Source organism: Filomicrobium insigne (assembly GCF_900104305.1).
GTDB classification, from domain to species: domain Bacteria; phylum Pseudomonadota; class Alphaproteobacteria; order Rhizobiales; family Hyphomicrobiaceae; genus Filomicrobium; species Filomicrobium insigne.
Map to the genome: position 1 here is coordinate 221244 of NZ_FNJC01000004.1, position 113106 is coordinate 334349.

Genomic DNA, 113106 nt, shown 5'->3' on the forward strand with positions numbered 1-113106 from the left:
GATAGCTCAAAGGCAATGACAGAGGCGGATCCGCAGGCTGCGGTGATTGCTAAGATTACGGGTTTCGATGTCGATAAGATCCAGCTTGCGATGACCTTGTTCATTGCTCTGCTGCTTGAGATCGGTTCCGGTTTCGGTATGTACATTGCCTTTAGTCAGTGGCGTCTCTACGAACGCCAAAGCCCGGCCGCGCCAATCTTGGCATCGGCCAGCACCGCCGCGGCAGCGGTGGCGGTCCCGAACCCAGCTGTGGTTCCGGTGCCCGTTGCGATTGAAAAGCCGCGTTCCGGCGCAAACGACAACATCAACAAGTCGATTGTGCCTCAGAGACTCGTTGCTCCAGAAAACGATGTGGAGCGCTTTTATAAGGAACGGATAGAAACACAGGATGGATCGAGCCTTACTGCAACTGCACTTTATGAAGACTACTGTGCTTGGTGTGAAGAACAGCAAAAGGAGCCTCTAGCACTTCCAACTTTCGGCCGAGATTTTGGAGAGTTGGGTATTCAGAAAGCGAAGATTGCAGGACGAGTCCGGTATATTGGTATCGCGTTACGCTCCGGAGCAGCGCTCGAGGAGGTTAAGAATACGCCGGCCTTCAAGGTACAGGCAGCCTGAGATCCAGGCATTCGGAGGGGCCCCGCAAGGGGCCTTTTCTTTTTTTACGAACGATCTTCAAGTTGCGAAAAAAGGGCAGTCCTGGGACTGCCCTTTTTTGTGGTTTGGATGGCTGCCGCTTTCGCGCATGAGCGCCTGAAATTTAGCTGACGGCGGTTTCGGTTTTGCCGGCGATCAACAATGCGAACGCATAATCGTGGGCTGATTCTTTGAGTGCCGTGAAACGACCTGATGCTCCACTATGGCCAGCCTCCATGTTGATACGTAATAGGACCAGCTTGTCGGATGTATTGTGTTCCCGCAGCCTTGCGATCCATTTGGCAGGCTCCCAGTACGTGACGCGAGGATCTGTCAGTCCGGTATAGGCGAGGATGTGTGGATAGGGCTGGTCCTTCACGTTGTCGTAGGGGCTGTAGGAGCGGATGATTTCGAACTGCTCAGGGCTTTTCAGCGGATTGCCCCATTCCAGCCATTCAGGCGGGGTGAGCGGAAGTGTTGCGTCGAGCATCGTGTTTAGAACGTCGACAAAGGGCACGTCGGCGATAATGCCGAGAAACAGGTCTGGTGCCATGTTTGCGACGGCTCCCATGAGCATGCCTCCGGCGGACCCGCCGTTGGCAACTATGCGTCCGCGTTTGGTGAAGCCCTCACTGACCAAATGCTCTCCGGCCGCGATGAAATCCTTGAAGGTATTTGTCTTCTTTTCGAGCTTTCCGTCCGTGTACCAGCGATAGCCTTTTTCCTTGCCCCCACGAATATGGGCGATGGCATAGACAAAGCCTCGATCAACAAGTGACAAGCGCGTCGTGGAGAACGACGCCGGGATCGAAATCCCGTAAGAGCCATAGCCGTACAGAAGTGCGGGCGCGGAGCCGTCAAGCGGGGTGTCCTTGTGATACAGGAGGGAGACTGGAACTGTTTCCCCATTGGCAGTTGGCGCTTGCAGGCGTCGTGTCACGTAGTTGGCAGGGTTGTGGCCGCTGGGCACTTCCTGGCGTTTGCGCAATGTGCGTGCGCGGCTTTCCATATCGTAGTCATAGACCTCGGCGGGGGTGGTCATGGAGGAATACGTAAAGCGGATTGCCGTTGTGTCGTATTCGTAGCCGTGTGACAGGCCGAGCGCGTAGGCTTCTTCATCGAACGATATTTCATGCTCTGAGCTATCGTCGAATTTGGAGATGACGATACGCGGCAGGCCGTCTTCCCGTTCAAGCCGGACCAGATGATTTTTGTAGGCAACGGCCTCGATGATAAGGCGCCCAGGGCGATGCGGGATGATTTCGCGCCAGTTCTCTTGCCCAGGATTGTTGACGGGAGCCTCAACGATCCGGAAGTCTACCGCGTCGCCCGAATTGGTCAGGATTACAAGCGCATCATTGTGGTGCTCGATGCTATATTCATGGCCGGCTTGACGGGGAGCAACCAAGCGCGGTTCTGTGCTGGGATTGTCGGCGTCGATTAGGTAGACTTCGCTCGTTTGGTGATCGTGTGCGTCGATCAGAATGAAACGGGAAGACTGGGTCTTGCCGATTCCGACATAAAAGGCGCTGTCTGGCTCATGGTAGACTCGTACGTCGTCCGTGTGGGGTGTCCCTATAACGTGGCGGTAGACGGACAACGGACGGTGATTTTCATCAAGGCGCACATAGACGATCGTGTTGGAGTCGTTTATCCAAACGAAATCGCCTCGCGTGTCGGGAATCACGTCTTCAAGATCTTGGCCCGTATCGAGGTCGCGAATACGGATCGTGTAAAGTTCCGAGCCCTTCTCGTCGACAGCATAGGCAAGGCGTTTGTGATCGGGGCTATGCTGGCTTCCGCCTAAACTCCAGTACGGCTTATCTTTCGCGAGCTCGTTTCCATCCAGCAGGATAGTGACGTCGCCGCCCTCACGGGGCTGGCGGCAAAGTTGCGGATATTGTCCCCCTGTGACGAAACGGTATGAGTAAGCCCATGATCCGTCGGGTGTGGGAACAGTGCTGTCATCCTCCTTGATCCGAGCCTTCATTTCGTCAAACAGCTCGGATTGTAACGTAGCGGTACTCGCAAGCGCGGCGTTGGTGTATTCGTTTTCGGCTTCGAGATGAGCTCGAATGGCGGAATCGAGCCTATCTGGTGCCCGCATCACTTCCTGCCAGTTTTCTGCCCGCAACCACGAATACTCGTCCTCGATCGTGATCCCGTGATGGGTAGCGGCAGTTGATTTGCGTGTGGCGCGCGGCGGCTTAATGCCGGTGGGCCGGAGGGAGTGAGCGGTCATGTTGGATGGCTCCGGTACGTGCTTTGTCGGATGCGGGTTAGCCGGTTGTTGTAACGGGGCGTAGCGGTTTGGGCCAGGGTGGGCGACGGAATTGAGCGAGTTGATATCCGACCACGAGGGTTTCGAAAGAGGGAAATTAAGTTTTCGACGATTGTGGCTAAGTATTTGATGTTAACTTGGTGGCGCAATGTCGCGCCTGGCTGAGGGCAACGTCAGTCATGAAAAACGGGGCAGTGTTGATGAATTCGTGAGGGGAGATTCACTGGTTTTGTAGTTCTCAGGTCATCGACGACTTGGTTTTTAGTTGACAATGGGGTTCCGCTATGACCAAGAAGGTGGCTCTTGGGATCTGTCGCGGAGACGCTCCAATTCTAGAACTCTTATAGAGTCTGTTTAGGCATTGCTAGCGTCTTAACGACAAAGACTGGCGAGATTTGTGGTATTGACTTGAAGTAAATTGCCGGGACGGCGCGCGAACTGTTCGCCTAACCCGCAATAGAGAGGACTGTTATGGAGAACTCTTCGCAGCCGGAACTCGTCGAACTGACCGCAAGAATCGTTTCGGCGTTCGTGAGCAACAATACCGTGGTCGCCACCGATGTCCCGCATTTGATCAGCGAGACGCACTTGGCTTTGAGCCGTGCTTCGGGTGGCGTGACCCCTCCGGAGCGGGAAGAGCTGCGACCCAAGGTGCCGGTCAAGAAGTCTGTTATGCCGGATCACATCATTTGTTTGGAAGACGGCAAGAAATTCAAATCCCTCAAGCGGCATTTGCGAACCCACTACAATCTGTCGCCGGAGGAATATCGCGAGAAGTGGGGTTTGCCGCACGATTATCCGATGGTCGCGCCGAACTACGCAAAGGCGCGCTCGGATCTGGCCAAGAAGATGGGTCTGGGCACGCGTCGCGAGAAGTAAACTGCAATATTGCGCGGGCCTTTAGAGTCCGCGATGCAAGTTAACGATCAGGAAGCGGTCTCGTGTTGAAGCGGGGCCGTTTTTCTTTGGTCTGAGGTCGTTGCCTGAGGTTGGCCGCATTATGCGCGGCGGCGAGGGTGCGATAGGCCGCGAGTAGTTCGGCATGCCGCGCTAAGTCATAAGCCCAGTGGCCGGCTATCCCGCGCTGCCGTTCAGCCCGAAGTGCTTTGCGAAGCTGGCGAAGCAATCGATCCATTGCCGCTGGGTCGTCGCCACTTGCGACGTCATAAGGCCAGACGGCGATGAGGCGCCGTAAACTCTCAAGAGTGCCCTGGACGATAGACGGGTTAGCTCGAGGGTGGACGGCGTGGATCGGGGGCGCTGTGTTGGGTGGCATTTTCAACTTTTCGGCTTTTGGAGCAGAGCTGAAATTGTCACCGATCCGTTGATGAGTGTGGACTAATATAACGGAATTACATGCGCTCCTGTGCATAGATTATGTTTTCTTATGTGAATACATGTGATTTTTCGACTTATCCCCATCACCTAGATATCCTCTAGGCTGTATATATCACATCAATTGGCCCGATTACTTCAAGGTTTCCGAGTCATTACCATGGTGATGAACAGTATGATGGATGTTGGGTTTCATTACTTGCCGTCACTTGTTGAGAGCGGAGCTCCCCCGCCGGGGCCAGCGCCTTACTGCGAGGCTGTCATGAAGACCCGGCGATGCGTCATCGAAGTCGCGGTGAGCCAAGTGTTCGGCGTTGCGCTTTCCGATCTGCGAGGTGTTACGCGTGGCCGCGCGAAAGTGGCGCTGGCGCGTCAGGTGGCGATGTATCTGGCTCACGTGGTTTGCGGCATGAGCCTCACGCAGGTGGGGCGAACTTTTGAGCGCGACCGCACGACCGTTGCCCATGCGTGCGGGCTGGTTGAGGATCGCCGTGACGATCCGAGCTTCGATCGCATCCTGGAGCTTCTGGAGCGTGTCACCGTTGCCGTGACGTCGCCGCGATTTGATCCTGTCGTGAATCTTTGACCTCCTTTCGTCAGTAAAAAGAGGTGCTGATGGCTGAGAATGCCAGAGAGCTTCCGCGTGATGCCTCGACGCGCCGAGCGCTGAAAAAGCTTTCATTGCGGACTGCGCTCGCAGAGGAAACGGATGATGGGGGCGTCACCATCCTCGCGGAGCGGGACGGTCAGGATGGTCTGACGGCTTGCGGCGAGATCCAACCGGATCTGTGGGCGGACTTCGTTCGTCGCGGCTGGGTTGTCCGCGAGACGGAGGGACGATGGCGCCTTGCCAATGCCGGCCGCATTCATCTCAAGAGGCTTATGAGCCGGGGAGAGGGGCTCTCTAATCTGACAGCTGCTTCGCATCTACCGAAGACTTCGGGGGGAGGGCGCGACCAGCCGAAGATGAACTTGGCGGAAAGTCCGCTGGCGTGGCTGCGCCGGCGCACCGACCGGCACGGGCAACCGTTGATTTCTCAGGCGCAGTTTGAAGCGGGTGAGCGTCTGCGGGCAGATTTTGAACGTGGGAGTATGGGCGCTCGGGTTACGGCCAACTGGAGCAGTACCGGTGGTGTGACGCCGGGTTCGGTTGGGCCTGACCGAGAGATCGCGTTGCGCGGGCATGCGCTTGCCGCGCGCGAGCGTGTTCGGGCGGCGTTAGCGGCAGCAGGGCCGGAGCTTTCTGGAATTCTGGTTGACGTTTGTTGTCACCTGAAGGGGCTGGCCGATGTCGAGCGTGGTGCGGGGTGGCCGCAACGTACGGCGAAAGTGGTGCTGCTGCTCGCACTGACGACGCTTGCGCGGCATTACGGAATGATCGGCCAAGCGGATACGCACGCGGGCGGCGACCGCATCCGGCACTGGGGTGCGGCTGACTTCCGACCCGAGGGGTGACGTTGCGGGGTAGGAGGGTCTTACCGTGTTATGTGCTGGCGGCGGCGAGTTGGGCGTCGGCGCGGATGCGCTCCACCATGGATGAGAAGCCGTTGGAGCGCTGCGGGGTGAGGTGTTCCTTCAACCCTAAGTCGGCGAAGACCGCGCGGGCATCAGTTTTCAGAATGTGGTCCGGGGTCTGGTTCTGATAGATAGCGAACAGGATCGCGATGAGGCCGCGCACGATATGCGCATCGCTGTCGCCGACGATCTGCAGGCGGCCATCTTCCGTCTTGGTTGCGAGCCAGACCTGGCTGGCGCAGCCGCGGACCTTGTTTGTGTCCGTCTTCAACTCCGGGTTCATTTCCGGCAACGCCTTGCCCAGCTCGATGACGTAGCGGTAGCGGTCTTCCCAATCGTCGAGGAGGGCAAAGTCGTCACTGATTTCGGCAAGGGTCATGGGTCTTATCAAAATTTCCGGGTGATTTCAGGTCTACGGCGCGGCGATGTCCGCGACAGACGCGCCGTGCGGTGTTCATGCTTTAGATAATGTGTTTGGGCGGGCGGGGCAATGAAACGCCCGTTTTACCGTCCCTTCAGCATTCCAGCAGGATTTTCAGGGCCCGTTTTCCGGGCTGAAGTCCCACTCTCGACCTTTTTTCAAAAAAAATTTCGCCGGGATGTCGATCTGGCCGTTTCTCGTTCGTCGTATGAGCAGGACGGCCAGTGGGGCCTCCTTGGATCACAGGAGACGAGACAATGCGTGTGATGGTTTTTGTGAAGGCGACGACGGACAGCGAAGAAGGCGTCATGCCTCCGGCGGAATTGCTCGTCGAGATGGGTAAGTACAACGAAGAGTTGGTCAATGCCGGCATCATGCTGGCGGGGGATGGTCTCAAGCCGTCCTCGCAGGGCAAGCGCGTCGCGTTTGACGGGCCGGGGCGCACCGTGATTGACGGGCCGTTCGCGGAGACCCGCGAGTTGGTTGCCGGGTACTGGATGTGGGAAGTCAAGGACATGGCCGAGGCCGTGGAGTGGGTGAAGCGCTGCCCCAACCCGATGATGGGTCCGAGCGAGATCGAGATCCGCCCGGTTTACGAGATGGCCGACTTCAACGAGATCATGACGCCCGAAGCGGAGGCGGTGCACGACCGGGTTCGCGACAAGCTGGAGGGCAAGTGAGGCGGATGTGATCTGCGCGCGCGGCCGGAGAGGCCGCGCTCGCTTTCAGACAACAGACAATCTAGTTCTTTGTTTTGTCGTGCTTCTTTTCGGAAAAACCGGTTCCCACTTTTCTAGGCAAGCACTCTAAAGGGATGCCCGAAATGCCCAAGATGATCTTCCTCAATCTGCCGGTGAAAGACCTCGCCGCCGCGACCCGCTTTTATGAAGCGATCGGATGCACGAAGAACGACCAGTTCAGCGATGAGAACGCGTCGTCCATGATGTGGTCGGACGCAATTGTGTTTCATCTGCTGACGCACGACTATTTCTCGACGTTCGCGCATAAGCCGATTGCCGATGCGCACAGGAGTGTCGGCATGCTGATCGCCTTGTCGTGTGGCCGGCGCTCGGATGTGGACGAGATGGTGGACGCTGCCGCGGCGGCGGGTGGCACGGCCGATCCGCGTGAGCGTCAGGACATGGGCTTCATGTACGTGCGCAGCTTTGTCGATCCCGATGGGCACGTGTTCGAGCCGGCCTGGATGGATATGTCGGCGATGGGTGGGGCGTGAGGAGGGGAGCGCGGAGCGGGCGCGCGGTTGCGATGGCCGCGCCTCGTGCTGCCTGTGCACTTGAGCCGAGCAAAATTCCTCAACAGAAATAATTCATCCGAGCACGCCCTAGTTTGACCGCGCCGTGCGAATCGGTGCGCTTTCAATTGCTCCAATATGTTTTGGCCCGGCGCTGGAAAAGCGCCGAGGGGAGGGATTTATGAAGCGCATTATTTCAATCGTTATTGTCGGGACAGTAGTTGCAGCATGTGCGGGGCCGAAACTCGTACCCGTTCGCATGGATGGTCAGAGAATTACAGAAAGCCCAGTGTTGGCACATGGCTACGAAGCAGATCACACCATCTGTCGAGGTGAGACGCAGAAGGCCAACCTATCCAAGACCAAGCATTACTATGGTGGTGTTGCCGGAATTGCCGAAAGCCTCGATCAAGCGCAAGCGGCGGGCGATGTCTATGCCGGCTGCATGGCGCAAAGAGGCTATGCCATGGTCAAGGAAGAGGAGGCGGAAGCCAAGCGAGCCCAGTACAGCGCGGTCGCTAGCTCTGTGGCTGGGGCCTCTCCGTTGGCGACGGGTTCAGTCACTAAGCAAGCTGGGCGTTGAATTTAAGAGCGGTCTCCCAGCATTTGTGCGTCATTAGACGTTTCGGGTTCGTGCGGACGCTCAGCATCTCGACACCCTTATTTCCGATCCGAATGCCGTCTATGATGTGGAGGTAAACCTAGACGATAGAAGTCGCGGATTTAAATGGTTTTTTTCGTTTTTTGTGACATTCGCGGCTGACACAAAGGGCGGCCCAGCAGAAGATGCTATCCTGCTCTTAGATGAGCCTGGTCTATATCTTCACGCGGCCTCTCAAGGTGATTTATTAAAGTACCTCACCGGAGATATTCCAAACCAAGTAATCTATACGACTCACTCTCCATTTATGGTGCCAACAGACAATTTGGATGCAGTCAGAACCGTCAAAATCGCTGCTGACACAGGCACGACTGTTACAAACGATCCAACCGGTGATGCTCGTACTCTGTTCCCCTTGCAGACGGCCCTTGGCTATACCTTGGCTCAAAGTCTCTTTGTAGGTCCGGCGAATCTCGTCGTTGAGGGAGTTACCGATTTTTGGATTGTTTCGGCAGTGTCGGAGTATTTGCGTGACAAGAATCGACCGGCGCTCCCTCCGGAAGTTGCGCTAACCCCAGCGGGAGGAGCTCAGAAGATTTCGTATATGGTCGCTCTTCTGGCATCTCAGCAGCTAAACGTGCTTGTGCTGCTTGATGATGAGAAACAGGCTCGCAACACGAGCGAGGAATTGGTTAAGGGCAAATTGATCCGGCAGGACAGCGTCATCTTCACAACGGAGCTGTATTCATCAGATGCGCCGGCAGAAGCAGATATTGAAGACCTGCTAAACCCGAGTGTCTATGAGGCTTTGGTGCGCGAGGCTTACAAGTCAGAATTGAAGGGAACTACACTTGCCTTGAACTCAAACATTCCGCGAATCGTGAAGCGCTTTGAGACGGCATTTTCGACCGTGGGCAAGGAGTTTAACAAGACGCGTGCTGCACGGCTTTTCTTGAGCAAAATGGCGGTGGATCCAGAGGAGGTCATGCCAAGTGAATCTGCCGACAGATTTCAACGGCTTTTTGAGCTGGTTGCAGAACGTTTTCAGCGGCAGAAGTCCCGTGAGAACAAATTCGGCTGATTGACAACGCAGTAGCCGAATTTAATCAGTCAGCCCTGCTCCGGCTTTGTCACCATCCAAATACCAAACAATCCGTATACACCTCTACCTTTAGCCACATCTCCAGGAGACCACGATGAGTACGCGCGCGATGCTTTGGGTGGGGTGGGGGCTGTCCGGTCTTTTCGCCCTGTTTATGCTGGGGGCGTCCGTCACGCCGAAGCTGGCGCAGATGCCGATTGCGGAAGAGACGATGGCGCAGCTCGGCAGGCCTCCGGGCTACGCGTTCATGATCGGGACCATCGAGCTTGTTTGCGTCGTGCTCTACCTCATCCCGCGGACCGGTTTTTTCCGTGCTTCTTATCGGAAAACCGGTTCCCACTTTTCCGGAAGCCTCTCGTGTGCTCGGCACGGTGCTGATGATGGGGCTGCTCGGCGGCGCGATGGCGACGCAGATCCGCGCGGAGAGCCCGCTCTTCAGCCACTTTTTTAGTGTTTAACTGGCTGTTCAGCCTGTCTATCTGGGGCTGGTCATGTGGGGCGGACTGTGGCTGCGCGATGCGCGGGTGCGGGCGGTGTTTCCGTTTATGAGGTAGGCGTGCCTTCTCGTGTCGTCCCGGCACTTGCTGGCGGGACCCAAGGTGCTACTGGGGCTTCCGTTCGCCGGTTGTGCTCCACTGCTGCCGCCGCGCACGCTGAACCTTGGATCCCGTGGACATTTTCTTTTGCCGCGCCTCCGGCACGAGCCACGGGATGACACATTCCCTACCGTCATCCCGGCATTTATTGCCGGGATCCAACTCTCGGCTGGGGAGGCCGCTGTGCTGTTGTGCTTCACCCTTGCGTCGGCGACGGCTGAGCCTTGGATCCCGCGAACACTTGTTTGCCGCGCCTCCGGCACGAGTCCCGGGATGACATGTTGTCGGGGTTCCGAGTGCAACATCCGCCAGACCCTCTACCGTCGTCCCGGCACAGGTCACGGGATGACACATTCCCTACCGTCATCCCGGCATTTATTGCCGGGATCCAACTCTCGGCTGGGGAGGCCGCTGTGCTGTTGTGCTTCACCCTTGCGTCGGCGACGGCTGAGCCTTGGATCCCGCGAACACTTGTTTGCCGCGCCTCCGGCACGAGTCCCGGGATGACATGTTGTCGAAGTTCCGAGCGCAACTGCCGTACATCCCCTACCGTCGTCCCGGCACTTGTTGCCGGTGGCGTGGCTGGAACGAAGTTACCGGGACCCAACTCTCGGCTGGGGTGTCCGTTCGCTGGTTGTGCTCCACCGCTACCACGGAGCCTGCTGGACCTTGGATACCGGGGACGAGCCCCGGTATGACATATGGTTCGGTTAGGGCGTATCGGAATGGCCGAGGCTGCGGTCGGGAGCGATCAGATCGCGGACGCGCTGCTTGAGTTCCTTCGTCTCCGGAAAGCGGCCTTCCGCCTTTCGTGACCAGATGACGTCGCCGTCAAGACGCACCTCGAAGACACCGCCGGTCGTGTCCGGCGTGAGGGTCACGGAGCCCAGGTCTTCGGCGAACGTGGTCAGAAGCTCCTGCGCCATCCAGGAGGCGCGCAGGCCCCAGCCGCATAACCGGCAGTAGGTGATTTCAACGTGTGGGCTTGCGGGCATGGTGACACCTCATTCGGACCCGGCTGTTCCCGGGCTTGGCTTTTTCTCCACCGCGATGTCGAAGTGCAGGACGTCCTCGCGGATGCCGAGTTTTGTGTAAAGCGCGATGGCCGGGGCGTCGATATGGTCGGCCTGGACGTAGATGACCCAAGCGGCGCGTTCGGCGGCGTGGGTGCGCAGGTGTTCAATGAGAGCGGTGGCGATGCCCCGGCGGCGATGGGCTTCGTGGACGGCGAGATCGTAAATGTAGAGCTCGCGGCGCGCCTGCTCGAACTTTTCGAGTTCGTAGCCGACGAGGGCGCCAACGACGTCTTCGCCGGCAAGTGCGACGAGGGCCACGACATGCTCCTTGGCGAGCAGGGTCGTGACGTAGGTATCGTCTGGTGGTGCGGCGCCATAGGTGTCGGGCTCCGCGAAGGCCTCGCCGAACAAGGCGTTCATCTTGCGGAAGAGGGGGAGATCGGCGGGGCCGAGGCGGCGGATGGCGGCGGGCTCAGATGACATGCGCCTAGCTGTAACACGGCGGCGCGGGAGGGCAACGCGGATCAGAAGACCGGCTTGATCTTGTCCAGGGCGGCGATGCCGGTGTCGGCATCCGCCTTCGTCACCCAGTGATGGGTGATGACGTGGTAGCCGTCCTGTTGGATCGAGAGATACTGGGTCGCGCCCGGACGGAAGATCTCTGTCATTGAAGGCCCGTCCGGATTAAAGACCGCGTTGGGATTGCTGATTACCAGTTGACGCTGGCCGGAGTCGACGGTGAAGCGTGTGTGCCCGCAGTATTCGATTTTGCCGACTTCCTTGCCGTCGACCCTGATCGTCGGCGTGTAGGTCATGATCTTGCCGCCGGTGAGGTAGTTGATCGGCGCGCATTGGAAGTAGGCGACGACCGTCGTCCGCCCGCCTTGGAGTTTTGCGAGTTCATCTGCCGTGAGCTTGGGCTGCTGTGCGCAGCCGGCAACGGTGAATGCGATGAGAACGACTGCGGCGAAACTCTTTCGGAAAAGCATAACCTGGAAATCCTCCGGACGCTGACGAACATATCTTCCTTGGGCGGAGGACTTGCTTCCGGCAATAGGATCTGTGCCAGGTTGCCGTTTCTGACTGTGGGCAAGTGGCTGGGGCGCAACGTGATGCGTTGAGCTTTTACCGCTTGCCGTAGGATGCCATGAACGTGCGCACGGCGATGCCGATCACGTGGGCGATGCGTTCGTCGCTTGGTGCGGGGGCGGCGGCGAACAGGACCGGCTTGAACATCGTCGACTGGCAGGAATCCAGGAACTGCGCGGCGGCAACCTCGCAGTCGTCAATGGCGACGACACCGGCTTTCACCTGAGCCTCAAGGTATTGCGAGAGGCGCTGGATCCCATATTGGGGGCCGAACTCGTAGAACTTGCGGCCGATTTCCGGCATGCGCTCGGCGATGCCGATGACAGTGCGCAGTGCTGACATGGCGGAGGGCTGGCAGAGGAAGCGGACGTAGGCGTCGCCGAGGCGCGTGAGAACGGCTTCGACGTTGTGATCGCTGGCATCCAGGGCGAAGACCTGCTGCGCCTGGCCAGCGCGCTCGTCCTCGACGATGGCTTCGAACAAGCTCTCCTTATTTTCGAAGTAGACATAGAGCGTGCCCTTCGACACGCCCGCGACGCGCGCGATTTCGCCCATGCTGGCCGCATCGAAGCCGTGGGTCAGGAAGAGCTGTCGCGCGCCTTCCATGATCTGCCGTCGCTTGGCGCTTTCTTCGACGGCCGGTGCGTCGGTGACCTTGCTCGACATTTTGTGATCGCTCCGGAGGTGAGTGTGATGACCGAACCGTTCAGTCAGTATTGACGTAGGCGTATAAGATGGCTAAGTCAAGCCATGACTGAACGGTTCGGTCAATCATGATTTAAGCAGACGAATATATGCTAAAGGTTCGTGATAACAATGAGCTAAAGTCTTTCGAGGACGGCGATGTGCCGGTCTCGGAGCCGGATTTCACGCCTTCGTCCCTGACTGTCGAAGCGAAGGGGCCGCGTGTTGTGCCCCCGCCTGCAGACCCTGAGAGCCGCGAGGCGGAGAAGGCGCCTCAAGATGCGCCGGGGGCGAAGCCCGACGCGGAGGCTTCTCCGCCTGCGCCAGCCAAGCGGCATCGGCTGCGGCGGCTTGTGATTGTTGCGGTTGCGTTGATCGCGCTGGGCGCTGGCGGCTGGTATGGACATTACTGGTGGACGACGGGCCGTTTCCTCGTTTCGACCGATGACGCTTATGTGGGCGCGCACACGGCGACGCTGGCGGCCAAGGTTTCAGGCTACATTTCTTCCATTGATGTTCGCGATAACCAGGAGGTGCATCCGGGTGAGGTGATCGCGCGTATCGATGACGGTGACTACAAGCTGGCGGTTCAGTCCGCCCGCGATAACGTGGCGATCCAGCAAGCTGCGATCGCGCGGATCGGCAAGCAAGTGGACGCCCAGGACGCAGCAGTTTCACAGGCCAAGGCTCAGCTTATTTCCGCCAACGCCGCAGCCAAACAAGCCGAACTTGAATTGGTGCGTCAGCAGCAACTCGCAAATCGTGATTATGCCAGCCGGCAGGCGCTGGAGCAGGCGCAGGCGAACCGTGATCAGACGGCGGCGGCTGTGGAAGGGGCGAAGGCCGGTGTGACGGCGGCGGAGACCAATGTGGCTGTGCTCAAGGCGCAGCAGCAGGAAGCCGAGCGGACACTCAAGCAACAGCAGACCGCACTGGCCAAGGCTGAGCGGGATCTGTCCTTCACTGTAATTCGCGCGCCGATTGATGGCGTGATCGGAAACCGCGCCATGCAGGTGGGCGACTACGTGCAGCCGGGGCAGCGTCTCGCGGCGCTGGTGCCACTGGATGACGTCTATATCGATGCGAATTTCAAGGAGACGCAGCTTGCCGATCTGCGTCCGGGGCAGCCGGTCACCGTGTCAGTGGACGCGCTTCCTGATCATGACCTCAAGGGCAGCGTTGTGAGTGTGGCGCCGGCTTCAGGCTCGGTCTTCTCCCTACTGCCGCCGGATAATGCGACAGGCAACTTCACCAAAATCGTACAGCGCATCCCGGTGCGGATCCGTGTGCCGGTCTCGGACAAGAAGCATGAGCTTTTGCGGCCCGGTATGTCGGTCGTCGTAACGGTGGATGCGAAGCCAGGCGCGACCGAGGGGGCCTCTGTCGCTGCAGTTCAAAGCGTCAAGTAAGTGTGAGAGATAAGCGAGCCATGCCATGGCCGATACGAACGGAATATCTTCAGAGATTGCTGACGATCGCATAGATCCGCGCCGGCTCATCGCGTTCCTGACAATGGTATTCGGGATGTTCATGGCGATCCTGGACATCCAGATCGTTTCGGCGTCGCTGACGGAGATCCAGGCTGGTCTCGCAGCGAGCAGTAATGAGATCACCTGGGTTCAGACAGCGTACCTCATCGCCGAAGTGGTGATGATCCCGTTGTCGGGGTTCCTGTCTCGCGCGCTGGGGACGCGCATCCTGTTCGCCGTTTCTGCGGGAGGCTTTGCGGCTGCCAGCCTCATGTGCGGGCTTTCGACCTCTATCAACGAGATGATCATATGGCGCGCCATTCAGGGGTTCATCGGCGGCGGTATGATCCCGACGGTTTTCGCCTCAGCCTACCTGATTTTTCCGCGGTCGCGCATGAATGTGATTGTACCGTTGATCGGGTTGGTTGCGACATTGGCACCGACGATCGGTCCGACGGTGGGAGGTTACCTCACCAATATCCTGTCATGGCACTGGTTGTTCTTCATCAACGTTATTCCGGGTATCTGTGTGGCGATCGCCGCATTGGCTCTCATTGATTTCGATGAGCCCGATTTCAGTCTCTTCAATACTTTCGACTGGTTTGGCTTGTTGTTTATGGCTGGGTTCCTAGGCGGCCTCCAATATGTTCTGGAAGAGGGGCCGCGCAATGACTGGTTCGGTGACGATGCCGTTCTCGTTATGGCGTGGGTTTCCGGGCTTTCGGCGATTGCGTTCTTTGTGCGGGTTTTGACAGCGCGCACGCCCATCGTCGATCTGTCGTCCTTCCAAAACCGCAACTTCGCAGTGGGCTCGCTCTTCTCGTTTGTGCTTGGCATCGGTCTTTATGGGTTGACGTATCTCTATCCCATCTACCTCGGCCAGATCCGTGGGTATGACGCACTCATGATTGGCGAGACGATGTTTGTGTCCGGTTTGGCCATGTTCCTCACTGCTCCGGTGGCCGGGCGGTTGATGCCGGTAGTCGACAAGCGCTTGATGCTGATGGTGGGCTTTCTGTTTTTCGCGGTTGGCACGTGGTGGATGACGTATCTGACCAGCGATTGGGATTTCTATGAGCTTTTATGGCCGCAGATCTTCCGTGGCGTTGGGCTGATGCTGTCAATCATTCCGATCAACGACATCGCGCTTGGCACTCTGCCGCCTGAGCGGGTGAAGAATGCTTCGGGCCTGTTCAACTTGATGCGCAACCTTGGTGGTGCCGTAGGTCTTGCGGGACTGACGACGGTCTTGAATGATCGCACGGATCTCCACTTGGCGCGTTTGCACGAGTCGATCACCTGGTCGCGGCCAGTCGTAGAAGAGACGCTCAACATGCTGACGGAGCGTTTTCACTCTTTCGGTAGCGATGCGCATGCCATGGCGCTCAAGCAGCTGATGCAGATCACGCATCAGCAAGGTGTCGTCATGGCCTTTTCCGATGTGTTTTTGCTGCTGACGCTGCTCTTTGCCGGCCTCGCGTTGCTTTCGCTTCTGGTCAGCAAGCCGAAGGCGGCTGCCGGTGGCGCGGCACATTAAGCACGGTGGGTGGGCACTCCACCGTCGGAAAAAAAATCGCTCGAGGAAAAAACATCCATCGTGTCGATCCGGGTGTTGCTCGTTCGACGTTACGGCAGAGCCGGCCTAATTCTCCCGCGTTAAAACCGCAAATGTCGGCTCATAACCGGATGCAGAAGGATGAGTGACGATGAAATTCCTATCGATGGTCAAGTCTGCGGAGCACCAAGGGCCGCCGCCCATGGTGCTGATGGAAGCGGTCGGTGGTCTCGTAGAGGAGGCGACGAAGGCGGGTATCGTCATCAATGTGGGTGGGCTAATGCCGAGCCAGATGGGCGCTCGTGTCCGTCTCTCCAATGGCAAATTGAGTGTGACCGATGGCCCATTTGCAGAGGCCAGAGAGGTTATTGGGGGATATGCCATGTTTGAGTTGAAGAGCAAGGAAGAGGCGATTGATTGGGCCAAACGCCTTCTGGCTCTGCATCTGGAGCATTGGCCGGAACGGGAAGGTGAGTGTGAAATTCGCCAAATTGCCTCGGAATAGGGAAACCTCTTCAGTCCATTAGGCGAAAAGTTGCCTGGATGCGGTGAGTTGCGATAGTCGGTAGCCATGACTGCTACCGACGTTCAAGCGAGCATTGACGCCATCTGGCGTATCGAGCAGGCCCGGCTTATTGCCGGGCTCGTGCGGATTGTGCGCGATGTGGATCGTGCAGAAGAGCTGGCTCAGGAAGCGCTTGTGGCCGCGCTGGTGGAATGGCCGAAAACCGGTGTGCCCGTAAAGCCCGGAGCGTGGTTGATGGCTGCAGCGAAACGCCGAGCCATCGACGGATTTCGCCGCGACAAGATGCTGGAGCGCAAACATGCGGAGATTGGACGAGATCAGGAGAACGTTCGCGACACGAGCATAGAAAAGATCGAGACCGCCATGGACGATGATCTTGGCGATGAACTCTTAGGGCTGATCTTCACCGCATGCCACCCGATTTTATCGGCTCAGGCGCGCGCGGCTCTCACGCTGCGGCTGATCGGCGGGCTTTCGACGGATGAGATTGCCCGTGCCTTCCTTTCGAGTGAAGCGACTGTGGCGCAGCGGATCGTCCGGGCGAAGAAGACGATCGGGAAGGCGGGTCTAACTTTTGAGGTGCCGCGCGGGGCGGCCCTTCAGGAACGGCTGGCTTCGGTCTTGGAGGTTATCTACCTCATTTTCAATGAGGGTTATGCGGCGACCGCCGGGGAGGATTTGATCCGTCCGGCCTTGTGTACGGAGGCTCAGCGTCTTGGCCGTATCCTTGCCGCCGCTCTTTCAAATGAGGCGGAAGTCTTCGGTCTGCTTGCTCTTATGGAAATTCAGGCATCGCGTCTGGGAGCCCGCACAGCGACGGATGGTTCGCTTCTGACATTGAATGAACAGAACCGCGCGCGCTGGGATCAACTTTTGATCCGGCGAGGGCTCGCTGCATTGGAGCGCGCTCAGGCGCTTGGAGGTGCACATTCGCCCTATACGCTGCAGGCAGCGCTTGCCGCTTGTCATGCGCGGGCTCGTAGGGTTGAGGAGACCGACTGGGAGCGGATTTGCTCACTTTACGACACGCTGCGTGAGGTCATGCCATCACCCGTGGTCGATCTGAATAGGGCGGTTGCGCATAGCATGGCGTTTGGCCCTGAGGCCGGATTGGTGCTGCTGGATGCGATTGAACAGGCGGAGGCGTTGGGTGGCTATGCCCCTTTGCCGGCGGCCCGGGGTGACTTTCTCTTCCGTGCGGGGCGGTTAGGAGAGGCCAAGACCGAATTTGAGCGCGCTGCGGTTCTGACCCGCAATTCCCGCGAGAAGGCGTTCCTTCTCGCGCGTGCGCGCTCTTGCGAGCGATGACCTCTCTCGGCGTCTAGTTTGTGAGCTCGTGGCCCCGCCAGGCCGGAAGGCGGTCGCTGGGGGTCAGCGTGCCTCGCTCAAGAGAAGATATAGCGTAGTGATCAAGCTGGCCATCTTCCGGCATACGGCCCAGGTTGCTGGCGGCAAGATTGCGGCGAACCGCGCCTTCCATCATGGCCAAGGCCTGCCCGCCTTTAACGTACACGTTATCCCACGTGGACATGGCCTGATCGCACAGATGCGGGTCGCGCACGCAAGTCTGTGACGTCCAATCGTAAGCCTCACCGACGCGCTCCAATAGCCGTTCGCGATCAATGCCGTCGCGCGGCACGAAGATCACGATCAGAGCCAGGATCAGCAGTAGTCTCATGGGGAACTCCCCCTCCAGTCTACAAATTTACTCGTCTCGAACGCCGCGAAATCCGGTCAGGGTCTCAAGGCTCCCCTGGTGAGGGCGGCAGTGAGATGCGGGCGTCGTTCGTCAGCTTGTACAATAGCGGAGGAAAGCTGCAGAACCGCTCGCGAGGGCGATGCAATTTGTGTTGAATTGCAAAGCTTTGATTATGCTTCTGTTAACGGATATGCGTTCGCGATCTAGCTCAGCAGCTCGCTGGTTAACGTCGCCTTCACAGGCTCCCCAATAGTCTGCCGTGAAAGAGATTTGAGCGTAGAATTGATCGCTGGAGGGGGTAGTGCCGGCAAATATGGTCAAGATTGGGTTACTCGTGTTTGTCGTGTTGGCCGCGACGGTGACCGCCAACGTGATGGCGTTGCAACCTATTGGCCGGCGAGCAATCGGTCCGGCTACCAAAGCAGCTGCCCCTGTTGAGACGGCTACGGTGCCGGAGAAGGCTGATGTGTCCAAGGCGGAACCGGCGGTATTGAACGGCGAGAAAGCACCGGATCTTGAAGGTGCGGTACGCCGCGAATTGGGACTGCGTGGGTATGCGCCTGGTGAGGGGGATTTTTCCGGCCTTGAAGCACGTGCAGCTATCTTGGCCTTTGAGAGCGATGCGGGGTTGCCTCTGACCGGACGTGTACGTTCGGAGCTTCTGCAGCAGCTCTTGTTCGGTGTCGCGAGAAACGCTCCTATGGTAGATGCGATGCCTGCCTCTGCCGAGGTCTCGCGAGATGCGCGCGAGGTTATCGCGGCGGCGCAGCGGTCGCTTGCGTTACTCGGTTATAAACTCGAAGCAAACGGTCTTCCCAGCCTTGAGACCCAAAAAGCTATCCGTGAATTTGAGGCCTACTATAAGCTCCCTGTAACGGGCCGAGTTTCGGGACGGCTTATGGCGCAACTTGCTCAGGTTAGTAAGCTCGATCACGGATCGGTGGCTGTAGACAAGCTGCGGGCTCGTGTCGCCTCGCAGCACTAGCGCGGGGGGCCTAGTTTGGCGGCGCGATGCGATTAAAATCTGAAATCTGGGTGAAGGCCTATATCCGGCGCTGCGGAGCTTCCGGGGGGGCGGCATTTGTCGTCCGGCGGGGTGATGACGCTGCAGGGAGTATTTTTATTCGCATCAATCGTCTCGACGGGACATCGACGTTATTTGGTCCGGCTGCTGCAGGGTTAGAGACAGCAGAGATTGAACGCCGATGGTCCCTCCGGCTGGGTCAGGATCCCAAACCAGACGAGGATATCGACGCGTACGTAGCACGTGAAATCAGCTTCGATCCGGACATTTGGGTTATTGAGGTTGAGGATCGTGAGGGGCGACATTTTCTCGAAGATTGGCTTGCTGAAGATTGATTGTCGTCGGTGTGTGTTACGCTTAAGCTTCGGTTAAGGGAATCATTGCCCTAATCTTCGAAAGTGGGAGCATCCTGGTGGTGCGACAAGCCCGGAAGCACCCTGTGCGACGTAGCGATGGCGTGTTCTATCGCTCGTGTGGCGACTAATTCCGGGGGGTGCTATGGGCACCGTGATCGAGTTTCCAAAGGCGAGGACTGTACGAACCGACAGCATAGATCTGGATGATTTATGCACGACCGGTGAAGTAGTGCTCTTCACAGGCGTTAGATACGCAGAGTTGGAAGCACAGAATAAAGCTGTCCATGAGGACGGTTCCAACGCTTGTAGTAATGAGAAAGACGCGACGGCCTAAACCGGGGCCGTTTGCTTGGCTGATTTTAGAACGGCTCCCAGCTGCAGCGGGCGCGACGTAGGTCGGCTTCGATAAGGTGGTTGTAAGCCTCACCTTTATCCGGTGCTCTGATGATGGCTATTCCGCGCGAGCTTTCCACGGTTTGCGTGCGCGCTGTAGGGCGAGGTCTGCCAAGGGCCTCGGGAGACATTCCAAAAAAGCGGTCTTCAGTGGGCACGATACGAAGGCGCAGCGTGGTGCTGCGGTCATCTCGGCCCGTGGCAGAATAGACGTTGTCACCGTCGGGTGTGTGCAAAGCGAGGGACCACCCGCGCCCAGGTAGCACGGCTGTAACCGTGACCGGACCCGCCGTGGCATCGTAGCGGCACATGGCGTAACGAACGTCGGGCGTCAGGAACGGCAGCGGCTGCGCTTCAGGTGTTACAGGTGGAAGTATCTTTATCTTGTTGACTGGTAGAACGGGCTCCAGCCGGGCGTAGGCTGTCGAGACGTTGAAGAGAGGTGCCGTCAAGGTTGCGATGATGTGCAGAATGCCTATGGCGCACAGAGCGGCCAAAATCACGCGCAGATTGGGGCGCCCGAGCTTTGCCAATCTTTTCAGAATGCGCATGATCATCGGCAGGCCATGCGCTTAATTGAGGGAAGGGTAAGGTCGGCGGCTTCTCCGTCTACAATGGACGTGGCGCCTTCCACGACAGCCAGAATAAGTGTCAGGCGGCCACCGCCACCGGTTGGAAGCCAGTTTCCTGGCCGTGCATCACGGGCCAATGTTACGGTGAAGGTATTGTCAGGCCCCACGGCTACGGTATCGCTTGTGAAGGAATAACGCGCTGCGGGGTTCGGGATCAGGCGGCCGTTATCGTCGAAGACAGTGATACTCCACCAGCGGGCGTCTATCTCTTGTCCCTTGATGCTGTATTCGCATGAAGAATGCAGGCGCATCCCGTCACTGTCATGGCTGGCGACGTAGGTGCCTGCGAGTTCGGTCGACAAGTTTAGCGTGCCGGATCGTGCGAAGTGGGCTCGTGTGTACGGATCTGCATCAGCGCGGCCTTCAGCCGTCCACGTGACCCAGGGCCCTACGCTTCGCGTGGTCAGGTTCGAGCCGGCGCTCACCATGTACCAGCTCGACGTCAGCCCACCGATCAGGACTATGCCGATGAACATCGCCCAGTCCGACAGTTTGTTGATGACTGTCAGCGTGGTCTTCTTGATCTTGTGAAGGGCGAACGGCATGTGGGCTCGGAGGTGGGGCTAAGCGTTGTGTGCGTGGCTCGAAGTGTGACGCGGGTTGCTCGTGAAGTGTTTTATCAGGCCTCTCTGGCTCGTTCGATTTTATATTTCATGGCCGGGACCTCAACGGAGCCCCCGCCTCGGCGCGTCGCCCGAGGTCAGATTTTGGCTGGGCTTCTTTTTCGCCGGGAGGACCCTCCGCAGGCTCCTGGCCACTGGCTTTGCGCATTGCTGTGCTTACCTGCTTCAGTACGTCCCGTGTTTTGCCCGGCATGAGGCTCGCCGTGTTGGACGGCTTCTGGGCATCACTGTTTGCAAAGCTGCCCTCAGCGCTGGCGAGTTCAGCCAAACGTTGGCGTTCAGCCACTTGAACTGGGTGGGGCCGCAGACCAGGAATTGTCGGGATATTCATGTCTGTATGGGCCACCGACATGTAGGCGTGCCACGTTTCTGCAGGAAGGCTGCCGCCGGTGACGCGGTTTGTCGGGCGGAAATCGTCGTTACCCAGCCATACACCGGTGACGTATTTTCCGGTGAAGCCCATGAACCAAGCATCGCGATAGCTTGAGCTCGTGCCCGTCTTACCGACCGCGTTTGTGAAATCGAGGCGTGCGCGTCCACCGGTTCCGGCTTCGACGACCTCTTGCAACATTCGATTCAAGTCTTCCGCAACTGACTGTTCAATGACGCGCGGCGGTTCGGGTTCGTCGCGTTCGCGCGAGTAAACGAGTTCGCCGCGTGAGTTGACGATTTCTAAAATACCGTAGGGCCGGACTAAGCGTCCGCCATTGGCAAAAGTGGCGTAGCCGCCCGTGTGTTCTAGTACCGTTACGCCGCCATCGCCGAGCGCCATCGAGCAACTTTTGGTAACGCCCGTAACACCGAGGCGGTTTACAACTTCAAGAAGATTGTCGCGGCCGAACTTCAGCGACAGATCGACGGCGGTGGTGTTGTAAGATTTTGCCAGGGCGTAGGACAGGGGAACGCGCCGACCGCTACCATATCCGCCGCTGTAGTTTTTCGGTGTCCAGTTTCCGCAGCTGCGGGAGCTGTCGCGAACCATTGTGTTGGGTTTGTAGCCGTTTTCCAGTGCTAGCAAATAGACATAAGGCTTGAAGGATGAGCCGGGTTGGCGACGTGCGGCTGTTGCACGATTGAACTGGCTTGCGCCGTAATCTACGCCACCAACAATGGCGCGGACTGCTCCATCCGTTTCCATCGAGACTAGGGCGCCGGACTTGACCCGATTGTGCCTGCCTTCGCGGCGGATCGTGGAGGTCAGAGCCTCTTCCGCAGCGCGTTGCAAATTGAGATCCACTGTCGTGCGGGCCGTCAGGACAAATTCACCTTTGCCCTTGGCTATGCGCTGAACTTCTTCGAAGGCCCAGTCGAGGAACCAGTCCGGGCTCGAAGGATCGTTGTGTTCAACGATCTTCGCGGGATGAAGCCGAGCATCGTAAACTTGGCCCGCCGTGTAGAAGCCGGCTTCCACCAAATTTGAAAGGACCTCGTTGGTGCGCGCGCGCGATGCAGCCAGGTTGATGTGTGGCGCGTAGCTGGTCGGAGCTTTGAACAGACCACCGAGGAGAGCAGCCTCGGCCAAGTTTACGTCACGGACGGATTTGCCGAAGTAAAATTGCGAGGCGGCTTCCACGCCGAAAGCACCACCGCCCATGTAAGCTCGATCGAGATAGAGCTTGAGAATTTCGCGTTTGGTGAAGCGGGATTCCAATAGGAACGCGAGGAACACTTCCTTCAGTTTGCGCTGGATTGAGCGTTCCGGCGAAAGAAAGAGGTTTTTGGCGAGCTGCTGCGTAAGCGTCGAACCGCCCTGTACGACGGCGTCCGCACGCAGGTTTTCGATCAGCGCGCGGAGAGTGCCCTGGAAGTCGACACCGAAATGCTCGAAGAAGCGCCGGTCTTCCGTCGCCAAGGTTGCCTTGATGACCGGGTCTGGGATTTCTTCGAGTGGAACTGCGTCATTGTGCAGGATGCCGCGCTTGCCGATTTCGTTGCCATCTCGGTCGAGGAACTTTACGGAGTATTGGCCGGTGAGGAAGCTTTCCTCACTAAATTCCATGAAGGCCGGGAGAGCCAGAGCGTAAAGTAGAATAAAACCGCCGGTTGCCAGGGTCAGGCACTCGCAGGCCAATTCGTTGAAGAGGCGTTTCCATCCCGTAAGCCGGAAGCGCGCAAAGAAGCTCGACGCCGAATTCCAGGAATCGCAAATGCGGACCCAGGTTTCGGACATCATCGAATCGATCTTCGAATCGATGCTGAGCCAATCTATGATGCGGTCGCGTCCGCCCTGCTTGAAAAACCAGTCGCTCACGGCATGTTGCCCTGTCGATTTGACGGTGCGTAGTTTGGTACTGATCGCACTGAATTAACTCAGCTCGACGCAAGGTGCCAGAGCCAGCTATCAAGTTTGCGCAATAAGAGGTCGCAAATATGGTTCGGCACCCGGTATGCCAGGCGAGCATAGCGGATGCTGAGGCAATAAGGAGACAAGATGTCAGAGCCGTTCTGGCGCACGAAATCGCTTGAAGAATTGTCTCAGGACGAATGGGAGGCTTTGTGCGATGGCTGTGGACGCTGCTGCCTTCTTAAGCTTGAGGACGAGGATACCGGCGAGGTACACCTCACGCGATTGTCATGCCGCCTGCTTGATGTCGGCAACTGCAGGTGTGCGGATTATGAGCGTCGACATGACGCCGTGCACGATTGCATTTCGATTTCACCGGAAATGATCCGCAAGCTGGATTGGCTTCCGGGAAGTTGCGCCTATCGGCGGGTTGCGGAGGGACGCGACTTGGCTTGGTGGCATCCCTTGGTTTCGGGGACGATTGAGACGGTGCATCAGGCTGGAATTTCGGTGCGCGGTTGGGCGCGCCCAGAAGGTACGGTCAACGCCTACAGCATGCACAGGTATATTATCGCGGATTTTGAAGAAGAATGAATTTCGATACTTATCCCCACCGTCGCGCTGCTCGAATAGTATTTGGGTATGGCTGGTAAAGGGTCTCGAGATCCTTACGGCGATCATAGAAAGATCGTTCCGGCCGAAATATAATATCACTGACCATTGAAGAGGCTCGATGCCCATCGCAGACGCGAATTGGGCCGAGATCAGGCGTGCCTACGAGGCTGGACTGGAAACAGTGGCGGCGCTCGCGACACGGTGTGCGGTTTCGGCAGATAGGATCTACAGACGCGCCCGGAAGGAAGGCTGGACGCGCCGGTCATCGCGGCGTGTGAAACAGGCCAAGGGCAAACGCGCTGCGGGCAAAGTTTGTGGAGCTAAGCCGCGCGGCCGTGACGATCGCAAAATCAGTCACGTGGCAATGATCCAGCGGCTTTATCGGGCCATTGACGAAAACCTTAAACGATTGGAGGCCCGGATGGGCTCTGGACGAGAAGTCTCCGCGGCGGAAAGCGCGCGAGAGACGCGGGAACTTGGGGTGATGATTCGAAGCTTCGAAAAGGTGACGGCGTTTGCAACCGACATCGAACGTAGCCGTAAACCCGCCGCACCGGAGCGTATCAGTTCCGCCGATGCGGAGCGCATGCGCGAAGAGATTGCGAAGCGCCTTGAACGCCTCAATGGAGCGGGGAACCCTGGAGCGGGATCTCGGCCTCCTAAGCGATGATCAGGTCGCGGTACTCCACCGCGATTGGCAAGTCTGGGCGCGTGATGATCAACTTCCACCTGTAGTTGGGGAAGATGGAGTGCCTTGGCGCGTCTGGCTTATTCTTGGTGGGCGCGGGGCGGGCAAGACGCGGGCAGGTGCTGAGTGGGTGAGGGCAAAAGCGCTGGGGCTTGGTCCGGTGGGATCGAAGCCTGCGCAACGCATTGCTTTGGTCGGTGAGACAATCGGCGAAGTTCGCAATGTCATGGTCGAAGGCGTTTCGGGAATACTTTCGGTTCATGGGGCCGGGGAGCGGCCAAGTTTTGAAACGTCGAGGCTACAACTTACTTGGTCGAACGGTGCTGTGGCGCAGATGTTTTCGGCCGAAAATCCTGAGGGGCTACGTGGGCCGCAGTTCGATGCGGCGTGGTGTGACGAAATCGCGAAGTGGCGGACTGCGGACGAAACCTGGGACATGCTGCAATTCGGCCTACGTCTTGGTGAGCGACCACAGGTGGTGGCGACCACGACGCCGCGGCGTGTGCCAATTTTGGAACGGCTGATGGAGGATGCGTCGACAGTTGTCAGCCGCTCGACCACTGCGGACAACGCGGGCAATCTCGCGCCCTCGTTTGTTGCAGAGATGATGCGTCGCTACGGCGGAAGCGTTCTCGGGCGGCAGGAGCTGTTTGGAGAGATCATCGCGGACGACGGCGGAGGACTATGGCGCCGCGATTGGATTGAGGAACAGAGAGTTGCCAGTCCGCCACCGTTGAAAAGGATCGTCGTCGCGGTTGATCCGCCGGTTACGGCGACCGTTCAGTCGGATGCCTGCGGAATCGTGGTTGCGGGAGAAGGATTGGATCGGCGCTATTACGTGCTTGCCGATCGCAGTATTCAAGGACGCGAGCCTGCGGTCTGGGCACGGGCAGCAATTGCCGCGAAGAAGGACTTCGACGCAGATCGCGTGGTGGCGGAGGTCAATCAGGGCGGGGATTTGGTGGCGAGCGTACTCCGTCACGTTGATCCGCAATGCCCTGTCCGCAAGGTGCGTGCGACGCGCGGCAAATGGCTTCGCGCTGAGCCCGTGGCTGCTCTTTATGCCGAAGGCCGCGTTGCCCACGTTGGGGCGTTGACTGCGTTGGAAGACGAAATGTGTCTGTTTGGGACGAATGCCTGGGGGCGTGGTCGCAGTCCTGATCGGCTTGATGCCCTGGTGTGGGCGTTGAGCGACCTGATGGAACCTGAGACAGCAGGGCCAGCGGTTCGACTGCTTTGACGTTCTAATTTTCGAAACACAAACCGATGGATGGTTCGCATGGCGCGCATGATGCAGGCGCTGGCGCGATGGCTGTTGCCCAGTCTGCGGTCAGATCCTGGCGCGGCGAAGGCTAGTGCGACTGGTGCGCTGATCGCGGTTGGCGGCCCGGGGCGTGCCGTGTGGAGTCCGCGGGATTATGCAACCTTTGCTCGCGAGGGCTATGGACAGAACGCGATCGTCTATCGATCGGTCCGCATGATCGCCGAAGCTGCTGCCTCCGTTCCGTTGCTGCTTTACGACGGCGACATCGAGCTTAGCGAACATCCGCTGCTGGATTTGATTGCGAGACCGGGGCTTGAGCAGACCGGTGTCGATTTGTTCGAGTCCTGGTACGGACACTTGTTGGTGGCCGGCAACGTGTATGCCGAAGCGGTCGCGGTCGGGCGTGAGATCCGCGAGCTGTTTGTGTTGCGGCCTGATCGCATGAAGGTCGTGCCCGGTAGTGATGGGTGGCCGGAAGCCTATGAATACACTGCGGACGGGCGAACGGTTCGATTTCAGCAGGATTTGGAGGGCGGCATACGTCCCATTCTGCATGTCAGGTTGTTCCATCCGACGAACGATCATTATGGGATGAGCCCAATTGAGGCGGCTGCCTCCGCGATCGATATTCATAACGAGGCGGCAAAGTGGAACAAGGCGCTCTTGGACAATGCCGCACGACCTTCCGGTGCGCTCATCTACGCGGCGCGCGACGGTCATCTGACGGGCGAACAATATGATCGTCTCAAGGCTGAGTTCGAGGGTGGGTTTCAAGGCGCCAGCCATGCCGGGCGGCCTCTGCTACTCGAGGGCGGGCTTGACTGGAAACCGCTCAGCCTTAGCCCGAAGGAGATGGATTTCATCGAGGCGAAGAACGCGGCTGCGCGTGAAATCGCCCTTGCGCTGGGTGTGCCGCCGATGCTGCTCGGTATTCCTGGCGACAATACCTACTCAAACTATCAGGAAGCCAACCGGTCGTTCTGGCGGCAGACGGTGTTGCCCATGGTGCACCGGACCGCGAAGGCCATGTCAGCGTGGTTAGGTCCTTCCTTCGGAGGCGGGCTCGAGTTGCGCCCTGATCTCGATCAGATCGAAGCATTGTCGACTGAGCGTGAAGCTCTGTGGTCACGCGTGGAGGGAGCAAGTTTTCTCACGCGTGACGAAAAGCGCGCAGCGGTTGGCTACGGGACGGCCCCTGATGGTGACGGCGCGTATGAGTGAAGCTGGACAAGTTCGGGAGGCTGGCTTGGAAGCGAAATTCTTGTCGCTCGATTTCAAGGGCGTCGATGCCCAAGGGTGTTTTTCCGGATATGCGAGCCTGTTCGAGCGGGAGGATCTCGGTCGCGATGTGATTGCCGTCGGCGCCTTTGCTGAGAGCTTGCGTCAGAAGGGGGCGGGGGGCGTCAAGCTGCTGTTTCAGCACGATGCTAATCAACCCATCGGGATCTGGACAGAGCTGCGCGAGGATGCCCGTGGGCTTTTTGCCAAAGGGCAGCTCACGGACGAGGTCGCGCGGGCGCGCGAGGTCGCGTCGTTGATGCGTGCGGGTGCACTGGACGGCTTGTCTATTGGGTTTCGTGCACTCAAGGCACGTCGTGATCCACGCAATGGGATACGCCGTATCGAGAAGGTCGACCTTTGGGAGATATCGGTGGTCACGTTTCCGATGCTTCCGGAGGCGCGGGTTTCACGCGTTAAAGCCGGATCGCTACCGGTGGGTGATCCTACGGAACGAGATTTCGAACGTTGGCTCACGCGGGATGCTGGGCTCACGCGTTCAGAAGCGCGCGCGCTCATGCGTAGCGGCTTCACAGGTTTCCGATCCTTGCGGGATGCGGGCGGAGGCTGTCGCGAAGGCCAGCGGCTCACTGAACGGATCAGTGCTGCCGCGCGTCTTTTGAGGACCAACTGACCGGATCGAGCAGGAAGAAAGTAACCATGTTTACGACACATGATATTGAACGGAAGGGAACGGATGACATCTCCATTGCTTTCGATGACTTTATGCAGGCGTTTGAAGCTTTCAAGGCTGCCAACGATGAGCGTCTGGAGAGCATCGAGAAACGCGTTTCGGCGGATGTCGTCACCACTGACAAGCTTGAACGCATCAACCGTGCGCTCGATGATTTGACGCTGAAGTCGCGACGTCCTCTGCTCGGTGCATCGGGTGGCGTTGCCCGTTCGTCGCTCTCCATCGAGCACAGGAACGCTTTCGATACCTACGTACGGAAGGGGGAAAGCGGCACACTTCGAGAGCTTGAAGGCAAGGCGCTTTCCGTGGGGTCTGATCCGGATGGTGGGTATCTTGTGCCGGAGGAAACGGAAGCGGCGGTCAACCGCGCGCTGAAAGATATCTCTCCTATCCGGGCGATCTCCGGTGTGAGGCAGGTTTCCGGCTCCATTTACAAGCGACCGTTTGCTGTATCGGGTCCGGATACGGGCTGGATCGGGGAGACCGCAGCGCGCGTTGAGACGGCGACGCCAACGCTTGCAGAGCTGTCGTTTCCCACGATGGAACTTTACGCAATGCCTGCGGCGACTTCGAGCTTGCTCGATGACAGTGCCGTCGACATCGATGCCTGGCTGGCGGAAGAAGTGCGTATCGCCTTTGCGGAACAGGAAGGCCAAGCCTTTGTCGCCGGCGATGGTGTGAATAAGCCGAAAGGATTTCTCAGCTATACGACCGTCGACAACGCTGCGTGGGAATGGGGCAAGGTCGGTGTTTTGACGACGGGTGTTGCCGGAGACTTTGCTGCGTCTAATCCTGGCGACATTCTGATTGATCTCATTTACGCGGTGCGTTCGGGTTATCGGGCGAATGCTCACTTCGTCATGAACCGGTCAACGCAGGCGGAGATCCGAAAGCTCAAAGACAACGATGGTCATTACCTGTGGCAGCCGGGCGCGCGACCTGGTGAAGCTCCTTCCTTGTTGGGCTTCCCCGTGGCAGAGGCGGAGGACATGCCGGATATCGCGGCGGATGCGCTTGCCGTGGCCTTCGGCGATTTCAGGCGCGGCTATCTGATCGTGGACCGACTGGGTATTCGCGTGCTGCGAGACCCTTATTCCGCGAAGCCCTACGTGTTGTTTTATACGACGAAGCGTGTGGGCGGTGGCATCCAAGATTTCGATGCGATCAAGCTTTTGCAGTTCAGCGCCTAGTCGCTGAATTCCGCGACACGACGATTCATTGGGATGGGCGCTGGCCGTTGGGGTCGCGCCCTTTTTTGTTTCCGCCAGCGGGTCTCCTCTGCCGCTGCCGGAGAGTGCAGGGCCGCCTGACACGCCACATACGGCGGTCCTGCCGCTTTCTTTTTAAAGACGGCTGTCAGGCTGTTCGTTGAACTGGAATGGCAAAACGCGGTTGTCGAGAATAGGTGACCTATTGGCTCTCGTCCTGCAAAGCGGCCCGGCTTCCGAACCCGTTTCGGTTGAGGAGGCGAAGGGATATCTGCGCATTGACGGAAATAGCGAGGATGCCCTCGTCTCCAGTCTAATCCTGACGTCGCGCCTGCATGTCGAGGCGGCTCTTGGGGTGGCGTTGATAACGCAGGATTGGCGGTTGGTTCTGGATCACTGGCCGCGTTCGGGAGCGGTGCGGTTGCCGCTTCGCCCTCTACAGTCAGTGAACGCAGTGCGTGTGTTCGATGCCGATGGAGGGCACGCCACGGTCGATCCCGCCCGCTACGTGGTCGACACTGCGGGAACGCCAGCGCGTTTGATCGCGACAGTTGCTGGCTGGCCTAAGCCGACCCGCGTCGGCAACGGGATAGAGATCGATCTGACAGCCGGCTATGGAGGTGCGCTTGAGGATGTGCCTGAACCCATCCGCCAAGCGCTGCTGTTACTCGTCGCCCATTGGTATGAGCACCGCGACCCGATCGAAATCGGATCGGATGGGGTGGCTATTCCGGCTAGTGTTTCCCGGTTGTTGAAGCCCTATCGAATGGTGCGCGTATGACCCGAGGTGGGGATGTTCGCATTGGCGACCTGCGGCAACGTGTTGGTATTGAACGTGTTGTGCGCGTCACGGATGGTGGCGGCGGTGCGGAAGAAGAATGGGACATGGTGGCTGAAGTCTGGGCGGCCGTGATGCCGTTGACAGGCACCGAACGCGTCGAAGCCGATGCCGTTAATGGGAACGTCTCCCACGAGATCTGGATGCGTTATCGCCCGGATGTCGCTCCTGATATGCGGCTGCGCCTTGGGCCTCGGCTGTTCGACGTACGGGCCGTCATGGATGTCGAAGAACGTCGCCGGTTTCTGCGGTGCTTATGCGAGGAGCGGGATCTGTGAAGGTGGGCGTGACGCTGCGTGGATTAAGCAGCAAAGCACGCTCGTCACGCAGACGTCTGGTGGAAGAGCGGATTGCCAGGCTCATTGCAAAGCGTGGACGGCGTGTTCGTCGGTTCTCCCTCAACCTTCGTGAGATGCGGGTGAGGACCTAATGGCGAGTGCTGGATGGGCATTGCAAAAGGCTGTTTACGCCGCCCTGTCGGGTGACGCGGCTCTTACGGCGCGGCTCGGGTCGAACCAAGTTTTCGATGACGTGCCGCGCGAAGCCGAGTTTCCTTACGTCGCGTTCGGCCCAACGGTTGAGCGGGACTGGAGCACCGGGTCTGAGGTGGGGCGTGAACATGTATTCGTTTTGCATGTGTGGTCGCGGCATAGCGGACGACGAGAGACGGTTGAAGTGATGGATGTCGTGCGAGCCGCACTGCATGAGCGGCCTCTTACTCTCGACGGACACCGACTCATAAACCTCCGGCATGAGATGTCGGAGGTACGACGCGATGAGGATGGCGAGACCTATCAAGGGATCGTGCGGTTCCGGGCTGTCACGGAGCCTGAGGTTTAAACAGCATTGGCCCGCACGCATTCCTGCGTCATGACGCGGTGATGACGCCGGTTGGGATGAAGGTGCGTTGCGGGCCAGTTGGTTGTGCCGAGTGCGACTTTAAAAAAGGACGATCCGAATGGCGGCTCAAAAGGGCAAAGACCTGTTGCTGAAGGTCGATAGCGATGGGTTGGGCAGCTTTGTTACGGTTGCGGGATTGCGAACGCGGAGTCTCGTTTTCAACGCGGAGACGGTGGACGTCACGCATCAGGAGTCGGCTGGGCATTGGCGTGAGTTGCTTGCAGGTGCGGGTGTTAAAAGTGCCCGGCTGACGGGCGCTGGGATTTTTAAAGACGAAGCCTCAGACGAGACGGTGCGGGCGTATTTTTTTAACGGCTCGATTCGCTCCTGGCAGGTGGTGATTCCGGATTTTGGCACGATGACCGGACTGTTCCAGATCACCTCATTTGAGTTCAACGGTCGCCACGATGGGGAAGTCAATTTTGAGCTGTCGCTGGAAAGCGCCGGCGAAATCGATTTTGCGGCGGCTTGAGACAACAGGAGCAGTTGGAATGGCGAACCGGCATCGCGGTGAGATCGAGGCGCAACTGGATGGCAAGGCTTTCACGCTGTGTCTGACGTTGGGCGCGCTTGCGGAATTGGAAGCGGTTTTCGGGCATGATGACATGGTGGGGCTGGCATCGCGTTTTGAACGCGGGCGGATTTCGGCAAGAGACGCCCAGCGTGTGATCGGGGCCGGGCTCCGAGGGGTGGGTTACGATATTTCCGATGCGGTGGTTGCCTCGATGCAAGCGGAGGGCGGTGCGGCGGGGTTCGTAGACATCGTCGCTCGGCTGCTTTCAGTGACGTTCGGAGGTTCTGAAGGGACTTCTTCCAGTGGAGAGCCGGAGCCTCAGCGGGAGGCGGAGGGGATTGCGGGTGTCCCTTTCCCTGGGACGAGGTGATGGCCGTGGGCTTAGGCCTGCTTGGGTTGGCGCCTGCTGAGCTCTGGGCAATGACGCCGCGTGAGTTCGAAGCTGCGCTGCGTGGCCGTCTGGGCCGTGGCTCAAGATTATCGGCGCTCTCGCGAGAAGATCTGGGCCACCTGATGCGCGCATATCCAGATCGAAAGGACTGATCCATGGGTGACTTCGATGAAGGGCTCGAGACGTGGACGGTTGTGGTGGATGCGGACACGCGGGCGCTGCGTCAGGAGTTGGACGTTGCGTCAACGCTCGGGCGGCGGTTTTCGAATTCTCTGGTCAAGGCTTTTGAGGGGATTGCGGTCAAGGGGCGTAGCCTGGGGGAGGTGTTGCGGGGGCTGACGGCTGATCTCTCAGGCATCGTTCTCAAAGCTGCTTTCAAACCGCTCGAACAGGGATTTGGATCACTTGTTTCGGGATTGTTTGCGGGCGGACTTGGTGTTGCCCGGGGTGCACCAACCCCTTTGCCGGTTCCCTTTGCCAAGGGCGGCGTCGTGCAAAGCCCTTTCACATTTCCGGTGAAAGGTGGCGTTGGCTTGGCTGGCGAAGCCGGCGCCGAAGCCATTATGCCGTTGGCCAGGGGGCGGGACGGTCGACTCGGTGTTGTGGCACAGGGTGACCGCGCGGGAATCAATGTTGTGGTCAATGTCACGACACCGAACGCGGAAAGTTTTCAGCGCGCGCAGACACAGGTGGCGGCTGCAATGGCGCGCGCGATCTCTATGGGGCAGCGCAATCTCTAGGTGGGCGGGCTAACTGGCTATGTCGTTTCATGAGGTGCGCTTTCCCAGCGGGATTTCCCGGGGAGCGCAAGGTGGACCGGAACGCCGGACGGATGTCGTGGTGCTGGGTTCCGGCTTCGAAGAGCGCAACAGCCGGTGGGCGGATTCGCGGCGCAGTTTTAATGCGGGATACGGCGTACGTTCCTTGGATGATCTGCACGCGGTGATCACCTTCTTCGAAGAGCGGCGTGGGCGGCTTTACGGGTTTCGTTGGCGAGATCATAGCGACTGGAAGTCGTGTACGCCCGGACAGGTGCCGAGCGCTGAGGACCAGGTGATTGGTGTGGGGGACGGTGCCCGCGCCGTATTTCCGCTGACCAAGACTTATGGTGGCGCGGATGCGCCGTGGGTTCGGGAGATCAAGAAGCCGGTGGCTGAGAGCGTGCTCGTTGCGATCGATGGAACGCCGGTGGCTGAGGGTGAGGTGTTCTCGGCTGATACGACGCGTGGGCTCGTGACGTTTTTGCCTGGTTATGAACCGGAGGCAGGTGCGGTTGTGTCGGCTGGGTTCGCGTTTGATGTCCCGGTCCGTTTCGATACCGACAAGCTTGAAGTCAACGTACAGGGATTTACGCACGGAGCCCTCCCTAACATTCCCGTTGTTGAGATCCGCCTATGAAGCAACTGCCCGAGGGATTGGCTGCAAAGCTTACCAGCGGTGTGACGACGCTGTGTTGGTGTTGGCGATTGAAACGGCATGATGGTGTGACGCAAGGCTTCACAGATCATGATCGAAACGTTCTTTTCGACGAGACCGTATTTGAGGCGGCTACGGGCTTCACGGCTAGTGAAATACGGGACTCCGTCGGGCTGAGCGTCGATAACTTAGAGGTGACGGGTGCGCTAACGTCAGAACGGCTGACGGAGACTGATCTGGCGGCTGGCCTCTACGATGATGCGCAGGTCGAGATTTTCCGGGTCGATTGGGAGGCTCCGGAAAATCGTGTGCTGATGCGCTCGGGAAGCCTCGGAGAGGTGCGCCGCGCGGGCATAGGTTTTGCGGCCGAAGTTCGTGGGCTTGCGCATTACCTGCAGCAGACCAAAGGCAGGGTTTTCCAATACACGTGTGGGGCCGATCTTGGAGATCATCGCTGCAAGGTTGCTCTGGACACAGCGGAATACACTTCTGCGGGTGAGGTCGTCACGGTCATCAGCCCTCGCCGCTTCAGCGTTAGCGGGCTCGAACTTTTCGCAAACGGTTGGTTTACTCGCGGGCTTCTGACTTTCTCGAGTGGAGCTGCGAGCGGTCAGTCGATAGAAGTAAAATCGCACTCCAAGCCGGGAAGCGGCATTCAGATCGAGTTGTGGACTGCGGCACGGGCACCGCTCGAACCGGGGCACACGTTTCTCATCCGCGCGGGCTGCGACAAGACACTCGTTACGTGCCGGGAGAAGTTTTTCAACGCCGCGAATTTTCGTGGCTTCCCGCATATGCCCGGCAACGACTTCGTGGCGGCGTACGCGCCGAGCCGGACTAACAAAAGCTGACCGGATTGAACTCAATGGCAACCGTGGACGTCTCGCCAACTGAAGCGTGCGGCGCGTGGATGGCTTCCTCTGATGACGTGGTGCGTCTGGCGCGTGCGTGGATTGGGACACCTTACCATCACCAAGCCAGCCGTTGCGGGGTGGGGACCGATTGCCTGGGGCTCATACGCGGAGTTTGGAGGGAGCTCTACGGATCTGAGGTGCAGCAGCCCATAGCCTATACGCGTGACTGGTCTTCGCGAGCGGGAGAGGAACTGCTTCTAAGAGCGGCTCGCACGTATCTCGTGGAGCTGCCACCAGATGTGATCGCGGCGGGGCAGGTCCTGGTGTTTCGCTACCGCTGCGGCTTTGCGGCAAAGCACTGCGGACTTGCGACGAGCCCGGTGGCGTTTGTGCACGCCATGGAGGGCGTTGCGGTTAGCGAGGTTGCGTTGACCTCTTGGTGGCGTCGACGCATTGCTGGCGTGTTTTCGTTTCCTGGGATCAATTGAGAATGGCAACACTGGCCTTGGCCGCTGCAGGCGCCGCTGTCGGCAGCGCGGTTCTGCCTGCCGGCATGAGTGTGCTCGGGGTAACGATCTCGGGCGCGACCATCGGGTCGCAGATTGGAGCGCTTGCCGGAGCCTACGTCGATCAAGCGTTGTTTGGAGCTTCTGGGGAAACGCGGACGGTGGAAGGTCCACGGCTTCAACATCTGCATGTCACATCGTCCACTGAAGGCGCGGCGATCCCACGGATCTATGGCCGTGTGCGGCTCGGGGGCCAAGTGATTTGGGCAACGGATTTTGAAGAAGAGGTCCGCACGACAACCGAGACGTCCGGTGGCGGGAAGGGTGTTTCCAGCGGTGGAGGCGGCATCGAACGTGTTGAGTATCGGTATTATGCCAACTTCGCGGTGGCGATCTGCGAAGGCGAGATTAGCGGTTTAAGACGCGTATGGGCCGACGGTGCCGAGATTGATCTGTCACGCTATGTGACGCGGTTTTATCGTGGTTCTGAGACGCAGCCCGTTGATTCACTCATCTCCGCGCGGGAGGGGAGAGATCAGGCTCCGGCCTATCGGGGAACGGCGTATGTTGTGTTTGAGCGTCTGCCTTTGGCGCGGTTCGGCAATCGGCTGCCACAGCTGTCGTTTGAGGTTTATCGCTCGGTCGAACCGTTTGCCGAGGAGATCCGCGGGGTTGTGCTGATACCGGGATCGGGCGAATTTGTCTATGCGCCCGAGCCGGTGGTGCGGACGTTCGGATACGGTGGAACCAGAGCTGAAAACGTCCACACCCTGCAAGGTGCCAGCGACTGGCAGGTGGCGCTCGATCAGCTTGAAGATGAGCTGCCGAACGCGAAGAATGTTTCGCTCATTGTGAGTTGGTTCGGAACGGATCTGCGTGCTGGTCACTGCGCGATACGCCCGGGTGTTGATATTGCGGAGAAGACGACCGAACCCTTTACGTGGCGCGCCGGTGGCGCGATGCGGGCTCAGGCACATCTTATCAGTACGCATGATAGCGCGGCGGCCTATGGAGGGACGCCAGCCGATAGAACGGTGGTCGATGCCATCCGCGATCTCAAGCAGCGCGGCATCGGCGTTACGCTAACGCCATTCCTTTTAATGGACGTGCCCGATGGGAACGCGTTGGCCAATCCCTACGGTGGGGCTTCGCAACCTGCTTACCCGTGGCGTGGCCGTATTACATGCCATCCCGCTCCAGGTCAGCCGGGGAGCCCTGATAAGACGGCGACGGCAGCCACGCAGATTGCAGCCTTTGTCGGAACGGCGGAGGCGGCTGACTTCGATATTTCTGGTCGGACCGTTTCCTATTCGGGGCCCTCGGAGTGGTCCTATCGACGGATGGTGCTGCATCTGGCGCATCTCGCGAAGGCCGGGGGTGGGGTTGATACCTTCGTAATTGGAACCGAGCTGCGCGGGTTAACCTGGGTGCGAGACGGGGAGGGGAGCTATCCCTTCGTGGCTGCGCTTTGTGCGTTGGCGGATGACGTCAAAGCCGTGCTTGGTGCAGGCTGCAAGATTACGTATGCAGCGGATTGGTCTGAGTACTTCGGACATCAACCGCAGGATGGCTCCGGAGACGTGTGCTTTCATCTCGATCCCTTATGGGCGTCAGAGTCGATCGATGCCATTGGGATTGACTGTTATTGGCCGCTGGCGGATTGGCGCGATGGGCGAGAACACCTCGACTACGTCGGGGGGCATCGTTCGATTTACGACCTCGCATATCTGCGCAGCAATCTCGTCGGGGGCGAAGGGTTCGACTGGTATTATGCGAGCCCGACGGATCGTGATGTGCAGGCGCGTACGCCGATCACCGACGGAGCGGGAAAGCCCTGGGTGTTCCGTTACAAGGATGTCCGAAGCTGGTGGATCAACGCTCATTTCAATCGGCCCGGCGGTGTTGAGGACGTGGCCGCAACGGAATGGGTGCCTCAGTCCAAGCCTATCTGGTTCATGGAGATTGGTTGTCCGGCAGCGGACAAAGGCGCGAACCAACCTAACGTTTTTGTCGATCCGAAAAGTTCGGAGACGGCGTTGCCGTACTACTCGAACGGTGCGCGCGATGACCTTATGCAACGTTGCTACATCCGTGCCTTCGTCAGCGGTTTTGACCCAGATGCGGATGGATACGTCGCTGGGCTCAATCCCGTCTCCGAGGTTTATGGCGGGCGGATGGTCGATTGCGAGAGGATCTACGCCTACTGCTGGGATGCTCGTCCGTATCCGGCTTTTCCTCAGAACCTCGAAGCCTGGGGAGATGGAGCGAACTGGCGTCTTGGGCATTGGTTGAGCGGACGGCTTGCGAGTGTACCGTTGTCGGAGCTTGTTGAGGCGATCTTGCGGGACTTCGATTTCGATCGCTTCGAAGCGGAAAGCTTGCAGGGAATGGTGCCGGGTTACATCGTCGATCGCGCGATGAGTGCGCGAGATGCGCTGCAGCCGTTGGGGCTCGCGTATTTCTTCGATGCTGTCGAGAGTCAAGGCGCGATTGCTTTCCGGCATCGCGGTGCCAGTGGTCTTGCTGCTGATTTCGTTGAGGCCGATCTTGTTGAGGGCGACCCAGACACGCCGCTGGCAACGGTTGTGCGTGGGCAAGAGACTGACCTGCCTGCGTCGGCAAAACTCAACTATATCTCTAGTCTGTCGGACTATCAGCAAGCGGTGGTGGATGCACGGCGGCTTGTCGGAGCAAGTGGCCGTTTAGGCCGGGCGGATTTGCCTATCGTACTTGAGGCGGACCAAGCGACGCGTATTGCGGAGAGCTGGCTGTTTGAGACGTGGGCGTCGCGGGAGCGTGCGAGTTTCATTCTGCCGCCGAGCCAGATCGGGCTCGAGCCCGGGGACGTCGTGCGTCTGACCCGCCTTGGGAACGAACAACTTTTTCGTATCACGGAGATAGGAGACCACGGCGCCCGCGAAATCGAGGCGCGGAGCATCGATCCGGATATCTACGTGGGCGGTTCAGCTCCCCATAGAGAAGCAAGTGGGGTCGGACCGATCGATGTCGGACGCCCAAAAGTGGAACTTCTTGATCTTCCGTTGCTCACCTCAGATGAGGACACTCATGCCGCCTGCGGAGCCTATTTTGCGGCTTTGAAGTCACCTTGGCCGGGAGCAATCGCTCTTTATGGATCGCCTGAAGAGGCGGGCTATCGGCTTCGGTCTACGGCTGCTGCGCCAGCGATTTTGGGCGAGACGATCGAATCGCTACCGCCGGGACCGATTGCCCGGATTGATCATGCGAACCGGCTTCAGGTGTCTGTTTCTGGTGGTGAGCTGTATTCGGTTTCTCGACTTCAATTGTTGGCTGGGGCCAATGCCGCGGCCGTGCGTACCGGCGCCGGTGATTGGGAGATCCTGCAATTTGAAATGGCCGAATTGATCGGATCGGGGACCTATCTTCTGTCGGACTTATTGCGCGGGCAAGCAGGCAGCGAAGGCGCGATGCAAGCAGGTGAGCCCATCGCAGCGGGTGCGCCATTCGTGATGCTCAATGGCGCGATTGCACGCGTTGATCTCAGTCCAGAAGAGCTGGGGCTGCCCTATTTCTGGCGCTATGGCCCGGCGAACCGGGATCTCGCCGACGCTTCCTACGATCAACAGCAATATGCGTTTCGCGGCATTGGTCTCAGGCCCTATGCGCCGGTTCATTTGCGGGGGAGGCGTGCGGGCGGTGAGCTTGAGGTGACGTGGGTACGTCGCACGCGGGTTGGGGGCGACAGTTGGGGGACGTCAGTCGTGCCGTTGGCCGAAGAATTCGAACGCTATGAGATCGATATTCTTCGGCCGGATGGTTCGGTGGCGCGGACGCTGACGTCTGACACTTCGTCGGTAACGTATACGATCAGTGCCCAGATGGAAGATTTCGGCGGCGCACAGGAGCAGGTTCGTGTGCGCATTGCTCAGCTAAGCGCGGTTTTCGGCCGTGGGGCTTCAGCGACCGCGGTCCTCTGACTGGATAAACCACGACAAGGATATGTGTGATGGCAGCAAGCGAGCAGCCTGGCTGGCTTACGCAGGCATGGGAGGAGTTTGGCCAACGCGAAGTTAGTGGAGCTCGTCACAACGATCGTATTCTTGAGTTCTTTCGGGAGCTTGGACACGAGAGTGTTCGCCGGGATGAGGTGGCGTGGTGCGCTGTATTCCTGGGGGCAAGTTTGGAACGTTCGGGTGTTGCAAGTACGCGGTCGCTCATGGCGCGGTCTTACGTGGAGTGGGGAGTTCCCTTAGCGGCAGAGCGTTTTGGTGCTGTTGTTGTTCTCAGTCGAGGTCGTGATACGGCGCTGGGCCATGTCGGGTTTCTAGTCGGATGGACGGAGACGCGCCTGTGGCTGTTGGGCGGTAACCAAGCAAATGAAGTCAACGTTACGGCTTTTAATCGCGCGCGGCTTGTGGCGCTGCGATGGCCCAAACGCGAAACTGGCGTTTTAAGTCCTCGCTCAGACGACTTTTTTGAGTTGTCGCTTGCGCATGTCCTAGAGATGGAGGGCGGATATACCGACGATCCGCATGATCCTGGTGGTCCGACGAACAAGGGGATCACGTTGGCGACGTTCGCGGCTTGGCGTGGGCTCAAAGTTACATCTGAGCGCAGAGATGATCTGATCACCGGCTTGCGGCGTATTTCCGAATCCGAAGTCACCGAAATTTACCGGCAACGTTATTGGCGTCCCGCGGGCTGCTCGAGTTTGGCCCCGGCGCTCGCGTTTATGCATTTCGATGCCGCGGTCAACCACGGTGTGGGTACTGCAATTCGTATTTTGCAGGAAGCGAGTGGGGCTGCCGTCGACGGGAAGATCGGAGCAGAAACGCGCGGGAGGATTGCTGCCATGCCGATTATAGAACTTATTCGGACGTACGCTGAGATCCGCCGGCGTCGATATCGGTCGTTGCCGCATTTCTGGCGGTTCGGACGCGGCTGGCTGTCGCGGGTTGAAAAGACATTGGAGGGGGCGAAAACATTGCCGCCTCTTGGCCAAGTTTCGGCAAGCAAACCAAACCTGTCTATCGAGCAGCGAAATGGAGATGCAAGTATGAGTTCTCAGCAACCATCCTCAGACGTCACGCCAAAGTGGTGGGGTGAGTCCATGACCGTGTGGGGCGCTTTGATCGCTGCGGCGGCCAGCGTTTTGCCAGCCATCGCGCCGATTGTGGGGCTGGATATTACGGCTGATCTGGTGCGGCAGGTGGGGGAAGAGGTCCTACAAGTCGGACAGGCTCTTACGGCTCTCGTGGGAACCTTGATGGCAATTTATGGGCGTACTCAAGCAAAACGGCCGCTTATGCGGAAAGCTATGAGCTTGAAGCTATAGGCGTTTGAGGCGTTTCACACGCTGGTGCCAAATGGGGATGCGCAAAGCCCATTCAACGGCTAGGATTTCTCTTACGCTTCCTTAATAAGGGGTGTCGGGAAACAAATCGGGGCACATTCCATTGCGCGTTCTTGTCGTTGAAGATGATCAGGATCTCAATCGTCAACTTGTCGACGCCTTAAGTGGTGCTGGATACGCTGTTGACTCCGCCAGTGATGGGGAGGAGGGCTACTTTCTTGGTGATACCGAGCCCTATGATCTTGTGATCCTCGATATTGGCCTGCCCAAGATGGACGGCATCTCGATCCTTGAGCAATGGCGGCGCTCTGACCGGAAGATGCCGGTGATCATTCTTACTGCGCGCGACCGCTGGAGCGACAAGGTGCAGGGCATCGATGCGGGTGCCGACGACTATCTGGCGAAGCCGTTCCACATGGAAGAGTTGCTCGCGCGTGCTCGTGCACAGATGCGGCGCGCATCAGGACATGCTTCTAGCGAGATTGAATGTGGGAGTGTCCGGCTCGATACCAAATCGGCCCGGGTTACGTGTGACGGGACGCAGATTAAGCTGACGTCTCACGAATATCGTCTACTTGCGTATTTGATGCACCATAACGGACGCGTTGTTTCGCGGACGGAACTCGTTGAGCATCTGTATGATCAGGACTTTGATCGAGATTCAAACACGATCGAAGTGTTTATTGGGCGGCTTCGCAAGAAAATTCCGACGGATGTGATTGAGACCGTGAGGGGGCTGGGCTACCGCATGAGTTGCGGCGGCGGCGATGAAGCTTAACTCTCTCGCTTTTCGTATGTTTGCTACGTCAGCAGTGTGGACACTGCTGGCGCTACCTCTCGCTGGCTTGCTCATTTACTCGCTCTATCGCGAGGATGTTCAGACCAGTTTTGATGGCCAACTACAGAAGCTCGTGATCGCGATCGATGTGGATAGTATGGCCGCGACCGGTAATGAGCCTGTGGCACCTACGAACCGGTATGAACCTCTATTTGAGGTCAGCAAGTCGGGCTGGTACTGGCAGATTTCGCCGGTCGGGGATGCGGCGGGGCCTGTTCTTGCATCTGTTTCCCTGGGTAACGCGCGCCTCACGTCCCCATATGCGCTTGGGTATCCAGTGGACCCGGAGACGAATACCCGTTGGCGCAATGATGTGGGTCCCAGTGGCGAGCGTGTTCGGATCGTCGAAATTCTCGATACATTGCGAAATGACCCGGACGGTCAGCAGTATTCGATCATCGTTGCTGGGCCGCTTGAATGGTTTGAAACGTCGATCGTGAATTTCCGTAACCGGCTGACGATAGCCTTGGCCTTGGTAGGGCTTGGCTTGATGCTGGTTACGTTGTTCCAGATCCGATTCGGCCTAGCGCCGCTGAAGCGGGTGCAACGCGCCCTGGCGGAGATACGATCGGGCCGGGCGACACGCCTTGAAGGCCAGGTCCCAACAGAGATTGAACCGCTACAGGAAGAGCTTAACGCGCTGATCCAGTCAAATCTCGATATCGTGGAACGGGCGCGTACGCAGGTTGGCAATCTCGCACACGCCTTGAAGACACCGCTGGCGGTAGTGACCAACGAAGCGCGCGAGCACAAGGGACCGCTCGGCGAAAAGGTGGCCGAACAGGCTAAAATCATGGGTGATCAAATCACTCATTACCTTGATCGTGCGCGGATGGCGGCCCGGGTGAGCGTTATCGGCCGTTCAACGCCCGTTTTACCTGTCGTCGAACCGTTGGCCCGCGCTCTTGAGCGGATATACCGCGATAAGGGTGTCAGCATTACCGTGACGTGTCCCGAGGATGCGAAGTTCCAAGGAGAGAAGCAGGATTTAGAGGAGATGCTTGGCAACCTGCTCGACAATGCGGCTAAGTGGTCGCGTGGGAGCGTCTACCTCAGCGTGGCGGTACCACGTCGGACTGCGCGGCCTCAGCAGCGTCGGCTTAAGATTGTTGTGGAGGATGATGGGCCGGGGCTGACGAGTGAGCAACGAGCTCGTATTGGTCAGCGCGGACTAAGGTTGGATGAAACCAAGCCTGGGTCGGGTTTGGGGTTGTCGATTGTGATCGAGTTGGCTCAGTCCTACCGAGGCAGCCTCGGGCTCGATGAATCGGCGAAGGGTGGATTACTCATCCGTTTGGATCTTCCGGCCGTGTAGTTCGGTGTTACGGGCTTGTGATGGGGCTTCGGTGGCTGTTCGGCCACAGCGGCGTCGAACTTTTGCCCGAATCCAAAGTGTTATCGGCAATACAATGCTGCCATTGTTATGAAGCTCCCTAACGCAATGCGCGGCTCAGTATTTGTCCAGGCGCGGTTATCCGCACCTGAACCAGCAGGAAACGTACGATGGGCAAATTGCCGTTCTCCGTAACGGGTGTTGCAACCGGTTCGGTTTTAAAGTGCCTTGTTGTTGCAGGAGCTGCGCTTGTGCTGGCTGGTTGCGGTCCTGAAGGGCCGACGAAGGCTGATACCGGTACGGTGGTCGGCGCTGTTGCCGGCGGCATCATTGGCAACCAAGTTGGCAACGGCACGGGACGTGTTCTTGCGACGGTAGCGGGTGCGTTCGTCGGCGGTATCGTCGGTCATTCCATCGGTCAGTCGCTTGATGAGCAGGATCGGATGTTGGCGCAGGAAGCCGAATATGCGGCTCTAGAGACTGGCCAGTCAGGTGTCGCCCGGCCTTGGCGGAACCCCGATAATGGACACTATGGCGAGGTCGTACCGACCCGTACTTATCGGCGTGGTGAATACGATTGTCGTGACTTTAAGCATACCGTTTATATTGACGGGCGGCCGCAGACGATGAGCGGAACGGCCTGCCGTAATCCGGATGGAACTTGGCGCAACGTGGGTTGATCCGTGGCGTGATTGGGTTGCGACCTATAGAGCCGGTTCAGCCTACGGGCCTTGTGTTATTGGGTTCATCACCTTAATCCAAATCCGAGGCTCGGATTTGGATGGCAAATGGTTCTCTGGATAGGGTTTGCGGCATTAACTGCAGCCGTAATTGCGGTTATTACTCGGCCCCTGCTGAGTGCGCGTGTGCAGGCGGCTGCATCGCGTCAAGCGGATTTGGCCGTTTATCGAGACCAAATGGCTGAAATTGAAGCCGAGCGTGCGCGTGGTCTTATCGAAGCAGCGGAAGCAGAAAGCGCCCGCGCGGAGCTCGGCCGCCGTGTGTTGGCAGTTGCTGGTTCCGGTCAGGGCGATGATACCGGAACGACTGGGATCGGAGAGCGGTATCGCTCATGGGTGTCTGTGGCCTCTGCAGTGCTCATCGCCTTAGCTGGTGCGGGTGTTTATCTAAGTCTCGGTGCTCCCGATCTGCCCAGCAAGCCCCATGCAGCGCGTCTCACCACTCCTAACCAAAATGCAACTGTCGCCGATCTTATCGGCAGGGTCGAGGCTGAGCTGCGCGCACATCCCGAAGACGGCCGGGGTTGGGATGTTCTTGCTCCGGTTTATCTCCGACTGCAGCGCTTTGCTGAAGCGGCCAATGCCTACGCGCAGGCCATTCGCTTGCAGGGCGAAAGCCCAAAGCGACTTGCAGGCTTCGCTGAAGCGACCATTCTCGACAACGACGGGATTGTGACGGAACCTGCACGCAAAGCTTATCAGCGTCTGTTGGAGAGCCAGCCCGATTTTGCTGAAGCACGTTTCTGGCTAGCTGTAGCGCTGGAACAGGATGGCAAAGGCGATGCTGCAGCGGACGCGTATCGCGCGTTGCTGGCATCCGCACCTGAAGATGCCCGATGGAAAGAAGTCGTTGCTCAGCGCTTAGCCACCGTCACAAGGCAACCGGTAGAGGCAGGCAACGAGAATAAGGCAGAAGACAAGACAGCTGCGGTTCAGCCGAATGGTTTGCCGGAAAGCTCAGAGACTCCGCGAGGTCCATCTGCGGCCGATATCGCTGCAGCGCAATCGATGACAGCGGAGCAGCGGAGTCAGTTCATCAGTCAAATGGTCACTCAGCTTGCGGCCCGACTTGAGCAAAAGCCTGATGATCTTGCGGGGTGGATACGGTTGGTACGTGCCTATACGGTGTTGGGCCGGAAGGACGACGCGTTGGCGGCACTTGATCGCGCGAGAAAGACATTTCCTGACGGCAGCGAGAATAGGGCGGCGCTCGACGGCTTGGCTGTCGAACTCGGTCTTGGAACGTGACGGATCTTAAGGAACATCATGACGCGTAAGCAGAAAAGAGGGGTTCTTATCGGCGGCGGGGTTGCTCTGCTGGCCGTTGCAGCCATCCTGGTTATGTTTGCGCTGCGTGATACGATCGTTTTTTTTCAGACGCCGAGCGATGTCGCGGCTCACAAGGTTGAAGCTGGCAAACGCTTTCGGCTTGGTGGGTTGGTGGCGGAAGGATCGGTGAAGCGGGGCGCTGGAACCAAGGTCCAGTTTGCCGTAACCGATACACTTGAGACTGTGAATGTCACTTATGAAGGGATACTTCCGGATCTTTTCCGGGAAGGCCAAGGCGTGGTGACGGAGGGCAAGCTGACGGATGCCGGTCTCTTTGTGGCCGATACCGTGCTTGCGAAGCACGACGAAAATTATATGCCGCCGGAAGTGGCGGATGCGCTGGAGAAGAAGGGCGTGAAGCTCGGGCAGGGTGCGACTCATCCGGGCAATCAGTAATCGGCAGGAAAGGGTCTCAAGGCGATGATCATTGAATTGGGCCACTTCGCGCTTGTGCTCGCGGTCGTGGTTGCACTCTTTCAGATGATCGTTCCGATGTGGGGGGCGCGTACGGGTGATGTTCGCATGATGGCGACCGGCGAACCCGCGGCGCTCGCGCAGTTCATCCTTTTGCTTCTCTCATTTTGTGCGCTCACCTACGCGTACGTCACATCGGATTTCTCCGTCGCGAACGTGACCGCTAACTCGCACTCAGCGAAGCCGCTGATCTATCGAATTTCTGGTGTATGGGGAAACCACGAAGGCTCCATGCTTTTGTGGGTGCTTATTCTGGCGCTGTTTGGCGCTCTGGTTGCTGTCTTCGGGGGTAATCTACCCTCGCGACTACGAGCCAACGTCCTGTCAGTGCAGTCGTCGATCGCCTTGGCGTTCGGTCTGTTTATTCTGTTTACGTCGAACCCGTTCTTACGACTTGACCCTGCCCCCTTCGAGGGACGTGGTCTCAACCCAATCCTGCAGGATCCAGCCCTCGCGTTTCACCCGCCTTTTCTTTACGCGGGCTATGTCGGGTTTTCGATGGCGTTCTCTTTCGCCATCGCAGCGTTGATTGAAGGCCGGACAGATGCGGCCTGGGCGCGCTGGGTTCGACCATGGACCTTGGCGGCGTGGATGTTTTTGACGCTCGGCATCGCGATGGGGTCTTGGTGGGCTTACTACGAGCTCGGTTGGGGTGGTTGGTGGTTTTGGGATCCCGTCGAGAATGCTTCGTTTATGCCTTGGCTTGCCGGTACGGCGCTGTTGCATTCAGCACTTGTCATGGAGAAGCGCGAGGCTCTGAAAGTCTGGACCGTTCTGCTGGCGATCCTGACGTTTTCACTCTCTCTGATGGGCACGTTCCTTGTACGCTCCGGTGTTCTGACATCCGTGCACGCGTTTGCTGTTGATCCCGAACGCGGTGTTGCGATTTTGGGGATCATGGTGCTGTTCATTGGCGGCGGGCTAACGCTCTATGCGTTCCGTGCGGGCCAGTTGCGGCAGGGCGGCCTGTTTGCGCCGATCAGCCGTGAAGGCAGTCTCGTGCTCAACAACGTGCTGTTGACGACGGCCACGGTTACTGTCCTGGTCGGTACGCTCTATCCACTCGCGCTAGAGGGGGTTACCGGAGAAAAAATTTCCGTAGGGCCACCCTACTTTAACATGACGTTTGTGCCCTTGATGGTGCCGTTGCTCTTGGCGATGCCTTTCGGTCCGTTATTGGCGTGGAAGCGTGGCGATATCCGCGGAGCGGCGGAACGGCTTGCGGCTGCGGCGCTTGTGGCCGTCGTGGTCATGGTTGCCGTCTTCGCGATGTTCGGACGTGGTCCGTGGTTAGCGCCTGTCATGTTCGCTATAGGCGTTTACATCATGGGTGGAGCGATTTCGGAATTGGCGTATCGCGCGAAGCTCGGATTGGTTCCCTTTGCAGAGACGCGGCGGCGTTTCTGGAATTTTCCACGTTCTGTTTTTGGCACTGCGTTGGCCCATTTTGGTGTCGGTTTGATGGTCGTCGGAATAACGGCGACAACCGCCTATCAAAGCGAGCAGGTTATCTTGATGAAACCAGGAGAGAGCCGGGAAATTTCAGGATATGATCTGACATTTCGGGGTGTGGCGCCCCAACGCGGACCTAACTACCGCGAGCAGGTTGGAAAGTTCGAGGTTCATCAGAACGGTGCTTTCGTTACAACGCTGTCGCCATCCAAGCGGGTATACGACGCGCCACCGCAAGCGACCTCAGAGGCCGGCATCCATGCTTCCTGGCGTGGAGACCTGTACACAGTGCTGGGTGATGCGCAGGAGGATGGCGGTTATTCGATCCGGCTCTATTTTAATCCTCTCGTACGCTTTATCTGGCTCGGAGCTCTGATCATGTTTGTGGGCGGAGCGGTGTCGTTGTCGGATCGTCGTCTGCGTGTGGGGGCACCACGTCGCTCGCGCGGGTTTGCAGTGGCTCCTGCCGAATGACCGGAGGCATATGCTTCTAATGGCAACCTTCATACGGAAAGTGCGCGTTGGTATTTGTTCGCTGGCATTGGCGACCACGATGTTTGCCGGTGTTGGCGCGGCCGTGGAGCCCGATGAGATACTTAAGGATCCGGCTCTAGAAACGCGCGCCCGAGAATTATCTCTCGAGCTACGGTGTTTGGTTTGTCAGAATCAGTCGATTGATGATTCCAATGCGCCGTTGGCACGGGATCTGCGGCTTCTCGTTCGGGACCGTTTGAAGGCCGGAGATACGAACCGCGAGGTTTTGGACTTTGTGGTTGCGCGGTACGGCCAATTTGTGCTGCTTAAGCCGCCATTCAACACGCATACGCTGCTGCTTTGGCTTGCGCCGGCCCTGGCTTTGATTTCAGGGATCTGGCTAGCCTATCGTGTGTTTTTATCCAGTCGTGGACGCGATGCGGCAGCACAAACGATTTCGGCCGCTCAGTCACTCACTCCTGACGAAGAAGCTGAGTTGCGCAAAATTCTCGATGAGAAGTGAGGTTTTCAGGCTTGTGGTGTTTTGACGAAGAGAACACCCGCTGAATATTACGAATGTTTAATTCTCTCGAAAGGCTGCTGTAAGCGCGCACGCACTATCTCTTGTTGGTGAACATGCTTGTCGTTTCGCTAGATGGAGACGTGCCCCAATGCCTATCGAGACCAATGAGGTTTCAAAAACCCGTGCCGGAGGTATTTTCCGGTCAAAGAATCTTCGCAATGGTTGTGCTGCCGCGGCGCTTATTGCTGCTGCCGGTGTTTCGGCAGTGTTTTTCAGCCCACCCCAGCAAGCGGTTGCTCAGCTCAAGCCGGAAGCTCAGACAGCTGAAGCGCCGTTCCCCCGCGCGCCTCTGACCTTTGCGGACATCGTTGATAAGGTGAAGCCCGCCGTCGTCAGTATCTCTGTGACAAATGGCGGTAAAGCCATGGCGTCCAATGAGGAGAAACAACAGGGCCAGCCAATCCCGGGCCTGCCAGACCTCCCGGACGATCACCCCCTGCATGATTTCTTCAAGAATCTGCCTAAGGAGTTCCGCGGACCAGGTGGTGGTCAGCCACGCCGTCCTAGCTTGGCGCAAGGCTCAGGCTTCGTCATTTCCGAGGACGGTTATGTTGTCACGAACAACCATGTCATCGATGATGCCAGCGAGATTCAGGTTCAGTTCGACCAGGATCGCAAATTCGAGGCTGAGCTTGTCGGAACGGATCCTCGCACGGATCTAGCGCTTCTAAAAATTAAGAATCCCGACAACATCAAGTTCCATTTCGTGAAGTTTGCCAATAAGCCTTCGCGCGTTGGTGACTGGGTCTTGGCCGTTGGTAATCCGTTCGGTTTGGGCGGTACTGTGACGGCCGGCATCCTCTCGGCGCAGGGTCGCGATATTGGCTCTGGTCCATATGACTATCTGCAGATCGATGCAGCGGTGAACCGTGGCAACTCTGGTGGTCCGACGTTCAACCTCAACGGTGACGTGGTCGGTGTGAACACCGCGATCTACAGCCCCTCGGGCGGCAACGTAGGTATCGCCTTTGCTGTTCCCGCAGCGACGGCGACTGACGTCATCGCGCAGCTGAAGAACAACGGTACGGTTAGCCGTGGATGGTTGGGTGTTAAGATCCAGAACATCGACGAGGATACAGCTGCCAGCCTTGGTTTGAAGGAACCGAAGGGCGCTCTGGTTTCGGAGGTTACGCCGAACGGTCCTGCTCAGGATGCAGGTCTTGAAACCCAGGACGCTATTCTGACGGTTGATGGGTCTGAGATTTCGGATAGCCGGGATCTTGCTCGTAAGATCGCAGCGTATTCGCCGAAGACCAAGGTTGATGTTGGTGTCTGGCGTGATGGTAAGGAGAAGACCATCAAGGTTGATCTCGGACGCTTTCCGACCTCGAAGGACGAACTGGCGGCTCTGAATCAGGGGCAGCCGGCCGAGCCAAAGACGGCTGAGCTCGATCAGCTGGGTTTCTCGCTTGCTGCAGCTAATGACGATAATGAGGAAGGCGTTCGGATTACGAATGTCGATCCTTCATCCGACGCAGCTCGCAAGGGGCTCAAAGCCGGGGATCGGGTGCTTGAAGTTCAGGGCGTGAAGGTGTCGAGCGTTGATGACGTCGTTAAGGGGCTCAAACAAGCGCGCGAAAAGAACCGTCCCGCCGTGTTGCTGCATGTGATGTCCGGCAACGATAAACGGTTCGTCGCTGTTCAACTTAAGAAGAGCTGAGCGCATTGTGCTCACGCAGCCAAGTGAGTGCCACATAGACTATATGTCGGGAGTGGTTCGGGTCATTAGGACCACTGAACCACTCCCGTCTTCTTTTTTAAGAGCGTTCGCATTTTGGTAGGGCTTATGAGAACCCTGGCGGTATCATAATCGTATAAAATTCAGGCCGATAAGGTTTTAATCGGATATCTGCCGGAAGGGTGGATTAGAGACGATGCGCGTGCTCATTATTGAAGACGACAGCGAAGCAGCCAGCTTTCTCGTAAAGGCGTTGAAGGAAAGCGGGCACTCCGCCGACTGGGCAGAGGATGGCGAGACCGGGCTCGAAATGGCCCGTGAAGGCGGCTATGATGTTCTGATTGTTGATCGGATGCTGCCGAAACTTGATGGTCTAACAATCATCAAAACCTTGCGTGAAGAAGGAAAGCAAACTCCAGTCCTCGTGCTTTCCGCGTTGGGCGCTGTCGATGACCGCATCAAGGGCTTGAAAGCCGGCGGAGACGATTATCTCACGAAGCCTTATGCCTACGCTGAACTGCTAGCGCGAGTTGAAGCGCTCTCTCGGCGAACCGTGCCTGAAGAGCAAGTCACGCGTTATGCGGTCGCGGATCTGGTGCTTGATCGTTTATCGCATCGCGTAACCCGTGGAGGTGAAGCCATACAACTTCAACCTCGCGAATACCGTTTACTTGAGTATCTCATGAAGCACGCTGGGCAAGTCGTAACGCGGACTATGCTTCTTGAAAATGTCTGGGACTATCATTTCGATCCGCAGACGAACGTGATCGATGTGCACGTGTCCCGGCTTCGGGCCAAGATTGATAAAAGCTTCGATCGGCCGCTGCTGCATACGGTGCGCGGCGCTGGGTATGTGATCCGTGACGGTAGCGAATAAGCGGACAACAACAGCTTTCTATACGACCGTCTTCGGTGTCACGGCGGCGGCTGTGGTCGCGTTTCTTGTCGTCGCGGCACTCGTTGTTGCCGGTCTTGTGTGGCAGACGAACAAAGTGCTGAGCGAACAGGTTTTGCGGACACTTTCGTCTGAGGCGCAGGTCTTAAGTGCGACGGAGGCGACGGGGGGGCTGGATGCGATCACGCGGGCGATCAATGTTCGCTCTGAGTTAAATCAATCCAATCTCTACTATCTGACGGACGCTACGGGTTCCAAACTCGCGGGCAATCTTTCTCGTTTGCCGTCCGAATTGGCCGATGGGATGACGGGTGGGGTTTTCGACTACACCTCGAATGGCAAAAAGGGAGGATCGGAGCGCATTGCCGCTGGTCTTCCCGTAAGGTTGAGCGGCGGCGGTCTTTTGATTGTCGCGCGTGACATTGAGGATCAGCGGGCGTTGGCGGGCCGCATCCGTATCTTGGCGCTCATTGGCTTTGGCTGCCTTGGCGTTGGTGGTTTGGTTCTGGGTCTGGTGATTGGGAAGAGCGTTCTGTCGCGTGTTGAAGGGATGCGCCAGGCGAGCCGTGCCATTATGGCCGGAGACCTTGCCCAGCGATTGCCCCGCTCGCATACGGGAGATGAACTTGATCGTCTCGCCGAGAGCTTTAACACGATGCTGTCTCGAATTGAGCAGCTAATGACGGGCTTCCGCGAGGTCTCAGATAACATTGCTCATGACCTGAAGACGCCTTTGAACCGACTTCGCAACCGCGCAGAAGCGACGTTGCGAGATGCCACGACGAGTCAGGAATTGCAGGATGGTCTGGGACAGACTATCGAAGCGGCCGACGAGATTATCAAAACCTTCGACGCATTGCTTCTGATTGCGCGGTTGGAGGCCGGCGCCGTATCTTCCACTTTGGAGCCTGTTGATATTGGCGCACTGATACGGGATGCGGTGGAGCTCTATGAGCCTGTGGCGGATGATGCCGGGCTGGCACTGACGTCCAAGGTTGAGCATGACGTGAAGCTCAATGCCAACCGCCGGTTAGTCGCTCAGGCAATAGCTAATCTCATCGACAATGCCATCAAGTATTCCTCCCGACGCAGCCGTGTTGATGGCGACAACCGGCTGGCTGGTCACGTGGAGGTTAACGTACGCCGTTGTGGCGGCAATCGCGTCGAAATTAGCGTGAGTGATGACGGACCAGGGATTGAAGCTGTTGATCGGCAGCGCGTTGTCGAACGCTTCGTGAGGCTGGAGGAGAGCCGCACAGCACCGGGAACGGGGCTTGGGCTGAGCCTCGTATCTGCAGTTGCGCGGCTACATGGCGGTGCTATCCGTCTCGAAGACAACAAACCTGGCCTGCGTGCCGTTGTGGATTTACCTGCCGGTCCCTGATACCTCGATAACGAAGTCCATAACGCTCGGGCATCGAAAACGGGCGAGGATGCGGAGCGATGAGATGGGACTAACAGATCACGAAGCGAGCGGCGCTCTCTATACGCGCATAGCGGAAACTCCTTATGCATCATCTCCAGAGCGCTGGAGGGGTGAAGTCGTAGATTTGCGGGCTTCTGCGGAAGCAGCGGGCTTCGAAAGCGCGACCATCAGCCAAATTCTGTCGGCCCCAAAAACTGAACAACTTCTGATCGGCACGTTTTGCGGCTCCCCCTATTTGTTTGGGCTAGCGCGTCGTGATCCTGCCCGCCTCTTTCGGGTTCTGGCGACGAACCCGGAAGATTTGTTCGAAACACTTAAAGTGCGTTTGGAGAAGTCGACTCAGGCTGCGACAGAGGCCGGCGATCAAGCGGCCATCATGCGTGCGGTTCGCGAATTTAAAAGCGAGGTAGCGTTGCTGACTGCGCTGGCCGACCTGGGTGGCGTGTGGTCGGTCATGACAGTGACGCGGACTTTGAGTGAAACGGCGGATGCTGCTCTGCGTGCGAGCGTCCGCTATCTCTTTGCCCGTGCGATTGCGAAGGGAGACTGGCTTGCATCGGAGGAGGGGGCAGAAGGCGTAGACGGATCCGGTTACATCGTGCTGGGAATGGGAAAGTACGGTGCCGACGAGCTGAACTATTCCAGCGATATTGATCTTATCGTCTTTTTCGACCGGGATCGCGCACGGCTCCGCGAAGGTGTCGAAGCGCAGACGTTTTTTGTACGGCTGACACGCGAGCTGGTGAAGCTGATCCAGGAGCATACGGCGGACGGCTACGTCTTCCGGACAGATCTCCGATTACGGCCCGATGCTGGGGCGACGCAGTTGGCCATGTCGACCGATGCGGCAATGGCCTACTACGAAAGCTTCGGGCAAAATTGGGAGCGGGCAGCATTAATTAAGGCGCGTGCCGTGGCGGGTGATTTGCGTGCCGGCGAGGCGCTCTTGCGGGAGCTGCAACCCTTTATCTGGCGCAAGTACCTTGACTTCGCAGCTATCGCGGATGTGCATGCGATGAAGCGGCAGATCCACGCCTTCAAGGGCTTCGGCAAGATCGGTGTGGCTGGGCACAACATCAAGGTTGGTCGCGGCGGCATTCGCGAGATTGAGTTTTTCGCTCAGACGCAACAACTCATCGCCGGTGGGCGTCAGCGAGACCTTCGTTCAAGACGAACCCTCGATACCCTAGCTACGTTGGCTGAGCGTGGCTGGATTCGAGAAGACGTTCGGGATGATTTGGTGCAGGCCTATTGTTTTCTGCGGCGTATCGAGCATCGACTTCAGATGGTGGCAGATGAGCAAACGCAGCTGCTGCCAGATGATCCTGAGAGGCTTGAGAGCTTGGCCCTGTTTAGTGGGTATGAAAACGTTGAGCAGTTTTCCCTGGCACTGAAAGCCGTGTTCGAGAAGGTCCAGGCACACTACGCGGCGCTGTTTGAAGATATGCCGGAGCTTACGAAACGTGGCTCCAACATGGTTTTTGCGGGGGGTGAGGACGACCCGGAAACAGTAGCGACATTAAAAGCCATGGGGTTCTCTCAGCCTTCTACCGTGATTGCCATGGTGAGGGGCTGGCATCATGGCCGTTATCCTGCAGTACGGTCTCCGCGATCACAGGAACGGTTGACGGAGGTTCAGCCGCTGCTGATCGAAGCGCTTGCTGCGACTGTGGATCCGGATGCGGCGATCGCGACGTTTGATCGGTTCCTCTCACAACTTCCGACAGGCGTGCAGCTATTTTCATTGCTACGCGCACATCCCGGGTTGATGCAACTTGTTGCGCACATTATGGGCTCGGCGCCTCGGTTGGCAGGCGTGTTATCGCGGCGGCGGCGTTTGCTCGATGCGGTGCTCGATCCGCGTACCTATGATACGCGCCCCTCTGCGGCGGAGCTCGACGAAATCATTGCGACGGAGATTGCGGCTGCTCCAGATTTTCAAGGCGTGCTCGATGCTTCGCGCATTGTCGGGAATGAACAGGGCTTTCTGATTGGCGTACGTGTTCTGTCCGGGACGATCGATGCCAGTCAGGCTGGCGGCGCTTATGCGCTTGTTGCCGAACGTCTCATTGCGGCGCTTTTAACAGCCGCGCGTGATGAGCTTGCCCGTGTGAACGGTCAAATTGCCGGAGGCGAGGTGGCTGTCATTGCCATGGGTAAGCTTGGCAGTCGTGAGATGACTGCTGCTTCTGACCTCGATCTGATTGTCGTGTATGATTTTGTTCCGGGTGTTGAGGAATCGAATGGTGAGCGACCTCTCTCGCCGTCGCAGTACTATGCGCGTCTGACGCAGCGATTGATCAGTGCGCTTTCGGCTCCGACGGCGGAAGGCAAACTCTATGACGTGGACATGCGCTTGCGGCCGTCAGGTCAGCAAGGACCGGTCGCGACGAAGATTTCGAGTTTCGTCAACTATCAGACCGAAGAGGCGTGGACGTGGGAGCATATGGCTCTCACGCGCGCACGGGTCGTGGCGGCGACCGGTGACCTCGGCGAACGGGTCACCACGTCAATCCGTGATGTGTTGGTTCGCCCGCGTGATCGGAGCAAGATTGCCAGTGATGTCCGTGAGATGCGTGAGCGTATTTTTGCGGAGAAGGGGGCGACTAATATCTGGAATCTTAAGCACGTGCGTGGCGGGCTTGTGGACCTCGAATTCATCGCTCAGTTTCTGCAACTTGTCTCGGCGGGCCAGAATCCGGAAGTGCTTGATCAAACTACCTACACGTCTCTGGAACGGCTGCGCGATGCCGGTTCCCTCACGGCTGGACAGGCTGATGTCCTTTTGCCGGCAACACGACTCATTCACGATCTCACTCAAATTTTACGTATTTGTACGGATGGCAATTTTGATCGTGATACCGCCCCGCTCGGCTTGAAGGAACTCCTGGCGCGGGCAGGGGATGCTCCCAGTTTTATTATGCTGGAAGAACACCTTACGGTGACCTTGGCCGCCGTGGCCGATATGTTCGAGGAGATTGTTCGTTAAATTTTTTCTGCGCTGCGACGGAATACACTCACTCCTTGCGTTCTTGCTGTCATGAGGGTCACGCCTGGGCCTTTAAATCTGCGTGATGCGCAAGGAGGTTGAAGACTTATGCGAAAAACTTTGATGCTGACAGCTGGTGTTCTGACGATCATGGGCGCTGTTACAGCAGGAGCAATGGCTCGAGGTGACTTTGAGCATCACGGTAAACATCATGGGTTTCATGGCAAGCATGGATATCACCATGATGGCGATTGGGGGCGCGGAGGTCACGGCAAGGGTCATCACCGACTTCATCGCAAACTCGCCAAGCTTAAGAAGCTCGATGCCGATGGTGATGGCGTCGTAACTCTGGAAGAGTTCCTGAAACCAAGCGAAGAGCGCTTTGCTGAGCTCGATACAGATGGCAAGGGCAGCCTGACCGGTGAACAGCTGGTGGCGCGTCAACAGGCGCAGTTGGACTACCGCATCAAGCGTATGCTGAAGCGCTATGATACTGACGGCGATGGAAAGATCTCGAAAGAAGAATTCCGAAAGCCTGCGCAGGACCGTTTTGCCGAGCGCGACTTTAACGGCGATGGGAAGATCACCGATGATGAACTTCCCCCCCGATTTGGACGGAGCGATCGGCACCGTACTGACGATGTTGAGGACGCCGACGATCGCCAGGCTGAGGCTTCCGACGATGGTGACCGCGAAGAAGGGCGCGAGCATAAGGGCAAACGTCACCATGAAGGACGTTGGCATCGTGGGGATCACCATGGCGGTAAAGGGTGGCGCGGACGCCAGGCGCGAGATCTAGACCGTGTTCTCGAACGGGTAGACAGACGGTTTGCGCGCATGGACAAGAACGATGACGGTGTGATCGATCAGGATGAGATCGGTGACCGTGGAGCGGAGCGGATAGCCTATAAGCAAAAGCTTCGCATGCACGTTCTTGACGCCAACAAAGATGGAAGTGTGAGCAAGGACGAATACCTTGCCAAGACTAAGTCACGTTTTTCGATGATGGATCTCAACGGCGACGGTAAGGTGACCGTTGATGATCTCCCGCCGCGTGCTGCGCGGTACTGGGAGGCCAAGGCGGATGCCAAAGACCAGAAGTAATGGCTGGCATTCGGAGGTCATGACGTGTTGGCACGTCAAAGACATTTGAGGTTCAGCGTGGCGGCAAAGTCCGTCCTGCCCGGATCTGGAAGCGGTTCCGGGCAGGAGTTCGAAACGCAAAGGCCGTTGGGGGTCGATACTGACGCGTCATTGGGGGCGGTGCCTCTCGACGACGACCGTGTTCTTATGGCGCGGCTGATTGAAGGTGATGACGGCGCTTTTCGTGGCCTCATTGATCGTCACTTAAGAGCTGTCGTTGGTTTGGCTCGACGGTTGTTGGGTGACACTGCCGAAGCTGAAGATGTTGCCCAAGAAGCGATGTTGCGTCTGTGGCGTACGGCAGACCGAATTGAAGTCGGCGCCAATGGCGTTCGTGGATGGCTATTTCGTGTGGCGCGCAATTTGTGCATCGACCGTCAGCGTACCAATCACAGACTGAGAGTCGTGGAGGAGGTGCCCGAGGAAATCGAACCGCCGCGACAGTTGGATGGATTAGAGGCGGCTGACGTGAGTGCATGCGTCGAACAAGCGATGCAAGAATTGCCAGAACGGCAAAGGACCGCGCTTTTACTGTTTCACCACGAGGGACTCAGTCTCATCGAGATTGGGAACGAAATGGGGACTTCATCGGAAGCTGTCGAATCTCTGCTGGCGCGGGGACGGCGGGGACTGAAAGGCAAACTTGCCGGTGTTTGGCGGCAACTGCTGGATATAGAGCCTGAAGGGCTCGAAGAATGAGCGTCGGAAGGAAGACATGACGAGCGAACAGAACAGACAGCGCGACATGGAGCGACTGCGGTATTTGCTCGAAGTTTATGGAGGCGACCGCGATCGCTGGCCCGCGCGCGAACGATTGAGCGTGGCAGCGTTTTTGGCTGAGGACGCAGCGGCTCAACGATTGCTGAGGGAGGCTTGCGTCCTCGATGATGTAATCATGAACTGTCAATTGCCATCGGGACGATCCGATTCAATGCGCCTGAATGATCTGGGTGACCGGATCATGGCGCGCGCGCTTGCTGAAAAGAGGCAGGCGGCTTCGTTCAGGCAGACACTACCGAACGTCAGGTCCTATCAGTCGGTCCGCGCCCGGTTGTGGCAGGCCGCGACCCTTATGGCGGCTTGCCTCGTCACGGGCATTATGGTCGGGCAAAGCGGCTTGGTTGCGTCACCCGTTGAGCAAACGTCGGAAGTTAGCAGTCTTGATGAGGAGACATTTACGACTTCGTTGGCCGACGATGGCTTCGTTATTTTCGCCGAGGAAGATAAAATATGAGCGATCAAGGCAGCTCTGGCTCAGGATCAGCGCAGCAAGCTGGCAGGAGAGGCTGGCTGTGGTGGGCGTTTGTGGTGTCTTTGTCGCTGAATCTCCTCGTAGCGGGCTTTTTTATCGGCGCAAAGATTTCACACCATGGGTGGCGACCGTGGAAGGATCACGGGGTCAGTGGCTTTGCGCATCGGCTGGAGGGCGAACGTCAACAGCTCTTTCGCGAACTTGCTCAATCCTACAAGGAGCACTGGCGATCGTTTCGTAGGGATATTCGCAACAGGCAAGTCGAAGCTGTTCAGCTTCTGAAGGCCGATCCATTCGATAGAGAGAAGTTTGTCGCCGCCTTGAACGAGATTCTCGCGGAAAGGGTGACGGCCCGGCGCTCGTTGTCGGAGCAGTTTCTAACCATGATCGACAAGATGACGCCGGAAGAGCGTCGTGCTTATGCTGAATGGTATGAGGAGTGGCGCGGGTCTCGGAAGCGTTGAGCTCAGGAATTCTGTGCGACTGATGGGCTATTAAGATAATCAAAGAAGTCCGACTGTGCGGCGCGGTCAAGCTGCGTAATGGCCCGCCAACATCCCTTGCTACTTTGGGTATCAAGACGCACGCCGTTAATGTCGAAGAGTGCGCGCGCGAGATGGATCGACAGAGTGTCGCTTAAGCGTTCATGCGAACTATACGCGCGTACATCAAGATACGTGATACTACGCTCCGGTGTCGCGGTGACCTCGACCCGGCTATCTTTGGCTGCGTGGCTGACGGCTTCTTCGAACAGGTTGATGATGGCTTGGCGCAGTGCGCGGGGATCTCCCAATATTTCCAGATCAGCTGGTGCCTTCAGATGAAGCTGAACATTGCGTGCACGCGCGGTCGGCTCAATGAAATGCCATGCATCTTCTAGAAGTGGTTTGATCGCCAGACGGTTGCTCACTGCGCCATTTCCCAAGCGGATGCATGACAGTGCGGCCGTTATAGCGAGCGTGTCTTCCGTGGATTTGAGCAATGCCTGACCGCTGTCGCGGATATGGCTGACGTATTCGCGATAAAGGGGGCGGCCGAGGGGGCCGTGCAATTCCGCCTTCATAAGCTCAGAAAAGCCTAGCACCGCATTAAGTGGTGTCCGTAGTTCATGACTCAAGCGCGCGCACAGGCCAGCCCAGGCATCGGCGTCGTTCGCCGGAGCTATCTTATCGATAAGGCTTTCATTTGGATAACAGCTTGCGGCTGGGCTTGATAAAGGAGTTCCAGTCGTAAAGTTGAGCGTCAGCGGATCAAAAGGCGCTTCTTGAACGGGAAATGGGGCCGCCTGGATCGACGCGGCAGGATCAGCCGCTTGGTTTTCGTCAGTCTGATTGTTCGCAACGAAGGAGCAATCGCGCACCCACTCCGACGTCACCAACGAAACTACCGCGCCGATGATAGCCAAGGTCGCGAGAATTGGAGCTGTGGTGACGTGCGCAAATGCTGCCGTGATCAAGACTATGCGCAACGCAAGGCCTGAAAAACGCAAAACACATCGTGCGAGCTGATGGGACACCGTGGGGCGGTCGACGTCAGAGTGAGTCACTCGCCTCATCGCGAAAGACACAAGTCTCCCGTGAGGGCGGACAGACACCGTCCACGCCATTCGCATGCCCCGCCATATTTGTAAATTGCCGCCCCCGCCCCCGCTGACAAACTCGGTACTGCCTGCCACGCGAATCGCTATTTCAGTTCACCTCATTAGGGTGTCACTGTCGAGGAGATTAATTCAATTCGCGTCCTGTTATGACGATGACGTTATTCATCGAGGATTCGAAGCACAATCTCATGTACATCACGAGAGGGGTCGGGATGTTTCGTAATTTTTGTCAATGCGTTACGGGCGAGTTTTCGACGTTTTGGTTCAAGTGCGCGCCAGCTCCGCATGGCATTGAGAAGACGCGCGGCGATTTGCGGATTGAAGCGATCGATAGCGAGGATTTGCTCGACTAAGAATTCGTAGCCTTTGCCGTCTGGTCGGTTGAACTGAACGGGGTTCATCAGGGCGAAATTGCCGATCAGGGCGCGCACTTTGTTGGGAGCGGTAATGTCGAAGCGCTCATGCCGCGTGAGTGCACGAACAACGTCAAGGGCGTTGTTGCGCGGCGATTGGGCCTGCGCCACGAACCAAGTGTCAATGACGACATGGTCTTCGTGCCAGCGTTGATAGAAATGGTCGAGCGCGGTGCGCCGCTGGGGTGAGTTGCTAGCGGCGAGCAAGTTGAGTGCGTGCGCGGCCTCGGTCATATTTGAGGCGTTAAAATATTGGTCGGCGGTTCGGTTTATTGCCGTTTTTGAGCCCAGAGACGCGAGCAGCTGCAGGGCGGCATTGCGGGCGGCGCGTTTGCCGGCGTTTGCGGCATCCGGTGAGAACGGTCCGCTCTCCTTCAACGTGTCATGGATGGCCGCAAGCTGGTCTTCCAGCCGACGTGCAATCAACCGTGTGAGTTGACGATGAGCGCGATAAATGAACGTGTGATCGACGTTCTGTCCTATCTCGGTTGCGACATCGCTTTGTGATGGTAGCCGCATCAACTCGGCTCGGAAGGCCCAATCGAGGTTATCGTCGACAAGGGCAGCGCTAAGCGCTTTGGCAAAGCCAGTGCCACGCGAGGATCTTTTGCCGCGTGAGAGAGCCTCAACCATCGCCACCATCGTGCGCATTGCGTATGTATTGGCGGCCTGCCAGCGGTTGAAGGCGTCACTGTCGTTGGCGAGCAGAAAAGCTAGGTCTTTTTCGCTGAGTTCAACTTCCAGGTGGACAGGCGCTGAAAATTCTCGAAGGACCGAAGGGATCGGGCGCGCCGGGACGTCAGTGAAGGTGATCGTTTGGCTGGGTTGGCGGAGATGTATGATGTCGTCCTGCAGGGCGTCTCCTGCATCCGTCGTCAGCGGCAGATCGTGGCCATCCGGACCCAGCAGGCCAATGCGAAGCGGGATGTGCATCGGGTTCTTTTGTTGCTGGCCCGGTGTTTGCGGGGTCGTTTGCTTCAGGGTTAGGGAGTAGGTCCGCGCACGTTTATCGTAGGATGTGCGGCATTCCACATGCGGCGTGCCAGATTGCGAATACCAAAGAGCGAACTGCGAAAGATCGCGCCCCGAGACCTCCGCGAAGCATTCCAAAAACTGTTCGATGGTTGCGGCTTCTCCATCGTGCCGCTCAAAGTAGAGGTCCATCCCGGAACGGAAAGCCTCGGCGCCGAGGATCGTCGCGATCATGCGTACGATTTCGGCACCTTTTTCGTAAACCGTTGCCGTGTAGAAGTTGTTGATTTCGATATAGCTTTCCGGTCGGACAGGGTGTGCCAGAGGACCGGAATCTTCAGGAAATTGATGGGCCTTTAGCTGGCGAACGTCCGATATTCGTTGGACGACACGTGAACGCTCGTCGGCGGAGAATTCCTGATCACGGTAGACGGTGAGACCTTCCTTTAAACAGAGCTGGAACCAATCGCGGCAGGTAATGCGGTTGCCGGTCCAGTTGTGGAAGTATTCGTGCGCAACGACGCTTTCGATAGCTTCGAATGTCGTGTCCGTCGCGGTTTCTGGTGATGCGAGTACAAGTCGGTCATTGAAAATATTTAGCCCCTTGTTCTCCATCGCGCCCATATTGAAGTCGGATACGGCGACGATATTGAAGACCTCGAGATCGTACTCACGGCCGAAACGTTTTTCGTCCCAACGCATTGAGCGTTTCAGTGAGTCCATGGCCCATGCAGCGCGCTCCTCCTTGCCGTGTTCGACGTAGATCGTCAGCCCGACATCGCTACCGCTTGCGGTCTTGAAATCTGCCGCGATTGACGACAAGTCGCCAGCGACCAGCGCAAATAGGTAGCAGGGCTTGGGATGCGGATCATGCCACACGGCGTAATGACGTTCGCCGCGATCAGAGGTGCCGCGTTCCAGGCGGTTTCCATTGGATAGCAGGACCGGTGCTTCTTTCGGATCGGCCTCCAGTCTAACTGTGTAGGTCGAGAGCACATCAGGGCGGTCCAGGAAGTACGTTATGCGCCGGAAGCCTTGGGCTTCGCATTGTGTGCAGAAAACGCCACGCGAGCGATAGAGGCCCTGAAGGGATTTGTTCTGGCTCGGATCGATCGTCGTATGGATCTCAAGCGTAAAGGGTTTGATCGGCGTTTCGGGAATAGTCAGCGACGTCTTGGTTAGCCGGTACTGCGAACGGGTGAGCGTGTTCCCGTCCAGGATCACGGCATCGAGTTTAAGGTTTTCACCGTCGAGGATTAGGGGCGCATTGTGAACCTGAGATTTTGGGTTGTGTCGTACCTTGAGACGCGAACGAACCTTCGTCGCTGCTGCATCGAGTTTAAAGTCGAGATTGACGCTCTTGATCAGGAAATTTGGAGGACGGTAATCGCGCAGGTAGATGGGGCGCGGTGTGTCTGTTTTCATTTTATGTTCCGGCAGCGCTGGATCGGGGGCGTGGAGCTGCGGCATACGCCCAGAATGTCTACGATTTCGTTTTCTTTCGAGGGTTCTGGTGAGAGGATTGCCCATGCGGGCTCGTAGAGCAAGGGTGGCGTGAGCGCTCGCAGGCCCAGTACACAGACTGTCTGCTTAAAGGCTTGATCTGAATGTCGGATGACACGGTCGTTCGAGGGTTAGGTCCCGTACGCTGGAGGAGGGCAAAGGACACGCAAGCTTGATGGCCGGATGGTGTATCGAAGTGGAGCTTTAAAACTCTCGACTTCGCCATCGTTCGTCAGGCGCACAGAGCGCCGAGGCATGCGGATTGTAAATTCAGTTGCGGATATTTTTTCAACCTCAGGATCGCTTTTCCATAGTCCGAGCATTGCACGTACCACAGCGACGGATAAGGCTGCTCCGTTTTTATGCCGTGCTGCGTATAAGGTCAGGTAGCCTCGGTCCATTGCTGTTTTTGTGAGCATCAGGCTTGGAACTTCGTCGTATTCATTGCTGGTTACCACAACCGATAACGCACGCATGCGATGCCGTTCACCGTCCTTATCGACGGCGATAGAGATCATGCGTGTGCTAGCTAGCATCTGTCGCAGGATGCGAATGTATCCTTGCAAGCGTTCAAGGGCCGCTTTGCCGCGCAGATGTTGACGTTGTTCGGCGAACCCCGTTGGAAGCCCAAACATCGAATTGCAGAGGAAGATTTGGCCGTTGACGGCGGCGACGTCTATGGGAACGGAGTGCCCTTCTGCGAGCGTTTTCAGTGCAGCGTCGATCTCGAGCGGGAGGTTCAGATCCCGTGCAAATCTGTTCATGGTGCCGAGGGGGAGCACTCCGAGCGCCTTATTGGTCCCGATCAAGTGTTCGGCGGCTGAACGGACAGAGCCGTCACCGCCGCCTATAATAAGTGCGTCGATATCTCCTTGCGCGGCCGCCGAGATCGCGCCGACAAGCTTTTCCGGTTCGACGCACTCCACGCGTGTTTCATGCCCGCCATCGCGAAACGCTTGTGCAACTTTTTTTTCGATATCACGGGGCGATAGGTCGAGTGCGGTTCCGGCTCGGCAATTTACGATTGTATGGGTACGCATGGCTTATGAACGTCTACCTTCGTTCGGACGTTCCAGTGCCGTGTTACTGATGAGTGACGGCGTGTGTGGAACCATGATGCTCAAGCCTATAGATAGGCCATTGGTTCGACATCAAGCGTGCGAATGGCAGGAGGTGGAGTAGAGAATGGCCGACGATCAAGGAGCAGCGCCCAGGAGCACTGTTGAGCGCCGTAATCTTCTCCGGCGTTTGGCGTCCGTTCGGCAAATCGAGAAGCTGCCGATGTTCTTTCTTGCGTCGCTGGCTGTGCTGACCTTTGTGTTCGTGCAGATTGCAGCCCTCGTCTTTAGTGGAAATTCGCGCAACTTTGACGAATGGTTGCTTCGCGCCATGCGCGCCCCTGGCGACAATGGTGGGCCAATTGGACCCGCTTGGCTTGAGGGGACCGTGCGTGACTTCACAGCGTTGGGAAGTACCGGCGTTGTCGTCCTCATCGTTGTTATCTCGGCGTTGTTTCTGCTCATAACGCGAAAGGGGCACTCCGCGCTTTATGTGGTTTTGGCAGTCGTGGGCGGGACGCTGTTGAATAACCTCTTGAAGATCGGTTTTGGGCGACCGCGTCCTGATATCATCACGCGTGGCACAGAGGTTCATACGCTTAGTTTTCCTTCCGGGCATTCGATGATGTCGGCGGTCGTTTATCTAACGTTGGGCATGTTGCTGGCGCGCTCCCAGCCCGACCCGAGGGTGAAGATTTTCATCTTTTCTGTCTGTGTCCTTCTGACATTGATGATTGGACTGAGCCGGATTTATCTTGGCGTTCACTGGCCAACGGATGTGTTGGCCGGCTGGACCCTCGGGGCGGGATGGGCGCTGTTGTGTTGGATGCTGATGCTGTGGCTGCAGGGCCAGGGTCAGGTCGAGAGTGACCGTTGAGTGGAATGTGCCGCCCTTGCCAAGTGACGCGATAAGCGTCGGGCCGTAAAGGCCGCACCAATTGAAAACCTCATCACAGGCCCAAAGGTGTTGGCTGAGATTGGGCCAATGAAATAGAGGCCTGGAATGGACGATTCGAAGTTGGCCGAAAGCCTGGGCGTTGGGCCTATCCGGTCTAGATTGTCGATGATGTCGGGCGCAATGAAGGGAAGTCTGGATACGTCTTGCCGATAACCTGTGGCTGCAATGACGTGGTCGACAGTGATGGCTTTTTCCCGACCACTTATGTCTGAAAGCTGGAGCCGTATCTTCCCGAGCGCTTCATGAGCGTGGCGCAGGTCGTGACCGAGTAGGCGGGGGACCTGCGCCATCCGTTCTTTCATGAACCAGCCGCCTGCCGGCCCGAGAAACTCCTTGACGGTGCGTAGCCGGACTTGGTCGGGAAGGTACCGAAAGGCCCACGGCATATCGGTGCATGCGCGGTTTTGCCAGCCGGGGCCTATTCCCGACATGGGGCGATATAATCTTTCAAGCAGAGGGCGATGGAGCGGCTCGTCCAAGCCAAACTCGATAGTAGATTTACGTGCGATGAGCAGGGGCTTGGCGCCCGCTTCTTGCAGCAGCACCGCGGAATCTATGGCTGATGATCCAGCGCCGATTACAGCGACGTGTTTATCCTTGAAGATGGAAAGATCGTGGTGTTCCGCACAATGCGTGACCAGTTCCTGTGGTAGTCCGCTCAGTTCGCCCGGTGTGTTGCGGAAATAATCGAGGCCGATGCCAATGACCACGTTGCGGGACGTGAATGATTGTCCGTTTGCTAGCTCAAGGATGAAGCCCTGATGGTGGCGCTTTACGCGGATGACGGTCGTTTCTTCGACGTTGGGGACGAGGGCTTTTTGGAATGCCAAGCCGTAAGCCGTGAATGTTTCTAGCTTAACGGGGAGTCCAACGTCTTCGAAGGCTATGCCGTGGTCCTCGCAGTAACGACGTATCGTGAAGCTCTGATCGGGATCATAGAGCGTTGAGGAAAAACCCGTTGACTTGAGCTGCATGCCTTTCGGCATATTGTCGCGCCAGGATTTCATTGGTGTGCCGATGATGCGGAAATCCGTTCCCAGTCCGTGTAAGTGAGCAGCAACAGACAGACCGAAGGGGCCGGCTCCGATGATCGTCACCGGCACCGGCTTCGGCGCGGGGCCATGTTTGCTCAAGGCTTTCCGCGTGACCGCGTTGCGGGTGGGGGGGGCGGGTGTTGTCGTCTCTATGTTTTGAGTGCTCATCGCAATATGCCTTCAATATAAAATGTTTTGTGCCCTAATAATTTCGTCAGGCAGATGAAATCGCTCGTGCTTATTTGGCGGATTTTATTTGTTTGATCATCGCTATATGAGGAATCCGATCCTCGATGTAGGGCGCGCCGACGGCAACGAATCCAAATGAGGCGTAGAAATCTTTCAAATAGGCCTGTGAGGATATTTTTATTGGGATGTCACTGTTTTCGTTCTCAAAACGATCAAAATACTTTTCAACGAGCAGTCGTCCCAGGCCGCGCCCGCGCATCTTGTGGGTGACGACCACGCGACCAAAGCTTGCGTAGCCTGGCGCAAAGAGATCGGGTGGTAGAGCCCGAAGATAAGCAACCACCTTTTTATTCAGGAGCCCGAGCAGATGCAGGGACTGCGCGTCCCTGTCGTCAATATCCGCGTATGGAACGCCCTGTTCTACGATGAATATTTCTTGCCTGAGGCGCAGTACGGCATAGAGCTGCTGTGCTTGTAGGTCCTCAAATTGGGACCAGCTCCACGTGATCGCGTGGGGGCATATGTGCCACTTCTCGCGTGCATCGGCTTTCGGGTCAGAAGAACTCGTGCATGGCGATATGGCTTCGGCACCCTTGCACGTTGGTTCGGATGCGGGTGAGATCGGCATGCCGCTTTCTGGCGGTTTCGCCGGGAGGGCTGAGTATAACATTGATCTCTCGTTTAGCGTTTCGGGAAGGTGCACGGTGCGAGATCGTCTAAGCAGCCGGCGTATTGCCGTTGCCGTAAAGTAGATCGGCAGTGTTGGCGTATTCAGTTTCGCGCGTCGTCTGGAAGGCCATGTTTATGACGCTGCGTCGCGCACCCTCTGCTGTGATTGGGACAACCCGATGCAGATTTAGGTCGGCGCGAAGCAGATAGGCGTCGCCGGCTTTATGATGGAGCCTTTCGACGAGGCTATTCTCCTCAGCCCATGCGATGAGATCCGTGATGTTTTGGTCCGCCTGACGCTTTTTGCGGCGGCACAAATCTGACCAGTTTGGGATTATTTCCACTTCGCCGCCTTGGCCGGGATCGGGAGTTTCCGCGAAGATGACGAGCGCATATGGAGGATCATCCAAATGCCAGCCGTGTGTGTCGCCACTGCTTTGGAGGAAATTGGCGACCATGAATTCTTCGGGGTGGATACAGGAGAATATCGGACGGCCCGAAATTGCCTCGACGCACGCCCGCAGCGCGGTGTGGTGATACAGCCGGTAGAGAAAACGGGAATGTTCTTTGATCGCGCGGCCGCCAAGGACGGAGAGATTTCTCGGGGAGAGGTATCCCGGCATTTCAAAAGTTCGGCGGCTGGCTGTCGCTTCGAGACGCCGCAACTCGGCTTGCAGGAAGTGCAACGCTGCTGGGGTGAGGAAGTCCGGCAGTTTTACGTAGCCGCCTCGTAAAAACTGCTCGTGCATGTCTGCTAATGTGCTTGGCTCGAAATCCTTCGACATCGTCAGGTCAAATAGGGCTTCGGTCCAATCCAGAGTTCCTGATTGGTTTTGTTCCATCCCATGGCCTTCGAGAGCTAGGTGCATCGCTTGTCTCCCTTTAATTGTTCTTGGGTGCCGCTTTGTCCTTTGGACGTGATTGGTCGTCCTGCAAGTCGCGTTGCCATGCAGGTGGACTTTACGTTCTTTCAAGTGGCTTGGTGAGTTCTGTGCAGATGAGTTCTCTAAAGTATAAAAACCATTTGTTTATTCTCTGAATAACGTAGAAAACTGTTTTAAAAAAAACAACTTCGAAATGCGATCGAACTATAGACATGTGCTTTGAATTGAGTCAATGATCGGCAAATCTAAAAAACAATATTTTGCTTTTTTAAATTTTCGCAGCTGGTGTTGGTTTGTTGTTTTCTATTGAGGGGTTTCATTTTTATGCGAGAGCACATTATTCCAGTCGTCGATGTGGGTTTGTTGCGCGATCGAGATCCGTTGGGGTCCCGTGAAGCCGCGCGTCAGATCGGGCAGGCCTGTAAAGACATCGGTTTTTTCTACGTGCGGAATCACGGCATCGCCGACGGTGTGATATCCGATACCTTCCGTCAGGCTGAGGCCTTCTTCTCGTTGCCGCTTGCTGAGAAGATGAAGTTCTCCATGGAGCGCCATAGCCGTTGCTTTCGAGGATATGCGCCCGTCCTCTCGGAATTGGCGGATGGCAAACGCAATTCCTACGAGCTCATGGAATTCAGTGTCGAATTTGATGACGAACACCCCGACGTGGTCGCCGGAAAGCCGATGCATGGCCCCAATCTTTGGCCATCCTTACCCGGCTATCGCGCGGCTATTATGCGATATGTGGCAAGTATGAATGAGTTGGGCTTTGACCTGATGCGCGGCATTGCCATGAGCTTATCGCTACCGGAAGACTTCTTTTACGACGCATTCAACGAGCGCTCGTTCTGGCAGTTTCGGACGACGCATTATCCTGAACCTAAGTCCGTGCGGCAGATGGCCGAGTATGCGCCGCAGAGCGGACCTGTCTCGGAAATCGAGATTGGGGATTACAGCTGTGGTGCTCACACTGATTATGGGTGCTTGACGATCTTGCTTGCGAACAATCCTGGCCTTCAGGTGCGTAACCGTGATGGGGAGTGGTTCGACGCGCCGGCAATTCCTGGGGCCTATATCTGCAATATCGGGGATATGCTGCAATACTGGACAGGCAATTTGTTTGTGGCGACGTTGCATCGTGTTTTGACGAACCAATCGCGCATATCGTTGCCCTTCTTTTTTCAGCCCGACTACGAAACGGTCGTGCAACCCTTCGGTGGCGTAACGGATATCCGACTTGAGGATTTTCCGCCGCTCAAATACGGACCTTATGCCTTCGAAAAATACAAAGGCATTTATCCCAACTGTTGCGTTGCTTAACGGTCGTCGGTGATCAAATGGACAAAGCGGCATTGAAGGGCGCGCTGCTGCCTCACGACCGGCGCGCGATGCGTTTCATCTCCAAATATCGCACGAAGATCTATGCTGGCCTCGGCGGGTTGGCGTTATCGCTGCTCGTTGTGGGGGCTTTAAATCTGCCCTTCATGGTGGCGCTTCTGCTTGTGTTCGCGCCGGTTGGGTTGGCGTTCGTGCTGCCGAGGTATGTGAGGCTGATCTGTGCGGTTGAGGATGACTTCAATCAGAGAACAGCGCTGGTCACGCCAGCGCGGCTGGTGCGATTCCTGTTCCATGTCCCGATCGTCTTTAGCGTGCTCGCGATTGCTCATGCAGCTCGCGGTGACGCATGGGCAGGATGGAGTGTTGCATTCGCGTTGACGGCTGGAGCTGCCGGGTTGCACGCGGTTGCTGTCACGTTTGCTTATCGTGGTTATGGCGATCGGATCAGCAACAGCATCCTGGCAATCTCAGCAATCATTTGGCTTGTCGTCACGGCCGAAGGGCATTGGAGCTTATGGGTTCTGACGGTGTTTCTTGGAGTGCTCTTTGGCCTGGATACGGCAAGAGGGCTTCTTTCTGACCTGAGGTCCCGCCTTTTTCCGAGACGAGGGATCGGGGTGTTTTTCGGTTCCTTCAACCCGGTCCACAAGATGCATTTGGCGCTTTTGAGCAACCTTCTGGCGGACCGTCAGCTGAACAAGATTTACGTGCATGCCACGACGATTCCGAAGCTGCATCGTGTGGCTCTGGCGCGTGGAGAAATTGCAGTTTGTGAACGTGCTGGCGTTAGGGAATACCGTGCTTCGCATTTTGCGGATACGGGCAAGAACTACTTCCCGACCGGCAACTGGTTTTATGACTATGAATTGCGGTTGGAGCTTTTGAAGGCTGCAATAAGCGACGCGGGTCTGAATGGACGTGTCGAAGTTCTCAACCTGCCGGATCTTTATGAAAAATCGGGTTTTGCAGGTGTGCTTCGCCGTATCAAGTCGCTGCACAAGGGCCAGCCTGTACATGGTTTGCATGGCAGTGATCCCGGCGGCATGTGGGTTCGCAATATCTTTGATAGCAGCGGCTGGATCTACCCTTGTCCGATTGTCCGTACGGGCGTCGTGTCGGCTACGGCAATTCGAGCCGGAGCAATCGGCTTGACGTCAGTCACGGTCGAGAGATTTCTGGCGGCCAAGCGGCGCGGGGAAGACTTTGTTTTCCCGTCCGGCTACGTCTTCCGAAACCGGTGAGGGGGCAGCGATGACCCGAGGCGCGACCGGTGCTTTTCACCCTTTGTCTATTACGCGAGAGAAGGGCAATCCGATGCGCGCTTGCGAGTGGGGGCTGCTCGTTGGGCTATCCATGCTGTGGGGAAGCGCGTTCTTCTTTACGGCCATTGCCATTCATGAATTGCCGACATTCCTCATCGTTTTTTTGCGCGTTACCCTGGCGGCGGCGTTGCTGTGGCTGGCGCTGAGCATGATGGGATTGCGCCTGCCGCGAGAGGCTGAGGCATGGAGAAGTTTTTTCGTATTGGGGCTGCTCACGAACGTTCTACCGTTTTGCCTGGTCGCGTGGGGGCAGCTTCGGGTTGCGTCCTCTGTTGCCTCGATCCTGAATGCGGCCGCGCCTTTCGCCACGCTCTTACTGGGTCACTTCTGGACCGGAGAGGAGCGGTTGTCGGCTCACAAGGTGTTGGGACTTGTGGTGGGGACGACGGGAATTGTCGTCCTGCTGAGCGGAGGGTGGCATGTCGGCGTTTCACTCGCAGATGCGTTGGCGTATCTGGCGTGCCTGGGTGCGGCCATCTGTTATGCGCTGGCTGCCGTTGTAGGTCGGTTCAGGCGGTTTGGAGAGCCTCCGATCGTTCGCGCCGCGGGCCAGCTTGTTGCGGCATCCGTTCTCCTGCTTCCGGCTGTTGTCATCTCTGACAACCCTTTCGGGTTGAGGCTGCCGAGTTGGTCAGTGGTAGGCTCGGTTCTCGCGTTGGCGGTGTTATCGACCGCGTTGGCTTATATTGTCTATTTTAAACTTCTGAGAACCGCTGGCGCGACTAATCTTCTTCTTGTGACATTTCTTGTTCCGATAAGCGCTATGTTTTTTGGGATTGTACTTCTGGGAGATTCTATTGGTGCTCGTGAAACTTGTGGATTGATTTTGGTAGGTGTTGGACTTTTGGCTATTGATGGTCGTGTGTTTTGTTTTCTTGTCGGCAAGTGATCTGGTTTCGCTTTTTTTGTTAATTTTCTTTTTTTATGGGGATTTTTATGGCTGTGTTTGTCGGAATTTCAGCGCACTATCACGACTCCGCGTGTTGTTTGATCAAGGACGGTCATCTCGTGGCGGCGGCGGAGGAGGAGCGCTTCACCCGCATCAAGCATGATAATGGCATTCCATCCAATGCTTTCCGCTATTGTCTGCGGGAGGCTGGCGTCACGATCGCGGACGTGACAAGCCTTGCGTACTATGAAAATCCCGCCAAGAAGGTTGCGCGTCAGCTATGGGCCGGGCTGCCCGGTATTCTCAACAACCCCAAACAGCGTTTTCGGATAGATCCAGGACGTGCTCAAGACGAAATACGAGATTGCTTGGGGTACGACAGGGAGATCGAATTTGTCGATCATCACCTGTCTCATGCTGCTAGCGCTTTTTATTTTTCTGGGTTTGATGAGGCTGACATTTTTACGGTGGATGGCGTCGGTGAATGGGCGACGACCACCTATGGCCGCGGGGTTGATCGGAAAATAGATCTCTTTGAGGAAGTTTCGTTTCCTCACTCCCTTGGGCTATTTTATAGCACGATCACGGCCTATCTCGGTTTTGAAGTCAATGATGCCGAATACAAGGTGATGGGGCTTGCTCCTTATGGCTCGCCTCGATACCTGGATAAGGTTCTGCAACTTATTGATTGTTGGGACGGCGGACAGTACCGCCTGAACATGGAGTACTTCGATTTTCTCGGCGGGGATCGGATGTATTCGGATCGCTTGTGTGAGCATTTTGGTGAGCCGCCGCGTGTGCCGGAGTCAGAGCTCGCGCAATTCCATAAGGACATGGCCGCCAGCGTGCAGCGTGCCCTTGAGGTTATCCTGCTGGATAAGGTGGCGTATCTCCACGCGCGTCATCCCACTGAAAACCTCTGTATGGCTGGCGGTGTCGCTCTGAACTGTGTGGCAAACGGCAAGGTCCTGCGCGAGGGGCCCTTCAAGCGCCTCTTTGTGCAACCTGCGGCAAGCGATGCCGGAGGCGCGCTCGGTGCGGCGGCAGTGGCATGTGTTCGTCACGGCGAGGATCGTTTATCCCGCGAGAGACAAAAGCACGTTTACCTGGGGCCGAAATTCAGCGCCCGGGATGTCGCCCGTGTCGTCAATCCTAGTCCGCTCAAGCAGTGTGCGTTGGACTATTCGGAAGATCCTGAGGGGCTGATCCAAGCGACTGCTGAGCGTTTGGCGGACGGCAAGGTGATCGGGTGGTTCCAAGGGCGGATGGAGTTTGGGCCCCGCGCGTTGGGCGCGCGCTCCATCATCGCCGACCCGCGCAGGCCGGAGATGCGCGACCGGATTAACGCGCTTGTCAAGATGCGCGAAGCGTTCCGGCCCTTTGCGCCCGCCGTTCTCGAGTCAAAGATGGCGGAGCATTTCGAGATCGACCATTCTTCGCCTTTCATGCTCGAGACGTGCCGGGTGGTTTCGAGCCTGGCGTTGCCGGCGATCACGCATGTGGATCAATCGGCGCGCGTTCAAACGGTCAACGAGCACACCAATAAGCGGTTTCACGATCTGCTGATTGCGTTCGATAAGCTGACGGGCTGTCCGATCCTGCTCAATACGTCCTTCAATCTGCGTGGGGATGCCATCGTGCTCGAACCTATCCACGCGATCTGGACCTTTGCGATTTCGAACATCGACGCGCTTGTGATGGAGGACTTCATTATTGATCGCACCGAGCGTCCGGAAGCCTGGTCTGAGATCATCGAGATGATGGGCGCGCGTCTCAAAAAGAAGCGGCGCGCTGCCGATGCTGGTCGCGCCAACGTCTATTCATTTCTTTAAATCAATTTTCAATTCAGGGAGCTGGTGCCGTGGGTGAGCAAATCACGCGCAAGGAGTTGGCAACACGTCTGGCTGAGGCGATCAAGGACCGTGCGACGTTGCCTCTGCTGCAATTGTTGTGCGATGCGCAGGTGGAAGGCGTCGGTGAGGTGGCGGATATATGGACCGGTCCCTTCTCTTCGCTTCGGGACGATATTCTGGGGTTTGCTGGCGGCGAGGGAGAGGCTGGCGCCCGGGCGGTTGGTATCTGGGAAGAGGAGCCAACGACGGGGGAGTTTGTCCGGTCGCGGCGTCATATCGATCTTTGGCGGTTTTGCGCGAACGTCGACCGGATCCGGAAAAAAGGAAACCGCAAACGCGTTGCGTTTTTGGGTGAATCGGTTGCGCGCGGCTTTTTCTTCAGCCCGCAATATGGCCCCGCGCAGGTTCTTGAAAAGCAGCTCGCCGCCGTCGGGCCGAGTGTCGAGGTCGTCGATCTCGCCCAGAGTAATTGCGGGCCATGGTGGCTCGTAGAGATGACGCGAGCTGCCGCTGCGTTGCAACCCGACGCTATCGTTGTTTTTGCTGGGAATAACTGGCGTGCCGGTTCGTTATCTAGAGCATCCACGGACGCCTTTGTGCAGGATGGCGGATTGCTGGCTGAAGATGGGGGGCTTTCTGCCCTGATGGCGCGGCAACAGCGTCGCGCCGCAGAAATTGCTGAGCACACAGTCAGAGAGTTGGCGAAGGCTGCGCATGACATGGGTGTACCGCTGATCCTCGTTCTGCCAGAGATCAACGTTGCGGATTGGCTGAGTTGCCCGATCGGAACCCTTGATGTTCCGCTAATGTCTGAGCTGGATACGGTGGCCTGGGTGGACGTGTTCTCTGAGGCCCGAGAGGCGGCCGATGCTGGTGATTTCCGTGAGGCGGAAGATCGCGTGCAAGAGGCCATCAATCTTGATGGCGGGACTTGCTCCGCCAGTCTCGAGCTGCTTGCTCACGTTCAATTAAAGCAGGGGAAGACGCGTGAAGCCTCGGCAGCTCTGCGGCGTAGTCGTGACATTGTCGATGAGACGCGGGTGTTGCCGGGCATTTTCTCTGTCGTCGCGGAAGTGATCCGGAAGGTTGGGCGGGAGGTCGGTGCTCTCGTGGTCGATCTGCCTCATGTCTACCATCAGCACTTTGGGAACAGTGTTCCCGGGCGCGGGCAGTTCCTCGACTATTGTCATCTGAATGCTGAGGGTATTCGCGTTGCGATGGCGGGAACGGCGCAAGCGGTGGTTCAGGCTCTCTTCCATAGCACCGCGGATTTGCAGCGACTTGTTGAGGCCGGACCTTCTCCGTCACCGGAGCAGGAAGGTTGGGCGCATCTCTTGGCGGGCATTCACAATGCGCACTGGGGACAGGGTACCGAAATCTGTAGCTTTCATTTCAAGCGTGCGGCGTCGTGTTATCCGCCGATCGGAGAGATCAGCATTCCGCTCGTCTATGATGCGTTCCGACATGGCGTGCCACCGTTGCTGCTTTCGTCCTTCGGTGAGCTCGTCAAAAATCAAATCGCTTCGACCTACCTCATGGGATACGGCCTGATCGGCCGAGGGCTGATCCGGGAGCATGACCTCTTGAAATCGATTGTCGCTGCGTTCCCCTCGCTCGGTAACATCTCGTCGGACCCGGACTTTGTGCTCGGAGAGATTGACGAGCTTGACCTTCTCGATGCGCATTGGTTGCCGTTAATGGATGGTAACCGTTGGTATCGGCGTGCCTTCAAGGCGGCTTACGAGTTGGAGAGCGCCTTTCCGTTCGTTAGTGCTCGGTCGCAGAAGCTGGAGCTCTCAATTGTCTCTCGTGTCCCAGGCGCGCGTCAGTCGGGCGATATCATTGTCAAACTGAATGGTGCTCAGGTCGGCCGGGTTTCGGTTCAGGATCAGTGGTGTGATCAGCGCATCGTGTTGGACAGTTCACGGGTCAAGCAGGGGCTCAATTCGCTGAGGTTAATCTGGCCGAATGTGCCGCGTGCTGATCTGCGTTCAAGCCTTAAGGTTCGCTTTGAAACGGGGCAGCAACTCGACACGCGCACCCATTTCGGGCATCTCCATGAGTTGAGGATTTCTGCTGCCACCTGATTTTGTTGCCGCACGGACCGGGCGTGACAGTCTGTGCGGCAGCGCAAGATTTACGTTCATTTTTTATTGTCCATTATTCGGACAACTTTTCTCTAGGTCCTAATTGAAGTGATTTTGGATCGTTGGTAGATTTTTTGGTGCTACCTATCAGTATCTGGATATTGGCGCATCTTCGCTCCTTGGGATATGTCCGATAAATGATCGCGATGAATTCAATGCGGTGCTCCGTGGCCGGACGTTTCAGTCAGGAACTTGTCGTCGCTGGGCTAGCGGTTGCGTTGGCGTTGGTGTTCGCGGCTGCAATTCCTGGGTTCGCGACGTGGGGGAACGCAATGGCGCTCCTGCGCAGCATCGCGATTATCGGGGTGTTGGCGCTTGGTATGTCTGTCGTCATTATCGGCGGGGGGATCGACCTGTCGCAGATTGCTGTCGCGCTCGTTTCCGCAGGCGTTGCCGCCATCATGATCAACGGCGGATTTCCTGTTTCGATTGCGCTCCTGGTGGGGCTTTTCGCAGCAATCGGCATGGGGCTCGCTAACGGATGGTTCGTTGCCTATCTCGGCATCCCATCATTGTTCGCAACGCTTGCGAGCGCGTTGCTCTTCATGGGCGCGGCCCGGTCGACGCTCATGCCGTCGACCATCATAAATTTGCCGCCCGGCGACGGCGCGTTTCTCGTGCTTGGGACAAATTGGGCCGGTGTTCCTGTTCCTGCGCTCATATTTGCTGTCTCAGCTGTCGTGATGCATCTGTTTCTGGCGCACTTAGTCGTTGGGCGTTTCGTCTACGCGGTGGGGGACAATCCAGCTACCGCACGTCTCTCTGGGTTGCCGGTTCGTCGGCTGCGCATGATGACATTCGTGATGGCTGCTGTGATTGGCTATCTGGGTGGTCTCGTCATGGTCGCATCCACGGCGATGGTCGATCTGGGAACGGCCAAGTCGACATTCATTTTCGACGTCGTCCTAGTTGCTGTTGCCGGGGGTGTGAGCTTGTCGGGTGCACGCGGTGGCGTCGCCAGTGTGCTTGCGGGGACGGCTTTTGTCGGCGTGCTGCTCAACGGCATGTCCATCCTCGACGTCAATTCTCAGGTCCAAACAGTCATCAAAGGAAGCTTGCTGTTGGCCGCCATCGTGCTGGACAGCCAGTTGAGGCCGCATGACGAGGAGGCGGAGCGTCACAGCATCTGAGCCGCGTCGTGTCGCGGTGCGTACAACAAAATTTCAAAGGGAGGTTGGGTGATAATGGTCGATTTTATATCCGGGAAGCGCTGGGCGATTGGGCTGGTTTCCGCGTTGGTGGTGACGTGGGGCTTCATGGACGGAGCGTCTCACGCCCAGACCGATCCACGGTCTCAGCTTCGAATTGATTTTGATAAGGCGGTGAAGGGTAAGACAGTCGCCTGGGTGCCGATCACGATGGGGACACCTATCGATCAGATCTGGACGGCCGTCATGCAGTCGCACTTCGACAAGTACGGCATCAAATTCATCGTCCGCGATCCGAACTTTGACAGCAATTCGCAGCTGCAAGCTGTGACGTCGCTCATCAATGAAAAGCCCGACGTTCTGATCGTCCAGAATATCAACGTTTCATTGCTGGCGAGAGAGTTGAAGCGGGCAATGGAGAACGGCATCTACGTCATCCAGGTCAACATGATGTCGAACCAACCCTCCGATGCCTATGTGGGGGTCGACAATGTTGACTCGGGGCGGCTGATCGCGAAGGACATCGTAGCTCAATGCGGGGGTGGCAAGAGTTCCGGCAAGGTCGCGATCGTGCAAGGCGAAGCGACGTCAGCGGGGAGCCTTGATCAGCTCAAGGGAGCGATGGAGGTTTTTGCTGCGGATAAGTCGATCAAAGTTGTTTCGACGCAGGCGGCCAATTGGGATGCCAACAAGGCGAACGAGATAACGGCGACGGTGCTGAGACAGCACCCCGATCTCTGCGCGACTTACGGACATTGGGGGATCATGCAGCAAGGTGCGGCCCAGGCTGTGAAGGCGGCGGGTCTGCAGGGCAAAGTGAAGGTTTATGCGTCGAGCGATGGTCCACGTTCGGACTGTGAGATGGTCGAGCAGGGCCTCTTTTATAAGGTGCTGTCCTATCGGGCCGATATCCAGGGGATGCAGATTGCCGATGCGGTGCTGACGCTGTTGCAAAGCGGTGAAAAGCCGGGAGCAAAGCGTTTGACGCTTCTCTCCAACAACTTTTGGGTCACGGGCCCGGCTGAGCGTCATTACTGCTACGACCTTTCGTTGACGCAATGACGCAGGCTGAAGATCGCAGTGCCTCTTTCCTCCGAGGTGCTCTCGCTCGGTCGCCATCCCTCAGGGTGGCTGGCCGAGCTTTTTCGGAGAGGGAGAGAGGTTTGCTTTCGCGCTATCCCGTATTCAGGCGCCGCTTTGGCGACAGCCTCGATGCGGCCGTGCCCCTGCTTGTGATGTGTGGTCTGTTTGCGGCTTTCGCGCTGCTTGTGCCGAACTACCTGAGCGGTTCCAACTTGCAGCAATTGATGCGCGATTATGCAGAGCCTTGCCTGGTCGCGTTGGCTCTGGGGATCGTTGTCTTTGCCGGCGGGATCGATTTGTCGGTGGGCGCCATATTTGCCCTGGCTAAATTTACGGCTCTCTACCTTTTCCGGATTGAGATGTGGCCTTTGCCAGTTGCGGTTTTGGGTGTGCTGTCTGTCGGTGCCGTTATAGGCGCGATCAACGGTGTCCTGATTGCTTATCTTAAGACCAGAGCTTTCCTGACGACACTCGCGATGTTGTTGATTTTGCGCGCAGGGCTGGATTTCGTCACCAACGCCTACACGATCGAGCTCGCGAATGCCTGGCGTGACACAGAGGGTTGGTACTGGCTTGGGGCCGGATATTTTTTGGGTGTTCCAAGCAACATGGTGATCCTGCTCGTTGTGGCTCTGGCACTCCATCTGTTCCTTACGCGCCTTCGTCCGGGGTTGCACATTATGGCCACGGGAGCTGATCGCAAGGCTGCGCGTCATGCTGGAATAAATACGCGGCGCGTTACGCTTCTGGCTTATGTGCTTAGTGGATTGATCGCTGCTCTGGCTGGGTTGTTCTATGCGGCCCGGCAAAGTAGCGCGGGTTCAGACACAGGTCTTGGCTGGGGAGTGACCGCCTTAACCGCGGTGGTGCTGGGTGGCGTAAGCTTGTCCGGTGGTGGCGGTTCGGTTGGACGCGTCATGATCGGTTCTGCGATCTTGTTTCTGCTGATGAGTGGTCTGTTGCGTATGAACATGCCCGGCGGGGCTTCTTCAGCGTTGATCGGTGCGACGCTGTTGGGGGCTGTCGGCATCCACATTCAGTGGTCGCGGCGTCGTGCGCGTTCGCGATCTGTCAGGTCGCCTGTATCAGACCAACGGGGCGCTCCATGACCGATGCCGCAACGTGTTTGAGTGTTCGCAAGGGGACCAAAAGTTTTGCTGGCTCAGTTGCCCTGGACAGTGTTGATTTTGAGGTGAAGGGTGGCGAGATCCATGCGCTCATCGGTGAGAATGGCGCGGGCAAATCGACCCTCGCAAAAGTGATGGCAGGCGCCGTTCCTTTAACGTCGGGTTCTCTGCTTATCGATCAACAGGTATGTGCGTTTCACTCACCCGCCGACGGTCTCCGTGCTGGCGTGGCGATGGTCTATCAGGAGACCAGCCTTATTCCATCCCTGACTGTTGCTCAGAATATCCTGCTGGGCCACGAACCCTGGTTGAATTCATTTGGGACGGCTGAGCGCGCTGCACGACAAGCTCTCAAGTCGCTTGACTTCGATGTGGAGCCAACCGCCCTGGTTCAGGATATCGGCCCTGCGGAAAGGCAAATGGTCGAGATTGCGCGGGCTGTGCATCTTAATGCGCGTGTCCTTATTTTCGATGAGCCAACAGCGTCACTCTCACCAGCAGAACGGGATAAGTTTTTCAATTTGCTGGAAGCTCTGCGCCGACGCGGCAAGGCTGTCGTTTTTATCACGCATGCATTGGAAGAGGCTTTGACGATTTCTGATCGCATTACCGTGCTGCGGGATGGAAGGCGGGTCGTTTGTGGACCAGCTCAAAGTTTTGATCGCCAACTGTTGGTTCAGCTGATGGTTGGGCGTGATCTTGATGAACGCTCGACGGAACTGGGACACTGTGGCGTGGGAGGCCTGGAGCTTCTCGCCGTGGACTCTGTCGGCAGCGGTGTTGATGGTCCTCGTATTTCTCTTTCTTTGAAATCTGGCGAGGTGGTTGGGCTCGCCGGGCTGGTCGGTGCTGGACGGTCTGACTTGGCGAAGTTCATCGCGGGCCTTTCCCGTCCTCAGAATGATTGCAACTGGTCTATTCGGCTCCGTGGAGAGGCTGTGACCTTTAACACGCCCCGAGATGCCATTGCGGCAGGGATCGTTTACGTCACCGAAGATCGCAAGTTGGACGGTCTGTTCGAAACGATGACAACAGATGACAATATCTACCTTGCGGCTCAGGCCCGACGCAGGGGGTGGCTGCGGATCTACTCGCGGGCTATCCGGAAGCGTCTGGCTGATTATTGGCGCGCGCGATTAGCGATCCGAACGCTTCATGGCGATGCGGTGGTCTCAGTCTATTCGGGTGGCAATCAGCAGAAGGTCGTGATTGCGAAGGCCCTCGCGCAAGACCCTGAAGTGATTATTTTTGATGAGCCAACACGCGGTGTTGATGTCGGTGCGATTCCGCAAATTCACGATGTCATCCGAGAGGTCGCCGAAGATGGTAAGGCGGTACTCGTGATATCGTCCTATCTGCCGGAGATTCTTCGCCTATCAGACAGGGTGCTCGTCATGCGCGATGGACGAATTACTGCTTCGTTTGATCGTGCGGATGCAAGTGAGGACCTCATCATGCATGCCGCCGTGCATTGATGGAGGGCTTAGCGTTTCGGTGAAGGCAGCTCTGCTAGAAACATTCGGTGTTCGATGTCCGTTGCTGCGGTCATTAAGGCTTTAGCGCATTGCTTGAGTTGGGCGTCGTCGAGCCACCCGGTAATGAATGTTGTGCCGATACCTGCGACGGGGTGGCCCGACGGATCGCAAATGGCGGCGCCCATGCCGCTTGTCGATCGGTCGAGGACAATATTGCCGTAGATCCCGTAGCCCGCGTCCATCGAGTCGGCGAGCGATTTGCGGAAACCCTTTTCATCGAAGCCATCGATGCGGCGGTACCGCGGCATGCTGAGCTTGATGATGTCGCGGACCTCGTCAGGGTTCATTCGGGCAAACATGCCCATACAGGCGGGTGTCATGCCGAATGGGCCGCGCATGCCCGCCCAACCTCGTCCAACCTGTATCTGTGATGGGCCTTCGTAGCGGCCAACGCAGACGAAGTCCAAGCCGGAGCGGACGCTAAGATAGACGACCTGCGAGAGCTTTTCCGCTAAGGCGCTGAGGGTGGTCGCTGCGGTGCGTTCCAGTGGATGGCGGCTAATTGCCGAAAAGCCAAGCGCAGCGAGATCGGCGCCGAGGTTGAAGCGGCGGGTTTCGGGATCACGGGATACCCAGCCTACGGTCATCAGCATTTCCAATACGCGATAAACGGTGGGGCGGGGTAGAGACGTCCGAGCAACGAGATCACTCAGCTCGCATCCCTCTTGCGGACCCTGTGCGATCGCCTCAAGCAATGTGACGGCTCTGTTCAGGCTGCCGGCGGGTAGATCGGAAGCATGGACGGTTCGTGACGAGCTGTGACCGTTGGACATCGGTCTTTCCTGAATGTTCGCGCTGTGTTCAATTATTGAACACCTGCAGTGGCGTTCAATAATTGGCTCTATTTCGATTGATGATGCTACTAAATATGTGTGTTCATTGATATCTTATGGAAAGCATGTTCGATATTCGGCTAGTTTGCTTCGTGGGTTTCAAACCCGACCTGTTGCTGCTTCTCAGGACGCGTCAACGCATGAGGACAACTATGACATTGCATCCGAATTCCGCTGGAGCCAATGCGGTAAGCTATGTCTTCTACCGGGTTTTTCGCAACGTAATGCGTTGGGTGCGGTGGGCCGTTCTTACGGCTTCGACAGTTTGTCTCTTGTGGACTGTGGCGTCAGCGGAGACAGTGTCCAAGAAGACGGTCCGAGATGTGGCCCGTACTCTCTTTCTGGCTCAGGCGGGAGAGCGGGTAGATTTGTCGGGCAGCGACCTGCGTGGGCTTGATCTCTCAGGGCTAGATTTTAAAGGGGCAGATCTGTCGCGCGCCAATTTATTTGGCGCGGATTTGACTGCAGCCAATCTTGCAGGCGCTGATCTGACGGGGGCTGTGCTTGACCGCACCGTTCTCGTGCGTACCGACTTTACAAAAGCGGCTTTACAAAACGCATCGATCCTGAGGCCGAGTGTGGCGCCCGACCTTCGTTTTGTTGCGCAGGACTTGCCGTTATTTCGCGATGCTGATCTTCGTGGTGTTCGGATTACAGCGCGACTTGGCGGAGCTGATTTCAGTCGTGCAGACCTTACGGGGGCAGACTTTGCGCCGGCTTCAGAACGTGGTTTGGGTGGCACGCCTACCCATGGTCTGGCGCATGTTAACTTCACGGGGGCTAAGCTGGTGAATGCCAATATGGCGGGGCTCACGCTGACATTTGCGAAGTTTCGGAATGCGTATCTGCGTGGTGCGAATCTTTCCGATGCAGACCTTTCGCGCGCTGATCTGAGAGGTGCGGATCTTGCGGGTGCCAACCTCGCGGGGGCAGACTTGACGGATGCTGATTTGGAAGGGGCTACGGGGCTTTCGCGTCAGGACGAAGGTCCGATGGATCGCTAAGTTTGATTTTCTATAACTTGTTTGAGCACGACGGCTTGATTGTGTTTGCGATCCTTAGCGCCGAAAACGAGCGTCACCCTTTGGGCGGCAGCTTGTTTGCGCAGATCGTCAAGCGCGGTTTCGTGCTGTTCAAGTTCAATGCGATAGAGCCGTTGGAATTCCTCCCAACGTTGGGGCGCGTGCCCGAACCATTTGCGGAGTTCCGCGGAGGGAGCAAGGTCTTTGGCCCAAAGGTCGAATGCGGCTTGTTCCTTGGTAACCCCACGCGGCCAGATGCGATCGACCAGAATGCGTATGCCATCACCGGATGAGGGTGGATCGTAGGCGCGCTTTAGGTGGATGCCCATCGCACAACGATCCTCTCACACGCAATCTGAAGTTGCGCCGTGTCTTGTTTCCGCGGTGTGTTTGTCTTGGGTTCGGTTTCTCGGGACCAATGCGCAGTCGAAGAGCGTCGTGGTGTCGAGTTCTCGCAGAAAGGCTTCGCGGGCGGCGTTTAGCTTTTTGCTAAGTCGGCATCTTTCGGAGGGTGGACAGGTCGCTTCTTCCGCTCTGAGGCACTCGAGTGTTGCTTTGCGCGACTCTAGAAGTCGGACGATTTCTCCGAGCGTAATCATTTTAGGATCACGTGCGAGGCGAAATCCGCGTGCTGTGCTGCCATGTTGAGCTTCAAGAACGCCGCATTGGGCCAGATCCCGTATGACTTTAACGAGATGATTGCGTGAGGCCGCGAACTCTTTGGCGATCTCGTCGATAGAAAAAACTCTTTCTGGCTCAGCAGCTAAGCGCGTCAGCGTCTGCAGTCCGTAGTCCGTATACATCGTAAGGCGCATCCGTCGGGCCTCCCGAATAACTCGTTGCGCCGTCGATTATGCCACCATAAAGTGGTATTTCAAATGCATGTTTTATTCTGGTGGCAAAAGTGATTGACGAGCAGTTGCCCGAGGGGCTGGTCGCTTACCGGAAAACGCCGGTTTTCGACCAGGACACTTTGCCGAACGGTTTACGCAAAACACACAGGACCAAGGCTGGTGTTTGGGCGGTGATCCATGTCGTCGAAGGGCGTTTGCGCTACCGGTGTTTAGAGCCGCTTTCCGAGCAGATCCTTTCACCAGGTGTGACAGGCATCGTTCGTCCGGAAGAGGCGCACGAGGTGGAGCCGTTAGGTGCTGTCCGATTTTATGTCGAGTTCTATAGCGCTTCATCTCAAGACGGTTCACCTCATGTCGGCGGGATCGAGGTGTAAGCATCCGTCGTGAAGCAAAGGCACGTCGAAATTGGCCAGGAGCGTCGTATGTCCGGGAGAGATGATGATCGCGATGAAGGCGGTAGCTACGCATCTCCACCTTGTCTCATGCATGAAATAGACCCGGCCTACATGGGGCTTGATGTGCAACAGCAGCAGGACGTCTCACGCTGGAGACGCAGCGAGCGTCTTCGGCTCATAGATGCGCGGCTTGCGATGCCGGTTGTCGAGCGTACGGCGCATGCAGACGCCATCGTATCGCGGCTCGACGAAATTATAGGCGGCGTGGAGGGAAAGGTGGTCAGCGCTTACTGGCCGATGCGTGGGGAGCCGAACTTGCGCATTTGGTTGGAAGCTCTGGAGATGCGCGGGGGCACCGGAGCTTTACCTGTCGTGGAACAGAAGGGAGCTCCGCTGATCTTCCGCCTCTGGCGAAAAGGCGAACCGCTCGAGAAGGGCATATGGAACATCCCTGTTCCGTCGCACCGTGCGGCGGCTGTGACGCCGGATGTGATTATCGCTCCTGTCGTTGGGTTTGATAGAGCTTGTTACCGGCTGGGTTATGGCTGTGGCTACTTTGATCGGACGTTGGCATGCGCCACGAACCGTCCGCTAACTGTCGGTGTCGGATACAGTGTCATGGAAATTCCGACCATATATCCGCAGACCTATGACGTTGCGATGGACGTTGTCGTGACAGAGCGAGAGGCGATCCGACGCTAACTGCGTTCGAACGGGAAAACTCGGCAATAGTTTGTGCCATGACACGCCTCGGCGCGTGTGCGAAGCCTCGCCCTCCCAATGTTTAGGCAGGAGTAGCCGAACGTGCATCGTCGTCTTGTTTTTTGCGGGGTTCTGGCTCTTTCAATTTTGGGTGCTGCACGCAGTGCCCATGCAGACTGTAGCGCAGAGGTTGATGCGGCGTTTGCAAAGCTCAGGCGGGCAGCTGCTTTCCGTATGATGACGAAGATTGTGAACGATCAAGGTTCGCTCAGCATGTCGGTTGATTATGTGCCGCCGGATCGTATGCATCAAACAGTCGAGACGGGAACTTCGGCTGGGACCGTTGAACTGATCGTAATTGGATCGGAAGCCTGGTCAAATCAAGGACAAGGTTGGGCGAAGGTGCCGGACAAATTCGCGAAAGAGGTTTCTGGGCAAATGCGCCAGTCCCTTTCGGGAAACAAAAGCGCGAATGCTGCTTATGAATGTCTTGGTGAGAAAACTTTCGAGGGGGGCGAGTACGTGGCGTACCGCACGGAGTTACCTCCCGTCGCGGCAAAAACGGGCGCTGAAGCCGTGCCGGGTAACGTTCAAATGCTTTACGTTGACAAGGAGACGGGACTGCCTGTGCGGAACATCGTGACCAAGCCCGATGCTCCGAATGAGCGGCTTTTCGACGGTACCTTTCAATTGAGAGAGGACCTGAAGATCGATGTGCCTGCGACGCGGTAAGTTTGCTTGTTGTATGCGTGTCGGGCCTTAGAGTTCCAGGTGTTTTTCTCCCGGTTTTAAATCTGGAAGACGTCCTTCAGGCAGGCACGGGGCCGCCGTCACCTTGCACCGGGTATTGCCTTTATAGGCTTCGCAGTGCGTTCGTTTGCGCTGGGCCCGATCCCAATTTTCATAGCCAGGTCCTTTTGCGCCGGCGCGTGATGACCACCACAGGATTGCGCGCTTCTTCGCTTCGGACTCCGTGGATGCGATTGCCCATCCGCTCTCAATAACGGATGCGCAAATAGAAGCAGCGCGCAGCGGCGTTGCGATTGAAGCTCCTAAAATTAATGTGGCCGCAGCAAGGATTGCGCCTTGAGAGAAATTGCGTTTTGTCACTTTATTTCTCAAATCGATGCGATCAGAAAACATGACTTGCGCTCATTCTCCGATGTGTCCATAAAAATAATTGGGAAGCATAACGGTTTGTGTGAAACTTTTGGAGGAAACGAGAAATGAAGGTTTGGAATAAACCTCAGGTTCGCGAGCAGGAAGTTGGTCTCGAAGTTACGAGCTATCTCCCAGCTGAGATCGACGTTATCTAAGCGTTCCAATTTTGAATAAGTCTGGCGTGACGGCCGCTTGCGGCCGTCACGCTTTTTTATGTGCATGCCAGAACGTTAGAGATGTCGTTTGATCGACGTTGCGGGCAAATGTTGAATGGCTATGCGCATCAGTTCCGGCAGTGTCCGTACGCCAAGCTTGTTTTTGATCTGCGCGGCTGTGTTCGCGATCGTTTTGTAGCTGACGTTCAGTTCTTCCGCGATGATGTTGTAGGGTTTGCCTTCAGCTATCAAAGAGAGTGTCTGCAACTCTCTAATCGTTATTGTATTCAATGGGTTATTTGATCCTCTCGCGCTGATGAAGGCGACTTCCGATGCGAGTTCATGGCTGAGGTAAGTGCCACCGTCCCGTACGCGCTGAAACGCTTTTATGAATTCGTCGGAGCATGTGTCTTTCAAGAGAAAGCCGTTGGCGCCGACTTCCAGTGCCCGGCTCACAATTACCGGGTCGCTGTGCATACTGAAAACCAGTATGGGTGTTTTCTTATCGTGGATGCGTAGTCTGCGTATGAAGTTCAATCCATCGAGAGCGCCTGTGTTCACAGCGAGATCGACGACGATAACGTCAGGCTTTTGGGCGCGATATTGGCGGAAGCCGTCTGATAGGCTTGCCGCTTGAATGACGAACTCTACGCGGGCGTCCTGCAGCACACGCTTGCAACCCTGAAGCACGATGGGATGGTCGTCGATCACGAGAACTTTTGTCATGCGCGGTTTCCAAAAAATTCTGCAGCTAGTCTTTTTTCGCCGGTCGAGCACCCCGCAGGAACGGTAATATCTATGGCGGTGCCTGAGGGCCAATTGCCGCTAAGTGAAAATGTGCCGTTTAGGGCGCGCACTCGCTCACGCATCGTGGCTAATCCGAACCCGTTGGGTGCAGGGTCCCGGATCCCTTCTCCGTCGTCGCGAATGTTGAGGCTAATCTGAGAATATGCGGCTTCGCCGTCTGGGCCGGTAATGGTTTCATGAGCCAATTGGACAACGATATTCTTGGGATTAGCGTGACGCAGCGCGTTTGTTATGCCCTCCTGTATACAGCGGTAAATGGTGAGATCTATAGATTCACCGTAGCTCAATTGCAGATCGTTTGTGATCGTGCTGAACCTGATATTGGGGTGACGAAGCTCAAATTCGCTAGAGAGTTTTGTTATGAGCTCTTTGAGCGTTATGCGGCCCAAAGCGATCGGTCGGAGCTTTTTCAGTAGCCGCCTATTTATGGATTTGAGCCGGTCACTGATCGTCCGTATTTCACTGATTCTGCTAGCGATTTCGGAAGATATTTTTTCAGGAAGTGGTTGAGCGTACTGCTCGATCGATGAGGCATTGACCATTATCCCGAACAGGCAGGGGCCGACTTCGTCGTGAAGTTCGCTTGCGATTTGTCGGCGTTCTTCCTCCTGGACGGTGATGAGATCCCGACAAAGGCGGGAGTTTTCGGCATTTACGGCGTCCAACGCTGCGGCGAGTTGATTGAAGTGGTCGGCGATCAGGCGCAGTTCGCGGACTTTGGGAGGTTCGACGCGCACTGCGCTGTGACCGTGCTCCAAACGTTTCATTGCGCCGGCCAATCCGACCAGGGGATCTAGGATGCGGCCGAGCACGACGTATAGGGCACTCAACATAAGCAGATTTGTGCCGATCCAGAGTAGCAGCATCGTGCGGTAGTCGTTCCATACTTCTGCGATTTCATCGGAAGGCTCGCCTTGGATCAGAACGGTTGCGATGGGCTGATCTTCTACCCTTATCGGAACGTTGAATCTATTTGCCGGTGGACGAACCATTTCAATGAACCATCGCGGTACCGAAGCTGGTTCTCTTTCGTTCGAAGGTTCCTGAGGCGGGCGGTTTTTGCTCGGGCCCCTTTCTCCGTTGGCTCTGACCACTTCTATTCGGACGTGGCGAAGATGTTTGAGTTGAGCCTCAAGAGTTTGAAGCAGATTCCGTGCCTCTGTTTCGTTCAAAAGAGAGCGTGCCGTTTCCCGCACGAAACTCTCCGCTAGATCCATGGAAGCGCGCATCTCGATGCGGGTACGGTTTCCGGCGTCCAGAACTTTTAGAAAGCATGCAAACAGCGACGTGACGACGGTGACGGCTAGGAAGGCGATGAGGATCTGAGTGCGAACCGGTCGACGGTACCAAAGATTTTGCAGGCGTTTGATAAGGCTGGGCAGGAGTTCCGCGCCGCCTTTGGATTCGCTTTCGGAAGCGGTGAGGATCATTGTTGCGCTCCATATCTCGATTTGAGATCAGCGAGTGCTTGATCGCGATTGTGGTTTGCGGTGCGCAGGTTGAAATAGTGTTGGCAAAGAGAGCCAAAGCCTTCGTCATGCGTATTCTCGCCGACAATTCGCGAGAGTTCTTCGATGATCTCGATGGCTGGTTCCGGTGCACCGATTTCCGCTAGCATGCCTTCGAGTTGGACGGCGCGATTGGCGATCATTCTTGGTGATTCACGAAACTGCCCGGCAGCGGTGTTGAGAAGGGACGCAATGCGTTCAACCGCTGGGCTCCCCGGCGTTGCGTTCTGACCGTCAATTCTGCTGGCAAGCCACACTTCCGGTTTGGTTCCTTCATTCGCTTCTAGCCAATGGTCCTGCGTCAGAGGTTTCTCCGGGGCCTCTTGCGCTGCCGGGTGTTGGGCAATGGTCTCGGCGGGATCGTCAGAGCATGCGCCGAGGGCTGCGCTTGTCAGGATGCACGCGACTGCCATAACCCGCTTAACGGCAGGGCGGTGGCGATGACCAAAGTGGGTAGCGTTGTGGCGCACGGCTGAGCCTCATTCGGGTGAATCGCCAAGGCTACGCAGAGCTCCGTGCCCGATAAGGCAGGATTGCCATTCCCTTGTATTTAGCGGTTTTGGGGCTGGCCTCAGCTGTTACATCGTTACGATTTTGTGAGGGGTGAGGAAAGGCAGTCCTTGTTGCCACTTCTTCCCGGCCAGTTCTGGTAGTCGGACTAAAGACGGGCGCTAGGGCCGGCTCTAGCGTAGCGCTGCGTGTTGGATACGACTTCGCGGTGTCGAAAAAGAACGGCTCCAGGAAGTGGAATCTGCCGCATCGGTTTCGGGCGGAGCATGTCCACTCCGGTCCTCGCCTGTACCGCGCATCAAAGGCAGCTCGGCACATCAGTATTCCGGCGATGTCGGAGGCTGGGGAGCGTGATTGCCTTGGTCTAGGGAACGAAACGTGAGGTTTCCATAAATGAAAAAATCCTGGAGAACGTCCCTGTTAGTGTCTGCGTCACTTGCGGCGTTGGCACTCGGGGTGTCGGGCGCAACCGCGAACGACAAGCTCGTCGAGCTCTCAAAGAGCAACGACAACTGGATTATGACGGGCAAGACGTATCACGCGAATAATTATAGCCCGAACACTCAGATCAATACCGACAACGTTAAACAATTGCGCCAAGCTTGGTCGTTTTCGACCGGTCTTCTGCACGGCCATGAAGGCACCCCGCTCGTCGTCGACGGGGTTATGTACGTGCACACGTCTTTTCCGAATAATACCTTTGCGCTTGATCTGAATGACCCCGGCCGCATCATCTGGCAGCACAAGCCGAAGCAAGACCCCGCTGCGCGTTCTGTTGCGTGTTGCGACCTCGTGAACCGCGGTTTGGCCTACTGGCCTGGTGACGGTGATGTGAAGCCGCTGATCTTGAAGACGCAGCTTGATGGTCACGTTGTTGCGCTTGACGCCAAGACCGGAGAAGAGCGCTGGAAGATTGAAAACTCGGACATCAAAGTTGGTTCGACGCTGACGATCGCTCCTTACGTCATCAAGGATTTGGTTCTTGTCGGATCGTCCGGTGCCGAGCTCGGTGTTCGAGGCTACGTGACGGCTTATGACGTTAAGACCGGCGAGCAAAAGTGGCGCAAGTACGCGACGGGTCCGGATGGCGATGTCGGCATCGGTGACGACTTCAATAAGGCCAATCCGCACTACGGTCAGAAGGGCCTCGGCACCGGCACATGGGAAGGTGACGCCTGGAAGATCGGCGGCGGCACGAACTGGGGCTGGTATGCGTACGATCCTGACCTGGAGCTCTTCTACTACGGCTCGGGTAACCCAGCTCCGTGGAACGAGACCATGCGTCCCGGCGACAACAAGTGGACTATGACCATTTGGGGTCGGGATGCCGATACGGGTATGGCCAAGTTCGGCTATCAGAAGACCCCACACGACGAGTGGGATTACGCCGGCGTCAACGTCATGATGCTTTCTGAGCAGAAGGACAAGTCGGGTAAGATGCGCAAGCTTCTGACCCACCCCGACCGGAACGGCATTGTCTATACGCTTGATCGCGAGGACGGCACGCTGATCTCGGCGAACAAGCTTGATGATACGGTCAACTGGGTAAAGACAGTCGACCTGAAGACTGGCTTGCCGGTTCGTGATCCTGAGTTCTCCACGCGAATGGATCACAAGGCGACCGATATCTGTCCGTCGGCCATGGGTTATCACAACCAGGGTCACGACAGCTATGATCCAGAGAAGCAGCTCTTCTTCATGGGCATCAACCACATCTGCATGGACTGGGAGCCCTTCATGCTTCCCTATCGTGCCGGTCAGTTCTTCGTCGGTGCGACCCTGTGGATGTATCCGGGCCCGAAGGGTGATCGCCAGGGTTATGAAGGCCTCGGCCAGATCAAGGCCTATAACGCCATCACCGGTGAGTACAAATGGGAGAAAATGGAACGCTTCTCCGTTTGGGGCGGCACCATGTCGACGGCTGGGAACCTCGTGTTCTACGGTACGCTCGACGGCTTCCTGAAGGCTCGTGATAGCCGCTCCGGTGAGCTGCTTTGGAAAGCCAAGCTGCCTTCGGGGTCGATTGGCCATCCGATGACGTTCGAGCACAACGGCACGCAGTTCGTTTCCATCATGTATGGCGTCGGTGGTTGGCCGGGCGTTGGTCTGGTGTTCGATCTTCAGGATCCGACTGCCGGTCTGGGTGCTGTCGGTGCCTTCAAGAACCTTCAAAACTACACGCAGATGGGTGGCGGTGTCGCGGTCTTCTCGCTCGATGGCAAGGGACCTTATGACGACGTGACCGTCGGCGAGTGGAAGGGTGGCAAGGGCTAACCCTACATCAGTCTCGATCCCGGCTGCCGGATCTCCGGTAGTCGGGACTTCGTGGACGTAGGAAGCCGGTGGTCGCGATCTCCCGAGTGCTCCTCCGGCTTCCCTTGCTCCAATAACTCCGCTGGTCCTACCGCCGTGTGATTTTGGCACCCTTTGGCGGCTTCGCACGCAGACGGAGAAGAACATCAACGACGCGGTCACAAGACAAAGAGGAAGCAGTCCATGTTCCGTACCAAATCCTTTTCGCGCGTCGAGTGCTGGTTGCCCGGTGCGCTCGCATTGGCAGTGGCTGTCGGCGCTGGTTTCCCCGTCAAGGCCGCGAACACGGCGTCACAAGATATCGCGCCGGACCCCTCGATACTTAGAGTTTGCGCGGCAGCTAATGAGCACCCTTATTCCACGCGCGATGAGCGTGGATTTGAAAACAAGATAGCCAAAGCGATTGCTGAGGCGATGGGCCGGACACCGTTGTTCGTCTGGCATAACAAACCGGCTATCTACCTCGTTCGCGACAAGCTCAATATGCACGTGTGTGATGTGGTGATGGGGGTCGACACCGGGGACGAACGGGTCGCGACGTCCGAGCCCTATTATCGCGCGCCCTATGTTTTCGTTGAGCGCGTCGAGTCCGATCTCAACATTACCAGTTGGGAAAGCCCTGACCTTGTCAAGGCGGACAAGATCGGTTTTGTGCCCGGTTCTCCCGCACAGGTCATGCTGACAAAGCTTGATCTCTTCAACGTACATTTCAACTACATGAACTCGCTGACGAACTTCAAAAGCCGTCGCAACCAATACACCCGCATTGATCCAAAACGGCTCATTGGGGAAGTCGCCGACGGCACGTCTGATCTTGCCGTTGCCTTTGCCCCTGAGGTGGCGCGGTACGTCAAAGCGAATCCTAAGCTCAAGATGGTTGTCATCCCAGACAACAACGTTCGCGTTGATGGCGAGAAAGTTCCACATCACTTCAGTCAGTCGATCGCCGTTCGCAAAGAAGATGCGGCATTGCTCGATGCCATAAATCTCGCGATCGAAAAGGCTCGTCCGCAGATCAGAGAGATCCTGACAGAAGAAGGGATCCCGCTCGTTGAAACGTCATCGAGAAGCTAGCGCGCAGGTCTTGGAGTGCGTGCTGCGATTGCCGTGCACTCCGTGATTGCTCGCTCCAACAGATGTGAATCGCAACGCGATATAAAGGTAGAGAAGCGACCAACAGTAATGAAAAAATCACTGATCATGACTGCGGCTGCCAGCGCAGTGTTTGTGTTTGGTCTCGGTGTGGCTTCGGGCCAGGTAACATTCCGGCACACGATTACCGGTGAAGTTCTCAATCTCGATGACTCGCTGCCCGAGGGGCGCGATACGGAGGCTGTTCGTCAATTCTTGCAGACTGGAATCAACCCCTACACGGAAGTGAAGGAATGTCTGCCAAAGGGTGAAGAAGCTTATCTGGTCGCTTGCTCGGGATGCCACGGTCACTATGCCGAAGGCAAAGTTGGTCCGGGCTTGAACGATAGCTATTGGACCTATCCCAAAAACAAAACCGACAAGGGATTGTTCGAAACAATCTTTGGTGGTGCGCAAGGCATGATGGGGCCGCATGGAAGCCACCTGCAGTTGGATGAAATGCTGCTGATGATGGCTTGGATTCGTCATCTCTATACTGGTGATGTGGCCGAGGCCGATTGGCTTACTGACGAGCAAAAGAAAAATTTCACGCCATTCAAGCCTGACAAATCCGCAGAAGAAAATAGTTCGGCGTCAGAGGAGCAAAAGACTGCGGCTCTGGATGCCTGCAAAGTTTCCGCGCAATGAGCTCATCCTTTCCGTCCGAAGTAGGTGGAATTTCCTTTGCGAGTTGGCGGATTGAAGCGGTGGCCGCATGGCCGCCGGGTGAACTGGCAAGACCTGAAGACCCATGGAGGAAACGAAAATGAAGACATTGATTTCGGTCATCGCCGCTGCTGCTCTGCTTTCCGTTGCTGGAGGCGCAATGGCCTATGATGGAACGAAATGCAAAGCCCCTGGCAACTGCTGGGAGCCTAAGCCTGGCTATCCTGAAAAGGTGGCCGGCTCCAAGTATGACCCCAAGCATGATCCCAAGGAGCTGAACAAGCAGTCGGCATCGATTGCTTCGATGGAAGAGCGGAACGCCAAGCGCGTGGAGAATTTTAAGAAGACCGGAAAATGGGTCTACGACGTTTCCAAGATCCAATAGTGAGCTTGGTTTGACGCCTCGGTGCAGTGCTACGCTTGCAAAACCGCTCTGCTTCCTCCCGAGGTGAAATGGGGCGCGGCCAAGTCGCGCCCCTCCTTTTGCGCCGGTGACCGGCTCTTCAGTGCTCTCCTAGGGTTCTCGTGGAGGATATGATGAGCTGTGACCGGAGTGGCCGCGTGTTACTCCAGGAGCAGGAATGTCAGTTGAACGCATAGGCCGGCCGGCAGCGCCATCTCCTTCGGAGTTTGCAACAGTGGACTTGGCGCACTGGCGCGAGCGTGCTCGGTCCTTTGAGCGCGAACTTGGCCAGGTGATTGCTGGGCAAAAGCGCGCATTGCATTTGATGACCATCGCGGTGTTTGCACGTGGTCACGTTCTGCTTGAAGGCGATGTCGGCGTCGGAAAGACGACGCTTCTACGCGCGGCGGCCCGAGGAATGGGGGGTGCGTACGAACGCATCGAAGGCACTATCGATCTTATGCCCGCGGACTTTGTCTATCACACCTACCTTGCTGAAGACGGGCGCCCGAGAGTTGAACCTGGTCCCGTGCTGCGTCACGGATCAGATCTTGCGGTCTTCTTTTTCAATGAGATCAATCGCGCCCGTCCGCAGGTGCACTCGCTTCTACTCCGCTTGATGGCAGAGCGCAGCGTCACCGCATTCAATCGCGAATACCCATTGCCGCATCTTCAGGTTTTTGCCGATCGCAACCGTATTGAACGCGAGGAAACATTCGAGTTGCCTGCAGCCGCACGGGACCGGTTTCTTATGGAGATTGGTATCGAAGCGCCGCAGGATTTAGAGACACGCAGGCAGCTCGCGTTTGATTCCAAATATCATGATGCGGACGCGTTGGTTGCAACGGTTCCAGAGGCAATTCTGGATCACGTACAACTTGGTGCTGTTGCGAAGGCCATCCAACATAGCGTGCATACGAGTGCAGCCCTGGAGCGCTATGTGCTCGATCTTTGGCAAGCCGTTCGTTATCCGCAGACAGCGGGAATTTCGATACCCGGTGTCGACATGGCGCGCTTTGTTCAAGGGGGCGCGAGCCCTCGCGGTGTCAGTTATCTGCTGCGCGCTGCACGTGTTGCGGCGTGGCTTGCTGGACGCTCGATGGTTGTTCCGGAGGATCTTCGCGATGTCTTTGTGGAGACGATGGCGCATCGGATCTTCCTCGATCCAGTCTACGAGTTGCGCCGGGATGCCCTTGTCAGAGGGCTCTGTGACGCCCTTTTTGAAACAGTTGCGGCCCCTTCGGATGGCGCATGATCAACGATCGCGGGAATTCAGTCGGAGCGATGCCTCCTGCCGTTGATATACCTTTCCGCTTGGCTTGGCGGAGTAGCGCTGTGCGTGCCGGCGCTCACCGATCACGCCAAGGTGGGACAGGCGGACTATTCAAAGACCACGTGTCGTTGTTGGATAACCCAGATCCGCGTCGCATCGATTTGCGTGCGAGTGCCCGCGATCCGCTGGAGGCGTTGCGAGTTCGCCGCTTTGAGCAGAACAGCGCGATTACCGCGTATGCGTTGGTAGATGTTACGGGCTCGATGGGTGTCGTCGGGCATACGAGCAAGATTTCTCTTGCTGCGGATCTCGTATCGGTTCTTGCAGCCTCTGCCCGTCGCATTGGTGATGCGTTCGGAATTATTGCTTGTGACAGCGACGTGCACGGCGAACTCTTTCAACGCGCCACGCGCGCGCGGGCGGGCGAGGTTGAGTTCGCGGCAGAACTGCGCGGGCTTACACCTAACCGCCGGGGCGTTGAGGGATTGATCCGGGCATCTGAATTGATTGCGGGCCGTCGCAAGCTGGTCATCCTGATTTCAGATTTCCAGATGTCCTCTCAAGAAATGGAGGATGTTTTCGCTGCGCTTAGCCCTCACGACGTGGTTCCAATTCTTTTGCGCGACTCCGCTGAAGTTGAAGGATTGCCGAATTGGGGACTTTTGGCGCTTCGGGATGTTGAGACAGGGCGTCGGCGACTTGTTGCGATGCGCCCGTCGCTTAAGACGCGTTGGTGTCGCGTGGATGCAGACCGTCGTGGGCGTTTGCGTGCAATCGCAAGCCGTCATGGCCGAGAGCCTTTTGAGATCACAGATGTGATCGATTGGGATCGCTTGGCCACCTACTTCGCAGGGGGTGGCATATGATCCTTCGTGTTCTTGCAGGGGCCTTGTTTTTAGTTTTGGGGAACGGTGTGGCGCGCGCTGACACGCCTACCGTTCATGTTGTCGAGCCACGTTCCGTTGGCTATTTCATCGGGGATGTGCTCACGCGAGATGCCGACGTGGCAGTGGCCGACGACGCCAAGATTGATCCTGCGAGCATTCCGCGACCAGGGCCGCTCAATTACTGGCTAGAATTGAAGTCGGTTGACGTTGATGAGTATGTTCGAGGCGTGCGGAAGCATTATCGGATACGGCTCGCATACCAAACATTCTATGCACCGCTCGAGCCGCGTAAGCTGGAAATTCCCGCGATCAGGTTTCGGGTCCTTCGACCCGAGAGGGAGAGCACGCTGGCAGTTGTTCCGTCCTGGTCGTTCATTTCATCGCCTCTCCGTGAAATCATGCCGGAGAAAAACGGAGAGGGTGGTCCGGCAAAGTTGTTGCGTGCTGATGCTCCGGTCTCTTTAAGTTCCACGACTCTTGAACGCACCAGTATGGCGATTGCCGGGGTGACCGCAGTCGTTGCCCTGTTGTTGCTTGCCCATCATCTGGCCCTGTGGCCATTTCACCGTCGTCGTCGCAGGCCCTTCACTCAGGCGATGCGTACCGTGCGTCGAGAAGCAGCAAAGGCGGCGCAGTCGGCTAACTATAGGCTCGCACTTCTTGCTTTGCACCGCGCGTTTGATGAAGCCTCGCAACGACGCGTGCTGGCGGAGGACCTCGATAGTTTTTTGGTTGCGCGTCCGGAATTTGAGTCTTTGCGACCTGATATCGAGCGTTTTTTTCAGACGTCCCGGCGGGCGTTTTTCGCGGACGATATGTTGGGGAGTCGCGCTGAGCTAACACTCTCGGATCTAGCGACCTTTGCCACGTCTATGAGCGAGTGCGAGAGGGCGGTGGCATGAACCTGGCCTTTGCTCACCCTCTGTTTCTGTTGGCGCTGCCATTGGCATTGGTGCCTCTGGTTTGGCTCAGCCAGCGTACTCACGATTATGCGTCGCTTGATTTTATGGATCCAGATTGGCTTTCAACCGCGGTCGACTGGGGGCTTCGTGCGCTCCTAAGTTTGAGCCTTCTCGGTTTGGTTTTGGGATTGGCGGGGCTCCATGTTCGCGGGACGAGTATCGAACGCGTTGGGACTGGAGCGCATATTGTTCTCTTGATCGATCGGTCAAGTAGCATGGATCAGACGTTTGCTGGCCGTCAGCCGACTGGGGACGAAATGTCGAAGTCCACGGCGGCGCGGGTTCTGCTCGAAGATTTTATTCAGAAGCGTGCGCATGACCGGTTCGGGGTCGCGGCGTTTTCCACGGCGCCGTTTCTTGTGCTTCCGATTACGGATCACAAGGAAGCCGTCCTCGCCGCCATTCGTGCAATCGATCGTCCTGGGCTTGCGTTCACAGATGTCGGCCGGGGTTTGGCTTTGTCATTGGCAACACATGAGGCTGATCCGGCTGCAGCTTCGCGTGCCATCGTGCTTGTGTCCGATGGCGCTGCGGTTATCGACCGTAAAGTTCAGGAACTTTTGCGGCAGGGCTTCAGTAAACGACGGATCAATCTTTATTGGCTCTATCTGCGCACGGAAGGCAGTCGAGGGATCTACGAAGAACCTCGGCAGGGAGAAGAGGATACTCCGCAAGCACTGCCCGAGCGGCACCTGCACAAATTCTTCCTGACGCTTGGCGCACCCTACCGAGCCTTTGAGGCGGATAACCCGCAATCCGTGGCTGATGCCATTGCGGAGATCGATAAGCTCGAGCGCGAACCTATCCGTTATGTCGAGCGTGTTCCTCAAACGGACCTCGCGCATTGGGCCTACGCGATCGCTGCGGTGTGCCTCGCGATTTTGCTTTTGGCCAAGCTTTGCGAAGTGGGTATCGCGCGAACTTGGAAGGGGGCGAATGTTTGAGATGCTTAAGACGCGTCGGTGGTTGCGCCCTGTGATCTTGGTGATTGGTCAATTCCGAGGAACTGCATGATGCGCGCAACAACGCTAAGTGACTCTGCGAGTGCTGGGCGTACAGAGCGTCTTTCCGATGAGCGGCCGCGATTTCTACCGTCCAGAGGCATCATCATCATAGCGGTGCTGGCTGCCAGTAGCATTGCATTCACGTATGCGGGGGGACGCTACCTCGAAAAGCGCGCTAGCAATGCAACGGTGAGAGCTTTGGTGGCGGGAGAGGATGTCGCTGTCGATCCCGTTTACGCGTCTTCGGAGGTTGTGATGGCGCGCCTCCATTTTCTCCTATTCCGGGATCGGCTGGATGAAGCGCAAAGTCTTCTTGATGAAGCCGTACCGCATATGAAGCCAGCCGCTCAAGCAGATGCACTCTACAATCTGGCGAATGCCCGCATTCGTCTCGCCTTTCATGCGATTGAAAAGCGGGACCTTGATCATGCGATCCCTCTCGTGCGGCTCGCCAAGGATGACTACCGGAAGGCTCTCGGCGTTCGGCCGGAGAATTGGGATTACAAATACAATCTGGATGTTGCTATGCGGCTCGTGCGTGATTTTCCGCAGCCGGATTTCAGTGAAGACGAGGACGCCGAAGGTGAATCCAAGCGCGTTTGGACGGACCTTCCCGGAATTCCAAGAGGCCTACCGTGATCAAGATGGCGCTTCGGGATATCCGGTTCTGGCTGACAGGTGCGGCTTGGCTACTAGCGCTTGCGGCGCTTTTTGTTCCGCGTGTTGAGCTTGTTAGACCGGTTCTCGATGTTGTGGCTGTGTTCGACATCACCGGCAGTATGAATACGCGCGATATGAACGTAGACGGGCGCGCCGGAAGCCGTCTTGAAGCGTCGCAGGCCGCCGTCCGGCGCTTGTTGACGAGTCTGCCTTGCGGCTCGCGTTTAGGGCTGGGGGTTTTTACGGAACGCTCGTCTTTCCTGCTGTTTGAACCTGCCGAGGTGTGTGCGAACTACGCGGCGCTCGATGGCTCCGTGCGACAACTGGATTGGCGGATGGCGTGGGCGGCTGACAGTCACGTGTCTCGTGGTCTTTACAAAGCAGTTGAGATTGCCAGCAGTGTCGATGCCAATCTTGCGTTCTTTACAGATGGGCAAGAGGCCCCGCCGCTGCCCGCCTCTGGAGGTCCGGTATTCGATGGTGAGCCTGGCACCGTTAGCGGATTGATCGTAGGCGTTGGCGGGCGCGAGAAATCGCCAATCCCGAAGTTTGATTTTGATGGTCGGGAGATTGGCACATGGGGCCGCGAAGACGTTCCTCATGAAAACCGTGTCGGTCTTCCACCTAAGGACGCTTCTTCCCGGCCGGGATATCATCCTCGCAATGCTCCGTGGGGTGGTGCGACTACGGCTGGTGATGAACATCTCTCGTCGGTGCGGGAAGCCTACCTTGAAACGCTCGCGGAACAGACCGGGCTTGGATATGCCAATCTCGCCGAGACCCGTGACTTGGTCTTGTCACTTCAGGCTGTCAGCCGCTCACGGCCTGTCAAAGCCGCTGCGGATATTCGTCCCTACCCTGCGAGTGCCGCTCTAATTCTGCTTCTGCTGATCAGCGCGGTGCTCCCTGCTCTCGATCGCGTGCGCCGATGGCGTCAGCGCGATGTGATGCCCCGTGTTCCAATTTAAATCGGAGAGAAGATCAATGATGCGATGGTCCTTGCTGTTGCTGGGTGCCCTGACGTGTTTAGGGCCGTTGGCCGCATCGGCTCACGGTCCCACCCCGCAGAAGGTCGAAGAAAAGATTGTTTTGAAGAGTTCGCCCGCGGACGTCTGGGCTGTCGTCAGCGATTTCGGAGGAATAGTTAATTGGCATCCCGGCGTCGAAACAGCAGAGGCCACTGGGGGCAATAAACCGGGTGCCGAGCGTACTCTGACCCTTAAGTCCGGTGGCGTCATTGTCGATGGACTGGATGAGTACAATGCCGAAGAGATGTCCTACGGATATCGTCTTTCCAAGGAAAATATCGAAGCGTTGCCGGTAAGCTTTTACTCGGCGACCTTGTCGGTAAAGCCAGGCGATGGCGGCGGTAGCGAAGTCGTTTGGCTCGGACGATTTTATCGGGCGGACACGAGTAATTTTCCTCCCGAGAACCTGAATGATCAAGCTGCCGTGAAAGCCATGGAGACGTTTTTCCGCGAGGGGCTCGAGGGTTTGAAAGCTAAAGTCGCCGCAGGCAAATGATCATGCGCTGCAGCGTTGTGACGTGGTGGCGAACGGGCCTTCTTTTTGTGGTTAGCCTACTGGTGTCTTTTCCTTCGGTCGCTTCGTCTTCTGAACGGCTCTTTGTGGTCAACCAGGCCGGTTCCTCAATCAGCGTTATCGATGTTGAGGCGATGGCGGTTACAGACACGATATCCGTGGCAACGGCGCCCGCAGCTATTGCGGCGTCAGCCAAGATGCGCCGGATCTTCATCACGCATCCGGAACGGAGTGAGGTGACGGTTCTTGATGCCGATCGCCTCACTGTTGAGAAGACGTTTGAGGTGAAGGGGACGCCTTTCGGCATCGCTGTGGATGCCGATGATCGTCTACTTATCAGCGATTGGAATTTGCACTGTGTTCACGTGATTGATGCGGTATCCGGAACTGAGATTGTGCGCATTCCGGTGGGGCAGTCGCCAGCGGGAATCGTTGCGGGTGCTCAGTTCGCGTACGTTGCTAATCGTGAGAGCGATAGTGTGAGCGTCATCGATCTGTCGACGCTTCAAGTCTCTGCTACAGTTGATGTGGGCCGCGCGCCCTTTGCCATTGCGCTTAGTTCAGATGAAACTCAGGCCTACGTTGCGAACGTGCAGGCCTCCACCCTTAGCGTGATCGACACGGACGTTCCGGCCAAGTTGCGCGATCTGGAGACCGGCAAACTTCCTTACGGTATTGGTTTGCCTCCAAATGGCGCGCGCATTGTGGTTGCCAATCAGCAGTCAGGCACGGCTTCGATTTTTGCGCGCGATGGATTTGAACTGCAACACGCCGTGCGCATCGGAGATTATCCGGAGGGTGTTGTCGTCGCGGACGATGGACGCAAAGCGTTCATCGCGAATTGGTTTTCGGATGATGTCTCCGTCATCGATCTCGATGCTGCGCGCGAGATTGCACGGATTAAAACAGGCAAAGGCCCGCGAGGATTGGCTTTAATATGTTTCAATCCCTAGCGGTGATGTGCTGCTCCAAAACGCGCCTAGCCTATTTTGTGAGGTGCTCTAATGAGAAGATGTGCTGCGTATCTTTTAAGGGGGCATGACATCCCCGACAGCTGTTGAGATCCTTGTTCAGCCGCTTGCCATCGGGGGAGAATATGGCGAAGTCCCAGTCGCCGTTTTTCAACTCTTCAGGGAAGGCTGAACCCCATCCCGTCCTTTTTTCCATGACTGCTACAGCTAACAATTTGTCCTTGATACGGCGTCCTAGTGAGCTCGTGATTATGTTGCCCTGCGTGTCCTTCTTAGCGGCGTAGATTTCACCAACCAGAATTGAGCCTGAGGGAAGCACCCCATCTTCCTTTGCTGCACTGAGCGCTCGGTCGTTCGCGAATAGTCGTATGATCTGATCCGGGTTCTGTACGCGGTCGAGACTCAGGTAGTTTTTGAAATCGCTGGCATAGTCTTTGGGGAACGCAATGCGCTGTTCGTTCGCGCTGGCTGCGGTTGTCGTGATTATTGCCGCGATCGCCATGCCAAGTAATTTCCTCGACATGCTTTCCTCCCTTATCGCGCCCGCGACTGGTCTTGCCGGCATTCGGGCGGACCCTCCGCAGGACCTGTGTAGCCAAGTTGCTTGGCCGGCAAACATGCATTGATGATGCATGTTATTTCGGGGGCAAGGTTAAAGCAATATCAAATATACATCTTTTAACTGGTCATGCATGCAGGTGTGCGTTCGCTCCGCCCGTGCAACACACTGGTGCAACGTCGATCCTGTTACGAAATGTGAGTTTTCTAGACCGCCGCTGTCGCCTGTTCTTTTTGAGGCTTAGCGCGCGGGGGGGCGAGAAGTGATGCCAAGGCTAAAGAGGCCAAGCGCGCTTCCGGTGGATCTGCGCGGCTCGTCAGAACGATCGGAACCAGACCGCCTAGGACCACGCCAGCGGCACAAGCCGAACGGAAATAGACCAGCGCTTTAAAGAGTACGTTGCCGGAGACGAGATCGGGAACGACGATTGCGTCGGCAGCACCTGCGACTTCGTCGTTTTGGAGGTTCTTCGCTTGGGCCGCAGTCTTGGACAAAATGAGGTCGAGCGCGAGCGGACCACTGAAAGCCGCGTCCGAAATGTTTTCGCGCGCCCAGTCTCTAAGCTCACGGGCTTCTTGTGCTGAAGGCACCGATGGAATTGGTTCTTCGGTTGCTGAAAGCAGAGCGACCTTTGGTTTCGCGATGCCGACGGCATGTGCAACATCGACGACGGCTCGAAGAGCCAATTTGCGTGTCTCAAGATCTGGCGCGACGTTGACAGCGCCGTCCGACAGAATGATCGGGTGGTCGCTGTGTGGTGGCGTCATGTGGAAGACGTGTACGAGGCGGCTGTCGCGGCGAATACCCGTCTGCTTATTCAGCACCGCTTTCATCATAACGTCGGTGTGAATCTGGCCCTTCATCACGATATCTGCGCGCCCGTCGCGAACGAGCTGCATGCCGGCAAGCGCAGCGTCCTGCTCGCTGTCGGCCTCAATGATTTCGTATGGGGTGATGTCCCAGGAAAGTTTGGCGGCTTCTGCTTCGATGCGCGCGCGATTGCCGATGAGGATCGGCTCGCATATCCCGGCGCGCACGGCGCCTTCTACGGACATCATCGGCAATGCGGCATCGGCACAAATCACGGCTGTGCGGGCCTTGCCCATCTGTTGAGCCCGCGCGAGGAGTTCGCGCGGGCATCTTGGTGTGATGTCAAGAAAATGGTGCTGGCCGCGATCGGGGGCCTTCGATTCCGAAGTTGTCATTTGCTTCCCTCTCGTGCGTCGCGGCGCAGCCTTTTCTAGTGACGTGTTTTATAGAGACGCGAGAACTTGTTCAGACTGCATGTCGCCCGGCTCGATGCCAGCGACCTTCACAGGCTTCTTCATCGCATCGCGACGGAATGGTTCGCCAAGTTCCTGGTTGAGCAGAATTTCGATGAACGTGGTCACCTTATTTTCCATCTGCTCGCGCACGGCTTCCTTAAGCGCCGCTGAGAGTTCTTCCATCGTCTTCACCGTAACACCCTTGAGCCCGCAAGCATCGGCGATGCGTGCATAGCTGCACTCACGGCTGAGCTCGGTTCCGACGAAGTTGTTGTCGAACCAGAGCGTGGTGTTGCGCTTCTCAGCACCCCATTGGTAGTTGCGGAAGATTACCATGGTGATGGCCGGCCAATCTTCGCGACTGCAGGCTGTCATCTCGTTCATCGAGATGCCAAATGCTCCATCGCCAGCAAAGCCGATCACAGGAACATCCGGGCAGCCGATCTTTGCGCCGAGGATCGCCGGGAAGCCGTAACCGCAAGGACCGAACAGGCCCGGTGCGAGATACTTTCTCGGCTCTTCAAACGTCGGGTACGCGTTGCCGATTGCGCAGTTGTTGCCGATGTCCGACGACACGATCGCATCCGCAGGAAGCGCAGACTGAATGGCACGCCAAGCCATGCGTGGTGACATGTGCTCGGGTTCGCGCTTGCGAGCTTCTTCGTTCCAGTGCGTGCCGGGATCATCGTCTTCATGGTCCATGCTCGACAACGTCTGCAGCCATGCCGACTTGGTCTGGTGGATGAGCGCCTTGCGCTCTTCGCGGCCAGCGTTACCGGCGGACGCATCCATCTTCTCGAGGATCTGCTCGGCAACTTTCTTGGCGTCGCCGCAGATGCCCACCGTGACCTTCTTCGTCAGGCCAATGCGATCGGCATTGATATCGACCTGAATGATCTTGGCCGACTTTGGCCAGTAGTCGATGCCGTAGCCCGGCAGCGTGGAGAAAGGATTGAGGCGCGTGCCGAGGGCCAGAACGACGTCCGCTTTTGCGATCAGCTCCATCGCGGCCTTCGAGCCGTTGTAGCCGAGCGGACCGCAAGCCAGTGGATGCGAACCGGGGAAGCTGTCGTTGTGCTGGTAGTTGCTGCAGACTGGAGCGTCGAGGCGTTCCGCAAGCGTCTTGCATGCGTCGATCGCGCCGGCCAGGACAACACCTGCGCCGGAGAGAATGACGGGGAACTTCGCTTCGGAGAGAAGCTTTGCTGCTTCGGCGATTGAATTGTCTGCACCGCCCGTGCGTTCAATCTTCACGATCTGCGGCAGTTCGATGTCGACGACCTGGGTCCAGAAATCACGCGGCACGTTGATCTGTGCCGGTGCCGAACCACGCCAAGCCTTGCTGATGACGCGGTTCAGAACTTCCGCAACGCGAGAGGCATCGCGGACTTCTTCCTGATAGCAAACCATGTCACGGAACAGAGCCATCTGTTCGACTTCCTGGAAGCCACCTTGGCCGATGGTTTTGTTGGCCGCCTGCGGCGTGACCAGCAGCATCGGTGTGTGGTTCCAGTATGCCGTCTTAATCGCCGTGACAAATCCCGTTACGCCCGGACCGTTCTGGGCGATGGCCATGGCCATCTTGCCCGTTGCGCGGGTGTAACCGTCAGCCATGATGCCGGCGTTGCTTTCGTGTGCGCAGTCCCAAAACGTAATGCCGGCCCGAGGGAATAGATCGGAAACCGGCATCATCGCGGAACCGATGATGCCAAACGCGTGCTGGATGCCGTGCATCTGCAGCACTTTCACGAAGGCTTCTTCGGTGGTCATTTTCACGGTGATGGTCCTTGTCCTACAGTTGACGAGTTGCACCGGATTGCCCGGTTGATGTGACAAACGTTTGTATGTGTTAGGCCGCTGCGAAGTGACGCGACAAGAGCGCGGGGAGCGCGCTTGGCGTGTCTGCGACCGCCACGCCGGCCTTTTCCAAAGCGGCGCGTTTGGATGGATAATCACCCTTGCCCCCGGCAACGATGGCACCGGCGTGGCCCATCTTCTTGCCTGGTGGTGATTGGCGACCCGCGATGAATGCAACGACGGGCTTCTTCATTGTGCTCGCATATTCGGCAGCTTCTTCTTCAGCGGAGCCACCAATTTCGCCGCATAAGACGATGGCATCGGTTTTCTCGTCCGCATCGAGAATACGCAGAGCCTGAGCAGAGTTCGTTCCGATCATCGGGTCGCCCCCGACGCCGTAGAAAACGGACTGCCCCATGCCGGCCTGCGTTAGGTTCAAGCTGACGAGCGTTCCGAGGCTACCGGAGCGCGAAATAACACCAACGCGTCCCGGTTGGAAGACACGTTCGTTGAATGCGGGCATTATACCTACGAAGCATTCGCCTGGCGTGACGAGACCCGCAGTATTCGGTCCAACTATCTGAGTTCCATTGGCTTTTGCGGCGACGTGCATTTCCATGACGTCGTGCGCAGGGATGTGCTCAGTGAGGCAGACAAGCAGTTTTGTTCCAGCTTCGCACGCGTCGATCGCTGCCGATTTGGCAAGCATTGGCGGAATGAACATTACGGAGATGTCGAAGGGGCGTTCCTTTGCCGCGTCGCGGGCTGTCGCATAGACGGGAACACCGAGGTGCTCGGTGCCGGCCTTCTTCGGGTTAACGCCACCGACCACGTTAGAGCCGTAGTCCTGCATCGCCTTGGTCCAGAAGGTCCCCTGCTTACCGGTAATACCCTGCACCAGGATTGTATGAGATTTACGTGGGATCATTTCAGCACCTCGTCAGTTCGCAGCCGCTGCGACAGCAGCTTTGACGGCATCGTCCATAAGATCGAAAGGTTCGATGCCAAGCCGGTCCTTGACCAGTGCTACGGCTTCATCTTCTCCGGTACCGTGAATTGTGAAGAAGATCGGAACGTCAGGCTTAAGTTCCAACCACGCGGAAACAACGCCTTCTGCCATGACGTCAGTGCGGGCGAATGCGCCGCAGAAATTGACGAGCAGGCTTTTCATATTCTTGTTTTCGAGAAGGATCGAAAGCGCCGTTTTTGCCTTCGTATAAGCTTCGCCGCCGATCTCAAGGAAGTTTGCGGGCGAGCCACCATAGTGCGCGATGGCATCCATCGTCGTCATCGTCAGGCCAGCGCCGTTTGCGAGCACACCGACCGAGCCACCGAGCTCGATGTATTTCAGGCCCTCGGCTGCGGCTGCAGCCTCAAGCGTGGTGTATTTCTCAGGGGCGGCCAGACCGATGATTTCTTGTTGGCGCGGCGCAGCACTGTCATCCACCGTGAGCTTACAATCGAGCGCAATGACGCGATTATCTTTCGTGATCACCAGTGGATTGATTTCGAGAAGCTCTGCGTCAAGTGCGCGATAGGCCTCATAGAGCTTTAACAGTGTTGAGACCAGGTCGTCCTCGACGGCATTCAGGTCCAGCCCCGAAACGGCCTGCCGCGCCGCGGCTTCGCTCAATCCCTCGGCGATCGGAATGACCACGTGCCGCATCGCGTTGGGATCAGCCTCTGCGGCTTCTTCCACGTCCATGCCGCCCATTGGAGAGAAGAGCAGCATGGGGCCTTTGGAGGCGGAGTCGTTCACGATCGCAGCATAGAGTTCTCGCGCGATTGGCGTCTGTGCTTCGATCATGACCTTTTCGACAGGCCACCCGCCGATGGTCATGCCGATAATGTTCGAGGCATGAGTTCTGGCCTCGTCGGCGTTTGCTGCAAGCTTAATGCCGCCAGCCTTACCGCGCTTGCCTGTCGGAACCTGGGCCTTGACGACGCACGGACCAATTTCGGAAGCCGCTGCAGCAGCTTCGTCTGGAGTTTTTGCAAGACGGCTGGCAGGCACGGCGATGCCGTGGTTAGCCAGCAGCGGTTTTGCTGCGTGTTCTTCGAAGTTCATTGTTTGCGGCCTTCTTTCTTATTTATTTGCCGTAGCGCTGCCAGTAGGGGCCGAACAGCTCCTCCTCTGACGGCTTGTCCTCTGGAATGGTCGTCACCAGGTGGGTGATGTTGATGAAATGGCGGTAGTTGAGGTTCTCGGTGATGGTGTTGCCGGCCCAGGTGCCGCCACCCATCGACAGCGTGAACGGCAGGGCGTTGTTGAAGCCGCCACCATTTCCAAATGTGTGTGCCTGATTGACGAGAATGCGCACGACATCGGTATCCGCCGCCAGTTCGCGTGCGTGGTCGAGATTTTTCGTATGGATACCGGCAGAGTGGCCCTTGCCGGTCACTTCCAATACGTCGTGCACGATGCGCTTCGCATCGGCAAAGTCCTTGGCGCGATAGACCGTGAGGACCAGCGAAAGCTTCTCATCTGCAAAGGTATGCTTGCCGTCGATATGGTCTTCTTCGACCATGAAGAACTTTGACTGTTCAGCCTCTGGAGCCAGGCCAAGGGCCTTCGCGGTGACGTCAGGGTCCCTCGCGATGACGTGGCGGTTGAGCTTGCCATCAATCCATAGCTTTTCAGAAACCTTGTCGCGTTCTTCTCTCGTGCAGCGCCAGCCCCCGGCCCGGGTTAACGCGGCGATCGCATCCTCGTAGATGTCATCAAGGATGATGACCGAGTTTTCCGATGAGCATGATGTGGAGTTGTCGAAGATCTTGGATGCGCAGATTTTCTCAGCGGCATCGTCGAGGTCTGCGGTGGAGTCGATGATGACCGGAACGTTGCCGGCGCCGACGCCGATCGCAACCGTGCCCGACTGCATGGCCCGCTTGACGTTATTCTGAGAGCCCGTGACGACGGCCAAGTCTACCTGGTTCATGAGTTCCTGCGTCGTCTCCTTCGAGACGGGGGCAGGGAGGAGTTGAACCAGATCTTCTGGATGGCCGGACTTCTTCAGCTCGGCGCGCATGAATTCGACGGTCTTGGCTGTCGTGATCTGTCCCGAAGGTGAGGGGGCAATGATCACGGCGTTGCCGCCCTTGATCGCCATCATGGCTTTGTTGACGGGCGTGGCAGCTGGATTGGTCGAGGGGCAAACAGCGGCAACGACGCCGACTGGCTTGCCATACTTCACCATGCCGCGTTCTGGATTTTCTTCGATCACGCCGACCGTTTTGGCCCGAAGCAGGTCGCGCAATGTCCCGAATGTTTTGCGCGTGTTCTTGATGATCTTGGAGGGTACGTTGCCCAAGCCCGTATCTTCCACGGCCATCTCAGCCAGAAACTTCGCGTTTTCGGGCTTATAGATCGACCACGCTAGGGCGCGGACAGCGTCGTCTACGCGTTCCGGATCGTGGTTCTCGTAAGCCTCCATCGCGGCGCGCGCTCGGCGCACAAGCTCCGCAACAATCTCCTTTGGAGACAGGTTGGTCTGAGCGGTTTTGTTTCCCGATACTTCTAGTGTCGATGCTTCAGATGTCATCGTTGTCTCCAGCGCGAAGTGAATTCGGCGAAGTTGCCGCGTTCAAAAAATGGGACATTGCGTCTTGTTTTTGTGTCATGACGATTGTCGCGAGTCAAGGTGCGTCGAAGGCGAAATTCGCCTTCGACGGCCGTGTTTGCCGGCATGTTGCCGGTTAATTCGATTGCGTAGTTTGAGCGTTTATCTCGCTCGTACGTTTGAAACGGGATGAGATGGCCGGATACAACGACCAGAGCACGAACGCGGCGGCCAACGCGAGGATAGTTCCGCTGATCGGGCGCTCGACGAAGATCCAGAAATTATCTTCGTAGTTTGCAAGCGACGTCAGGAAGTAGCGCTCTGCCAACGGGCCGAGAATTACGCCCAGAACGAGCGGAGCCGTCGGGAAGTTTGCGCGCTTCATGATGAAGCCTAGGACGCCGAAAATCAGGCATACGTAGACGTCGAAAATATTGTTGCGGACGCCGTAGGCCCCGACGACGGACAATACGATGATAAAGGCCCCGAGGATGGCGGGGGGAACCTTCATCAACGTAGAGAAGCCGCGGGCGACGACGACGGCAGCTATGATCATCAGGAAGTTGGCGATGATCATGCTAACGAAGATCGTATAGACCAATGATGGATCCATGCGGAACAGCAACGGCCCCGGATTAATGCCGTGGATGAGCATCGCAGCCAACATAATCGCGGTTGCTGCGCTGCCTGGGATGCCGAGCGTCAGCAGTGGGATCATGGCCGCACCAGTGGTTGCGTTTTTAGCGGCTTCGGGAGCAGCAAGCGCCTGTTCGACGCCCGTACCGAACTCGGCGCCGCGACCCGAGGCCTGACGTTCCACGCCGTAGGCCAGAACCGCGCCGACGGTGGCGCCTGCGCCTGGGATCATGCCGACCATGCAACCCAGACCTGAGCCACGCAGCATTGATCCCTTGTACTGCCAGAGTTCACGCCAGGTGATCTGTTTGCCTGGTTTGGGTGCGAACGAGCTCTTCAGGTTTACGTTTTTTGCCAACAGGTCGACGACCTCGCCAATGGCGAAAAGACCGATCATCACGACCGTGAAGTTGATCCCGCTTTCAATTTGCGGGATTCCAAAGGTGAAGCGGCTAAGGCCATGATGAGGATCAATGCCGACGCAACCGATCACCAGCCCGATGAACATAGAAAGGGCGCTGAGGACCGGCATGTCCTTTGCGATTGCCACGACGCTGGCGAGACCGAGGATGGTTGCCGCAAAAAATTCCGGTTGGTCGAACCGTAATGCAAAGGCAGCGAAGGGCGGGGATCCGACGGCGAGCAAGATTGCCGACAGGAGGCCACCAGTAGCAGAGGCCGTAATCGCGATGCGTAACGCACGCGTCGAAAGGCCTTTGACCGTCATAGGATAGCCGTCCCAGCACGCGGGGAGTGATGCGGGTGTACCGGGAATGTTGATGAGGATCGAAGAGATCGATCCGCCGAATACGCCACCTGCGTAGATGCCCCCGAGGAAGCACATCGCCGTGACCGGTTCCATTACATAGGTAAAAGGCAGAGCCATCGCCATGGCGTTGACGAAAGAGATGCCTGGTAACGCGCCTGCGATGGTGCCCATCATCAAGCCCGTTATGAGGATCAGGAAGTTATGGGGCTGGAGGGCTCCATGCAGACCGGTCAAGAAAAGAGAAAGGAGATCCATTGGTTAGCCTCTCAGTAGATGCGCAGCACGCGATAGAGCGAAATCGTCCATTGATTAAAGGGTTCGACGCCGCGGTTGAGAGGCATCTTGGCCAGGGCAACGAACATGTAGAGAAGGACGATTGTACCGATGATGCTGACAAGGCTGATGGTTATGGGCGACCGGATCTGGCCCATGAGGCACCAGGTCACGATAAAGAGGAATGTGGCCAGTGCGAAGCCCAGGTAAGGGATTGCAAAGCCGTAAATCAGGATCACCCCGACTCCGGCGATGGCCATAACGGCTGAGCCGTTATTTGCCTTTTCGCCGTTTTGTGTTGTGTCGTTCCCGTCGCGCGCACTGATGCGCCAGTTGTTTAATTCGACAAGGAACGCAAGCAGGGAGAAAAATGCCAAGCCGGCCAACATGGCTTTGGGCCACCCGCCAGGGCCGACGGCATTAGGAACGTTAAGCATGGCGGGGTTTGAGGCGATGTGCGTCCACAAGAATGCGCAGGCCAGCAGCATCGACAGAGGGAACGCTGTACGGATCAGGCGTTTTGAAGATGTCATCTTTTATCGATCTCGGTGTGCGTCGTCGGGTGGGCGGCGCGTCTCAGCAGGAAGTGCGCGGCTATACCGTAACCAGTCCAGTGCCAAAGTGATCAGCGCTGGTTAGTCGGGCGCATCGTAGTCAGCAGACGGTGCAGGCATATTTTGCCGTGCGAGGTCTTAAAAACGAAAGCCGGCGTCGCGATAACGCGACGCCGGGTAGTCCAATCATCATCACTTTTTCTTCGACGCGCTCTTTTCTTCGGCGGTCGTGGGGAAGCGCTCCAGATAGGATTTTACCGTTTGGTAGAACTTCGCAACGGTTTCCTTGGTCTCTTCAGGAGAAAGAGGCTTGGTGCAGGTGTAAGTTCCTTCGCAGAATTCTTTCCATTCTGGCGAAGCGAGGATTTTGTTTGCAGCTTCGTTCAGCACTGCAACGCGATCAGCGGGAGTCTTGGACGAAACAGCGATGGTTCTAAAATTTGGAAGGTCGTTGATTTCGAGGCCGTTTTCTTTCGACGTTTCGATATCGGGGAACGACTCGTGGCTCTTTTCGTCAAACACAATGAGCGGACGCAGGTCGCCGGATTTGAGGAACTGCGCGACGTCGCCGGGTTCTTCGTAGATCATGTCCGTATGACCGCCGACGGCAGAAGCATAGCGCTCGGCGGGCTTACCAAACGGTACGTTCACGATCTTCACGCCCTTGGTGGCTAGGTACTTTAGCGTGATGTCGTCCATCGTGCCGTAACCCGACGTTGCGCACCGCAACTTGCCTGGGTTGGCTTTCGCGAATTCAGCGAGGTCCTTGTAGGATTTGAACGGGCTGTCCTTACGGACGAACAACATCGAGGGCGAGCTCTGCATCATGCCGACATAGGCAAACTCATCCGGGTTGTGATTCCCGATTCCGGCTGCCCATGCAGAGACCGAAAGTGCGATAAGTGTCGCTGCGCTGTGTCCATCACTCGAGTCCGTGAGCAGGCGGGTGAGGCCAGCGTTGCCGGAAGCGCCGGATACGTTGGCGACAGGCAGAGGAACGCCGAGAATGGGTTCTGCGAGCTGCGCAAATTTACGACCCATCAAGTCCGCGCCGCCGCCGGGACCGAAGGTAACAATCATATCAATCGGCCGGGACGGGTATTTTTCATCGGCCGCGGCTTGCGTCGCTACGCCGCCGAGTACCAATAGCGCAAGGGTCGAGGCGCAGGCCGCCTCGCGCAAGGATCGTCTTAGCATCTTGAGTGTCTCCTCTCCGTGGAATTCGAACCATTGTAGCCTGGCTCGTTGTTCCGTTAAATTCATCGTTGTTAAGAACGGCTCGGGCCGTGATGCGATTGAATTTTTCCTTGTCGTGTGCGCCTGCCGAGCCTCGTCAGCGTCTCAAAAATGTGAGACACTGCGTCCAGCTTTGCGTATCGTAGGGGCTCGTGTCAACGCTCTATCGAGTATGCCAAGAAAAAACAAAGGTAATGCGGCAGAGCAAAAACAAATGCTGCACTGCGGCAATTGAAAAGTGTGATTCGACCCTTTGAAAACAGGCTCGAGCAATATGCGTGACTAATTCTGGAATTTGAAATGTCGGATTGCTCTGCGCCCGAGCGTCGGTTATCGGCATACGGACATCTCACTCCAGTTCGTTGCGGAAGTTCTGACTTTCTTTCAGCTGGCTTTAGCGCAGACGCGCAGATTGTTACCTTGCGGACGTGGAGACGCACTGGAGAATGAAAAAACAAAACGAAAAATCTCTAGCCTCTAAGTCGGCGGGTGAGGGTGACAGTTCAGATCGGCTGTCCGCGCTTGAAAAATCTATGCTTGTTATTGAGGCAATCGTGGACCATCCGCAGCCGGTCAGCTTGCCAGAGTTAACGTTGCGTCTTGGCATGCCACGCCAGACGATTCACAGGCTGCTCCAGCAATTGACGGATAACCGGCTCATTGTTCGTGATGCTTCGCGAGATCGTTATACTGTGGGTCCGCGTTTGTCTCATTTGGCATTCGCTACGTTGCGCTCACGTAATCAGACGGCGCCGGTCCGGGCAATTTTGTCCGCCCTCGTTGACGAAACCGGCGAGACCTGCAACGTCGGCGCGCTCGATGGCTGGGATTTTGTCTATCTGGAACGCATTGAATGCGAGTGGTCACTTCGCGTGCATCTTGTTGCGGGATCGCGCGTGCGAGCGCATAGCACATCAGGCGGTAAGGTCATGCTTGCCTACCTTGAGCCCGGAGTTCGCAAAACGCTTCTTCAATCCCGAAAGCTAGAGTCGTTCACGCCCAACACAATCACTAATTACGCCAAACTGGAGCAGCATTTGGCCAGCGTGCGCGAGTTGGGTTATGCGTTGAATGACAAGGAGCAGAACATCGGCATCGTCGGCGTCGCCGTGCCAATCTTGGATGAACACGGCACCGCGCTGGCGGCACTTGCATTGCACGGCCCTGAATCGCGTCTCACGGCGAAGACTGCTGTGAAATATGTGCCAACTCTCCAGCGCGCCGCCAAAAAGCTTGCGGCAGTCTGGACCCGGTAAGTTTTTTCGGCGCAGCTGCTACTCGAGCGATCACGCCTGCGGCGTCAGATCAGGGCCTGCAGGGTCTTCATTGTGTACTCTTCGACATAGTCGATCAGGGCATCGGATGCGGCGCGGGCCCCATCCGCGTCGTTGGCGGCGATGGCGCGCGCTATATCGGCATGCATCGCGCTCACTTTTTTCAAGTCTCCGAACTTGTTGAAGTTGAGGAACCAGAACCGGCGTGTTTGTGCCTGAATTGGCGCCATTGCGGCGGCCGCGTACTTATTGTCCGCCGTTGCGACGACCAGGTGATTGAACTCACGGTCTGCGGCGATGAAGATCATCTCGTCGTTTTCGTGGGACGCATGATCAAACCGTTCGGCAAGGCTGATGAATTGTGTTTTTTCCGCCTGACCAGCCAACCGTGCAGCCCGTGCTGCGATCACGCGCTCCAACTCGCGACGTACCTCGATCAGCTTGAACTGGTCCGTGATATCGATTTCGGAGACGATCGCGCCAGCGCGCGGCATGATTGTGAGGCTGCCCTCACGGGCAAGCCGCTGCATCGCCTCGCGAACTGGCGTGCGGCCCAGGCCGAGCTTGTTGCTGATCGAGTTTTCCGAAATGCGGCACCCGGGAGGTAGCCTCAGGGTGACGATCATTTCTTCGATCACACGATATGCCTGCTGGGCTCGCGTTTCCTCTGAGACGTCAAGTGCCAACGTTTCATTCATCAGTGAATCCGTGATTGCGCAGGTATTGATTGTCTTACTCGGTGCGTAGCTATTCAGACGGCGCGATTTGATTGAGCCAGATCTGTGGGCTTTGTACCAAATCGCCAGCGATCGCTGTGCTTACGCACGCTTATCATACGTGCCCGAGTCTCCGATGGGCAAGGATGGGCTTGTGTGCGTGCTGGGTTTCGCCTCAAGTTTGTGTTTATAGGCCTTCGATCGAAGAGTGCGTCTGGATTGGGATGATGTGCAACTTTATCTTTCCATCCCTTCGGATTTATCTAAGTCGTTCGTAGATCAGACGTTTTTGATCATCCTTTTGGAAATAGTCGGTAAGCCTACAAAACGCCATCGTTGCGTGATGTTTCACGAGGCGTGGCCATACATGGACGATACGTCCCTGCTCCCACATTCTAGATGTCGTCGACAATAAATGCCGGCGGGGTTGAACATGATGGCTGGGTGGAACTGATCAGATATAACTGAATCAGGGGGGATATCGTTACCTTTCTCAAAATCGCTGGATGATGTGGTGAACGTTAGTTCATCGCGGGTTGGAAACATGGGCTTCGCGCGCATGTCAGTCAAACAAGCGTAGTCGGGAGTATGGGGTTGCGGGAGGACTTTAGGGGGTGAGGTCAACAAGCTTTGCGGGGGCTTGGCAGCTTCAGCCGATTGGAAAATCTGTCGTGTGGAAGCACGCAGAAAGGGAGTAGGGCTTAGGATGAAAAAGATCACGCGCAGGCAGCTTGGCTATATGGCTGGTGCGGCAGGTGTTGCTGCGGTTGGAACCTTAACATTCGGCCGGGCAGCCATTGCTCAGGGGAGTGCCAAGGTTGTTGTCGTCGGCGGTGGCGCCGGTGGCGCAACGGTGGCTAACAAGATCAAAGCTGCCGCTCCGAATCTCGATGTGACGTTGGTCGAGGCTAATCCGGCGTTCACGACTTGCTTCTTCTCGAACTTGTATCTCGGTGGTCTCGTTTCTTTTGACGACATTACCCATGACTATAAGAACATCTCAGATCTTGGCGTCAAAGTCGTTCACGACTGGGCCGAGGACGTGGATACAGCTGCGAAGGTTGTGAAGCTGAAGGGCGGCACGCAATTGCCCTACGATCGTTTGGTGCTGTCACCTGGCATCGAGCTCAAATACGATTCCGTTCCGGGCTATTCGAAGGAAGCTGCCGAGCTCATGCCGCATGCGTGGCAAGCCGGTGCGCAGACAAAGCTTCTCAAGGCGAAACTTGAAGCCATGGATGACGGGGGCCTCGTTGTTCTTGCGGCTCCACCTAACCCTTATCGCTGCCCGCCTGGGCCTTACGAGCGTATGTGCATGATCGCGCACTACCTGAAGACGGCGAAGCCGAAATCAAAGCTCATCCTGTTTGATCCGAAAACGAAGTTTTCCAAACAGGGAGCCTTCATGGAAGGGTTCAAGGCTCACTACGCGGATATCATCGAAGTGAATCTCACTGACGAGATTGATTCTTATGCTTTGACGCGTGTCGATCCCAAAACGGGTGAGATCGAGACTGCCAGTGGGCGCAAGGAGAAGGCCGATGTCGCCAACATTGTGCCAGCGCAACGCGCGGGCTTGATCGCGCATCGCGCAGGGTGTGCCGAAGGAGATTGGTGCCCCACCAATCCGGAGAACATGTCTTCCACGAAGGTGGAAAACGTCTACGTGCTGGGTGATGCTTCCGTGGCGACAGAGATGCCCAAGTCGGCGTTTTCTGCAAACAGCCAGGCCAAAGTCGTTGCGGCTGACATTCTGGCAGAACTTGCCGAGAAGAAGAAGTTCCCGCCGCGCTTCCGCAACACATGTTGGTCGGCTATTGCGCCGAAGGACGGCATCAAGGTCGGAGCCAACTACACTCCGGGTGAGAAGGAGGGTAAGCCGGCGCTCGTTGCGAAGGACAGCTTTGTCTCGAAGCCGGGAGAGCCGGTAGGCTTGCGCGAGGAAACCTTCACCGAAAGCTTCGGATGGTACTCGGGCATTGTGTCGGACATCTTTGCGAAACCGGCTTGAAGCCGGAGTTGCGGATCTTCCGGATTAGGAGATCGGCAGCTTTTCATGAGACCAAATTCATGAAAAAGGCCGAACGCTTCGGATAAGCGTTCGGCCTTTTTGACGTGTGGTGCACAGGTGGTTCTGGCCGTCGTTATTTGTTCGGATTGAGCGAGCCAAAATAAACCGCGAGGGCCCTTATCTGTTCTGCGTCGAGCGAGCGCGCGACTGAGATCATTGTGGTGTTGGTGCGTGATCCGCTTTTGTAGGCTTCGAGTGCTGAAACAAAGTGATCGGTATCGAGGCCCGTTATGGCCGGGATTCCATCCGAACTGCTCTTTGTCTGATGGCAGGTCGTGCATTCTCCAGCCAGGTATTCTCCGTAAGCCATCAATTCCGGATTTGTGGCTGTTTGAGCTCGGGCTGCATATTCTGTAGCTGTCACACCTAGGACGGCCATGGTCGTGGCAAGGCAAAGTAAGCGCATTGATCTCGTCTTCTCCCATTCCCGTCGCGATCGGATTGGCTGATCATCTTGTTGCCCAAACATACGCGACACATAGTAATATGCGAATATAATTTTGAGCATTTCAGGACAGGCGCCGCAGCGGAAGCGTGTCGGAGATCTTGCTGTGTCAGAAGGGGGCTATTGCCGCTGAATTATGCGATTGCGCGGCGCTCTTTGACGGGATGCGTCAACCGGTAGATTCGCTGCGCCACGCCTTTTGCCGCCTTTACTCCGCAGGGATGTTGTTGGGCGCCGATGATCCGTAGCCGCGGTCGCGTGTCCTTGAGGCCGTGGC

General features: G+C 57.1%; 112 protein-coding genes (2 of these 112 running past the window's edge). 77 read left to right on the forward strand and 35 right to left on the reverse strand.

The window, feature by feature from the left end; all coding sequences use genetic code 11:
* Window positions 1-618, forward strand: the 3' portion of a protein-coding gene (locus tag BLS30_RS14705) for a hypothetical protein (RefSeq protein ID WP_090229889.1). 603 nt of this gene lie to the left of the window's left edge; only the last 618 of its 1221 coding nucleotides appear in the window; the start codon falls outside the window, past its left edge; it ends in the stop codon at window positions 616-618.
* Window positions 619-760: 142 nt separating this feature from the next.
* Here the strand turns inward: BLS30_RS14705 and BLS30_RS14710 are convergent, their stop codons facing one another.
* A complete protein-coding gene (locus BLS30_RS14710) occupies window positions 761-2878 on the reverse strand; it encodes a S9 family peptidase (protein ID WP_090229892.1) in 2118 nt (705 codons plus the stop codon).
* A gap of 510 nt (window positions 2879-3388) precedes the next feature.
* Here BLS30_RS14710 and BLS30_RS14715 point away from each other — a divergent pair.
* Complete coding sequence (locus BLS30_RS14715; protein WP_046478339.1) at window positions 3389-3796, forward strand: Ros/MucR family transcriptional regulator; 408 nt, start codon at window positions 3389-3391, stop codon at window positions 3794-3796.
* 40 nt (window positions 3797-3836) lie between these two features.
* Here BLS30_RS14715 and BLS30_RS18050 read toward each other — a convergent pair whose 3' ends face one another.
* Window positions 3837-4193, reverse strand: a complete 357-nt coding sequence (locus BLS30_RS18050) for a hypothetical protein (protein ID WP_046478340.1) — start codon at window positions 4191-4193, stop codon at window positions 3837-3839.
* A gap of 219 nt (window positions 4194-4412) precedes the next feature.
* On the opposite strand from BLS30_RS18050, the gene BLS30_RS14725 reads away from it, so the two are divergent.
* Together BLS30_RS14725 and BLS30_RS14730 are read left to right on the forward strand one after the other, a co-directional pair.
* Window positions 4413-4838, forward strand: coding sequence for a helix-turn-helix domain-containing protein (locus BLS30_RS14725; RefSeq protein ID WP_244512458.1), 426 nt, complete (start codon window positions 4413-4415; stop codon window positions 4836-4838).
* Window positions 4839-4867: 29 nt separating this feature from the next.
* Window positions 4868-5707, forward strand: coding sequence for a DUF6456 domain-containing protein (locus tag BLS30_RS14730; protein WP_244512460.1), 840 nt, complete (start codon window positions 4868-4870; stop codon window positions 5705-5707).
* Between the two features lie 28 nt (window positions 5708-5735).
* Here the strand turns inward: BLS30_RS14730 and BLS30_RS14735 are convergent, their stop codons facing one another.
* Window positions 5736-6146, reverse strand: a complete 411-nt coding sequence (locus BLS30_RS14735) for a SufE family protein (protein ID WP_090229894.1) — start codon at window positions 6144-6146, stop codon at window positions 5736-5738.
* A 299-nt stretch (window positions 6147-6445) separates the two neighbouring features.
* Here BLS30_RS14735 and BLS30_RS14740 point away from each other — a divergent pair, with 299 nt between their 5' ends.
* From BLS30_RS14740 to BLS30_RS14760, 5 genes are all read left to right on the forward strand, one after another.
* The gene (locus BLS30_RS14740; RefSeq protein ID WP_090229897.1) at window positions 6446-6868 is read left to right on the forward strand and encodes a YciI family protein; all 423 of its coding nucleotides are present in this window, start codon (window positions 6446-6448) and stop codon (window positions 6866-6868) included.
* 143 nt (window positions 6869-7011) lie between these two features.
* The gene (locus tag BLS30_RS14745) at window positions 7012-7422 is read left to right on the forward strand and encodes a VOC family protein (RefSeq protein WP_090230294.1); all 411 of its coding nucleotides are present in this window, start codon (window positions 7012-7014) and stop codon (window positions 7420-7422) included.
* A gap of 199 nt (window positions 7423-7621) precedes the next feature.
* The gene (locus BLS30_RS14750; protein ID WP_090229899.1) at window positions 7622-8023 is read left to right on the forward strand and encodes a hypothetical protein; all 402 of its coding nucleotides are present in this window, start codon (window positions 7622-7624) and stop codon (window positions 8021-8023) included.
* A 106-nt stretch (window positions 8024-8129) separates the two neighbouring features.
* On the forward strand, window positions 8130-9122 hold the full coding sequence (locus BLS30_RS14755) for an ATP-dependent nuclease (protein ID WP_210184047.1): 993 nt from the start codon (window positions 8130-8132) through the stop codon (window positions 9120-9122).
* Window positions 9123-9237: 115 nt separating this feature from the next.
* A complete protein-coding gene (locus BLS30_RS14760; protein ID WP_244512462.1) occupies window positions 9238-9594 on the forward strand; it encodes a DoxX family protein in 357 nt (118 codons plus the stop codon).
* Between the two features lie 855 nt (window positions 9595-10449).
* On the opposite strand, the gene BLS30_RS14765 is transcribed toward BLS30_RS14760, so the two are convergent.
* The 4 genes from BLS30_RS14765 to BLS30_RS14780 all read right to left on the reverse strand — a co-directional run bounded on the left by BLS30_RS14765 (window position 10450) and on the right by BLS30_RS14780 (window position 12510).
* Window positions 10450-10734 carry an Rdx family protein gene (locus BLS30_RS14765; protein ID WP_090229904.1) on the reverse strand — a complete coding sequence of 95 codons (285 nt, stop codon included), beginning with the start codon at window positions 10732-10734 and terminating at the stop codon, window positions 10450-10452.
* Window positions 10735-10743: 9 nt separating this feature from the next.
* Window positions 10744-11238 (reverse strand): AAC(3)-I family aminoglycoside N-acetyltransferase, encoded by a 495-nt coding sequence (locus BLS30_RS14770; RefSeq protein WP_090229907.1) that lies wholly within the window; start codon window positions 11236-11238, stop codon window positions 10744-10746.
* A 41-nt stretch (window positions 11239-11279) separates the two neighbouring features.
* Window positions 11280-11744: a hypothetical protein gene (locus BLS30_RS14775; protein WP_090229909.1), complete on the reverse strand. Its 465-nt coding sequence runs from the start codon at window positions 11742-11744 to the stop codon at window positions 11280-11282.
* A gap of 136 nt (window positions 11745-11880) precedes the next feature.
* Window positions 11881-12510, reverse strand: a complete 630-nt coding sequence (locus BLS30_RS14780; RefSeq protein WP_046478349.1) for a TetR/AcrR family transcriptional regulator — start codon at window positions 12508-12510, stop codon at window positions 11881-11883.
* A 128-nt stretch (window positions 12511-12638) separates the two neighbouring features.
* Between BLS30_RS14780 and BLS30_RS14785 the strand changes: the two genes are divergently transcribed.
* From BLS30_RS14785 to BLS30_RS14800, 4 genes are all read left to right on the forward strand, one after another.
* Window positions 12639-13937, forward strand: a complete 1299-nt coding sequence (locus BLS30_RS14785) for an HlyD family secretion protein (protein ID WP_082101175.1) — start codon at window positions 12639-12641, stop codon at window positions 13935-13937.
* A 25-nt stretch (window positions 13938-13962) separates the two neighbouring features.
* Entirely contained in the window at window positions 13963-15534 is a 1572-nt protein-coding gene (locus BLS30_RS14790; protein ID WP_046478350.1) for a DHA2 family efflux MFS transporter permease subunit, read from the forward strand.
* Window positions 15535-15703: 169 nt separating this feature from the next.
* Window positions 15704-16057 carry a YciI family protein gene (locus tag BLS30_RS14795; RefSeq protein ID WP_090229912.1) on the forward strand — a complete coding sequence of 118 codons (354 nt, stop codon included), beginning with the start codon at window positions 15704-15706 and terminating at the stop codon, window positions 16055-16057.
* Window positions 16058-16123: 66 nt separating this feature from the next.
* Entirely contained in the window at window positions 16124-17386 is a 1263-nt protein-coding gene (locus BLS30_RS14800) for an RNA polymerase sigma factor (protein ID WP_090229914.1), read from the forward strand.
* A gap of 13 nt (window positions 17387-17399) precedes the next feature.
* Here the strand turns inward: BLS30_RS14800 and BLS30_RS14805 are convergent, their stop codons facing one another.
* Window positions 17400-17756 carry a hypothetical protein gene (locus BLS30_RS14805; protein WP_046478353.1) on the reverse strand — a complete coding sequence of 119 codons (357 nt, stop codon included), beginning with the start codon at window positions 17754-17756 and terminating at the stop codon, window positions 17400-17402.
* Window positions 17757-18078: 322 nt separating this feature from the next.
* Between BLS30_RS14805 and BLS30_RS14810 the strand changes: the two genes are divergently transcribed.
* Window positions 18079-18762: a peptidoglycan-binding domain-containing protein gene (locus tag BLS30_RS14810; RefSeq protein ID WP_139165367.1), complete on the forward strand. Its 684-nt coding sequence runs from the start codon at window positions 18079-18081 to the stop codon at window positions 18760-18762.
* Window positions 18763-18788: 26 nt separating this feature from the next.
* Window positions 18789-19136, forward strand: a complete 348-nt coding sequence (locus BLS30_RS14815) for a DUF1491 family protein (RefSeq protein WP_046478355.1) — start codon at window positions 18789-18791, stop codon at window positions 19134-19136.
* Between the two features lie 380 nt (window positions 19137-19516).
* Here the strand turns inward: BLS30_RS14815 and BLS30_RS14825 are convergent, their stop codons facing one another.
* The 3 genes from BLS30_RS14825 to BLS30_RS14835 form a co-directional block, all read right to left on the reverse strand.
* On the reverse strand, window positions 19517-20101 hold the full coding sequence (locus tag BLS30_RS14825) for a DUF1254 domain-containing protein (RefSeq protein WP_046478357.1): 585 nt from the start codon (window positions 20099-20101) through the stop codon (window positions 19517-19519).
* Between the two features lie 2 nt (window positions 20102-20103).
* Window positions 20104-20727 carry a DUF1214 domain-containing protein gene (locus tag BLS30_RS14830; RefSeq protein WP_052744009.1) on the reverse strand — a complete coding sequence of 208 codons (624 nt, stop codon included), beginning with the start codon at window positions 20725-20727 and terminating at the stop codon, window positions 20104-20106.
* Between the two features lie 106 nt (window positions 20728-20833).
* The gene (locus BLS30_RS14835) at window positions 20834-23056 is read right to left on the reverse strand and encodes a transglycosylase domain-containing protein (protein WP_076605318.1); all 2223 of its coding nucleotides are present in this window, start codon (window positions 23054-23056) and stop codon (window positions 20834-20836) included.
* A gap of 180 nt (window positions 23057-23236) precedes the next feature.
* On the opposite strand from BLS30_RS14835, the gene BLS30_RS14840 reads away from it, so the two are divergent.
* The 33 genes from BLS30_RS14840 (at window position 23237) to BLS30_RS15000 (ending at window position 56657) form a co-directional block, all read left to right on the forward strand.
* Window positions 23237-23683: a YcgN family cysteine cluster protein gene (locus BLS30_RS14840; RefSeq protein ID WP_046478358.1), complete on the forward strand. Its 447-nt coding sequence runs from the start codon at window positions 23237-23239 to the stop codon at window positions 23681-23683.
* Window positions 23684-23822: 139 nt separating this feature from the next.
* Window positions 23823-24374, forward strand: coding sequence for a hypothetical protein (locus BLS30_RS14845; RefSeq protein WP_046478359.1), 552 nt, complete (start codon window positions 23823-23825; stop codon window positions 24372-24374).
* On the forward strand, window positions 24328-25632 hold the full coding sequence (locus BLS30_RS14850) for a DNA-packaging protein (protein WP_046478360.1): 1305 nt from the start codon (window positions 24328-24330) through the stop codon (window positions 25630-25632). Before BLS30_RS14845 ends, BLS30_RS14850 begins: the two co-directional genes overlap by 47 nt.
* A 48-nt stretch (window positions 25633-25680) precedes the next feature.
* Complete coding sequence (locus BLS30_RS14855) at window positions 25681-26877, forward strand: phage portal protein (protein WP_244512485.1); 1197 nt, start codon at window positions 25681-25683, stop codon at window positions 26875-26877.
* Entirely contained in the window at window positions 26855-27568 is a 714-nt protein-coding gene (locus tag BLS30_RS14860; RefSeq protein ID WP_244464906.1) for an HK97 family phage prohead protease, read from the forward strand. Before BLS30_RS14855 ends, BLS30_RS14860 begins: the two co-directional genes overlap by 23 nt.
* 26 nt (window positions 27569-27594) lie before the next feature.
* Entirely contained in the window at window positions 27595-28818 is a 1224-nt protein-coding gene (locus BLS30_RS14865; protein WP_090229920.1) for a phage major capsid protein, read from the forward strand.
* A 202-nt stretch (window positions 28819-29020) separates the two neighbouring features.
* On the forward strand, window positions 29021-29617 hold the full coding sequence (locus BLS30_RS14870) for a head-tail connector protein (RefSeq protein ID WP_244512463.1): 597 nt from the start codon (window positions 29021-29023) through the stop codon (window positions 29615-29617).
* Window positions 29614-29952, forward strand: coding sequence for a phage head closure protein (locus BLS30_RS14875; protein ID WP_046478363.1), 339 nt, complete (start codon window positions 29614-29616; stop codon window positions 29950-29952). Before BLS30_RS14870 ends, BLS30_RS14875 begins: the two co-directional genes overlap by 4 nt.
* A 151-nt stretch (window positions 29953-30103) precedes the next feature.
* Window positions 30104-30514 carry a DUF3168 domain-containing protein gene (locus tag BLS30_RS14880; RefSeq protein ID WP_046478364.1) on the forward strand — a complete coding sequence of 137 codons (411 nt, stop codon included), beginning with the start codon at window positions 30104-30106 and terminating at the stop codon, window positions 30512-30514.
* Window positions 30515-30632: 118 nt separating this feature from the next.
* On the forward strand, window positions 30633-31046 hold the full coding sequence (locus BLS30_RS14885) for a phage major tail protein, TP901-1 family (protein WP_090229924.1): 414 nt from the start codon (window positions 30633-30635) through the stop codon (window positions 31044-31046).
* 19 nt (window positions 31047-31065) lie between these two features.
* The gene (locus BLS30_RS14890) at window positions 31066-31458 is read left to right on the forward strand and encodes a gene transfer agent family protein (protein ID WP_090229927.1); all 393 of its coding nucleotides are present in this window, start codon (window positions 31066-31068) and stop codon (window positions 31456-31458) included.
* Window positions 31458-31631 (forward strand): phage tail assembly chaperone, encoded by a 174-nt coding sequence (locus BLS30_RS14895; protein WP_076605319.1) that lies wholly within the window; start codon window positions 31458-31460, stop codon window positions 31629-31631. The genes BLS30_RS14890 and BLS30_RS14895 overlap by 1 nt, the downstream gene beginning before the upstream one ends.
* Window positions 31632-31634: 3 nt before the next feature.
* The gene (locus BLS30_RS14900; protein ID WP_046478367.1) at window positions 31635-32219 is read left to right on the forward strand and encodes a phage tail tape measure protein; all 585 of its coding nucleotides are present in this window, start codon (window positions 31635-31637) and stop codon (window positions 32217-32219) included.
* 19 nt (window positions 32220-32238) lie between these two features.
* Window positions 32239-32877 carry a DUF2460 domain-containing protein gene (locus BLS30_RS14905; RefSeq protein WP_046478368.1) on the forward strand — a complete coding sequence of 213 codons (639 nt, stop codon included), beginning with the start codon at window positions 32239-32241 and terminating at the stop codon, window positions 32875-32877.
* Entirely contained in the window at window positions 32874-33746 is an 873-nt protein-coding gene (locus tag BLS30_RS14910; RefSeq protein ID WP_046478369.1) for a DUF2163 domain-containing protein, read from the forward strand. The genes BLS30_RS14905 and BLS30_RS14910 overlap by 4 nt, the downstream gene beginning before the upstream one ends.
* Window positions 33747-33760: 14 nt before the next feature.
* Window positions 33761-34237, forward strand: a complete 477-nt coding sequence (locus BLS30_RS14915) for a C40 family peptidase (protein WP_244464907.1) — start codon at window positions 33761-33763, stop codon at window positions 34235-34237.
* A 2-nt stretch (window positions 34238-34239) separates the two neighbouring features.
* Window positions 34240-38211: a baseplate multidomain protein megatron gene (locus tag BLS30_RS14920; RefSeq protein ID WP_090229929.1), complete on the forward strand. Its 3972-nt coding sequence runs from the start codon at window positions 34240-34242 to the stop codon at window positions 38209-38211.
* 29 nt (window positions 38212-38240) lie between these two features.
* Window positions 38241-39569 carry a TIGR02594 family protein gene (locus BLS30_RS14925; protein ID WP_090229932.1) on the forward strand — a complete coding sequence of 443 codons (1329 nt, stop codon included), beginning with the start codon at window positions 38241-38243 and terminating at the stop codon, window positions 39567-39569.
* A gap of 121 nt (window positions 39570-39690) precedes the next feature.
* Window positions 39691-40365 (forward strand): response regulator transcription factor, encoded by a 675-nt coding sequence (locus BLS30_RS14930; protein WP_046478372.1) that lies wholly within the window; start codon window positions 39691-39693, stop codon window positions 40363-40365.
* Window positions 40355-41740, forward strand: coding sequence for a sensor histidine kinase (locus tag BLS30_RS14935; RefSeq protein WP_090229934.1), 1386 nt, complete (start codon window positions 40355-40357; stop codon window positions 41738-41740). Before BLS30_RS14930 ends, BLS30_RS14935 begins: the two co-directional genes overlap by 11 nt.
* Before the next feature lie 188 nt (window positions 41741-41928).
* The gene (locus BLS30_RS14940; RefSeq protein WP_082101174.1) at window positions 41929-42438 is read left to right on the forward strand and encodes an RT0821/Lpp0805 family surface protein; all 510 of its coding nucleotides are present in this window, start codon (window positions 41929-41931) and stop codon (window positions 42436-42438) included.
* 108 nt (window positions 42439-42546) lie between these two features.
* Window positions 42547-43746, forward strand: coding sequence for a c-type cytochrome biogenesis protein CcmI (gene ccmI / locus BLS30_RS14945; RefSeq protein ID WP_090229937.1), 1200 nt, complete (start codon window positions 42547-42549; stop codon window positions 43744-43746).
* An 18-nt stretch (window positions 43747-43764) separates the two neighbouring features.
* Entirely contained in the window at window positions 43765-44223 is a 459-nt protein-coding gene (ccmE, locus tag BLS30_RS14950; RefSeq protein ID WP_046478375.1) for a cytochrome c maturation protein CcmE, read from the forward strand.
* 24 nt (window positions 44224-44247) lie between these two features.
* Window positions 44248-46227, forward strand: coding sequence for a heme lyase CcmF/NrfE family subunit (locus BLS30_RS14955; protein WP_090229939.1), 1980 nt, complete (start codon window positions 44248-44250; stop codon window positions 46225-46227).
* Between the two features lie 19 nt (window positions 46228-46246).
* Window positions 46247-46750 (forward strand): cytochrome c-type biogenesis protein, encoded by a 504-nt coding sequence (locus BLS30_RS14960; protein ID WP_090229942.1) that lies wholly within the window; start codon window positions 46247-46249, stop codon window positions 46748-46750.
* Window positions 46751-46898: 148 nt separating this feature from the next.
* Window positions 46899-48470 carry a Do family serine endopeptidase gene (locus BLS30_RS14965; RefSeq protein ID WP_090229946.1) on the forward strand — a complete coding sequence of 524 codons (1572 nt, stop codon included), beginning with the start codon at window positions 46899-46901 and terminating at the stop codon, window positions 48468-48470.
* Between the two features lie 214 nt (window positions 48471-48684).
* The gene (locus tag BLS30_RS14970) at window positions 48685-49365 is read left to right on the forward strand and encodes a response regulator transcription factor (protein ID WP_046478377.1); all 681 of its coding nucleotides are present in this window, start codon (window positions 48685-48687) and stop codon (window positions 49363-49365) included.
* Window positions 49349-50767 (forward strand): HAMP domain-containing sensor histidine kinase, encoded by a 1419-nt coding sequence (locus BLS30_RS14975; protein WP_090229948.1) that lies wholly within the window; start codon window positions 49349-49351, stop codon window positions 50765-50767. The genes BLS30_RS14970 and BLS30_RS14975 overlap by 17 nt, the downstream gene beginning before the upstream one ends.
* A 64-nt stretch (window positions 50768-50831) precedes the next feature.
* Window positions 50832-53798, forward strand: a complete 2967-nt coding sequence (locus BLS30_RS14980) for a bifunctional [glutamine synthetase] adenylyltransferase/[glutamine synthetase]-adenylyl-L-tyrosine phosphorylase (RefSeq protein ID WP_090230299.1) — start codon at window positions 50832-50834, stop codon at window positions 53796-53798.
* A gap of 108 nt (window positions 53799-53906) precedes the next feature.
* Complete coding sequence (locus BLS30_RS14985) at window positions 53907-54902, forward strand: EF-hand domain-containing protein (protein WP_090229951.1); 996 nt, start codon at window positions 53907-53909, stop codon at window positions 54900-54902.
* 57 nt (window positions 54903-54959) lie between these two features.
* The gene (locus tag BLS30_RS14990) at window positions 54960-55640 is read left to right on the forward strand and encodes a sigma-70 family RNA polymerase sigma factor (protein WP_244512465.1); all 681 of its coding nucleotides are present in this window, start codon (window positions 54960-54962) and stop codon (window positions 55638-55640) included.
* A gap of 16 nt (window positions 55641-55656) precedes the next feature.
* A complete protein-coding gene (locus BLS30_RS14995; RefSeq protein ID WP_046478380.1) occupies window positions 55657-56175 on the forward strand; it encodes a hypothetical protein in 519 nt (172 codons plus the stop codon).
* Complete coding sequence (locus BLS30_RS15000; RefSeq protein WP_090229952.1) at window positions 56172-56657, forward strand: periplasmic heavy metal sensor; 486 nt, start codon at window positions 56172-56174, stop codon at window positions 56655-56657. Before BLS30_RS14995 ends, BLS30_RS15000 begins: the two co-directional genes overlap by 4 nt.
* A 2-nt stretch (window positions 56658-56659) precedes the next feature.
* On the opposite strand, the gene BLS30_RS15005 is transcribed toward BLS30_RS15000, so the two are convergent.
* From BLS30_RS15005 to BLS30_RS15015, 3 genes are all read right to left on the reverse strand, one after another.
* Complete coding sequence (locus BLS30_RS15005) at window positions 56660-57739, reverse strand: sensor histidine kinase (protein WP_244512467.1); 1080 nt, start codon at window positions 57737-57739, stop codon at window positions 56660-56662.
* A gap of 212 nt (window positions 57740-57951) precedes the next feature.
* Window positions 57952-60603 carry an aminopeptidase N gene (pepN, locus tag BLS30_RS15010; protein WP_090230305.1) on the reverse strand — a complete coding sequence of 884 codons (2652 nt, stop codon included), beginning with the start codon at window positions 60601-60603 and terminating at the stop codon, window positions 57952-57954.
* A 209-nt stretch (window positions 60604-60812) separates the two neighbouring features.
* Window positions 60813-61721, reverse strand: a complete 909-nt coding sequence (locus BLS30_RS15015) for a diacylglycerol/lipid kinase family protein (protein ID WP_090229956.1) — start codon at window positions 61719-61721, stop codon at window positions 60813-60815.
* A gap of 145 nt (window positions 61722-61866) precedes the next feature.
* Here BLS30_RS15015 and BLS30_RS15020 point away from each other — a divergent pair, with 145 nt between their 5' ends.
* A complete protein-coding gene (locus BLS30_RS15020; RefSeq protein WP_090229959.1) occupies window positions 61867-62616 on the forward strand; it encodes a phosphatase PAP2 family protein in 750 nt (249 codons plus the stop codon).
* Here BLS30_RS15020 and BLS30_RS15025 read toward each other — a convergent pair.
* From BLS30_RS15025 to BLS30_RS15035, 3 genes are all read right to left on the reverse strand, one after another.
* Window positions 62595-63899 carry an NAD(P)-binding domain-containing protein gene (locus BLS30_RS15025; RefSeq protein ID WP_082101171.1) on the reverse strand — a complete coding sequence of 435 codons (1305 nt, stop codon included), beginning with the start codon at window positions 63897-63899 and terminating at the stop codon, window positions 62595-62597. The two genes, BLS30_RS15020 and BLS30_RS15025, sit on opposite strands and share 22 nt — an antisense overlap.
* Window positions 63900-63969: 70 nt before the next feature.
* Window positions 63970-64590, reverse strand: a complete 621-nt coding sequence (locus BLS30_RS15030) for a GNAT family N-acetyltransferase (RefSeq protein WP_090229963.1) — start codon at window positions 64588-64590, stop codon at window positions 63970-63972.
* A 46-nt stretch (window positions 64591-64636) separates the two neighbouring features.
* Window positions 64637-65458, reverse strand: coding sequence for a HalD/BesD family halogenase (locus tag BLS30_RS15035; protein ID WP_046500930.1), 822 nt, complete (start codon window positions 65456-65458; stop codon window positions 64637-64639).
* Window positions 65459-65797: 339 nt separating this feature from the next.
* Here BLS30_RS15035 and BLS30_RS15040 point away from each other — a divergent pair, with 339 nt between their 5' ends.
* The 9 genes from BLS30_RS15040 (at window position 65798) to BLS30_RS15080 (ending at window position 77855) form a co-directional block, all read left to right on the forward strand.
* Window positions 65798-66793, forward strand: a complete 996-nt coding sequence (locus tag BLS30_RS15040; protein ID WP_090229965.1) for an isopenicillin N synthase family dioxygenase — start codon at window positions 65798-65800, stop codon at window positions 66791-66793.
* 17 nt (window positions 66794-66810) lie between these two features.
* A complete protein-coding gene (locus tag BLS30_RS15045; protein WP_139165369.1) occupies window positions 66811-68052 on the forward strand; it encodes a nucleotidyl transferase family protein in 1242 nt (413 codons plus the stop codon).
* 10 nt (window positions 68053-68062) lie between these two features.
* Complete coding sequence (locus tag BLS30_RS15050) at window positions 68063-69022, forward strand: DMT family transporter (RefSeq protein WP_210184048.1); 960 nt, start codon at window positions 68063-68065, stop codon at window positions 69020-69022.
* A 47-nt stretch (window positions 69023-69069) separates the two neighbouring features.
* Complete coding sequence (locus BLS30_RS15055) at window positions 69070-70854, forward strand: carbamoyltransferase family protein (protein ID WP_090229970.1); 1785 nt, start codon at window positions 69070-69072, stop codon at window positions 70852-70854.
* 29 nt (window positions 70855-70883) lie between these two features.
* Window positions 70884-72962, forward strand: coding sequence for an SGNH/GDSL hydrolase family protein (locus BLS30_RS15060; protein ID WP_090229973.1), 2079 nt, complete (start codon window positions 70884-70886; stop codon window positions 72960-72962).
* 197 nt (window positions 72963-73159) lie between these two features.
* Window positions 73160-74152: an ABC transporter permease gene (locus tag BLS30_RS15065; RefSeq protein ID WP_090229975.1), complete on the forward strand. Its 993-nt coding sequence runs from the start codon at window positions 73160-73162 to the stop codon at window positions 74150-74152.
* Window positions 74153-74206: 54 nt separating this feature from the next.
* Window positions 74207-75232 carry a sugar ABC transporter substrate-binding protein gene (locus BLS30_RS15070; protein WP_090229977.1) on the forward strand — a complete coding sequence of 342 codons (1026 nt, stop codon included), beginning with the start codon at window positions 74207-74209 and terminating at the stop codon, window positions 75230-75232.
* A gap of 101 nt (window positions 75233-75333) precedes the next feature.
* Window positions 75334-76362, forward strand: a complete 1029-nt coding sequence (locus tag BLS30_RS15075) for an ABC transporter permease (RefSeq protein ID WP_170832488.1) — start codon at window positions 75334-75336, stop codon at window positions 76360-76362.
* Window positions 76359-77855 carry a sugar ABC transporter ATP-binding protein gene (locus BLS30_RS15080; RefSeq protein WP_046478385.1) on the forward strand — a complete coding sequence of 499 codons (1497 nt, stop codon included), beginning with the start codon at window positions 76359-76361 and terminating at the stop codon, window positions 77853-77855. The genes BLS30_RS15075 and BLS30_RS15080 overlap by 4 nt, the downstream gene beginning before the upstream one ends.
* A gap of 8 nt (window positions 77856-77863) precedes the next feature.
* On the opposite strand, the gene BLS30_RS15085 is transcribed toward BLS30_RS15080, so the two are convergent.
* Complete coding sequence (locus BLS30_RS15085) at window positions 77864-78688, reverse strand: IclR family transcriptional regulator (RefSeq protein ID WP_046478386.1); 825 nt, start codon at window positions 78686-78688, stop codon at window positions 77864-77866.
* Between the two features lie 212 nt (window positions 78689-78900).
* Here BLS30_RS15085 and BLS30_RS15090 point away from each other — a divergent pair, with 212 nt between their 5' ends.
* Window positions 78901-79752 (forward strand): pentapeptide repeat-containing protein, encoded by an 852-nt coding sequence (locus BLS30_RS15090; RefSeq protein ID WP_170832489.1) that lies wholly within the window; start codon window positions 78901-78903, stop codon window positions 79750-79752.
* On the opposite strand, the gene BLS30_RS15095 is transcribed toward BLS30_RS15090, so the two are convergent.
* Window positions 79749-80099, reverse strand: coding sequence for a DUF488 domain-containing protein (locus tag BLS30_RS15095; protein WP_090229987.1), 351 nt, complete (start codon window positions 80097-80099; stop codon window positions 79749-79751). The genes BLS30_RS15090 and BLS30_RS15095 overlap by 4 nt on opposite strands.
* 15 nt (window positions 80100-80114) lie before the next feature.
* Complete coding sequence (locus BLS30_RS15100; protein ID WP_046478388.1) at window positions 80115-80585, reverse strand: RrF2 family transcriptional regulator; 471 nt, start codon at window positions 80583-80585, stop codon at window positions 80115-80117.
* 89 nt (window positions 80586-80674) lie between these two features.
* On the opposite strand from BLS30_RS15100, the gene BLS30_RS15105 reads away from it, so the two are divergent.
* The 4 genes from BLS30_RS15105 to pqqA all read left to right on the forward strand — a co-directional run bounded on the left by BLS30_RS15105 (window position 80675) and on the right by pqqA (window position 83037).
* On the forward strand, window positions 80675-80998 hold the full coding sequence (locus BLS30_RS15105) for a TehB family protein (RefSeq protein ID WP_244512468.1): 324 nt from the start codon (window positions 80675-80677) through the stop codon (window positions 80996-80998).
* Between the two features lie 48 nt (window positions 80999-81046).
* Window positions 81047-81721, forward strand: coding sequence for a 5-formyltetrahydrofolate cyclo-ligase (locus tag BLS30_RS15110; RefSeq protein WP_090229990.1), 675 nt, complete (start codon window positions 81047-81049; stop codon window positions 81719-81721).
* A gap of 102 nt (window positions 81722-81823) precedes the next feature.
* Window positions 81824-82453 carry a hypothetical protein gene (locus tag BLS30_RS15115; protein WP_139165370.1) on the forward strand — a complete coding sequence of 210 codons (630 nt, stop codon included), beginning with the start codon at window positions 81824-81826 and terminating at the stop codon, window positions 82451-82453.
* 494 nt (window positions 82454-82947) lie between these two features.
* Window positions 82948-83037, forward strand: coding sequence for a pyrroloquinoline quinone precursor peptide PqqA (pqqA, locus tag BLS30_RS15125; protein WP_046476472.1), 90 nt, complete (start codon window positions 82948-82950; stop codon window positions 83035-83037).
* Window positions 83038-83112: 75 nt separating this feature from the next.
* Here pqqA and BLS30_RS15130 read toward each other — a convergent pair whose 3' ends face one another.
* From BLS30_RS15130 to BLS30_RS15140, 3 genes are read right to left on the reverse strand one after another with little or no spacing between them, the layout of a single operon-like run.
* A complete protein-coding gene (locus BLS30_RS15130) occupies window positions 83113-83763 on the reverse strand; it encodes a response regulator transcription factor (RefSeq protein WP_046478391.1) in 651 nt (216 codons plus the stop codon).
* Window positions 83760-85274, reverse strand: a complete 1515-nt coding sequence (locus BLS30_RS15135) for a histidine kinase (RefSeq protein WP_090229998.1) — start codon at window positions 85272-85274, stop codon at window positions 83760-83762. Before BLS30_RS15135 ends, BLS30_RS15130 begins: the two co-directional genes overlap by 4 nt.
* Complete coding sequence (locus BLS30_RS15140; protein ID WP_090230000.1) at window positions 85271-85822, reverse strand: flagellar basal body L-ring protein FlgH; 552 nt, start codon at window positions 85820-85822, stop codon at window positions 85271-85273. The genes BLS30_RS15135 and BLS30_RS15140 overlap by 4 nt, the downstream gene beginning before the upstream one ends.
* Before the next feature lie 433 nt (window positions 85823-86255).
* Between BLS30_RS15140 and BLS30_RS15145 the strand changes: the two genes are divergently transcribed.
* The 12 genes from BLS30_RS15145 to BLS30_RS15200 all read left to right on the forward strand — a co-directional run bounded on the left by BLS30_RS15145 (window position 86256) and on the right by BLS30_RS15200 (window position 97656).
* Window positions 86256-88136, forward strand: a complete 1881-nt coding sequence (locus tag BLS30_RS15145; protein ID WP_090230003.1) for a methanol/ethanol family PQQ-dependent dehydrogenase — start codon at window positions 86256-86258, stop codon at window positions 88134-88136.
* Between the two features lie 222 nt (window positions 88137-88358).
* Entirely contained in the window at window positions 88359-89249 is an 891-nt protein-coding gene (gene moxJ, locus BLS30_RS15150; protein ID WP_090230005.1) for a methanol oxidation system protein MoxJ, read from the forward strand.
* Between the two features lie 108 nt (window positions 89250-89357).
* On the forward strand, window positions 89358-89954 hold the full coding sequence (moxG, locus tag BLS30_RS15155) for a cytochrome c(L), periplasmic (RefSeq protein ID WP_046478395.1): 597 nt from the start codon (window positions 89358-89360) through the stop codon (window positions 89952-89954).
* Between the two features lie 118 nt (window positions 89955-90072).
* Window positions 90073-90357: a methanol dehydrogenase [cytochrome c] subunit gene (locus BLS30_RS15160; RefSeq protein ID WP_046480360.1), complete on the forward strand. Its 285-nt coding sequence runs from the start codon at window positions 90073-90075 to the stop codon at window positions 90355-90357.
* Window positions 90358-90553: 196 nt separating this feature from the next.
* On the forward strand, window positions 90554-91630 hold the full coding sequence (locus BLS30_RS15165) for an AAA family ATPase (protein WP_090230008.1): 1077 nt from the start codon (window positions 90554-90556) through the stop codon (window positions 91628-91630).
* Window positions 91627-92514, forward strand: a complete 888-nt coding sequence (locus tag BLS30_RS15170; RefSeq protein ID WP_244512470.1) for a DUF58 domain-containing protein — start codon at window positions 91627-91629, stop codon at window positions 92512-92514. The genes BLS30_RS15165 and BLS30_RS15170 overlap by 4 nt, the downstream gene beginning before the upstream one ends.
* A complete protein-coding gene (locus BLS30_RS15175; RefSeq protein ID WP_090230010.1) occupies window positions 92511-93437 on the forward strand; it encodes a hypothetical protein in 927 nt (308 codons plus the stop codon). Before BLS30_RS15170 ends, BLS30_RS15175 begins: the two co-directional genes overlap by 4 nt.
* Window positions 93434-94441, forward strand: coding sequence for a vWA domain-containing protein (locus BLS30_RS15180; protein WP_090230012.1), 1008 nt, complete (start codon window positions 93434-93436; stop codon window positions 94439-94441). Before BLS30_RS15175 ends, BLS30_RS15180 begins: the two co-directional genes overlap by 4 nt.
* Window positions 94442-94507: 66 nt before the next feature.
* A complete protein-coding gene (locus tag BLS30_RS15185) occupies window positions 94508-95140 on the forward strand; it encodes a hypothetical protein (RefSeq protein ID WP_139165371.1) in 633 nt (210 codons plus the stop codon).
* Window positions 95141-95145: 5 nt separating this feature from the next.
* Window positions 95146-96129: a vWA domain-containing protein gene (locus BLS30_RS15190; protein ID WP_090230316.1), complete on the forward strand. Its 984-nt coding sequence runs from the start codon at window positions 95146-95148 to the stop codon at window positions 96127-96129.
* 16 nt (window positions 96130-96145) lie between these two features.
* On the forward strand, window positions 96146-96685 hold the full coding sequence (locus BLS30_RS15195; protein ID WP_342027549.1) for an SRPBCC family protein: 540 nt from the start codon (window positions 96146-96148) through the stop codon (window positions 96683-96685).
* 2 nt (window positions 96686-96687) lie between these two features.
* Complete coding sequence (locus BLS30_RS15200; protein WP_170832490.1) at window positions 96688-97656, forward strand: YncE family protein; 969 nt, start codon at window positions 96688-96690, stop codon at window positions 97654-97656.
* A gap of 31 nt (window positions 97657-97687) precedes the next feature.
* On the opposite strand, the gene BLS30_RS15205 is transcribed toward BLS30_RS15200, so the two are convergent.
* The 9 genes from BLS30_RS15205 to BLS30_RS15245 all read right to left on the reverse strand — a co-directional run bounded on the left by BLS30_RS15205 (window position 97688) and on the right by BLS30_RS15245 (window position 108284).
* Window positions 97688-98197 carry a cytochrome P460 family protein gene (locus BLS30_RS15205; RefSeq protein ID WP_170832491.1) on the reverse strand — a complete coding sequence of 170 codons (510 nt, stop codon included), beginning with the start codon at window positions 98195-98197 and terminating at the stop codon, window positions 97688-97690.
* Between the two features lie 242 nt (window positions 98198-98439).
* Complete coding sequence (locus tag BLS30_RS15210) at window positions 98440-99438, reverse strand: phosphate acyltransferase (RefSeq protein ID WP_210184049.1); 999 nt, start codon at window positions 99436-99438, stop codon at window positions 98440-98442.
* A 48-nt stretch (window positions 99439-99486) separates the two neighbouring features.
* Window positions 99487-101274, reverse strand: coding sequence for a sulfoacetaldehyde acetyltransferase (xsc, locus tag BLS30_RS15215; RefSeq protein WP_046478398.1), 1788 nt, complete (start codon window positions 101272-101274; stop codon window positions 99487-99489).
* A gap of 73 nt (window positions 101275-101347) precedes the next feature.
* The gene (gene sucD / locus BLS30_RS15220; protein ID WP_046478399.1) at window positions 101348-102223 is read right to left on the reverse strand and encodes a succinate--CoA ligase subunit alpha; all 876 of its coding nucleotides are present in this window, start codon (window positions 102221-102223) and stop codon (window positions 101348-101350) included.
* Window positions 102224-102235: 12 nt separating this feature from the next.
* Window positions 102236-103363 (reverse strand): succinate--CoA ligase subunit beta, encoded by a 1128-nt coding sequence (locus BLS30_RS15225; RefSeq protein WP_046478400.1) that lies wholly within the window; start codon window positions 103361-103363, stop codon window positions 102236-102238.
* Window positions 103364-103385: 22 nt separating this feature from the next.
* Complete coding sequence (sauS, locus tag BLS30_RS15230) at window positions 103386-104837, reverse strand: acylating sulfoacetaldehyde dehydrogenase (protein WP_090230023.1); 1452 nt, start codon at window positions 104835-104837, stop codon at window positions 103386-103388.
* A gap of 154 nt (window positions 104838-104991) precedes the next feature.
* Window positions 104992-106515 carry a tripartite tricarboxylate transporter permease gene (locus BLS30_RS15235; RefSeq protein WP_046478401.1) on the reverse strand — a complete coding sequence of 508 codons (1524 nt, stop codon included), beginning with the start codon at window positions 106513-106515 and terminating at the stop codon, window positions 104992-104994.
* Between the two features lie 11 nt (window positions 106516-106526).
* Window positions 106527-107066 (reverse strand): tripartite tricarboxylate transporter TctB family protein, encoded by a 540-nt coding sequence (locus BLS30_RS15240; RefSeq protein ID WP_046478402.1) that lies wholly within the window; start codon window positions 107064-107066, stop codon window positions 106527-106529.
* Window positions 107067-107279: 213 nt separating this feature from the next.
* Window positions 107280-108284: a tripartite tricarboxylate transporter substrate binding protein gene (locus BLS30_RS15245; RefSeq protein WP_090230026.1), complete on the reverse strand. Its 1005-nt coding sequence runs from the start codon at window positions 108282-108284 to the stop codon at window positions 107280-107282.
* Window positions 108285-108769: 485 nt separating this feature from the next.
* Here BLS30_RS15245 and BLS30_RS15250 point away from each other — a divergent pair, with 485 nt between their 5' ends.
* Window positions 108770-109579 carry an IclR family transcriptional regulator gene (locus tag BLS30_RS15250; protein ID WP_082101165.1) on the forward strand — a complete coding sequence of 270 codons (810 nt, stop codon included), beginning with the start codon at window positions 108770-108772 and terminating at the stop codon, window positions 109577-109579.
* A gap of 44 nt (window positions 109580-109623) precedes the next feature.
* On the opposite strand, the gene BLS30_RS15255 is transcribed toward BLS30_RS15250, so the two are convergent.
* A complete protein-coding gene (locus tag BLS30_RS15255) occupies window positions 109624-110295 on the reverse strand; it encodes a GntR family transcriptional regulator (RefSeq protein WP_090230030.1) in 672 nt (223 codons plus the stop codon).
* Between the two features lie 724 nt (window positions 110296-111019).
* On the opposite strand from BLS30_RS15255, the gene BLS30_RS15260 reads away from it, so the two are divergent.
* Window positions 111020-112324: an FCSD flavin-binding domain-containing protein gene (locus tag BLS30_RS15260; protein WP_046478404.1), complete on the forward strand. Its 1305-nt coding sequence runs from the start codon at window positions 111020-111022 to the stop codon at window positions 112322-112324.
* 133 nt (window positions 112325-112457) lie between these two features.
* Here the strand turns inward: BLS30_RS15260 and BLS30_RS15265 are convergent, their stop codons facing one another.
* Complete coding sequence (locus tag BLS30_RS15265) at window positions 112458-112790, reverse strand: c-type cytochrome (protein WP_139165372.1); 333 nt, start codon at window positions 112788-112790, stop codon at window positions 112458-112460.
* A gap of 247 nt (window positions 112791-113037) precedes the next feature.
* Window positions 113038-113106: the 3' end of a PepSY-associated TM helix domain-containing protein gene (locus BLS30_RS15270; protein ID WP_090230036.1), read on the reverse strand. Its footprint extends 1251 nt past the window's final position; 69 of the gene's 1320 nt are visible here — the last part of the coding sequence; the start codon falls outside the window, past its right edge; its stop codon occupies window positions 113038-113040.

Excerpts from the sequence above, each read along its gene's own strand:
- BLS30_RS14710 (WP_090229892.1), bottom strand. The coding sequence starts at position 2,878 with ATGACCGCTCACTCCCTCCGGCCCACCGGCATTAAGCCGCCGCGCGCC.
- BLS30_RS14715 (WP_046478339.1), top strand. The coding sequence starts at position 3,389 with ATGGAGAACTCTTCGCAGCCGGAACTCGTCGAACTGACCGCAAGAATC.
- BLS30_RS18050 (WP_046478340.1), bottom strand. The coding sequence starts at position 4,193 with ATGCCACCCAACACAGCGCCCCCGATCCACGCCGTCCACCCTCGAGCT.
- BLS30_RS14725 (WP_244512458.1), top strand. The coding sequence starts at position 4,413 with ATGGTGATGAACAGTATGATGGATGTTGGGTTTCATTACTTGCCGTCA.
- BLS30_RS14730 (WP_244512460.1), top strand. The coding sequence starts at position 4,868 with ATGGCTGAGAATGCCAGAGAGCTTCCGCGTGATGCCTCGACGCGCCGA.
- BLS30_RS14735 (WP_090229894.1), bottom strand. The coding sequence starts at position 6,146 with ATGACCCTTGCCGAAATCAGTGACGACTTTGCCCTCCTCGACGATTGG.
- BLS30_RS14740 (WP_090229897.1), top strand. The coding sequence starts at position 6,446 with ATGCGTGTGATGGTTTTTGTGAAGGCGACGACGGACAGCGAAGAAGGC.
- BLS30_RS14745 (WP_090230294.1), top strand. The coding sequence starts at position 7,012 with ATGCCCAAGATGATCTTCCTCAATCTGCCGGTGAAAGACCTCGCCGCC.
- BLS30_RS14750 (WP_090229899.1), top strand. The coding sequence starts at position 7,622 with ATGAAGCGCATTATTTCAATCGTTATTGTCGGGACAGTAGTTGCAGCA.
- BLS30_RS14760 (WP_244512462.1), top strand. The coding sequence starts at position 9,238 with ATGAGTACGCGCGCGATGCTTTGGGTGGGGTGGGGGCTGTCCGGTCTT.
- BLS30_RS14765 (WP_090229904.1), bottom strand. The coding sequence starts at position 10,734 with ATGCCCGCAAGCCCACACGTTGAAATCACCTACTGCCGGTTATGCGGC.
- BLS30_RS14770 (WP_090229907.1), bottom strand. The coding sequence starts at position 11,238 with ATGTCATCTGAGCCCGCCGCCATCCGCCGCCTCGGCCCCGCCGATCTC.
- BLS30_RS14775 (WP_090229909.1), bottom strand. The coding sequence starts at position 11,744 with ATGCTTTTCCGAAAGAGTTTCGCCGCAGTCGTTCTCATCGCATTCACC.
- BLS30_RS14780 (WP_046478349.1), bottom strand. The coding sequence starts at position 12,510 with ATGTCGAGCAAGGTCACCGACGCACCGGCCGTCGAAGAAAGCGCCAAG.
- BLS30_RS14785 (WP_082101175.1), top strand. The coding sequence starts at position 12,639 with ATGCTAAAGGTTCGTGATAACAATGAGCTAAAGTCTTTCGAGGACGGC.
- BLS30_RS14790 (WP_046478350.1), top strand. The coding sequence starts at position 13,963 with ATGGCCGATACGAACGGAATATCTTCAGAGATTGCTGACGATCGCATA.
- BLS30_RS14795 (WP_090229912.1), top strand. The coding sequence starts at position 15,704 with ATGAAATTCCTATCGATGGTCAAGTCTGCGGAGCACCAAGGGCCGCCG.
- BLS30_RS14800 (WP_090229914.1), top strand. The coding sequence starts at position 16,124 with ATGACTGCTACCGACGTTCAAGCGAGCATTGACGCCATCTGGCGTATC.
- BLS30_RS14805 (WP_046478353.1), bottom strand. The coding sequence starts at position 17,756 with ATGAGACTACTGCTGATCCTGGCTCTGATCGTGATCTTCGTGCCGCGC.
- BLS30_RS14815 (WP_046478355.1), top strand. The coding sequence starts at position 18,789 with ATGCGATTAAAATCTGAAATCTGGGTGAAGGCCTATATCCGGCGCTGC.
- BLS30_RS14825 (WP_046478357.1), bottom strand. The coding sequence starts at position 20,101 with ATGCGCATTCTGAAAAGATTGGCAAAGCTCGGGCGCCCCAATCTGCGC.
- BLS30_RS14830 (WP_052744009.1), bottom strand. The coding sequence starts at position 20,727 with ATGCCGTTCGCCCTTCACAAGATCAAGAAGACCACGCTGACAGTCATC.
- BLS30_RS14840 (WP_046478358.1), top strand. The coding sequence starts at position 23,237 with ATGTCAGAGCCGTTCTGGCGCACGAAATCGCTTGAAGAATTGTCTCAG.
- BLS30_RS14845 (WP_046478359.1), top strand. The coding sequence starts at position 23,823 with ATGCCCATCGCAGACGCGAATTGGGCCGAGATCAGGCGTGCCTACGAG.
- BLS30_RS14850 (WP_046478360.1), top strand. The coding sequence starts at position 24,328 with ATGGAGCGGGGAACCCTGGAGCGGGATCTCGGCCTCCTAAGCGATGAT.
- BLS30_RS14855 (WP_244512485.1), top strand. The coding sequence starts at position 25,681 with ATGATGCAGGCGCTGGCGCGATGGCTGTTGCCCAGTCTGCGGTCAGAT.
- BLS30_RS14860 (WP_244464906.1), top strand. The coding sequence starts at position 26,855 with ATGGTGACGGCGCGTATGAGTGAAGCTGGACAAGTTCGGGAGGCTGGC.
- BLS30_RS14865 (WP_090229920.1), top strand. The coding sequence starts at position 27,595 with ATGTTTACGACACATGATATTGAACGGAAGGGAACGGATGACATCTCC.
- BLS30_RS14875 (WP_046478363.1), top strand. The coding sequence starts at position 29,614 with ATGACCCGAGGTGGGGATGTTCGCATTGGCGACCTGCGGCAACGTGTT.
- BLS30_RS14880 (WP_046478364.1), top strand. The coding sequence starts at position 30,104 with ATGGCGAGTGCTGGATGGGCATTGCAAAAGGCTGTTTACGCCGCCCTG.
- BLS30_RS14885 (WP_090229924.1), top strand. The coding sequence starts at position 30,633 with ATGGCGGCTCAAAAGGGCAAAGACCTGTTGCTGAAGGTCGATAGCGAT.
- BLS30_RS14890 (WP_090229927.1), top strand. The coding sequence starts at position 31,066 with ATGGCGAACCGGCATCGCGGTGAGATCGAGGCGCAACTGGATGGCAAG.
- BLS30_RS14895 (WP_076605319.1), top strand. The coding sequence starts at position 31,458 with ATGGCCGTGGGCTTAGGCCTGCTTGGGTTGGCGCCTGCTGAGCTCTGG.
- BLS30_RS14900 (WP_046478367.1), top strand. The coding sequence starts at position 31,635 with ATGGGTGACTTCGATGAAGGGCTCGAGACGTGGACGGTTGTGGTGGAT.
- BLS30_RS14905 (WP_046478368.1), top strand. The coding sequence starts at position 32,239 with ATGTCGTTTCATGAGGTGCGCTTTCCCAGCGGGATTTCCCGGGGAGCG.
- BLS30_RS14910 (WP_046478369.1), top strand. The coding sequence starts at position 32,874 with ATGAAGCAACTGCCCGAGGGATTGGCTGCAAAGCTTACCAGCGGTGTG.
- BLS30_RS14915 (WP_244464907.1), top strand. The coding sequence starts at position 33,761 with ATGGCAACCGTGGACGTCTCGCCAACTGAAGCGTGCGGCGCGTGGATG.
- BLS30_RS14920 (WP_090229929.1), top strand. The coding sequence starts at position 34,240 with ATGGCAACACTGGCCTTGGCCGCTGCAGGCGCCGCTGTCGGCAGCGCG.
- BLS30_RS14925 (WP_090229932.1), top strand. The coding sequence starts at position 38,241 with ATGGCAGCAAGCGAGCAGCCTGGCTGGCTTACGCAGGCATGGGAGGAG.
- BLS30_RS14935 (WP_090229934.1), top strand. The coding sequence starts at position 40,355 with ATGAAGCTTAACTCTCTCGCTTTTCGTATGTTTGCTACGTCAGCAGTG.
- BLS30_RS14940 (WP_082101174.1), top strand. The coding sequence starts at position 41,929 with ATGGGCAAATTGCCGTTCTCCGTAACGGGTGTTGCAACCGGTTCGGTT.
- ccmI (WP_090229937.1), top strand. The coding sequence starts at position 42,547 with ATGGTTCTCTGGATAGGGTTTGCGGCATTAACTGCAGCCGTAATTGCG.
- ccmE (WP_046478375.1), top strand. The coding sequence starts at position 43,765 with ATGACGCGTAAGCAGAAAAGAGGGGTTCTTATCGGCGGCGGGGTTGCT.
- BLS30_RS14955 (WP_090229939.1), top strand. The coding sequence starts at position 44,248 with ATGATCATTGAATTGGGCCACTTCGCGCTTGTGCTCGCGGTCGTGGTT.
- BLS30_RS14960 (WP_090229942.1), top strand. The coding sequence starts at position 46,247 with ATGGCAACCTTCATACGGAAAGTGCGCGTTGGTATTTGTTCGCTGGCA.
- BLS30_RS14965 (WP_090229946.1), top strand. The coding sequence starts at position 46,899 with ATGCCTATCGAGACCAATGAGGTTTCAAAAACCCGTGCCGGAGGTATT.
- BLS30_RS14970 (WP_046478377.1), top strand. The coding sequence starts at position 48,685 with ATGCGCGTGCTCATTATTGAAGACGACAGCGAAGCAGCCAGCTTTCTC.
- BLS30_RS14980 (WP_090230299.1), top strand. The coding sequence starts at position 50,832 with ATGGGACTAACAGATCACGAAGCGAGCGGCGCTCTCTATACGCGCATA.
- BLS30_RS14985 (WP_090229951.1), top strand. The coding sequence starts at position 53,907 with ATGCGAAAAACTTTGATGCTGACAGCTGGTGTTCTGACGATCATGGGC.
- BLS30_RS14995 (WP_046478380.1), top strand. The coding sequence starts at position 55,657 with ATGACGAGCGAACAGAACAGACAGCGCGACATGGAGCGACTGCGGTAT.
- BLS30_RS15000 (WP_090229952.1), top strand. The coding sequence starts at position 56,172 with ATGAGCGATCAAGGCAGCTCTGGCTCAGGATCAGCGCAGCAAGCTGGC.
- pepN (WP_090230305.1), bottom strand. The coding sequence starts at position 60,603 with ATGAAAACAGACACACCGCGCCCCATCTACCTGCGCGATTACCGTCCT.
- BLS30_RS15015 (WP_090229956.1), bottom strand. The coding sequence starts at position 61,721 with ATGCGTACCCATACAATCGTAAATTGCCGAGCCGGAACCGCACTCGAC.
- BLS30_RS15020 (WP_090229959.1), top strand. The coding sequence starts at position 61,867 with ATGGCCGACGATCAAGGAGCAGCGCCCAGGAGCACTGTTGAGCGCCGT.
- BLS30_RS15025 (WP_082101171.1), bottom strand. The coding sequence starts at position 63,899 with ATGAGCACTCAAAACATAGAGACGACAACACCCGCCCCCCCCACCCGC.
- BLS30_RS15030 (WP_090229963.1), bottom strand. The coding sequence starts at position 64,590 with ATGTTATACTCAGCCCTCCCGGCGAAACCGCCAGAAAGCGGCATGCCG.
- BLS30_RS15035 (WP_046500930.1), bottom strand. The coding sequence starts at position 65,458 with ATGCACCTAGCTCTCGAAGGCCATGGGATGGAACAAAACCAATCAGGA.
- BLS30_RS15040 (WP_090229965.1), top strand. The coding sequence starts at position 65,798 with ATGCGAGAGCACATTATTCCAGTCGTCGATGTGGGTTTGTTGCGCGAT.
- BLS30_RS15045 (WP_139165369.1), top strand. The coding sequence starts at position 66,811 with ATGGACAAAGCGGCATTGAAGGGCGCGCTGCTGCCTCACGACCGGCGC.
- BLS30_RS15050 (WP_210184048.1), top strand. The coding sequence starts at position 68,063 with ATGACCCGAGGCGCGACCGGTGCTTTTCACCCTTTGTCTATTACGCGA.
- BLS30_RS15055 (WP_090229970.1), top strand. The coding sequence starts at position 69,070 with ATGGCTGTGTTTGTCGGAATTTCAGCGCACTATCACGACTCCGCGTGT.
- BLS30_RS15065 (WP_090229975.1), top strand. The coding sequence starts at position 73,160 with ATGATCGCGATGAATTCAATGCGGTGCTCCGTGGCCGGACGTTTCAGT.
- BLS30_RS15070 (WP_090229977.1), top strand. The coding sequence starts at position 74,207 with ATGGTCGATTTTATATCCGGGAAGCGCTGGGCGATTGGGCTGGTTTCC.
- BLS30_RS15080 (WP_046478385.1), top strand. The coding sequence starts at position 76,359 with ATGACCGATGCCGCAACGTGTTTGAGTGTTCGCAAGGGGACCAAAAGT.
- BLS30_RS15085 (WP_046478386.1), bottom strand. The coding sequence starts at position 78,688 with ATGTCCAACGGTCACAGCTCGTCACGAACCGTCCATGCTTCCGATCTA.
- BLS30_RS15090 (WP_170832489.1), top strand. The coding sequence starts at position 78,901 with ATGACATTGCATCCGAATTCCGCTGGAGCCAATGCGGTAAGCTATGTC.
- BLS30_RS15095 (WP_090229987.1), bottom strand. The coding sequence starts at position 80,099 with ATGGGCATCCACCTAAAGCGCGCCTACGATCCACCCTCATCCGGTGAT.
- BLS30_RS15100 (WP_046478388.1), bottom strand. The coding sequence starts at position 80,585 with ATGCGCCTTACGATGTATACGGACTACGGACTGCAGACGCTGACGCGC.
- BLS30_RS15110 (WP_090229990.1), top strand. The coding sequence starts at position 81,047 with ATGTCCGGGAGAGATGATGATCGCGATGAAGGCGGTAGCTACGCATCT.
- pqqA (WP_046476472.1), top strand. The coding sequence starts at position 82,948 with ATGAAGGTTTGGAATAAACCTCAGGTTCGCGAGCAGGAAGTTGGTCTC.
- BLS30_RS15130 (WP_046478391.1), bottom strand. The coding sequence starts at position 83,763 with ATGACAAAAGTTCTCGTGATCGACGACCATCCCATCGTGCTTCAGGGT.
- BLS30_RS15135 (WP_090229998.1), bottom strand. The coding sequence starts at position 85,274 with ATGATCCTCACCGCTTCCGAAAGCGAATCCAAAGGCGGCGCGGAACTC.
- BLS30_RS15145 (WP_090230003.1), top strand. The coding sequence starts at position 86,256 with ATGAAAAAATCCTGGAGAACGTCCCTGTTAGTGTCTGCGTCACTTGCG.
- moxJ (WP_090230005.1), top strand. The coding sequence starts at position 88,359 with ATGTTCCGTACCAAATCCTTTTCGCGCGTCGAGTGCTGGTTGCCCGGT.
- moxG (WP_046478395.1), top strand. The coding sequence starts at position 89,358 with ATGAAAAAATCACTGATCATGACTGCGGCTGCCAGCGCAGTGTTTGTG.
- BLS30_RS15160 (WP_046480360.1), top strand. The coding sequence starts at position 90,073 with ATGAAGACATTGATTTCGGTCATCGCCGCTGCTGCTCTGCTTTCCGTT.
- BLS30_RS15165 (WP_090230008.1), top strand. The coding sequence starts at position 90,554 with ATGTCAGTTGAACGCATAGGCCGGCCGGCAGCGCCATCTCCTTCGGAG.
- BLS30_RS15170 (WP_244512470.1), top strand. The coding sequence starts at position 91,627 with ATGATCAACGATCGCGGGAATTCAGTCGGAGCGATGCCTCCTGCCGTT.
- BLS30_RS15175 (WP_090230010.1), top strand. The coding sequence starts at position 92,511 with ATGATCCTTCGTGTTCTTGCAGGGGCCTTGTTTTTAGTTTTGGGGAAC.
- BLS30_RS15180 (WP_090230012.1), top strand. The coding sequence starts at position 93,434 with ATGAACCTGGCCTTTGCTCACCCTCTGTTTCTGTTGGCGCTGCCATTG.
- BLS30_RS15185 (WP_139165371.1), top strand. The coding sequence starts at position 94,508 with ATGATGCGCGCAACAACGCTAAGTGACTCTGCGAGTGCTGGGCGTACA.
- BLS30_RS15190 (WP_090230316.1), top strand. The coding sequence starts at position 95,146 with ATGGCGCTTCGGGATATCCGGTTCTGGCTGACAGGTGCGGCTTGGCTA.
- BLS30_RS15195 (WP_342027549.1), top strand. The coding sequence starts at position 96,146 with ATGATGCGATGGTCCTTGCTGTTGCTGGGTGCCCTGACGTGTTTAGGG.
- BLS30_RS15200 (WP_170832490.1), top strand. The coding sequence starts at position 96,688 with ATGCGCTGCAGCGTTGTGACGTGGTGGCGAACGGGCCTTCTTTTTGTG.
- BLS30_RS15205 (WP_170832491.1), bottom strand. The coding sequence starts at position 98,197 with ATGTCGAGGAAATTACTTGGCATGGCGATCGCGGCAATAATCACGACA.
- BLS30_RS15210 (WP_210184049.1), bottom strand. The coding sequence starts at position 99,438 with ATGACAACTTCGGAATCGAAGGCCCCCGATCGCGGCCAGCACCATTTT.
- sucD (WP_046478399.1), bottom strand. The coding sequence starts at position 102,223 with ATGATCCCACGTAAATCTCATACAATCCTGGTGCAGGGTATTACCGGT.
- BLS30_RS15225 (WP_046478400.1), bottom strand. The coding sequence starts at position 103,363 with ATGAACTTCGAAGAACACGCAGCAAAACCGCTGCTGGCTAACCACGGC.
- sauS (WP_090230023.1), bottom strand. The coding sequence starts at position 104,837 with ATGACATCTGAAGCATCGACACTAGAAGTATCGGGAAACAAAACCGCT.
- BLS30_RS15235 (WP_046478401.1), bottom strand. The coding sequence starts at position 106,515 with ATGGATCTCCTTTCTCTTTTCTTGACCGGTCTGCATGGAGCCCTCCAG.
- BLS30_RS15240 (WP_046478402.1), bottom strand. The coding sequence starts at position 107,066 with ATGACATCTTCAAAACGCCTGATCCGTACAGCGTTCCCTCTGTCGATG.
- BLS30_RS15245 (WP_090230026.1), bottom strand. The coding sequence starts at position 108,284 with ATGCTAAGACGATCCTTGCGCGAGGCGGCCTGCGCCTCGACCCTTGCG.
- BLS30_RS15250 (WP_082101165.1), top strand. The coding sequence starts at position 108,770 with ATGAAAAAACAAAACGAAAAATCTCTAGCCTCTAAGTCGGCGGGTGAG.
- BLS30_RS15255 (WP_090230030.1), bottom strand. The coding sequence starts at position 110,295 with ATGAATGAAACGTTGGCACTTGACGTCTCAGAGGAAACGCGAGCCCAG.
- BLS30_RS15260 (WP_046478404.1), top strand. The coding sequence starts at position 111,020 with ATGAAAAAGATCACGCGCAGGCAGCTTGGCTATATGGCTGGTGCGGCA.
- BLS30_RS15265 (WP_139165372.1), bottom strand. The coding sequence starts at position 112,790 with ATGCGCTTACTTTGCCTTGCCACGACCATGGCCGTCCTAGGTGTGACA.